Origin of the sequence: Paenibacillus kobensis NBRC 15729 (assembly GCF_004000825.1) — a bacterium.
Taxonomy (GTDB): Bacteria; Bacillota; Bacilli; order Paenibacillales; family Paenibacillaceae; genus Paenibacillus_T; species Paenibacillus_T kobensis.
In genome coordinates, this window is the sequence record NZ_BILZ01000014.1 from 1 (window position 1) to 105,053 (window position 105,053).

Below are 105,053 nucleotides of genomic sequence, written 5' to 3' on the forward strand. Positions count from 1 at the left end.
CTGCTCTATTGCTGAGGATGACCGCGCAACGCAGTCATCCTCTTGATATTCCAACCTATCCTCGCTTGTAATCGGCGGCTGTTTCTTCGATCAGGCGAATCCTACCCGGCGGACAGACGGATCCGCCATCCAATCGCCGCTGCGGCTTTTGGAATAATCGGATTTCATCTCGTCAATGAGCCGCTGAAGATCGACCGCATGCTCATAATGCTGCTGCAGCGCAGCTGATACGTACAGCTCGCTAAGCTGCGCAAGCGAGAATCCTTCCGTCTGCCGCGCCGCCTGAGCAATGTACGTCTCATCGACGAGACGCCCCATTCCCCGGCGGATCATATAGGCGCAGCGAGTTGCCTCATCCGGCAGCTTCACCTCGTACGCCCGGTCGAACCGCCCAGCCCGGTTCATAAGCGCCGGATCGATCCGCTCCGGATAGTTCGTCGTGCCGATCAGGAAGACGCCGTCCTTCGACGTCGCACCGTCTAGCGTGTTCAGGAAGAACGAACGGCACGACGCCGGCATCGAATCGATATCTTCAATGACCAGCACCATCGGTGCCATATTGACCGCAGCCTGGAACACTTCGCTAATGGAGCCGCTCGACGTATGCTCGGTAATTTGCCAATACGCGATCGGGGCGGCGACGGTGGACGCAATCGACTTTACGAGCGTCGTCTTGCCGTTGCCCGGCTTGCCGTACAGCAGCACGCCTCTTTTGTAAGGAATGCCGTACGTTTGGAAAAATCCCCTGTCCTTCGAGAAAAACTCGTCGACCGACCGGTAAATTTGCGCCTTCAGCGACTCGTCCAAGAAGACATCATCGCGCGTGACGGCTTTGGCCGAGGCCTCCCTCTTCCGGTCCAAGCCGTCGCTCGTATCGGTGAATACGACGATCTCCCGGTTCGCGAGTTGACGCTGCCGCATGGCGTTAAGACAGCGCGTCAGGCCATTATCATTTTCGCTGAAAATAATATCTTCGTACCCAAGCCCATAGCGCTGCATAACCGGCATCCTCGCGAAGGCGACCCGGTATTCCGGATAAACGAAGACGTTGTTGCGGGTGGCGAGCCGAATATCGTAGCCCGACTGCTCAGGCTCGGCGTCGACGACGAACCGGAATTCCCTCGTCTCGACGAGGTCGTATACGCTCGTTGCATGCTCTATGCCTGCGTATCCGCTGCGGATATCGTCTTCAAGGCTGCTCCAGACATCGTTGCTGTTATCTTCGGAATAGATTTGAAACTGCCCTCCGTACCGCTCGTTAAGCAATCCGATCACGCCTCGAATCGCCGCGGCGTAATTAAAATAGTCGTTCTTTTCCAGCACACCTGTTGCGAAGCGATCCGATTCGATAATGAAAGAAGGCTTCGCTATTTGTTTCGTTAGGGTCATCTACACGATCACACTCCTTTGATTGTCGCCAGCGGGCTGCACTTCGCCACGACGGCTGCCAGCCGAGCGCCGACTACGCTTTCGATAATTTGGTCTACGTCTTTATAGGCTTGCGGCGACTCGTCGATAATCGATTCGAGCGACCGATGGTTGACGACAATCTCATCTGCTTCCCCGATGCGAAGCGCCTTTTCGAAATCACTAAGTTTCACAAGTTGCTTCGATGCATTGCGCGAACGAGCCCGGCCTGCGCCGTGGCAGATGGAGTGGTGATTGCGTTCCCCTTCCGGTACGCCGACCATCAAGTAGGAGGACGACCCCATCGAGCCCGGAATAAGCGCAGGATGCCCCGTCTCCATGTATGGCGCCGGATTGTCCGGATGGCCGGCAGGCAGCGCGCGAGTCGCTCCCTTGCGATGTACGAACAGCTGCTTCTCGCCGTGCTGCTCCCATGCCGCATAATTATGCATTAGATCATACAGCGTCCTGAATTCCGCTTGCGGTCCGAGCACATCGCGGAACGCTTCACGGACGGCATAGCCCATCAGGTGCCGGTTCACGACCGCGTAATTGAGCGCCGAATACATCAAGTTCGCGTACGTATGGCCCGCTTCGCTGTCCAGCGGTGCGAACGCCAGCTTCGGATCGGCCGTGCCTAGTCCGAGCTTGCGCATCGTTTTGGCCACCTCCGACACGCAGTACTGGTTGACCGCGCCGCCCCACGAGCGGGAGCCGGAGTGAATCATGACGGCAACCTGGCCGTCGCGTAGCCCCCATTGCTCGGCAATCGAGCGGTTCTCCTCGTGAATGCGGATCGACTGCAGCTCAATGAAGTGGTTGCCGCCGCCGAGCGTGCCGAGCTGCCGGTGCGACCGGTGCCAGAGCGGCTCCGGAATCCGGTCAAGCACTTCCTCCTCGAACCGGTAGCGGCTGCTCTCGACATGTGTCAGCGACGTTGCTTTCTTCGGTGTATAAGAATCGGGAACATATTTACCGGGAAGACCATGCAAGCCTTTGATCAGCACATGCTCGAGCCGGATGTCGGAGTAATGCCCTCTGGCATGATTCTCGACCGGAATCAGCTTCTCGATCGCTTTGACCAGACGGCGCTTCAGCTTCACATCTTTCAGATCACTCTCATGCAAATTCGTCAATTGCACCCGCATGCCGCAGCCGATATCACTGCCGACGATCGATGGCGATACGTAGCCATATTCCGCCTCCCATACCGCTGTTGTGCCGATGCACGTGCCGACGCCGACGTGCGCGTCCGGCGTATAGCTCATATACCGAATGTTCGGGATTTGCAAATTGTTGTTCGCCATCTCGAGCACCTTCGCTCCCATGGCATGGAATAAGTCGTCTTTGGCGTACACATGGAGATCTCCCGCAGGAAGATCGATACGCCGGTAATAGGGATTCGCTACTATCATAAATGGACTCTAACCTCACTTGTTTGTTCGTTTTATGGTGCTAAAGCTTGTATGCTTGCTATTGTTGCTGACCGTTGCAAATGGTTGATAATCGTTGTTAATGGCTGCTTATCATCGCTAATTGTTGCTGTCGCTGAACATGAACGCCGTTAAATGAACGCAAAAAGACCGTAAGCCCGAAAGCTTACGGTCTGCTGCGCAACAAATCGAAAGATACGTTGGTATAAGCTCGCCCGATCTGCTATGCAGACCTGACGCGCACACCTGTTATCCTTGTCTTTCCTTCGCTAGGGCCCGTAGAGGCCGATGGACAATGAACGTCATATTCTGTTGCGACATTAGCGGCATTGCGTCGGTGCGGTTCATTCGTTGAATAACGGTCATGTCAATCGGCCTCCTTCCTGTTTAAGATATGGCTATAATAAGGGCGTTTAGCATTTGCTGTCAATATGTTGATTTCGGAATACATACAAGATGCCGCGCTAACGCATTAGAGCGACAATCCGTGTCAGCCAGTGTCCGGCTAACGGCTTGGAGTAACTCTCCGTGCAGGTTGCACGCTAACGACTTGCAGCAGTGGAGTTACTGCAGCGGCGCGGCGCACCAGCCCTTTATTTGTTCACCACAACCGCTATGCTCTGGCTCGCAGTCGAACCACTGTCGTTCACAAGCTCACAGTAATACGTGTACGTGCCGGCTGCTCGTCCGCTAATCGAAGTCACCGCCTGCTGCGCACCCGGCGTTGCCGCTGTCAGCGTCTGCGTGTCAATTGGCTGGCCGTTCTCGTAAAGCACATACTTCGTCGCATTCGTGCCAAAGTACAGATTCATCTTCACGTTATACGTGCCATCCCCGTCCCAGTTGTCGTGCGACAGATCCGCGCTGCCCGGATTGGCGGCGTCTACGACGACGTCCATCGGATCGCAAGCGGTCGTGCCGAACACATTCGTCAGCTCGCAAGTGTACGTATACGTACCATTCGGCTTGCCCGACACGTCTATTACAGAAGATTGCGCTGACGGTGAAGCGTCAGCCAGACGGCGCTCGCCGATCAACACGCCATTCTCATACGACTTGTACGTTGTGCCGTTGCTGCCGTAGTACATATTCATCGTGACTGTATAACTGCCGTCCCGCAATCCCGTATCGAACCCATTGTTATGCGACAGCACCGGCTTGCCCGGCTTGCCGGTCGCGAGAATCGGAGCGACTTCGAAGGCCGCGCTGCCGGATGCCGCATTGCCTGCTTGGTCGGTTACGGTATAGACGATCGTATGAACACCAGCGCTAAGCTGGCTCGTGTTAACCTGCTCGTTCTCCGCTATCGGCTGTCCATCCAGCAACAGCTGCTCGGAAGCAAGGCCAGAGCCCGCATCCGTGCTCTCCAGTTGGAACGAGAGCGAATCTCCAGGCGTCACGCCTGCAGTCTCATGACCGTTCTGCAGCAGCTTAACAACCGGAGCGACACGGTCGATCGCTATGCTGAGCGTATGCGCACTTTCCCTATTGCCTGCAGCATCGGTCGAGTAATAAGAAACCGCCGTAACCCCTTCGCCGCTGACCGTGAACGGCTCTGTATACACGACAGGCTCTCCGCCGTTAATCGTGTATTTCGTTACAACATCTCCTTCGGTCTGTGCGGACGCGTTCAACGTTACCGTCACATCGCCCTTATACCAGCCGTTCACAACGGCCGTGTCCGACAGTAAAGCAGACGTAACCGGCATCCCATACGTGAGCAGATTGTTCGGCAGTTCATCGAGCGTCAGAACATAATCGCTGTTGAACACTTTATCCAAATGCTCAGCCGTGTTCGTAACGCCATCGCGGATAAAATAGTCGTTCCACGTGCTGAACCAGCTCCAGTCCGCTTTATAGATTTGGAGCAGATCCGGATCCGGAATCGGTCCGTTCTCCGGCAGCGTGACTAGTTTCCTATCTCCGACAAGGTTGACCAGTTGTTCATACTTGTTGCTGTTCGGGCTGTAGTCGCCCGCTGCATTATAAATATCCGCGCTGATGATGTCGACCACGTCATCACCCGGATACCATTCCGGCGATGCCGAGTTCCACAGCCAGATCAGGTTGTCCAAGCCATTCACATTCGTCATCCGGTCGTACATGAGACGCCACAATTGCTTGGCCGCCTCAGGACCTTTCGCGCCCCACCAGAACCAGCCCCCTTCCGCCTCATGCAGCGGCCGCCAAATTACCGGTATGCCGAGATCCTCCAATCGCTGAAGCTGCGCAGAGATTGCGTCAATATCCCGCAGCAGCAGCTGATACTCCTGCGACTCCGGATGGCTCAGCGCATATTCCAGATCGAACGTCGTAAATTCGGTGTAGAAGCCCCGCCACCATTCCTTGCCCGGCTCGTCGTAATAGCCGATCGGCGAATTCCAGTGCCAGCAGAGCGAGATGATGCCGCCGCGCTCCGCCCACTCGATCATGTCCTCTACCTCATGGGAAGTCGAACCGTGCTCGACGCGCGAAGGCGAATATTCGATCATATCGAACGACACGAGCGCCGGATACTTGCCCGTCTGTTCGTTGATCCATTCCGCATTGGACAAGCTTTGCTGCCCGGCGATGATGTGCTTGCCGTATTGATCGACCAAATAGTTATGGAGCGCTTTCGCTTCCGGCGACGCGTTCGGGTTGACGAGCGTCTTCGCCACTTTATGCTCTTTCGGCGGAGCCGATGGCGTCAGCGCGATGTAATCGAGGTGATACCAGCCCCAGAACGGCTCGAACCGGATCGTATTCTCCCCCTCGACAAGCAGCAGCTTACCCGCCGATTTCTCGGTAAAATCAGTCGTCTCCGGCAGCTGGACGCTCGAGCTCGGCTGCCCGTTCAGCAGCACATTCGTTTCTTTGTAACCGAACGGGGCTCGGTACCCGATGGCAAAATCGTATAACCCCGCCGACTTCGCGTTGTACGTCAGCGTAATCGAACCGCTGCCCTGCATAAAGGCATAGCCGGTGCCGGAATAGCCCGTACCGTCCGATCCGGCCGTTACGCCGCCTTCGAGCACGCCGGTTTCGGCTTCGACCCGGTCTGGAACCGGCTTGTCCGACACGAGCTTAATATACTCGATCCCGTAATAGCCCCAATTGCGGCCGAAGCCGATCGTATTGGCGCCTGCATTCAGCAGCACTTTGCCCAAAGACTGCTCGCTGACGACCGCGCCATCCGCCGGCACCGGAAGCGCAGCGTTGCCGCTTGTCTGTCCATTCACGATCAGTGTCGTCTCTTTGTAGCCGTATGGCGCATAATAGCCGACGTACAGCGTGTACAGCCCTTGGTCAGGCGTGTTCACACTCCATGTCGCCGTGCCCGGATTGGCGTCGTCCGCCTCATAGAAGAACGAGACATAACCATCGCCTGCATACAGCTCATCACCCCATACAGGACCCGTCTGGAACACAGGACCGCTGCCCGCGAGCACCGCCTCCTTCGCTGGGATAGGGCCAATGATATTCGAGTTGCCCGGCGGCTGCGTCGGCATGTCGGTACGCGGCGTCAGCTTCACGTTGTCCAGATAGATAGGACCGTTATAGACTAGATCGCCATTCTTCTGCAGCTGGATAACAAGTTCGGATTGTGGTGCACTGGAAGGAAGCGAGACCTTTTTGTGAATCGTCACATAGGATCTGCCGTTGATCGTTTCTGCGGAGGAAGCAAGAGAAGGAATGTTATGATTCGAGTAGTTCAATTCGTTCCACGGGCTGTTCAGCGCCGTGCTGACCGACAACGTGCCAGGAAATGATGCCGGTACGTAAAGATCGTATTCATAATTCGCATACTTCGCTAGATCAAGCCCATGCATGGCGTGAATCGCTGCATTTTGCCATTCGGCGTCATTGTTGTAACTCGTGTCGATCCTCAGTGCATACTGATTGCCCGTAACGCTTAAATCATCACTGACTTGCACAGCGCCAAGCGCGTCGCCCCATCCAGGCCACCACCCCATGTCCGTACCGTCCTCGAAGTCATATACCCGGTCCTGCGCGACGGTATCTGCTCGCACGACACCTCCTAACGGAACTAACAAATAAGCTAACATCGACAAACATAATAATCGTCCCACCCATCTGATTCTTCTAGCCAACAACGCCCATCACTCCCGTTAAAATTTAGTTTTAGCGGACTATACAGTCCGCATCCACATCATATAATAAAGCGTTTCCAAAAGAATCGGACTAACGACTCACCACCGTTGTTATTCAAACGTTTGCAACAACAACCAAACAAACGAACAAACTGTTTGGTACTTTCCGCACGCGCCAGCACAAACAAAGAACGGCCAATAGCGAATCGGAAATAAATCAGGCCCGCCTTGTTCGTTCCGTTAGAACGAACAAGGCGGGCCTGATTTATTTATATACTGCGGCCGAGGCGCCGCTTATTCGAGCTTACGCCTCGTCACGTTTCGGATTTTGTTTTCGCAACACTCGTGTTCATGAGCGCGACGAGCATTTTCTCGCTTCTCACCATCTCGGATTGACATAAGGAGCATATGGGTGTCGTCGAGAAAGCAAAATTATCCCTCATCCATCCCTTGCAGTTCTCATTCGAGCAAGACCATATTGGCGTCAGTTGCTCTGGCAACTCTTCTTGCGGTCGTTTGCGGGAATAATACAAGAACATCCCTCTCTCTCTATCCAGATTCGATTCCGCGATAAAAAATGCCCCAAACTTATCGTTCGGGGCACGGCTGCTCTACCTTACAGTTTTACTACGTTCTCAGCTTGTGGACCACGGTTGCCTTGAACGATGTTGAATTCTACGCGTTGACCTTCGTCGAGCGTTTTGAAGCCTTCGCCCGTGATTGCGCTGAAGTGAACGAATACATCGTTGCCGCCTTCAACTTCGATGAAACCGAAACCTTTTTCTGCGTTGAACCATTTAACTGTACCTTGTACCATGTGTATTACCACCCTTATATAGATTCCATGACCATCGAATTTGTAAATTCACAATAAAAAATTCACAGCCCGCATTAGGTTATGCATCAAAAATAATAACCCTCTACGTTATGTGAATTAGGTCACGATTTATGTTCTTCTACAATACCATACCGGGACAAATAAAGCAAATCCCATTTTTAATTTTTATCTTAATCTTTATATGGATCGAGTTCATCCGCCCCCGCCATACATACGCCGATCGGCTTCAACTCGTGAAGCACCTCAATCGTCTCTGCATGCGCATCCAGTACTTCTTGAAGCTTACGGTAGACGAACGGACTCTCATCCGTGCCGGCTCCCCGAAGCTCGACACCGTAGCTGCGCACAGCCTGCATCATTTGCTCGGAAGAAATTTGGCCGCCGGTACGCTGGCGCGTCTTCCAGTTCATTTTACCCGCCGCTTGCGTCCGGCTCATGGTACGTCCTGCGCCATGAACGGTGCTGTATAGCGACTCCCGGTTCTCATCCGTATCCTTCCCCCGCACGATGACCGAAACATCCCCCATGCTGCCTCCGATAAATCCAAGCTGCCCCGGAGCGGAAGGCGTCGCGCCTTTGCGGACAACCGTCACATCCCGGCCCTCGTGACGCTCCTGCCAAGCGTAGTTGTGATGATTATGCACAGCAAAGTCGGCTTCGGCGCCGAGAATGGACAATACCTGCTCGATAACGTAGTCACGTCCCGCATATGCGTATCGGCCGGCGAGCTTCATTGCCCGCAAGTACATGTCGCCAAGTTCGCTGTCCAGATCGAGCAGCACGGGCGGCTGGTCCATCGACTCTCCCGGCGCTTTCGCAAGGAAGCCTCGACCTGCCGCCAGATTCATAAACCCGCTGGCCGTCTTATGCCCGAACCCTCTGCTGCCGAAATGGTTGCCGATCCACACCCTGCCGGTGCTCGGCTCCTCGAACAGATCCACGTAGTGGTTCCCGCTCCCGACCGTACCGAGCTGATCCCTCGCCAGCGCTTTCAGCTTGTCGTGCTCTTGCCGCCCGACGGCTGCATAAACGGCCCAATCCGGATCGTCGAACAGCTCGTGGTCGACTTTCTCGCTGTTGACGCGTCCAATGCCGAACGACACCTGCTTCGCAATGCGGTTCATAAGCTGCGGCAGCATCGGCTTCAGATCGGCGGCCAACAGATTCGTCCGTACCGCCTTATTGCCGCAGCCGATATCGTAGCCGACACCCGACGGCGATATTTGCCCCTCGTATGCGACAACGCCGCCGATCGGCTGGCTGTACCCTTTATGATGGTCGGCCATCAGCAGCGCGCGCATGACGTTGCCATGCTCCGCACATGTCTTGGCCTGCGACAGCGCGCCAGGGTCCGGGTTGCCCCATACCCGCACGCCGTCGATTATTTGATAAGACATCGGTAGACACTCCTTGAAATAATCGTTCTGTTAAGATTTACAGCCTTGGATCGATCCCCTTCTCCTTGGCAACCTCGAACAACAGGTTAGCCGTAATCTGGGCATAGGCTTCGTTATCCGGCGCAATATCATGCAGCTTGACCGCCAGCATTTGCTGCCCGATCCGGTGCTCGCCTCCGGAAGTCCGCAGCTTGGAGCCAATACTCTTCTGTTTCATGAGCTTATTATATTTGTAAGGGAATTTGTAGTCGTAACCATAAATGATCGACAAGTAGCCTTCATTGCGGACTTTCATATAAGGCACAACGCCTGCCGCTTCCCGCTCCGGCTTAATGACGACGCCCTCCATGTGCTCTTCCACCGTCAGCTTCGAGAAAAATTGTTCCGCCTTCGCATACGCATCTGCTTGCGTCAGATCGAGAACCAGACACTCGTCATCGTTCAGCATGCGGTACATGTCCGACGTCCGGCCCTCTGGAATCCGCTCTTCACCGCTTACCATCACTTCCTTCAGAATGGAGAACGGTTTGTACTCCAACTCCGCATCCCCTGCATACAAGTCCATTTGCCGCTTGTAGACGCTATAGGCTTCCGCATGCGTGTCGAGCGGTACGTAGGCATCGCGGATCTCGCGGACATTTTTATAATTCTGGTACGTGCTTGCTCCATGCTTCTCGCTAAGCTCATTCTTCGGCATATGATGCTGATCCTTCTCGAAACCGCTCGCCTCATAATCTTGAACCAGCTTGCCGAACGATTCTTCAAACCCGTTCTGCCGCAAAAATTCGATTTCCGTCTCCAACGCTTTACCGATCGGCCCGAATTGACGGTCAATCAACCCTTCTCCGAGCGCTTTCCAAGGAAGCAGTTCGCCGTCGAGCAGCATAATCTCGATGCCGTGTTCTCTCATATAAGCGCCGAATTTCCGCAGCAGCGCTTCATACACCGGATCCAGATCGACAGCTTTAACCTTGTAGCCGTTGCGGCTGACCGCATAGCATTGCCCAATATCCCGGTGCAAATACACATTGCAGCGCGACCCCATATATTTCGGCTGCAGCACAACTTCCGTCACGCCGTGGCTTTTGAAGTAATCGAGTCCTCGGCCCAGCGATTCCAATTGTCCCTGCGCCGCATCCTTATCTGCCGGAGACATCGTTCCGGAGATGAAGTTGATCCGGTTGCGTGAGCAGTAACGCAGCCGGAGTACCGACTCGTCATCGAGCTCCTGCAGCGAGACGGCTTGTTTCTCTTGGAACAGTACTGGCAGCTCCTCTTGCAGCGCTGCGGTCTGCGACTTAAAACTTTTATACAGCGGCTTGCCCGATATCCGAACCGACGTCAGCACATTGCCCTGAACGCCGCCCGTATCGATATGAATTTTATTACGGATACGGAACGGCTGCTTCGCTGCGACGTGCCCGAAGACATGATACGGGTGATTGTTCACAGCTTCCTCTGCAAGAAAAGCGAGTTGCTTCTCGAACGGCTTATCCCGGTCGAGCCTGAAATTACGCTGATGGCGGAGCGAAATACTATCCAGCTTGCCGATATATTTGCTGCCGCAGGGCGCATGCGTTACATAGAAGGACGGCCCGCGCGTACCGATATATCGGTAGAACGGCTTGGACAGGCCAGCCAGCTCGTCGAATTTGCCCAGCAGCTCCGCGTCTTCACGCAGAGCCTGCGTCGAATCAAAGTACGACTCCAGCAGCTCAGGCTCCACACCTTGTATTTCACCTTTCATATACTTATGGACGAAGTTCTCGTGATTGCCCATGACGAACAGGAAGTGCTCCCGGTTATTGTACAGAAATTCGACGATACCCCGCGTCTGCTTTCCTTTGTCGATCCAGTCGCCGGCGAGAATGACCGATGTATCGCGTAATTTATCCGAAGCCAGCAGCTTTCCGTTATCGATCTTGTAGCCGTAACTCATCAGCAACCCTTGCAGTTCCGGAACGCATTCGTGCACATCGCCGACGATAATGTAGTCCCGCTCCTTCGGCAGCAGCGAAGCGATATAATCATCCCGGTCCTTTACCATTACCCGATATGCCGGATTCACGGTTCCAGCGGACGGGTCGCAGAAATCTTTTGCCCGGATCTTATGCACCCTCTCATAGTCTTCACGGGATAAGACAGGCAGCACTTCTTTGCGCAGCCGGTTCAAATGGTTCGTAATCAGCTTCTTCGAGCGATCCGAGGCGTAGTAGTCTTCCCGATTGCGGTAATCAAACAGAATCACTTCTACGTTGTAGTTGTTCTCCTCTGCCGTCTCGCGCACTTTCCTGCGGAAATCATCCGCAAGACCGGTTGTGTCGACGATGACGAACTCCGCATTGATCGGGAACGATGTCACTAGCTTTAACCGTTCGAATAACAGCTGGAACGTGTGCGAACTCGCTTCCAACATCACTTGATCGTATTTATCGTAATCATAGCCTAGAATGTCCTGACGGATCGCATCGGAGGATAAATATTGAACGTTCGCCCGCCAATTGCGGGAGACATCCTCCAGCCGGAGCTGCGGGAGCAGCACCTCCTTCGCGAAGGTTGTTTTGCCGCACTCCGTTGCGCCGACCAGCATGAATATGGTGTGCATCTTCGTTATGATTTCCATCGTCTACTCTCCTCTCCCGCGAACGACAGCGCCCTGTGTCGTATGAATATCGTCCACACTGTCGCCGATCGATGTGAACTCGTATTGGATGTCCGGCAGCCCTTGAAGCGTATCCGCCAGCCACTCACGGAACATTGCCTGTCCCATTTCCCACTTATGATCTTCGTGGCGGAAACCGTCCAGCTCATAGAAACGGTTAAAGTCGGCATTGGGTGTCGTAATAACCAATCGGTCGAATGTGACCTGCGTGCAGATTTGCCTTAGGAATGCCGCCGCTTCTTCTTGCTCCATATGTTCAATCACTTCAGTCAAAATAATATCGACCCGCTCGCCATTGTACGACTCGAGGAAACGATCCAACGACGGGTATACCGCGATATTATCGATTTCCTTAGCCGCCGCCTTGCGGGCAACGGCATTCAGCAGTTCCTCGTTAATATCGACCGCGTAGTAAGCCCCCTCGATCTTGCCCGCGAACGGGAGGGCGTAGAACCCCTCCCCGCATCCGATATCAAGGATCGGCTTATCGAATGAAAGCACCGATCCGATATAGTTGCGGCGCTGCATGGCGGTTCCGCCATATTCAAGTTTGATTGCGTATCGCCCGGTCTGTTCAATTGCAGCTCTATACTTTTTGAACACGTCTCTCTTCTTCAGAAAGTTGTGCGCGAATAGGCTTCGGATATAGAACGGCGCATCGATAACGTTCAAGCTGCGAATATATTTGTCCAGTACGCCATCTGAGATATCGATAAATTCATCGCCGGCAATCGATAAGAACAAGCAGAGTACGCTGACCACGTGCAGCAGATGGTACAGACTTCTCTCCGTCGTCACCGTCAACGTATAGCTCTTATGAGCCTGATGCTGCAATTCGAATCGGTAATCTTTCATATGCTTAGCGAAGAATTCGATATACCGCACCCGTTCGATATGAATCATATGGATCAAAAAAGAATGCTCGTGCCCTTCCACGTCTCGCTCATCTTGCGCCTTGAACGGCGCGGAGAAAAACTCGCCGATCGCATTAAGCGGGAACAGCGGCGTATTATAGCGGGAAACGTTCAAATATTCGAAGCTGTCACCTTCGTCCTTCTTATACGAAACCTCGTTATCCGCATCTTTAAAATAAACGTTGAAGGCACTGCCGCCGTCCGAATACCAGCCGTACGCCATGCCCTGGCGAACCGAACGGAGCAGCATGCCTGTATGGGGATTCTTCTTAATCAAAAAAGAAAATTGTTGATTCGCCGATCTTAATTGCACGATTGCCATCGTTTTCCCCTCTCCCCTTGCTCCTTCTCACAACTCGTGTATCGTTCAGCCCCACACTTCCCGGAGCGCGGAACGGAACATGCCGTCCAGTCGGTCATCAAGCTTCAAGTCTGCCGCCTGGTTAGCCGCTGCCGCAGCCGCCTGAGCTTCCAGACGAGGCAGACTTCGCTCCACGTAATCGTTGATCGCTTCGATTCGAGGCTCGTAATCGAGCTCCTCGCCCGATTTCTTCCGCACCAGCAGTTGCTGCACCGCCTCATACAATTCGCTGTCCGCAGGAACGATCCGGTCCAGCAGCGTCTCGAACGCCATAGGCGGCATATCGCCGTACCGACCGATCCATTCGCAAGCGAATATCGGCCGAAGCACGTAGAAATACTTTTTGATCTTCACCTGCTCGCCCTGCAGGTACATCCGGTAGTTGCCGCGCGCCATATGCAAGTAATGATAGGTGCACGACTTCGGAGAGAACGCCTGCTGCGACAAGCTGCGAAGCTGTTCGGCCACGCTATAGGGCTCGGCATATAGGATCGGCGACTGCAGCCATTCGAGCAGCGGCGGGTTCGACTTCCGGTACAGTCCGAGCGCCTTCTTCAAATCCCAGCCGTTCACGTCGAGTTGATCGCTGATCGGACGCTCGATCACGTCCCTCCGGTCTTGGATCGACAAGTACCAATCGACCGGCCGCACATAAATAAACCGCACGTCGTAATCGCTGTCCTGCGAAGGAAATCCCCACGCTCTGCTGCCCGACTCGCATGCATATAGGATGCGGACGTTCTCCTCCTGCTCGATCTTGTTTAGCTGATCTTGAATTTCGGTATGGATGTCTCGCATCCTATCGCCCCCTGTCTGAATTACGATGCCTTTAACTGCTCTTATAATCCCTCATATGGAGCCGATCGAACATGGCGAAAGTATGGCGAGCGAACATTTTTCCATTTGCTCCACATGCTGTGCTTGATACAATGAAACAATCATGGCATTCATTCGACATGCTAGGGGGAACGATTGTGGCTCGGGAAAGCTTTGATAAAGAAATCCAATTTCTGCGGCTGGTTGCATTGGCAGGGGGAGCCTATAACCGGCAGCAGTTCGCCTCCCGGCTCGGCATATCCGTCCATACGCTGGACAAAACGGTGCGGAGCCTGAAGCAGACGCTCAGCCTCTCATCTCCGCACTTAACGGCAGAGCAGAGCACTGAGCTAACCGAGGGACTGCGGTACAACTACTACGAGTCGGCAGACCCGCTGCTGCTGTTCCTGTACCGGGCCAAGTCGCTCAAGGAATCGGAGAGCATCCGCCTGACGCTGCTCGTCTCCTCGCTGCAAGAACGGGAACTGACGGCCAAAGATCTTCAGGACATCTGCAGCGAGCAGATGCCGGCGGACGTGCCTGCGCCGGATGAGAAGACGATTCGGGGAGATTTGAAATACCTAGAAGAGATTGGCGTCATTGCGAGGTCCGGCGAATCCCGTCCTTACCGGTACCGCGCCGCGAACGATCTGATTGACCAACTGACGGATGATGAACTGCTCGATCTGTTCGACTTCGTTGACGTGACCGCCAACACGCAGGTGCCCTCCGTTCAAGGCTATCTTCTGCGGGACACGCTGAAGAAGGTGCTGCGCGGGCGCGGGATTCATGCCCTTGCAGCGGATACGCACCGTTATAAGTATCACTATCACTCGCGCATTCTGGACGAAGCGCATCTCTATACGATTTTCAACGCGGTCCGCCAGCGGAAGAAGCTGCATTTTGTATACTTGGCGCCCCGCAAGGGATTGAACTACGCTTCGAAAAATACGAATCCGCTCTACGAGAAAGAGTCGCGGAACGTGACCACGATTCTGCCGCTGCGGGTCGTCTTCGATCACCAGTACGGACGCTGGTATTTGATCGGCTATAACGATCGGACCGGCATCGCCAAGTTCCGGATGGAGGGGCTGACACAGCTCGAGGAAGGCGAATCCGTACCGGAGGCCGAGTTCGAGAATAAGCTTGGGCGCGTGCTGGAGCAGCTCGAGAACAGCTGGGTAACCGATACGCTGCGCACGCTTAAGGTCGTCGCCCGGTTCTACAACCCGGACCACCGCTCCGGCGTCAATTTCGTCCGGGAGCGCGTTCAGGCGCAAGGGCAATGGGGCAAGATTACGGAAGAGTCGGAGGAGTCGTTCGTGTTCGAGATTCAAGTGAACGGCATCTATGAGATTAAGCCGTGGCTGAGAAGCTTCGGTTCCAGCTGCGAGGTGCTGGAGCCAGCTTGGCTGCGCAAGGAGTTTATCTCGGATTGGAAGGAGATCGCGTCCTATTATGAGCCTGTTCGACAAAATTTTTAATTACCAGATCATCTCCCGCCTCGACGAGACGGGCTCGTTCGCGCTCACTTCGCAGGAGAGAACGTGGCTTCGCACGATGCTCGGCCATCCTGAAGCCGAGGCTGCTTTCGCACCTGAAACTTTGGTGAAATTGCGCCATCTGCTCGGAATGGAAGAGGCACCAGACATGGATGACGCCGCTAGCAGCGGGATGGACGGCGATGTCCGGGACATCATCATCGAGAAAGCGCGCAGCCGGCAGCGGCAAGTATACCATCCGCTCCTCCGCCCTCTTCGGCGGATCATGATGGCAAGCGGCGGCGTCCGCCTCACCGTCCGGCTGAAGCATGGCGGCATCAAAGAGAACCAGGGCGGACTCCCATGCAAGCTGGAATACAATATGGCCAAGCGGGAATGGTACTTGCTCTGGTACGATACGCGCAACCGGTCGCTGATGTCGACCAGGCTCCATCATATCGCAGCGGTTGAACCGTCGGAGCTCGCGCCCGAGCGCTTCCAAGAGCTAACCGAACGTGTGGCTAAGCTAATGGAGGCACGGAAGAAGCAAGCGGTTATCGGAATCTTACCTAATTATAATAGCGAGCTGTCCCGCATTCTGTACGCGTTCTCGTGCTTCGAGAAGTCGGTCTCCTACGACGAGACGGCCGATCAGTACCGGATTCACGTCACGTACCTCGCCGACGAGAGCGAGTTCCTGCTGTCCCGCATCCGGTTTCTCGGCCTTCGCGTCCGCGTGCTTGAAGGCGGCCATCTGAAGCACCGAATGCGGCAGACCGCTTCCTGGGCGCTGGCGAGGTACCAGACCGAAGATGCATAACAGCCGCCGCAAAGCCCGCAACCCCCATGGGTTACGGGCTTTGTTTCTTTAAATATAATTAAGTCTCTTCGCCATAAGAGCAGCCTCAATGTAGGACAATGAAGGCCATCAACCTTCGCAACAGCCTCTTGCGGAGCCTCCCGTTTATCGTTGCTGATTCTCGTAGTAGGCGATGTCGGCGGCGTGACGATTCTTCCCGCCAGTCCAGTAGCCTTTAATGATGCTCGGATGCTTGAAGATGGCCCAGTCGCCCATCTTGTCAAACTTCCGCGTCGAAGTGAACAACGTCGCTTGCTTGATGATGCCGAACTGGAGACGCTGCTTCTTGCCCCATTGCTTGAGCCGCTTCGCGAATTCCGCGTCCTCCGTCATCAGCATCTCCTCGTTAAAGCCGCCAATCGCTTCGAAGTCCCGTTTGCGGCACCAGAACATCCCGACCGCAATGTTGCCGTACTTCAACATGAGCGGCAAGAGGATGACCAGCGCCGACATAATAATTCCAAACGATACCCGCTCGAATTGAATTTTCCCGACCCCGCCGCCAATATATTGGCCGGTCTTCAGCAGCCGGCCCACCTCAGCCAGCATGTTATCCGCCATCCAGCTGTCCGCGTCGATCGTGACGATGATCTCCCCGCGCGCCGCTCGAACGCCTTCGTTGCGGATGCGAGACAAGTTTTTGCTATCTTCTGTAAGGGTCACACAGTTATAGGACTCGGCAATTCGTTTCGTCTGATCGGTACAGCGGTTCAGCACGACGATCACTTCGATTCTGCCATCGAACGACTCTGCCGCCTTCCGGATCGAATCCAAGCATCTTCCGATATATAACTCCTCATTATGCGCCGGAATAATAATAGACAAGTCCACCTGTTGCTGCTCATTAGCTCCGATAAACATTCCGCGTTCTCCTCTCCTAGTGGCCGATTTCTAAGTTCTTCGTATTCCGTCCAACAGCAAAGACGTCGCATTGCGGAACAGCGGCTTCAATTCTTCCTTCGGCATGAAAGCATAGCTGTCGCTGAGCCCCGAGTAGAAGCTAAGGATAAGAAAAGCCAACTCTCTGGGGTCCTGCTGCTTCAACTCCCCCGATTCGACTCCTTCTCGAATGAACGATTCGAAGTTTGCCATAAAGCCCATCACAATTGCACCGAATTTGACCCTCGCCTCGTCGCCCGCGGCGTTCTTCAGAAACTCCTCCGCCGCCTTCGACAACGGCCTCTGCATCGTATCGACGAAATGCTCCGAGAACGCATACAGCTTATCGACTATCGTCGTATAACCGGCGGCAATAGCGCTCCAACGTTCCCATGAGGCGGTGAAGGTCTGCTCCGTTATATAAACAAACAGGTCTTCCTTGCTCGTAAAATGGTGATACACCGCGCCTTTGCTGCAAGGCACCTCCCGGCAAATATCTGCGATCGAAGCCGCCGCATAACCTTTTCGCGCGAACAACTGAATGGCCGTATCGACAATTCGTTGCTTTGTCGCTCCCGCAGCAGCACCATCCGCCGCCGTCTCCTTCCGTTCCACTTCGCTCCTCCTTTCGGGAGTGATAATCGTTAGCCCCGTTACATACCGAACGGTCGGTATGGCATTATAGTAAATTTGTTCCACTTATTAATCAATCTAACAAGTTAATATTTAACAGATTTGACACAGTTGTTTTACAGTTTTCGCACAAGTGACGGGCGGGCGTGATTTCTATCCGCTTGCGCACACAACAAAAAAGTCTGCGCATCAACGCAGACTTTGGATCAAATCTATCGATCATAAAGTTCACTCTCGGCCCGCATAAGCTCTCGCGCCTCGACCGACCATCGGCGCTCTCACCTGGCATCCTAAACTAACGCCCTGTCATCCATGTCAGAAGTTTTGGCATTAGCTGCTTCGCGTCTTCATATCCCTGCATGTAAAGTTCGTCGAGCCTCGCAGGGTTGCGCTCCATCCGTCCGACTTTCATCGGCTGCGACGGCCGAATGACGAAGGCTGCACCTTTCTCCTCTTGCTCGGCAACATAATCCAGCGTTCCGTTATAGATATTGTGACGGGTGAGCATAATCTGCACGAACTTCGGAAACTTGCGGTAGGCCCGCTTCACGAACCATCCGAACTTATTACGCGATTTGCGGTAATCTTCGTTCCGGGTCAGCACAACGACGTTGCGCCTGTTGCCGTCCTTCTCCGATTGACGAATCGGAATCGGGTCCGAAATGCCTCCGTCGAGCAGTCGTCTGCCGCCGTATTCGACGATCGAAGCGATGAAAGGCAGCGAACTGGATGCCCGCAGCACGGTCGGCATATCGAAGCCATCCTCGCTCTTACGGTAATAGACCGTCTCGCCCGTATCGCAGTCCGTTGTGCCAATGACGAATTCCTCCGGGCTGTTCTGAAACGTCTCATAATCGAACGGAACGAGCTTATTCGGAATCTCGTCGAATATAAAGTCCATCCCGAACAACTCGCCGCGCGTTAAATAATTTCTCCATGAAATATAACGCGGATCACTGATCCAGTTCACGTTCACCGTCCGGTTACGGCCAAGCTGCCTCGACAAATAGCTGATCCCCATGCAAGCGCCTGCCGACATACCGATCGTATACGGAAAATAAATTTGCTGTTCCGCAAAATATTGAAGCACGCCAGCTGTGTAGATGCCGCGCATGCCTCCCCCTTCCAATACTAATCCGATGCCTTCCATTGTGACATGATCCTCCCTTGCCCGTACGACAAAACAATGTAACTATTGTACTCATCGTCCAGCGAAGGAGTCAAACGAGAATCGTTGGCATTGCCGGATCCTAAGGTTGAAAACAACCGTCCCTATATGTCACAATCATGAAGGATATGCCCATATCCATGCATCCCATCGTCATACATAAAACCTGTATAGGAGGACCTAGCAATGAAAACGATAAAGCTGGGGACAAGCAATCTGGAAGTTCCAGTCGTAGCCGTTGGCTGCATGCGGATTAATTCGCTCAGCAAGCAAGAAGCGGAGAAGTTTGTGCAGACGGCAATGGAGGAAGGAGCTAACTTCTTCGACCATGCCGACATTTATGGCGGCGGTACTTGCGAGGAAATTTTCGCGGAAGCGATTCATATGAGCGATTCGGTTCGCGAGAACATCATTCTTCAGTCGAAATGCGGCATCCGTCCGAATATCGGAACGTTCGATTTTTCGAAGGAGCATATTTTGTACTCGGTGGACAATATCCTGCAACGGCTGAATACCGACTATCTCGACATTCTGCTGCTGCACCGTCCGGATGCGCTCGTCGAGCCTGAGGAAGTGGCTGAAGCGTTCGATCTGCTCGAAAGCTCCGGCAAAGTGCGCCATTTCGGCGTCTCCAACCAGAATCCGATGCAAATCGAGCTGCTCAAAAAATACGTCAAGCAGCCGCTGATTGCCAACCAGCTGCAGCTTAGCATCACGAATGCGAACATGATCTCGAATGGCGTGAACGTGAACATGGAGAACAACTCCGCGATCAACCGCGACGGCAGCATTCTCGACTATTGCCGCCTGCACGACATAACGATCCAGCCTTGGTCGCCGTTCCAATACGGCTTCTTTGAGGGCGTGTTCCTAGGTAACGAGAAGTTCCCTAAGCTTAACGAGAAAATTGATGAAATCGCGAAAAAGTACGATGTCAGCAACACGACGATCGCCATCGCTTGGCTGCTTCGCCACCCGGCGAAAATGCAGCCTGTTATCGGCTCGATGAACATCGGCCGTCTGAAAGACTGCATCCAAGCAAGCGATATCGTGCTCACCCGCGAGGAATGGTACGACATTTACCGCGCTGCGGGCAACATTCTGCCATAAGAGCTGAATATAGAAGCAGCCCTCTTGCCAATGGCAGGAGGGCTGTTTGCGTATAGTTATCTTCTTATAAGGACAATCCGTTACTTACTCTTCACATCCGACTTTCTAGTACGCTAGTGCACCCTCTTTCTGGGGATATTCATTCCTTGTTTGAATGATCTGTTGATACACGCGCACGACTTCTTCCGCGATCGCTTCATGCCCTTTCAGATTCGGGTGAATCGGATTGCCGATCGGCCGCAGATCGAGAAAGCGCCCTTTTTTGTAGCCGTCGATCCACTCCTTCTCGTTGCCCTTGAACAGATGTTCCAAGTCCAGCAGATGGACGTTGTCCCATTCGATCAATCGGCGAATGTGCTGGTTAATAATTTGCGTCGTCTTCTCCATTACCCACCAGTTAGGAAATGGGTTATACAGAGTGCCGATAAGTATGGTCGTCCCCGGGTGGGATACGAGACTGACGATGCTCCTTATGTTGCTCGACAACTGTTCTGCCGCCCGGCTTAAGCCGGACGTATTGCCGGTCAGCAGCGGCAATGTGTACCTGATCACGTCGTTCCCGCCAATAACAAGCGTCACCAACCGAGTTTCTTCGCACAAACGGTCCCTGCTTCTGGAGATCGATTGCATCAATCGATCCGACGTCCACCCCGGCTTCGCATGCACTTGCATCGATACCTCGTCGGTCTCCTCCTCCAGCAGCATCTGAACATGAGACGGAAAAGGAGAAAGCTTCGTCTTCAGGTCGTGCCCGAACGTGATTGAATCGCCCAATGCCAAATACTCCATAGATTCGCCAGCCTCCAACTCTTCTGCCATCTGTGCCGTTAGTACACAATGACAAGCTATAGTTACATAATTTAGGATTGTAATTATATACCATCTTATTATCTTTGTCTAATTATGGAACCGCTTCCGACACAAAATTTTCATAACCTTGTCCATCTGTCGAATATGAAAATAGCGAAAATAATAGAATTAACGTTGTACAGGCTCGATTTATGCCGAAACGAAATGCTAACAACGTTATCAGAATAACTCCTGCCCCGGCCCGGCATTCGACGCCGTTGACGTTTCCCGCCGCGCTTCTTTCATCCGCCAGCATTCCACATTGACTTTTGGTTAGCGTTCATTTACCATAATGGCCATGATGAAAATTACACATTCAGACAGCAAGAAACAAGCGATCGTAGAGGCCGCCATCCGGCTATTCTCCCAGAACGGATTAGACGGTACCAGCATCAAGGACATAGCAAGAGAAGTAGGCGTCTCGGATGCTGCACTCTATAAACATTTCCCTAGCAAGATGGCGCTGGCAGCCGAAATATTCGTTCACTATCTTGTTCAGTACACGAACTTGATTGACTACCACCGCACCAAGGATTGCCCGTTCCCGGAGAAGCTGCATGGCTTAGTCGACGATATCGTCGACCGGCTGCAGAACGAACGGTTCGGACTGCTGCTGCTCGGCCAGCAGCATGAGCTGTTCAACGAGATTACGTGCACACGGCGGGTGCCGCTGCAAGCAGCGGCCGAATTGGTTCAATCCGGTGTTCAAACCGGTGCCATCCCGATGCAGGATGCCCTTCTGTCCGCCTCCATGCTAATCGGAAGCATGCTTCGATTAGCCGTGTTTACCGACAATGGCATCTTTCCCGAAGACATGACCGCTTCTAGAGATGAAATCCATGCCCGAATAAGAGGACTGCTTGGACTCAAGTAGTCCTCCTTTTTTGAGTATATAGTTAATGTTCATTAACCAAACAAGGAGCGATTCCATTTTGATTCACACCCTCAACCGCCAAATTCTTATTACCGAAGCAGGTTCTCCAGACGTTATGAAGCTGATTGAATCCCCAATCCCGGCTCCCGGCCCTAAACAGATCCGAATTCGTATACAGGCCGCTGGCATCTCCTATGCTGATATCATGATGCGCCAGGGCTCCTATCCAGCCCCTCCGTCCAAATTCCCCTTCGTCCCCGGCATCGAACTGGTCGGCATCGTCGACGCAATCGGCTCTCAAGTTCAACATTTGCACACGGGACAAAGGGTCGGCGCCCTTCCTCGCGGCGGCGGTTATGCCGACTATATATGCGTTGATGCCTACAGCGTCATTCCGCTCCCGGACGGTGCGGATGCGCACGATGCGCTCAGCATCATGATGAATTACGTGACCGCTTACCAAATGCTTCACCGCAGCGCGGCAATTAAGCCTCATGCGCGTATCCTCATCCATGGCGCCGCCGGCGGCGTCGGCTCCGCACTGCTGCAGCTCGGACGCTTGATGAACTTGGAGATATACGGGACGGCGTCTCCGGCGAAGCTGGCACTCGTCGAATCGCTAGGCGCTACGGCAGTCGATTATAAGAATACCGACTTCGTCGAAGAGCTAATGCAGCAAGTCCCTTCCGGGTTCGATGCCATATTCGATCCGATTGGCGGCAGCCACCTGAAGCGGTCTTATCGGTTATTGGCTAAGGACGGCCGGCTGGTTGTCTTCGGATTCCAGCATGCGGGGACCAAGAAAGAGGTGTTCCGAAGTGTACTTCCTATGCTCAGGCTCCGAATGAAATGGAACCGTAAACGCGTCAAATTTTACACCTTGCCCATTATGATTCGCCTGCGCAAACAATGGTTCCAAGACGATCTGCGGACATTGTTCGATCTGCTGCAGCAAGGCCAGATCCAACCCGTCATCTCCAAGCGGCTCCCCCTTCAGGAAGCGGCATATGCGCATGCGTTAATGGAGCAAGGCGCCATTCATGGCAAAATGATTCTTATCCCATAGTTAGCACACGATCCGACAGCGGGCATTCGCGGGCTGATGCAGCTACCGGGAGTACATATTTTCATAGAACAAGGATATTGGGCCTTCCTTCTCGAACTCCTCCTGGAATAAAGCAAAAATAGTCAAGATAAGAACGTACATTCTCTTTATAATAAGATCCATCGCTATCAACAAAGGAGTTCATCCGAATGAAGGCCGACTATATTGAACAGATCCAGACGACGATCGATTACGCAGAAGATCATCTCGCCGAGGAGCTCTCCTTGTCCCAGCTTGCGCGGGTGGCGGGATTTTCCGACTTCCATTTTCACCGCGTCTTCCTTGCTTTGACGGGAGACACCATAATGGAATATGTGCGTAAACGCCGGCTCGCGCGGTCCGCTTACGAAGTCGCTTACTCGGATGCCCGCGTTCTCGATATCGCGCTCAATACCGGGTTCAACAATCACGAAACGTTCACCCGGGCTTTCAAGCGCATGTTCGAAATGGCGCCGGCGGAGTACCGTAAGCAAGGAATCAAGCCTCCCGCCTACGGCAAGCTGAACATCCTGCAGTTGAAGTACAATCCCTATCTAGGAGGAATTCGAATGGAGTATCAGATCATCACTAAGCCGGCATTCAAAGTCATCGGCTTCGATCTTCGCACGACAGCGCAAGAGGGGAAGAACCATCAAGAAATACCGGCGTTCTGGCAGGAGTACATCCGTAATGAATGGAGCTCCCAAATCCAGAACCGGCTGCACAAAGAGGGCAACGTCGAGCTCGGCATCTGCCACGGCTTCGACATGGCCACCGGAACCTTTATCTATACGATCGGCGCGGAAGCAGAGCACTTCGACGGCATCGACAACCCGAACCTCGCCTGCCATGAGTTCGGAGCGGCCGAATATGCCGTGTTCACGACGCCGAAAGTGCCGCATGACCAGTTCAGTCACTCTATTCAGAGCACTTGGGGCACAATCTTCTCGGAGTGGTTCCCTCATTCCGGCTACGAGCATGCCGGCTTGGCAGAGTTCGAGCTGTACGACGAGCGCAGCAATCCCGAGCTGGAAGAAATCCAAATGGATATCTACATCCCCGTGAAGCGCAAGGAAGCGTAACGAACTTTTACCGGCTATGCGAGATGGCCTGACATATAGAACAAGCCGCCTGCACAATTGTGCAGGCGGCTTGTTCTTTACATTCGTTTCACGGCAATTCATGATGCCAACACACCAGCCACGCCGCATCAGATACGCCCATAAAGAACTACGTATACGCGTTGTACCGTGGGTTTGATCGAACTTTGGCGCTTGAGTCCTTATCTTTGAAGACTAAAGAGCTTTGAATCTTAAGCTTTCACCTTTGAGTATTGAACGTTGAACTTTTATGGTGGGGCTATCCTCTCCGAATAGACCATAACGGTTCGCTGGACGAATTTCTCATTAGGTTGAGCCGTATAACCGAACGGCTCAGGCGGTCTCTAGTTCATCTGATTTCGGAGTATTGGCACAGCTAAACCGTTGTCGAATTAGACCGAGTCCGGAATATCGATTCTCGTAATCGAATTCGATTCGCTTAAGATAAAATCGACGTTCGTCAGAAACTCATCGATTTCGTCTTGAAGCTTATCGATTGCATTTTTCAAATGAAGCGGATCGATCAGTTTCGGTTCATTTTGCTCCAAGAACGGCTTCGAAGTCGACTCATACTGATCCGCCGCAGGCTTCTTATCCGTCCCGAACGTTGTCTTGATCAGCTCATCGAGACGCCCCTTCACCTTCTCATCTTCCGCCTCGTACTTGCGCAGAGCATTGGCATAATCGCTCGTCATCTTCTGAAGCAGCGTCTGCTCGTAGACAATAGATGCCTTCCGCTCAATAGCCTCGGCAACCGTCATCGACTGACGGCCAATCGTTACCATGGTCTCCGCGTTCGATTGGACGATCGACGTCTTAATGATGTTCCGCCGCCGGATGAGATCCTCAATCGATTGGTTATTCGATTTGACTTTGTTCTCGTACTCGTGATTATCTTTATAGCCGACAATCGGTTTCTTCCCCGTCGACATTCCGATGAAAGAAGTATCCTGTATCGCCTTCTTAATCCGTGCATCCAACGTTTTCAGCTCAGCAAGCCCGCGCGTAATAGAAATGTGCATTCTATCCGTTCGCCCCCTCATATGTTCATCTTCTGTTGCCTATTCTCGCAGACCGGCAGCAAGACGAACAGGGCAAAAGTATGGCGACTCGCTTATTGCTGCATGGAAAGTTGCAATTGTACATATAGCTGCTTCGTGCGTTCAGGGTCTTCGTCATTAAAGAAAATGTACGTGTTCGGCAGCTTAATCCGAATGTACGGCGGATTGTTTTTGTATATATACAACCTTGTTGTGCCCAGACCGTTCAGTGAGAATTTACCTCTGTTCACTCTTGTCGTGCCTTCACCGTTTACCTTGTAGCCCTTCGGTACTTGGTCGACTAAATCAAGCTGCTCAATATTAACGAGAGGGAAATCATAACTATACATCGGATAGTCAATTTCAACTTGGCGGTCTTTCGTTACCGTTAAGGTCGGAGACGTCAGCTCGGAGAGAATGAGCATGAACGATACGAAGAAGATCGCTCCTGCGAGCAGTACGACGATTGCTCCTGCCATTATTTTGCCTGCCAAGGTGCCTGTATTAATCGTGGAACCGATTCCTACCCGCTTCGGCACGAACACCGCACTATCATTCGGATTATGATAGGTGAAGCCGTTCGCCCAATACTCGTCGTCGTCCGAATAAATCAATTGCCCGTCCTGCGACACCACTTCCTGCTCCTGGGCGTGAATCCGGCGGTAAGTCACCAGGGTGAGTGCGATCGGAATAAGAGAAAATAGTACGGTAACCGCAATCCATAGACCGGTCAAGTCCGGATTGTCATTCGAGACCAACAAGTAGATGATCGGAAAATGAATGCTCTCGATAATCGCAAGCAACAGCCACATATAGGTTAACGATCTGCGGCGCGCCTGGTTCAAGCTCAAGTTAATGTCGCTGTTCTCGCTGTACACTTTTGCTTTCATTCTGCGCATGTAATAAGAACAAATGATGAAGAGGATGGTGATTCCAATCCCGGCGTAGCCGATGTCGGAAAATGATGAATTATCGCTTCGCACCCACAGCAGCGTGCCAATCGATATCGCCAGCGGAATGATGAACAGTGCCGTTGAAGCGTTCCTCGCATTCTTCAGCCGGGCAACCCGAGTGTCGCTATGCACAACATTCTTCTTGCCGACGAACCATTCGTGCTCCCGCTTAAGAGCGAGTGTCGCGCGGAACGCTCTGCGCGGCGGCACTATCATATAGACGATGAATAACGCTAGCCATAAGAAAAAATATATATTGGAATAAGCCAGCAGGCGATCCCACATATTCATGATGACAAGCGGAACCAAAGCAACACCCAACCATACGCTGACCTGCGTAAATTGCTTCTTGAACCGGGCTCTTATCTCGCCGATAGCAGGATGCTCCATGGCATGTGCGGGCAGCGTAACGGCGAACAGCATCCCGTTCTTGTAATTTGCAAGAGGTCTGTAGGTGGCCCACAGCACGCTATACAGAATAATAGCCGGAATAAAGTGAATGAGCATAAACGTAACGAACATCTTGAATCAGACTCCTTTCATTAGAGGGATTCTAAAACGAATTAAGACTGCGGCTGATATTTCATTCGGGCGAATATCCGGTCGCATAGAGAGTCGAACTGCGACCGTTCAACCCCTTTGATGGCCGCCTGTGCGATGATGAGCTGAAGCTGTTCCTCCAATTGCGCAGAAGGCTGGCTTCCTTCGCCGTCTGATGCTCGGGGACTTACCTTGGCGCCATGCCGCCGATCGATGACGATGTATCCTTCCTGCTTCAACAGTGAGTACGTTTTGTTGACCGTCATCGAATTAATGCCTAGATCTTCAGCAAGCTGGCGGACGGTCGGCAGCTTCTCGGCTGGTTCAAGCTGTCCCGTCGCAATGCCAATCACGATCTGATTGCGAAGCTGCTCGTAGATGGGGGTCTCGCTGTCTAACTGCAACGAAATAATCATAGGGTTACTCACCTCGGAACACTTACTTTGTATCATATATAGTAATACAAATAATACTTAGTGTCAACATTTGGAAGGATACGCTCGATGTTCCTGCCGATTGTCTATCCTCTATACCGCAAAATAAATAGCCGTCGAAAAGCGTCAATGACGCTTTTCGACGGCTAACCGCGATGCAATACGACTCCTGCTCCAAGTCGATCGGATTGAACCGAGCCTCCACCCTCCGGCAGTCTGGCTGAACAGAAAAAAGCCGCAATTTCATGCGGCTCTTTCCCTATTCTTAGCGTCCTCCCGTATTTGAAGCCCAGACAGGAATCCAACTATTCGGATAGTAGGCATTGGTTAAAGTTGTGTTATAGAGAACGAGGTTCCCATCATTTTGCATGACCAGAGTGTCACCCGTTGTGGTAGCCGGCAATCCGCTTCCGTGATGAGCTTGAATCCATGACGCGGTATCGGTTGACCAAATGGGCAGCCGTGTTGAAGTATCTGTTACCCAAACCTGATCATAACCCCAGCCTAAGTAATATTCGTAATTACCATTGGCAGGGTTCCATCCCCAGCGATAAGCATATTGATATACTGATATATAAGATCCGCCATAGCTATACATCACCATTTTGCCAGTCGGTTCAAACTTGAACGAAACGGCACCTTTTTTATTGGTGCTGTTACTCCATATAGAAGATCCATTCTGATAGATAACAAAATTCCCGTCATTCTGCCAAATGGCCACAAACCTGCCGTCTTGGGAGGCGATATAGTCGTCCTTCGCAAAGCTGCCGCCTATAGTGATCCGGTCTCCAAGATAGCTGGCGGAAGCTGTCGCTGGCAAGGCAAATACCAAAAGCAGCAAGCAAGCCATAACCATTCGAATAGATTTGAAAGATAGCAGATTGTTCATTGAACACACTCCTATGATCCTTATAGTAGTTAAAAGCCAAACACTTGAACTTACTAGATTATTAGTCACCTCCTTGATATTGCTTAATGATGCTCGTATTTAGCGGCCACATCATACCTCCTCTTGGTAACCAATATTTTGATTAGCCATTTTATATCAATCATAGAATCTATTGTATATTTCCGGATCGGTTTTGTATAGTTGGAATTGGATATTAAAAAAAAGATGGCTCCTGTTGAATACAGAAGCCATCTCCTTCCTGCATAAGACTATAGTAGTCACTTTAACAACACTGTCCACAAATGGGGTTTCCGTTTAGTTACACAGGCCGCTCAATCGTGAACCGTTCCCCAAGCTTCGCATAATCGTTGCCCGCCAGCCGGCTTACCGGGCGGAGCCCGACCGGATCGATACGCCCATTGTCATACAACGTATCTGCCACATGATATTGGACGACCCGGCCGATCAACAGATCGGCCGCCGGCGTTCCGTCGGTACCGCCAACCGGAATCGCTTGTTCCAGCACGCACTCCATGCGAATGTGTGCCTCTGCAATCCCTGGAACCGACACTTTGACGCTCGGGACAGGAGTGAGACCGGTCAGTGCGACCTCGCTCTCGTCCGGCGGCAAATTTGCTGCGGTATCGTTAATCTGGCGAATGTACGACTCATCCGAAATATGCACGACCAGCTCGCCGCTTGCGATCGCATTCCGCGACGTATCCTTGCGCTCGCCTGCCTTCCGCTGCACCGATACTGCGATCATAGGCGGATTCGCCGTTACGATCGTGAAGTAGCTGTAAGGCGCCGCATTCAGCACGCCCTGCTCGGACAGCGTCGTGACGAATGCGATCGGACGAGGGATAATGCTTCCGACGAGAAGCTTATAGTTATCCCTCTCGCTCTGGCTTACCGGGTCGATCGAAATCATAGCCGTTCCTCCCCATTAGACGATTTAATATTGGTGTCGTTAATGATTGCCGTAATTAATAGTAAACCATGCCGCAGCCGCTTCCGCTTCCGATTGCGTCAACCGGTGGCCGGCGCGCTCCCAATGAACGGCTACCGCAGCGCCCGCATGATGAAGCAGCGCCTGCAGCTCCTCCGTCTCCTCCGGGGAGCAGATCGGATCATTATGGCCAGCCGTTATGAATACCCCGGTCCCCGTCAGATCAGGCAGCTTGATCCCTCTTCTCGGCACCATCGGATGATGCAGAATCGCACCCTTCAGCGCACCAGGATGATGGAACAACAGACTGCCTGCAATATTCGCTCCGTTCGAGTAGCCGACAGCGACCAGATTGCTACGGTCGAATCCGTATTGTGCAGCCGCCCGGTCCAGAAAATCGTTCGTCTCCTGCGTCCGGAAGATGAGGTCTTCCTCGTCGAACACGCCTTCCGCCAACCGGCGGAAAAACCGCGGCATGCCGTTCTCCAGCACGTTCCCTCTTACGCTGAGCACAGACGAGCCTGGCGAGATGATCTCGGCGAGCGGCACCAAATCATGCTCCGTGCCGCCTGTTCCGTGGAATAAAACGAGTACCGGTGCCTCGGAATCCGTACCTTGTTTAAATATATGCTTCATTATTGGTTCCCCTCCAGCTCGCGCACCGTAATCGGCGTCAGATTGCTTTCGATAATTTCGCGTTTAGGCTCAAACCATTCTGGCAGCATCAGTTTCTCACCAAGCGCATCCGGCTCTTCGTCACGGGCGAAGCCTGGAGGATCCGTCGCGATCTCGAACAGTATGCCGCCGGCTTCCCGGAAGTACAGCGCGTTAAAATATTGACGGTCCACAATCGGCGTCGGATGGAATCCGCTCTGTTCCACATGCGTTCTCCAGCGTGCATGCTCAGCGTCATCTACTGCACGCCATGCGATGTGATGGACCGTTCCGGCTCCGCCTACTCCAGCCGCAACCGGATTAACAGGCAGATCGATGATGTTGCCGATATCGGCCGTCGATTGATAGCGGGCGTACAAGCCCTCTTGGCCAACTTTGCGCAGGCCCATCACATGCTCGAGCAGATCAGCCGTTCTCTCAGGAGCGGTACTGTATAGAATAGCGCCGCCGAACCCTTTGATCGCTTTGTCTGCCGGAACGCCGCCGAAAGCCCACTGGCTTGGCGCGCCTGCTTCGCGCTCGACGATCTCGAGTTTCAGACCGTCCCGGTCTTCGAACTGCAGGAACGTTTCCCCGAAACGTGTTGTCTGTTCATAAGCGATGCCGAACTGCTGCAGCCGGTCAGCCCAGAACGAGAAGCTTCCAGCCGGTACGACGTACGTCGTGACGCCGACTTGCCCGCCGCCAACGCGGCCTTTGCGGGAATTCGGCCAAGGGAAGAAGGTGATGATCGTGCCCGGGCTGCCCTGCTGGTCGCCGAAGTAGAGATGATACACTTCCGGTGCGTCGAAGTTGATTGTTTTTTTCACAAGCCGTAATCCGAGTACACCTGCATAGAAATCGACATTAGCCTGTGCGTCGCGAACGAACGCCGTAATATGGTGGATACCTGCTGTTTGATATTGAACGGTCATGGAATACCCTCTCCTTTATTGGTCATTAGTTTATGATTGGTTTCATTCATCCGATTAATGATTGAACGTTAGGTTTTTACATCATATTTGAGAATCTTTAATTTAAGATATCGGCTGTAAAAAAATCGGTCTTTCCTGCACGATCTGACCATCTTCATGGTCTGCCGCGCCTTGCGATTATCTGTACGGTATGATTCCCGATCAGCGGGAACCTGATTCAAGCTCTTCCACGGCCCGCGTGTAAAGCCTGCCTTCTACTTGAATCCCGCCTGCGCAAATTTGCCAAGCTTCTTCAGCAATTGGCTCGCCGTCTTCATCTCTTCCGCCGTCAGTCCGGCTACTGCGCTTCCGATGACATCTGCATGCTGCGGAAACACTTCTTCGATAAATTGCTTGCCTGCATCCGTAATCTCCGCATAGATAAGCCGCCGGTCCTCTGTCGATGTTCTGCGTGCAACGAACTGTTTCTTCTCCAGCTTGTCGACCACATACGTAATGTTGCCGCTGCTCATCAGTACTTTGCTTCCAATCTGCTGAATAGGCTGAGCGCCTTTGTGGTACAACAATTCTAGAACGCCGAACTCCGTCCGGTTCAATCCATGCCGCCGAATGTCTCGGTCCGCATGCGCATTCACCCACTGGCTGGCCCGCGATAAGGCGATGTAAAGATCGAGCGCTTCATCCTGCGTTCCGCTGCTGTGTTTCGTCATCGTGTTCACCTTCTTGTCTGCTTCGTTTGTTTATCTTGATTTTAAGATACTTTATTTCGAGATTAATGTCAAGCGAGTCCGTGCACTTTTTCTCAAAAATATTTCCAGCATCAAAAACGGCAGAATGCCTGCCCCTCATCCGATGCGGAGCAAGCCGTCCGCCTGTTGCTGAATCCTCGCTGAACGCACGCTTAAAAAGCAGCTAATCCTTGTACCACCGGACAAGCTCCTTCCGATGGGTATAGACGAGCAGCACGAAATTAATGAGCCAAATGGTCAAAATGCCCATGTCGTATGAGCCATATGCGAGATACCCGGACAAGAGCAGCATGCCCAGCACGACCTGGAAGCCGTCCGTGTCCGATGATGGCGGCTTGCCCTTGCCGTATATCCAAGCACTGGCCAACAGCAGCGCAAGAATGACCGCGTAGGCCAGCGACGCCTCGAAGCCGGTCAACGCGCTCCAGACGCCGAACGTCACGGCAATGGCTTTGCCTCCCTTCCATCTCATGAAAGGCGAGAATGCATGCCCGAGCAGCGCTCCGGCTGCAGGCGGCACCATGCCATACCCCGATACGTGTCCGGCGTGAATGAGCCAGAGCACGACCGCATACCCTTTGCCGAAATCGAGCGCTACGCCGGCTATTCCGTACACATAACCAGCCGTCCGCCACAAATTCATAGCGCCGGGATTGCCGTCGTCATGCTCTTGCAAGTTATGATGGGCAAGCAGCCCGAGCCAATAAGAGAACATAAGCGAACCGCACAGGAACGAAAGAAGCGTCCATAGGATGATCATGGCTTTCTTCGGCCCCCTACTTCGACCTGACGCCCTTTCCAAGCCACCCGGCCGAAGAAGACAACCTGATAAACCGAATACAGCATGATATAGAGGAAGAAGACGGTGCTCAACAGATGCACAGCCGGAAGCCACCAGCCGAACCGCCCGGTGTAGTGGAGAAAATAGTAGATTTGAGCTGTGTACAGTACGTATCCGGCTGCCAGCGGGAGCGCCCAATCCGTGCCCAATAAGAAGGGAGCCGTCTCGGCGGCGATTAAGCCGACCAGCCATACGGCGACAAGCAGCGTCGTCCACCCGCTTAGCTTGCCGGTGCTGAGCACCGCCCCTTTGCTAAAGCCTTCGATCTCGCTGCGTATGCCGCCCGGGTACATCCGGAAATCGACGCAGCGGTGTCCGATGTAATTCGTGACCGGCACACCGGCTCGGAGCATTGCTGCGCCGAGATTCAGATCGTCCAGCAGCTCAGATTTGACGCCTTCGTGGCCTTCCGCTTTCTCGTAATCCTCCCGCGAGACGATAATGCACGAGCCGTACAACCCCTTACTGGGGTTGCTCCGTTCCATAGGAGACGTAAAAGCGAACAGGCCGAGCAAATTCGGAATAAGCGCCAGCCGCTCGTACAACTTGTCCGCCAGATGGTAAGGCACGACCGACACCGCCCCTCCCGTCCGGTCTCCCGCCGCCATCAGCGCATGAAGCGCATCCGGGGCCAGCCGCACGTCGGCATCCAGAAAGGCAAACCTGTCGCCCGTCGCGTGCAAATAGCCGTTCCACACCGCCCAGTTCTTGCCCGTCCATCCCGGCGGCAGCGATGTATTCGCGATCACCTTCACCCCATAGCTCTCCGCTATCGCCCGCGTCCGGTCCTCCGAACAGTCATCGACGACGATAATCTCGAGCTGGACCGATGACGGAATCATTTGCGCTTGAAGCGACTGGAGCAGATAGGGCAGATTACGCTCTTCGTTGCGTGCGGGAATGATGACGGATAAACGCTTCCCTTGAATAACTTGCTCCTGAGAATGCTGCGCAATGGCAGGAAGGGTATGGCGGCGAAACAAAACGAACCCCGCGCCGCACGCGCATATAAGCAGAATTGCGACGACAATTTCCATGCGACCGCCCCCGTCCGAACGATTGTCGATTGTTATTACCTATCGTATTGCACGACCGCGTCAACTATGATTGATGATCTTCGTGTACTAGATCTGTTATGCGCAAAAAAAAGGAACCGCCGGATAAGCCGATTCCCATTCGCTTATCCAACAGTCCCCGCATCTCTAACCGGTCTGCATGATTATAGGTTGAACTTCTCTACCGCAGCTTCAAGGCCTGCGCTGCGCTCCTTCAACAGCTCCGTCGTACCCGCAATGCGCTGTGCCGTCTCCAACTGGCGCTCCGACATCTGCCGGATCGCTGCCGTGTTATCCGCTGACTCCTTCGAAATATGCGAGATTTGGCCAACCGATGCCGCCACCTCTTCGGAACCGGCCAGCACCTCTTGCGCCGCGGCCGATATTTCTTGAATCTGGCTGTTCACGACCGCGAACCGGTCCATCGTATCGTTGAACAGCTGCTCAACTTGACCTGACAGCTCGGTTCCTTTCATCATCTCTTGGCTGCCGGCATGCATCTGCTCCCCGATCCGGACCGCTTCCTGCCGTATCTGTCCCAACATCGACGTTATATGCCGAGCCGACACGGTGGACGCCTCCGCAAGCTTCCGCACTTCGCCAGCTACGATCGCGAAGCCTGCGCCATGCTCTCCGGCTCTTGCCGCCTCAATCGAGGCGTTGAGCGCGAGCAGCTTGGTCTGATCGGCAATGGTCGTAATCGACTGAAGCACCGGTTCGATTTCTTCCATGTACGTATTGAGCAGTTGAACCGTATCCGTCGTCTGAACCGCCACATTGGATATCGAGCCGACCTGCTCCCGCAGCCACTGAATCGACTCGCGCCCATGCTCCGCCGTCTCCAGCGCTTCGACTGACGCTCTCGATACGTCAGCCGAAGCTTCCGATACCCGGCCGATCGCATGCGTAATGTCTTCCATCGACTTCGCGCTTTCCTCCGCTCCGAGCCGCTGATGCTGCGCGCCGTCCGCCAGCTTCACGATCGACTGCTCCAGCTCTACGTTGAGCGCGACCATCCGGCCCGCTTCCGAGCCGAATTGCTCCGTCGCTTCTACAAGGCTATGAGCCGTTGCGGCCACGTCCTGCATGACGCTTCCCAGCGTGCTGCCAAGCCGTTCGCTCATCCGCAGCATCGCCGCATAAGCTTGCCCGATCTCATCCGAGGATCGAACGTGCAGGGTGCCGAGATGAACCTTCGCCCCGGCGAGATCGCCTTCGGCAATCGCTTCCGCACTGCGTACAATGACGCCAAGCGGCCGCAGCGCACGGGAGATGAACCACGCAATGAGCGCAAATATAAGAAGCGTCGCCGCCCCCATCATGATGAACAATGGCTTGCTCGTATCCATGACATTGTGGTAGATCGTATCCGATACCGTCACATCCGTATCGATGCCGATTGCACCGATGACCGTTCCGGATGCGTTCCGCAGCGGAGCATAAGACGAAATATAGTTGCCGTATTCCGGGTTATGGATAATATCCGACTTGGCCGGCTGCCCGCTCAAGATCGCCTCTATCGCCTTCTCCGGCACATCGGTCACTTCACCGATTGGCGATGCGGAGTCCGAATCCTTCGGCTGCCCGTCTATAATAAGAAGCGGTTGCTTCTTCTCATCAAATTGGACAGTGTAGACGTACATAGCGCCAATCTGAGCCCGGTAACGGTTCATCTCCTCGCGTATCGCCCAATATTGATCATTCTCCTGAGGATCCTGCACGTAAGTCTCATAGGCCGCCACATCGAATTGGCCCGCATAAGCTTCCGCCATATGCATGTTGAAGCTGCCGATCGCTTCGTCGCTTGCTTGCTTCGTGTTCCGAATTTGCGTGTAGATAAGAGATGAAGATAAGAGTAGAAGTATAGCGAGGATAATAAAGGATAGCTTTAATACAACCTTGCTTCTTAGTCTGCTCATGGGGTCGATTGCTCCTTTAAAAATAGTACATTTTTCCTACTCTTTCGACAAAATGCTTACATTTCCTTCTTCATTTTCTTAACAATATGCAAAAAGAACAATTGAACCTCTCCGTACATGCAGGAACAGTGCCGGTCGAAACTTGATTCGTGTGCGAAGGTCTTCCATAATGAAGGATGGAACAACTTATACATATGAGATCCATAAGGAGTGAACTGTAATGAGTCTAAACAATCGCACAGCCATTATTACCGGAGCCGGCAAAGGAATCGGCAAAGCCGCAGCGGTCGCGCTGGCCAAGGAAGGCGTTCATCTTGGCTTGCTGGCAAGAACGACCACCGATTTGGAAGCTCTTCAAGCGTCATTGACGAGCGAATACGGCATTAAAGCATATATCGCGGCTGCGGACGTAGCCGACAAGGCGCAAGTCGATCAAGCAGTCGCTTCACTGGCGCAAAGCCTCGGTTCGATCGATATTTTGATCAACAATGCCGGCATCGCACAATTCGGCACGCTGCTCGATATGGATCCGGAGCAGTGGGAGCGTATCATTCAAACAAACCTGATGGGCACTTACTATGTGACACGCGCCGCGCTTCCGACTATGCTTAGCCAGAACAGCGGCAGCATCATCAACATCGCTTCGACTGCCGGTGAACGCGGATTTGCAACGGGTTCCGCCTATGTCGCTTCCAAGTTCGCCGTCATGGGCCTGACCGAATCGCTTATGCAGGAAGTTCGCAAATCGAACATCCGTGTCACGGCGCTCACGCCAAGCACGGTCAATACGGAGCTGGCCTCCAATGCCGGCCTGAAGATCGGCGACGAGGACCGCATGATGCAGCCGGAAGACGTAGCCGAGCTCATTCTTGCGGCGCTGAAGCTGCCGCAGCGCGTCTTCATCCGCACGGCGGGGATCTGGACGACGAATCCTCAATAAATAAAAACGGCTGCCTCGGTTATGACCGATGGCAGCCGTTTTTCATGGCTAGTCACCCCACTCCCGCGCGCTGTTGCATCATTTTTTGTGTCACAACAGACTGGTTACAACGGACTGGCATTCCGCCGCCGAATCCCACTTGCTCTCCAGCAAGCCCGACACGAAGCTCTTCACCGCAGGCTGAAGGTCCAGCTCCTCCTCCCAGCTGCGTTCCTCCTGCCCTTCATTCGGTACGTAGCCGGCATACATGAGAAACAGAAACACATGCCCCAGTCCGTACAAATCGCTCGCCGGCTCCGGTCTGCGCATCCGATGCTTCGCAGTGCCCCAGCTGTTCTCGAACCCAGCCGGCCCCTCAGCCCGCTCTCCGTCCAGCCCCTCTCTGCGCCATTCGTCCGGCTGCTCCTCTCCGATTCGGCACGCCAATCCGAAGTCGATAAGCCACAACGACTCGCCGCGCTGAATAATGTTCGGCGTCCGCACATCCCGGTGAACATAACCCGCTTCATGCATATATTTCAACGGACGCAGCACTTGCGATACGATCAGCAGCGCCTCCCGCTCCGTATAGGTGCACCCAAGCTCCATTATGGAATGCTCCAGATTATGTCCTTCCACGAACTCCATCACAAGTGCCGTCTCGCCCCGATGGACGGCTTCGTCCTTCCACTCCGGAATTTGCGGATGGCGAAGGCTTCGCATGAGTCCACTCTCATGCTTCAGCATCTGCCGGCCGATGTTCCGCTTGGTCGGCTTGCCTCGCTTCATTAAGACGGCATCGCCCGTCTTCAGATCGGTACAGCGGTACACCTGACCGTAGCTGCCCATGCCGAGCGGCTGCTCGACCCGGTATTTGCCCGCCCATACCAAGCCTTGCCGAAGCGGATAATCCGCCCAGCTGCGCTTCATTTGCTGCCACCATGCACTGAACATCCGAAATCCCTCCCTGCCTACCTACCCATACGAGTACCTCTGCCGTCCGGTTTCCAACTAAGTGCGGAGTAGGCGCAAGATAACGAAACCGGATTTTTACAATAACGTATTATTGGGTAAGACTCGAGCCATTTCGATTCCAAGACAGTTATATTAGGAGGTCATGTCATGATAAGACACTTGGTGAAACGACTCCTCTACTCCCTGACAGGCAACAAACATCACAGTCATCACGGTCAGCACGGTCATTACGGCCAATATAGCAATAAACATTACAGCAGCAGCGACTACAAGCATGGTGGCTACCATCCGCCGCATAATCCATACAACCACGGCCACGGCCACTATAAGAAGAAACACGGCAGCTACAGCAGCTAAGCCAGAACGGAACAAAGCCCTGAAGAACCAGCTTGATGCTGCGTTCCCTTCAGGGCTTTTCCATGCACAAACTGTCGACTATCTACACATTCACCTTGTAGCCTAACGCGAGCTCGTCTCCCAGCGCTCCTCTTATTCCCCAATTCGATTGCGGCGTCTCGAAGACCGTAATCTCCACATCCTGCGGCGAGATCGACAATTCCTGCTCGATTCGCTCGAACAGCAGCCGGATTAATTGTTTCTTCGATTCCGTCGAACGGCCTTCGAACATGCTCACCTCAATAATCGTATAAGCTTCCGAACGCCCGGGGGCATAATAAAAGTCTTCCTTATCCATCGGGAAGAACCGCTGAAATCTCTTATCCGGAGGAAACTGCAGCGCGTCTACTACGCAAGAATGAATCACATCCGACAACTGCGCTTTCACCGGGTTCAACCGTTCCTTGAGACCGAAAACTTTAACCTGTGCCATTCGCTCATCTCTCCTGACTCATCTCATCTATCTCTCTTCTAGAGTTAACAAATTATAGCATATCTGAATAAAAATAATAACCCGGCCGCTATGGGCCGGGTTATTCGTATTATTGATTAATATAGCGCTCGAAGATGGAACCGAAATCTTTGACCTTGTACTGCTTGTGCGTATCGATCATCCAGTTGAACGCCGCTTTGTTAACGGCATCGAATTGGGCGACGACGTTGAAATCGCCTTTGTGCACCGATTGAATCGTCGAGGAAGCCATATTCAGGCTGTTCCTTGCGAACTCCAGCGCAATGCTGTTCTCGTGCGTGATCTCGGCGATTTTCATCAGCGCTTTGTACAGATCCTTCAGTTCCTCGATATGCTTCTTATGAACGTCAATCGACAGTGTAACGGCGCCGATCGTGAATTTAATCTCGACATCCAGATCGACCGTGCCCGCCGTCTCCAGCGACACATTCGAAATCGGATGCGTTGCGTAAGCATAGCGTCTGAGCGTCCGTTTCTTGCTCATTGCGCTTGTGCCGTCGAGATGAATAAGTGCCAAGTTCGTGAAGCAATATTCGTCAGCCTTCGATTTGATTAAGAAATAAATTTTCTCGTTATCCTCATGAAGGACGTAATCGTCAGAATCTACTTTGTCATAATGATCTGGATGAATAACGGAACCTACGTCGCTAAGACCAAGCATATCCGCAGCCATTTTGCCAAACATTAGCACCAATCCCTTCTTGATCTCGAATCTGGAACTTCCTTGATTATATAACAGAATGCCTTATTCAGCATGAATAAGCGATAAGTCCGGGATATAGCTTTGCATGTGATTCATCGTCGATTTGAAATTCTGTTTCGATTGGCTCAGCTCAGCGGCAGTCGCTAGCTCCATCGGAACGATTCGATAATTTTTCCAATTGTTATAATACATATATGTCGGCATGAAGGCAGGGTTCTCGATTCTGATCGTCGTTCGGCCGCCTTCCATCTTCTTCACGACGTCAACGAGACCGATGCCGCCAATTCGCTTCTTCAGGCCGTCCTGAGATGAAACGAAATTGCCCAGCGAGTAGAACACGAATGTCTTGTGGCCGCCTTGCCCTTCCACCCACGCCGGAGGCTGAAGAACGTGCGGGTGGTTCCCGATCACAATATCGACACCCATATTGGCCAGCTGCTTCGCCAGCGTCTGCTGCTCCTTGTTCGGCAAATTCTCATACTCTTTGCCCCAGTGCATCGATACGACGACGACATCCGCCATCTCCTTCGCACGTTTAACGTCTGCACTTATGGAGCCGATATCGATCAAATTGACCAAATAGTCTTTGCCCTCCGGAACCGGTATGCCGTTCGTCCCGTACGTGTACGCCAGCACCGCGAACGTAATGCCATTACGGTCAATCGTTCGAATGCGCTCCTGGTCCTTCGCATTCTTATAAGCCCCAGTGTACGGCATATGCAGCTTGTCCCAATATTTCAACGCACTCTGTATGGCCTTCTCTCCCCGGTCGAGCGTGTGGTTGTTCGCAAGGGTTACGAAGTCGACTCCCGCTTCCTTCAGCGCATCGCCGACCTCATGCGGGCTGTTAAATCGCGGATACGTCGATAACCCGATCCCCGCGCCCCCGATCATCGTCTCTTCATTCGCGATCAACAGATCAGGCTGCTGCATCATCCCGCTTACCTCTGCGAAGACCGAAGAGAAATCGTAAGTGCCGTCTTTTTGTTCCGCTTCCCTATAGATCGGGCGATGAATCAAAACATCTCCAATCGCACCAAGCGTAGCCGTATAGATAACCGGCTCTGAGTCCGAGTCAGCCTCAACCACTGACTCCGTCTCCTTCTCCGTTCCTTGCTCTTGCCGCGGCTCTTGATCCGACTCTTGCTCGGCTGCTTGTTCTTGCGCAGGATCCGTCCCCTGATCCGCTTGCTCTACAGCCGGCGGTTCCTGCTGCTTGCCTTCCCCCGCACTTTCGAGCTTAGCCGGGATCTGTACCGTTCCTGAGGTGCTGCCGACATATTCGTCCGGACTGCGCTGCTCTGCGCATCCTGCTAGTACGGCAACAATGATGAAGATGAACGCTATGTATAGCATCCTATAATTTCGAATAATAGAAGACCTCCTCCGACACTACCCTATCTGTATACGCTTCGCTATCCTATTTTGTTGCAAAATCTGGGATACTGTCTAGCCGATAGACTCTATCGATGCGACTATCAACCTGCCTGTCCCATCCTGCTTCAACAGCCTCAGCAAGCCAAAAGAGAACCAGATCCAAGGCGGATATGGTTCTCTTCATCGTCCCATTCAACGGTCCCGGTACACCATATAATTCAATAAGTGCTTCAAAAATTCGACCGGACGCGGCAGCTCCTTCAGCGCTTCGACCGCAAGACAATAATGCTGCCACATCTCTTTCTTCGCACCGCTTTGCCCGAGAATCGTTACGAACGTCGACGTATTGTTCTCGGCATCCTTGCCCACCGGTTTGCCCATCAACTGCTCATCGCCCTCGGCGTCCAGCAAGTCGTCCTTAATTTGAAACGCAATACCCGCATGATAAGCGTAGCGTTTCAATACGGCAATCTCCTGCTCGTCGATCTTCGCAAGAATGGCAGGCATGACGAGAGCCGCTTCGAACGCAATGCCCGTTTTGCAATAACAGATCGTGTTCAACTGCTCCAAGGTGAGCGTTCGGCCTTTGGAGCTTAAATCCATCTCTTGTCCCATGCACAACACTTCCGCCTTCTGAGCCGAGTATTGAATGAGAGACAACACATTGACTGCATCAAAGGCCGTTAAAGATGCCTGCTCTTGAATCGCTCTCTGGATCAGGAGCAGCCCCGTCAGCTCCGCTGTAGCGCTGTTATGAAGCTGATGCAGTGTGGTACGTCCCCGGCGGGTGGAAGCATTGTCCTGCGAGGGCAGGTCGTCGAAAATTAGCGAAGCGGTATGCATATACTCTAGCGAGCGCAATAAAGGTACAATCGTCTCGGCCTGAAGTCCATACACTTCGACACCCATGACCCACGCCAAGACGGGGCGCAGACGTTTCCCATCCCCTTCGAGACTGTAGTTCGCCGCGTCGATCAGCTTCTCATCCATCTCTGGAATCCCGGCTGGCATCGCAACTCGAAGCGTGCGGTTGATTTGATCGCGGGCCGTCCCAACCGTCTCCTTGAACTGATCCTGCAGCGTCCGGTCATTGCGGAGAACCTGAACCAATTGATCCCGAAGCAGCTTATCGAGAAAATCGACATCATCCGCCCGGTCCACCATCCTCTGAACAAGCCGGTTAAATTCGGGATTGCCCGCAGCGAATATGTCCATCATGCGGTTGTATTCCGCTGTTCCGATGCGTGCCTTGCACCTTTTGAGCCCGTTGATAGCCCGGTTTAGTATCACCTCGCGAGTATCCGCATCCGAACGGTAAACGTGGTGAATGAGATAGTAAATGACCGCCCAGTACAGTTCGAACGGATTAATCAGATCCGGGCGCTGCTCGCGGCATTGATAATAATAAGTAAACGGCGTGACCGCGCCGTCCGCCATATCGTCGAACAGATCGGCGAAGTCGTCAGCCAGCTGATTATAGATGCCGTAATAAAAGGTCCGGTTCTCGAACCCCTCTTCTAGCGGAGCGCGAATGACGGATCGGGCAATCAGGCGGGATGAGGCCGACTTCAGAATGACGGGTATGAACAGTTCCTCATTCGTGTAAGTGGCGTGAGACAAATCCTTAGCCCGGTCCAGCTCCTGCGAATGAAAAAATACGAAAGCCTGCTCGAAGAAAAGCTGCCGCTCTTCCGGAAGCTGATGGCGCTTAATATATTCGAACGCTTCCGACAGCTCCAGCTGGATATACCGGAACATGACGTTGTCCGACACGTTCCATTCGCCTAACTCAGGCACCGTTCCGTTTAGCAGCGCCGTCCGAATCACGCCGGAATAACGCGCCTTCTCCTCTGCCGTTAACACCTGGGCATCCAGCAAATCATCAATGAACGGGTAGGTCAGACCGTACGAGTAGCCAAGCCGGATCGCCTCATCCAATCTTCGGGAACGCTCAGCCGGGGCTTCATGATCGCCCAGTTCCTCGACGACATGCAGCACGACGCCTAGTATGATCTTGATTAGCTTTCGCTGAGCATGCTCGGCATTCATCCCCTCCGGAATATGAGCCGACACGTCCTTCAGCTTCTCGAGCACCCATATTGCGGCGTTCTCCACGCCTTCCTTCTGCGCCCACTGGTAAAAGTCCGCCACGCTAATAAACGATGGCGCCCCTCCCCTTCCAGCGTCGGCGGAGTCGACTAGCCGTCGCTTAATATCAGCAGCAATGCGCTGCATTCGGCTGCGCGTATGAGGGGAGTCCATCGCCGCGCCAAGATCTCTCATATAAATATATCGAATGCTTCGGTCGATATAATCGTCCAGTTTATTCGTCAGCTGCAGCCAGCGGATATAGCGGTTGTAATCTCCCGTATTCGATGGCTTGCTTCCTCGCCCAAGCCATGACAGCCACGGCCGGCGGTAAATATGCTTTCGCTGCCATTGCCCAATATCTTCCGTAAGCGCCGCAACGTACGTCTTGCTCCTGACTTGCTCAAACAGCGAATCAAAGTAATGGGAAGCCTTCTGCTCAGCCAACCGGTAACAGGCATCAGGCTGAACGATGCGTTCCTCATTCTCAGCGTTCATTACATTCATATCATTCATAGGATGCATAGGTGTATAACCTCAACTTCTATAGTTGTTGGAACTTGAGCATGAAGGGGAGCCGATGCTTATTGATACGGGAAATAGATGATAATGGTTGCGCAACCGGCACGTTGGGAGCTGCTGGCCGTGTGCGTGACCCTATATTTTATTCGTGCGGGAAGAAGACCATGCGGAAAAATCGTGCTGCCAACGTCCATCATATCACGACGGTCAAGCGGGTTGATTCGATCAAAAAGAGGCGGAAGATCTCACTGTCGACATAGTGAACCATCACTACCGCTTCGAAGTACTCGTTGCCGTGATCCGAGATCACGGCGAGACGAAATCATAACCAAACACCCCCGAACCGCATACGGTCGGGGGGTGTTGCAGTTCGGCGCAAGGTCCAGCAATCCATTCATCATTCTTGTGCAGCTGGACAGGGGCCGGTCTGGTTGAACTTCACGATGACTCCTCCGGATACCCCTTCGGATGAAAAGCCGGTGTCCTCACGCATCCTCTTCGCCTCGGCTTCCGACACTTCAATCGGCACGGTCGTATGGGGAACCTCGCATCCATCGACAATCAGTTGACCGTCCGAGGATGGGATGGTTCCAGGGGCAGCCTCTTCTATCGCGCCAGGCGGATAGACATACATCCGATCGCCATGTTCACTCTGGTTATATAGTTGGCCAGCCAGTACGCCTATCCCCGCGATCATGCAGATAAACCCGATTATGCGGTATTTCACGAAGGTTCCTCCTTCCTTATGCGGCTTGTATCTATACAGACGCAATTCGTTGCCGTTTGTTTCAGCAGGCATGCCATCGAGTTCGTATACAAAAACAATACTCTGGTAATATCTGCTCCCGGCTGCAGATCAGCCCATTGGCAGTGCTTAGAGTGCATAAAAAAGCCCGACCTCGTAAGGTCGAGCTTCAACAACGCTATCTATTCTTGAACAAATTCGATCGAGTCGATCTCCATGCCAGGTTTCGCTACTTCCAGCTTCAGCTCGTACAGCCCCGCCGGCAGCTCTACCTTCACAAGCTTCTGCCGAATCCAGCTGCCTTCCGTGCCGTTCGTCTGAACTGTCGTCATCAGCTCGCCGTTCACGTACACATTCGTAGCGCACTGCGCCCAAGCACGCTCCGCCGACATGAGGTGGACGGTCATCCGGTAGATGCCGTCTTGCTCAACCTGCATCACATGCGGACCGTCGCCGGTCAGTTTGACCTGCGCAGACACCGCTAACAATTGTGCTCCCTCAGGCGACAGTGCCGCATTCGGTTGGAAACGCTCCGCATGCTCTTCCTTCACCAGCTCTCTCGAGAACACCGGCGCTTTCATCAGAAACTCGCAAATGTTCATCGCGCTGCGCTGCAATTCGCCACGCGTCAGCGTGCCGTTGTCCAGCGATGCCAGCGTGTTGTCGCCCCATACATTCGATGCCGCCCCGTAGTTCGAGACGACCATGTAGAGGTCGTTCTGCGACCGAACCATCCAGTTCGTATTGCCGCGGTCCGCTGCGCCGCCATGAACAACGTCGTTCATCACTGCCCACCAGTCGGTCATGACGATACCTTTGAAGCCCCATTCGCCGCGCAGGACAGTCGTATTCAAGTCGTAATTCGAAGCCGTCCAATGCCCGTTGACCGGATTGTAGGCCGTCATGACGGAATTCGCGCCGCCTTGTTTGACTGCGATCTCGAATCCTTTCAGGTAGATCTCCCGCAGCGCACGCTCCGATACAACCGCATTCACGGTATGGCGGTGCTTCTCTTGATTGTTGCCGGCAAAATGTTTGAGCGTCGCATTCGAGCCGCCCTTCATAATGCCGCGCGTTACCGCAGCTGCGAACAAGCCCGTCACGAGCGGATCTTCCGAGAAATATTCAAAGTTGCGTCCGTTAAGCGGGCTGCGGCGAATGTTGAGGCCCGGTCCGAGCAGGGCGTCGATCTCGTTGCGCAGCAGCTCCCGGCCTTCCATCACGTACAGTTCTTCGACCAGCTCCGTGTTCCAAGTAGCCGCAAGCAGTGTTCCGATCGCAACCTGCGTCGCCTTATGACCGCTGTCCATTCGAATGCCGGACGGGCCGTCCGCCGTACAAGCAAGCGGAATGCCATAATCGAGCAGACTTTCCGTTACACCTCCGAACGCGGATGCTGTACCTGGCGTCACGAGCGGGCTACTCATACCCTCGCCGCGGACAATCGCTGCCAAATCTTCATCATCCAGCTGCGCGATGAAAACTTCCATGCTGACTTTGCCGTCCGCAACATCCTGCAGCTTATGCCCTTGATCGCCCGTCTGCTCCAGCGTGACAGGCATATTGCGCTCAATTCTCTCGGCCATCGATACTTGGCGAACTGGCACCGGTGCCGCTGTCAGCTCATACGAACCGTCTGCCTTACGGGGACCCGGCTGCATTCGGGTATAGCTTTCCACCGGCGCCATCGCCTCTGCCAGCTGCTCCACAATGCGGAGCGACTCAACCACATATGCTTGCTCGTCTTCAACGCCGACTGCCACGGCATTGCGAACGCTATTGCCTGCATAGATACGATATTCGCCCGCCTCCAGCACATAAGCGGAAGCATGCCCGGTTACGCCGGCATCGTCATAAGAAGCCATGGAAGCAATAGGGAAGCGTACAACAAGATGCTGCGATTGACCAGGCTGAAGCAGCTTCGTCTTCGCGAATGCCGCCAACGCTCTAACCGGCTTGCCGAGCTTGCCTTGCGGCGCTTCATAATAAACCTGCACAACCTCTTGACCGGCATAGACGGTTCCGGTATTCGTTACCGTAACGCCAATTTCGATCGACGGAATACCCGCTTCGTCAGCTAGCTTCGCATCCTCCGGTTGGATCGAGAACGAAGTGTACGACAATCCGAAGCCGAATTCATATTGTACTTTCTCTGGGGCGAACGTCTCGAAATAACGGTAGCCGACATAAATGTCTTCTTCATAAACGTTATGAAATTCATTGCCGTAGTTCTTGGTCGATGGGTAATCATCAATGGAATAGGCAATCGTATCCGTCAATTTGCCGCTAGGCACTACATCTCCGACCAGCACGTCAGCGATCGCGTTGCCGCCCTCCATGCCGCCCTGCCAAGCGTAAATCACGCTGGCAATCGGGTGCACGTAATCCGCGTTCAGCCAGCTCATATCGATAATGTTCGATACGTTCAGCACGACGATCGTTTGTTCAAAATACGCCGTCACTTGCTTCAGCATCGCCAGCTCATCGGCTGTCAGCAAGTAGCTGCCCGGCTCATTCGCGTTATCCTGGTCTTCCCCTGCCGTCCGTCCAATGACAACGATCGCTTTGCCCGACCGGCTTCTCGCAGCCGACACCAGCTCTGCCGTGAGCGGCATTTCCTGCTGATGCCACGGCTCGGCAGCCCAGCCGCCGCCGCCATTATCGAACGGGTTCTGTTCGACCCACTTCTCGTATACCGCAGCCAGCTCTTCGTCCAAGCGAATGCCCGTCTTGCTGCGAAGGCCGCCGAGCAGATTCGTCGTATGGGTAACGTTGACGCTGCCGCCTGAGCCTGTGCCGCTCCGGTAATAGTTAATTTGCGTTCTGCCGAATACGGAAACGGTTTCGACGTCCCGAATGGGAAGCGCTTGATTGTCATTCTTCAGCAGTACGGCGCCTTCCGCCGCCACTTGTCTGCTGAATTCGGCGAACCCTTCCAATGGGAAGCCTATTAGGGATGTTTGTGTGCTCATTATTGTGATCTCTCCATATAGTTATCATTGTTAAATTTAAATCCATTACCTAATCATAACAATTAACGTAATAAACATAAATGATTATTCGCGAGCGACGCCTAAAATAAGAACCGCCGCTGTTCAGAGCGTCAGGGCAGGCCCATACTTCGCAAGAAAAGCCTCTTTGTCTTTATAATCCGGCATAATGCTCCCTACACGCCGCCAGAATGACCGGTCATGATTCATATGCGTCAGATGGCACAGCTCGTGGACAATGACGTAATCAATCACTTCAACCGGCGCCATCGCCAGACGATAATTAAAGGTCAGCTGCTTATTCGAGCTGCAGCTCCCCCATTTAGTGCTGGACTCGACGATTTCGACCGATTTGGGTGTTACTTTCAATTGCTTCTGATAATACGGCATTCGTTCCAACACAATCTTCTTGCAGCTGGCAAAATAAAACTTCTTCAACCGCTGCCTAAGCACCTCGTCGTCACTCGACGCCGACGTATCGATCAGCTCATTCAGAAAGTAATATCGGCCGAGATGAAGAAACTTGTTATCCTCGTTATATTCTCTTGCCTGCAGTACTTCACGGGATTTCTCGATCGCATCAAGCCGTGCCGTAATCTGTTCTCCGTGCTGTCTAACTGCTTGCCTGATCATCTCGTCGCTCGTACCATTGGGAGCTTTGACCGTCACGAAACCCGTAGGATCGACCTGCAGCGATAGCTTGCTCCCGCGCCCGTATGCTACATGTACTTCTATTGTCCGCTGCTCAAGTTCAACTTTCATATTCGCCATCATTTCTTAAGAGATTAATCGTGATCTTATCATTATAATCGATTCATGAATAATAGAACCCGCAGTCTCCACGGAAGCTGCTTACAAATTAAATTTATGTAAGTGATTACAGTTCTGGTAGGAACGGCAACCCTAGTGAAGAAAGATATTTAGTGACTTCAAAACTTAGGAGGTTATTATGGGCAGATTAATTCATTTCGAAATTCATGTGGATGACATGGAACGCGCCAAAACGTTCTACGGAGAAGTATTCGGCTGGACATTCGAGGATTGGAGCGAATATGCCGGTGTTCCTTACTTCGGGGCCGTGACAGGCAGTGCCGACCAAGCGGGAATTAACGGAGCTCTGATGAAGCGTCATGGCGACGCTCCGCAGCCGGGACAAGCGATGAACGGATATTCGTGTACGATGGGGATCGAGGATTATGATTCCACGCACGAGAAAATTATGAGACTTGGCGGCCAAATCGCGCTGCCGAAGCATGCGTTGCCCGGAATGGCTTGGCAAGGGTATTACCTCGACACCGAAGGCAATATTTTCGGCATTCATCAGCCGGATGTGAACGCGAAGTAACTTACTGTTCTTAATACAGACGAAGCCCGGCCTCTTGAGGTCGGGCTTTTATGGCGGACCTACGTGAAGTGGTGGCCTACAAGAAAACAGGCATAGACATTAAATAATTATCTCTCAACATTTTCATAATAGGTCTGTCCTCTGCTTGCCCCGGCTAGTCCCTCAAAAGCGCGTTAGCGATCAGCATGTCGAATTTGCGGACATCTACGCCTTTTTGCAGCTTTACTTTAATATGGCCTGCACGCGTCCACAGTTCTACCTCCGCATTAAAGTCGAGAAAACCGCCGGCATTCTCCGTCGACCACATGTTAATAGAGGAGTAGGGCAAGGAATAGATCTCCACCTTTTTGCCCGAGAGACCTTGCACATCTTTCACAATCAATCTTTTATTCGTAAACACCGCCGTGTCCCGGAAGGTCTTATAAGCCGCAACCGCTACTTCCCCATCCACAAGTAAGGCGTTAACATCTTGAGGTATAGGACATTCCGATACGAGAGTCCACTCTAGAATACTTGAAGTACCTGCCATTTACTCATTCCCCCTATTGTTAGATCCCAGATTACTCAACCATTCGACAACTTTTTTCATTCGACATTTTTTTTGAAATCCCTTCTTATTACATTTGGCCCGCCATTTAACATCCCCAATTAGATTCTTCGATTGAGCTTACAATATAAAAAACGGCGAACATGGCTGATGAAGCCGCCGTTCGCCGCAATTGTTGCATCGTTTTAAAACCGAACTATAAGGTGTATTCCAAATAATCCAACTGCACGTCCCACGTTCCGTTATCCGTTGTAACGATCAGCTTGACGTTCGTGGCCCCCGTTGCGCCGCTCACACCAAAGTGGATGCCAGACCTCGCATGTATCCATACTTTGGCAACCTGGCAATCATAGGAAAAGACAGACCTATACATGCGGATGTGCTCGTTTATAATCCTATTTCCACCACCCCTTTACGATTAGAGCGATGTCATAATGATTGAAAAAATATGGAGATTAGGACAGTCCGGCAGTTGCAGCTTACATGCTTGTTTTCCACGCAGGATCGGGAATCTAACAGCAAAAATGTTTCCCCATTCAGGCACAAAGGCAAGCTTTTCTCTCCGGGAAATCGGAAGACTTATTGCAATAGATTCGCCGAATTTTGGTGGCCACGCCCAGTCCGTAATTTGTGTTGTGATCTGCTCTACATCTCCATCCTCAAACCGAACACTGAGTACTCCTTTTGGATCTCCCCATTCTCCGCACGCTAACAACCAAATACCATTATAGACGCGACTATCAATTTCGATTACCTGAGACTTACAGGCAACATTATCGTCTCCATTTCCCGGTTGTTCATGTATTTTAAAAGCTATATTCTCGTGTGTTATAACGCTTGGTAGATCTTTCTCGAGTAGAAAAAATTCTTTTCCGCCTGTAAGATCTGCAGTAGAATCTATTTCTCCGAGAGCTTGGTTATTGAAATGTGAACTTATCTCAATTTGATGCTGATTGACTTCGGCTCCCAATAGTGGAGTGTCTATAACTTGAATTGAATCCGTAAGCTCGTTATTTAAACATACAATATTGACTAATGACAAATTATCTAAGTATCTCCTGAAGGTTTCTGAATGAATATAGTCGATTATGTGATAGAAGGATTGCCGTAAGACACACAGTCTTTTTTCAATATAGTCAAGATTAAGCTTTCCTGTTAGCTCAAACTTTTTAATTGCAGATGAAACGTTATCGGCGGTTTTTGAAATAATATCCAAATTCTCGATAACGTCTCCCTTCAACCCGATATATTGGAAGAACTGTTTTGTAATCTCGGTCGATCCTGCAAAAAAACTGTAGGCGAGAAAATAGCGTCTTGCCATAGTACCTGCATCCTGCTCCAACTTATCCATTAATTTATCTATGTCAAACAGCACATCCTGACTCGGAGCAAATTGCTTATAAAAATGAAGATATCTCGCTTTTAAGTTTTCATAAGCAGGGTCCGTTCGTCTGAAGTGAATGATCCCCCTAGACCCATGTGAAAAAGCCTCAGCTATTACCTCCTCCTCATATTCGTAAGTTGTATAATAGGTGAATTTCTCGTCCAGCAAGGTATATGTGGATGTCGAATGATTATAGCCGATAATCACAACCCAATGCCTTGCATTTTGAGTCTGAAGGTTAAATTCTTCCCGATGCGGAAGGTACATTGGATCCATTGCAATAAATACGACTTCCTCTTTGTCAAGACTTTTTAGAATATCCGGTTTCAATTCATAATAAACTCCCATCTGATAAGAATGAATAATCCCCGTTTGCTCAAAGTCGGAATCGCTGAAGATATCGAACGGGTACGACCACCTTGTTTTTCCGGTAACTATAAAATGTTGGTAAATCTTGTTCGGCTCCTCTAAACAACAATACGCCATTAAATCAATAGGTACATTTCTGTACTTCATATAGCTGTATATTTGGGAGTGTAAACAATTAAAATAAACTTGATCCTGTCTCTGATATACTTCCGATATGACTATTCGCATGTAATCCCTCCATACTTACTTTATTTTTGTGTACTCTAATCTTGAAATGCTGGATTTAAAAACGCGCCATGTTTCATAAACAATAAAAGCCAAGTCCGATTACCAGACTCACTCTATGATTAAGCAGAGGATGCGCTCGATGAAGCCCGCTGCTGCGCATCAATTATCCAATTTGCCGGAGAGGATCTGATTATTAATGAGTTCTATTCATGTTCAATTTAGCCCGAATGCTGAGCACTCGTCCTCACTACTGCACCGACTCAATACGAAGTGGCATGAGCGGTCACTACAGTTATTTTTGGTCATCGTGCTCATGCACTGGGCGGAGCATCTTACACAAGCCTACCAAATCTGGATACTGGACTGGCCGCGTCCTAAGGCGCTCGGCGTTATCGGCTACTATTATCCATGGCTCGTCCATTCCGAGTGGCTCCATTACGGCTATGCCATCATCATGCTCGTCTTTTTTGTATTGCTTCTTCGCGGTTTTGAAGGGAGGTCCCGATTCTGGTGGATGACCGCCCTTATCATCCAATTCTGGCACCATATCGAACACGCACTATTATTAAGCCAAAAGTTAGCACACCATAATTTCTTTGGCTCTTCCGTTCCTACCAGCATCATTCAGCTCATTGCCCCGCGAGTCGAGCTGCATTTGTTCTACAACACGGTTGTATTTATTCCAATGATCATCAGCATGATTTATCACATGTTCCCATCAAAAGAAGAAAAAGCGGCGATGTCATGCAGCTGCGCCAAGCAATAACGATATGAACAAGAAAATTGGTTATTATAGCCTATTATCCGCACTTCCACTAGCATTACTGCTCATTGCATGCCCCTCTTTTAATGTAATGGCCGCTGCCGTTTCTGAGCCCCCCCCGCATCACCACGACGCGCATGCTACCATGATGCACCATTCGGAGCCCAGTTCATGGCCGTTCATGATTATGTTTGCCGTGATTGTTCTACTCTGTTTCACAGTACTATTCCTATCGTTCATCAAAAAATCGAACCGGCAACCTAGACCCCACAACAACAATTAATCGGCTCCCTTGTTAAGGGCTACTTGAATCACTTGTGATCCAAGCAGCCCTTAGTCTCTGAATCAGCTTCGGTACGCTTAATGCACATAAGTTCCGCTCCCTTGTATGTTTTCCCGGTGGTGCAGCCGCTGCTGCCGCGCCGATGCCATATGATACACCTCTTCTGAGAGAGTACGTTTCGGACTCGAAGCATCCCACTAGCGTTGGTAAAATAGTTCCAAACTCATATGCTCCAGGGCATTTCTCTCTCTGTACCACAGATTGCTGTCTCGAATCAGCACGCTGCCAACCGGTACATGCACAGCTACACTTGGCATTTTTTCAGCAATGTACTGTATTCGATCTCTACCATACTTGTGTTGATAATGCAGGGGATGCGCATGACTTCCCGGCCATATCTCTACCCAATTCCTCTGCGATAGTAATACTGATATTGGAATGAATACATTCAGTTGATTACAAGGCGACCTTATCTCGGCAACTTCAGCCAATATTGGTGTCGATCCCATGCATATATTCCGATCATTCAGATTTCGCGTATCACCGGGGTTTACCGCCACAACTCGGAGTGTGCAGCTATTGCCAAGCAGAGACTCAATAACCCGTAATATGTCTGGGTTCTCGGCAACATGCGAATCAATAAACGAAGCAGATATCGGGAATTGAATATGACCGTTTGTGTCAAGTTCCGATCCTTTTATTCCGTTTACCAATCGCTTAATTTCGGCCAGCTGCTTAACTTTGAATACGTTGTCGAGGATGACGTACCCTTTAATATCCATTAACGCCGTAATAGAATCGATATTCACATCTGACTGAAGTCCTGATTCTCCTCGGACTGATGATGCCATTACGATTCATCCTTTCTTACGGAAATGTATGGACGCTATACGTGTCCGATATACATTCAGCCTATCAAAGAGAAATGCTCATTACTCGGCTTATTGCATCACATTCGTTAATAATGCCGAGTTGCCCCTTGGAGAAAGGGGTTACACTAGTCCTACTGAAAACATGAATGGGGGATATATAGGATGAACACTCAATGGTCAATAGAATCGTTCTTTCAGCTCTTACAACGAAATGATGAGCCCGCTATTCTGTTAGACGACAGTCCTGCTATTACATACCATCAATTATTATCATCTATCGATACTAATGTACGGCTTCTTCAGCCCAGTGGCCCTAGTGGCCAATCGTGCATCGTTACGATAGATGTATCTTTATCCTGGCGCTTTATCCCACTTATGCTTGCAGCCTTTAAGCTTCGCTGGACAGTAATCCCTATTGACTCTGTCCATGATAAAACGCTCGCTCATAAAATGAACGCTGAATTCCCGCATGCGCTGCACTTAGATGAGTCTAACGTGGACGATACAGGACTCATTAAGTTATCCCATCCGCCCACGCTCATTCCAAATATTGATCCCCAGCTCGCTCATGTTGCTCTTATGGTCCAAACCTCGGGCACATCTGGTCACCCAAAACTCGTCATGCTGACTTATGAGAATCTTGCATCCAATGCTGCCGATATTGTGGAGGCACTGAGATTGGAATCACATGAACGCATTCTTATCCAACGACCTCTGTCCTATTCATCCGCCTTGACGGGGGAGTTGTTGGCCGGACTCGCTGCCGGTAGCGCAATTTATATTAAACCGGCAGCCTACTCTCCATTGTTGACGCTCTCGCTTATTCAAAAGCATGCAATTACAACAATCGGTTCATCCCCTACACTACTCACCCTGCTTGCCCCCCACACCAGTAAATACGATATGTCGAGCTTGCAACGTATTATTCTCAGTGGCGAACGCTTAACAGAGACACAGCTCGCTACGATACTCACCGCATACCCCAACAATGTTTCCTTATGGAATGCTTACGGTATGACGGAGACTGCCCCAAGAATCAGCTGCTTACAAATCGATAGCGATAAACATAAGGCTGCGTGTGTTGGCCCTCCTCTTCGTCACGTCAATGTTGCCATTGTGAACTCCAATGGCGGTCCTGTGCCGGAAGGGTCTAGCGGCTTCCTGATTGTCTCCGGTCCCAACGTCATGAGAGGCTACTATAACAATCCGGAGCTCACTCAACAGAAAATCCGCGATGGTTGGCTGTTTACCGGTGATACGGCATCTATTCAAAACGGTATGATCATTATCCATGGAAGAGCAGATCATATGATAATTCGGGCAGGCTGCAATATATATCCCGAGGAGATTGAGTCACTTATCGCCGGGTGCCCTGGTGTTTACGAAGCATATGCTTTCGGAATACCCCATTCTCGTCGTGGAGCGGAAATTCACGTCTGGTTAACCTGTGCGGATGGTGTTACTACACTAGATATCCAGCAATATCTTCTCAACATTGACGCTAATCCGCGTCTCTGGCCGGACGTTATACATGTTCGGGATGAACTCCCCAAGACTTCCACTGGAAAACGGTTTCGAGCAACCCCGCCTATTTAATCCTCCTTCGGAAAAACGATGACTGAATACACATTAGCCGACGACTTCCTAAATTAAAGCTGAGGTTTTATTCAACAACAAGTATTATGCTAATGCCGAGGTGATCGTAATGTTACTAAATAACGGGACAGCCTCCAGCAATTCAATCTGGATCGATGCTCCTGTCCTAGCACTTTGGAAATTCGTGTCAACAGCTTCCGGATGGAAGAGGTTTTTAGCCGACATATCCTCGCTCTCATCATCTTGCGATGATATACAAGTTGGTGACACGGTAATGTTGGTCATTGGAGAACTAACGAATCATGCGACTTGCTCGGGGCGGCAAGAGTATGAGCATATTGTCTTTGATGAGAGATATTCAGTCATATTACCCGACGGGAATATATGGTCATACAAGCTATGTACAACGTTTGAGTTTGTTGAGCATGATGGGAGCACGAAGTTAACAGTAACCGTAAATAGCCCCGATCCGAACGAAGCTTTGCATTGGATAATGGAGTGCGGCGAGATGGGGTGGCGCCAATCATTGTTTCATTTGAAACTAGTGGCGGAACTTGGTCTGGATTTACGCAATGAAATATTCAATTACCCTAGGCTCGGTGTTATGAACTACACGGCGACAAAGAAGCAACTTATCGAACAAGGTCTCGATTCCGAAAAACAAGGCGGTAATTATATCGGAACATCCTACCCCGGAGGCCCTGCCTGGCAGGCCGGAATTCGCGACGGTGCAATAATCACCCGGCTTGCGTATCAGCCGGTATCGACCTATCGGGATTTCGTTCGTGTACTTGGATCGTTATCCGGCAAATCCGCAGCTCCAATCGAAGTTGTCTATTATGAGAACGGTCGTTGCCTGAACACTTTAATCTATTTGACCTATGAAGATCAGTTTACGGGAATGATTGATCCAGAGAGTATTTCACTGGCTGAAGTCAGCGCAAGAAGAAGACAACGCACTAAAGAGATTCATTAGCCTCGGGCCCTATGTCGGCTTCATTCCTCGGTTGATTACAAAAAGAGTTGATACCATTCGTGGTATCAACTCTTTTACTTTTACTTTAACTTCTTCTAGATACGAGTACTGGTTTCTTCAACGACGTCATAAGGGAATTGCCCGATAGCAGATGAACGGCAGCCTAAATTCCGTCAATAATTCTATTACATTTAACTATCCGACGACTCTCTCTTGCGATTTACGATAATAATAGATTCGGTAAGGCAATCCAATAAATAATGTTACTAGAAATGCCGAATAGAAGGTAGAATTGGTCACTTCCTGTAAGCGAAGTACTGTATCAACTCCAGATATGCAGACAGCCAGCATAATACGAGCCACTCTCGTTGGTGGTGTCGTTTGGGGATCAGTAATCATAAAGAAGCTGAATAACTGAAAAGAGGCACCAAGCATTGGTCCAAATGCATAGAAGAGGGGTTCGTCGAAGAAATAGTACCGTATACAAGCAAAGAATGCAAACCCAAGAATAAAGGAAATAACGGTATCTAATCGGCCGGCCGAATACGCTGCGATCGCACCCAACAATAGAATAAATACCATTACCTCGTAACCGTTAGTCCACTGCTTAGGTGTACTTACGGCATATTGCGGCAGAAACCAGAGCATGAAACACATTGCAACATTGTTCGGATTAAATATATGCTTACCCCGCATCCGGACCGCGTGCTTGATTATTATAGATAACAGCGAGGCGCAGGCATATGGCCACAGCAAATGAGAGCTCAGAAGTAGGCTTATACCTAGACCTGTAATGAGAGCGCTTGTTGGCATGATCCATTGTCTTCGAATCAGACGTGTCAACAGGAGCTCGGCCATTACCGCCACACTCACGGATACAGCCATACTATCCCATTTCTGAAAAAATCCAAGAAATAACTGGCCAGCTATTACAAAACTGAGCAGGAACAGGAGTACAAAATAACGGGGATCTACTTTGATACCCATCATGATACCCCGCCCGCCCCCTCAACAATCGTTACAATCCGATCAATTGGTATGTTACTTTTCTCCTCAACACGACCGCTGGGCCACTGAATACGAATACTATCGATACTAGTAGCCTGTTTTAAGCCAAAATGAATGCGAGGATCACTCTGTCCCCCATGGCTGTTGCCGCCGTCTCGCTCAATCACAGTAGACACACCATTAACCGTGAATGTCACTTTTGCCCCAACGCCATCCCGATTACTTGGCGGGGTTCCTACAAGCTTCAATGTAATCCAGTGGTTTCCTATGTTATTAATATTTTTATACACACGTGCAGGGCCCCCTTGGTTGGCGAAGACAAGATCCAGCGTTCCCCTGTTCCACAGATCCACCGCCGCAACGCCTCGTGAATCCTCCGTGAAGTTAAGTCCAATTTCTTGCGCAATGTCCGTAAACGAATAGCCATCGTTCAGAAATAGCTTCTTATGCTCATATCCTGACATCGACTTTTCCTTGAAAGCAGGCCAATTTTTAGCATCCTCCACAATATAACCAGGGGTTGTTGCCAACGTTCCCATATCAAACCAGTAGTTTTTCTTCTTACTGGCGGAAATGAAGCCGTTCGTGACCATCAAGCTCATCTGACCGCTGTTGTCGACATCTAGAAAACGAGCCCCCCATGAGAAGCCTGCTTGCTTGACTCCCATCTCCGCCGCAACATCGCGATAAACTCCTTTCGCATCCTCATGCCATAATTGGTTGCCTTCAAGCAAATATTTCTCTTTGCTAATATTGCTCACATAATTCACTAATTTTCCGTCATGGAACACATCCGCAAAATCAACATTCATTCCCTTAAACGTATCGTCGCCGATACCTCGGCTCTGGACAATCTTTTTAAACCCTTTTCCTGCTTGGTTAAGGTACAAGGAATCCGGGCCGAAGTCATTGGCATTATAAATATCCGGCCAGTTATCTCCATTTAGATCGGCTGATCCTGTCGCTAGTGTCCAACCCGTGTCGTCTACGCCCATCTCCGCTGCCACGTCCGTAAACGTACCATCACCATTATTATGATAGAGTACATTGTGACCGCCGTTACGAGCACGCTCGAAGTCGCTGAGCATAATTTTCGTCGACGTAAGGTTCCACATATTGATCGTCTCGCGGAAATAACAACCCAGATACAAATCGAGCAACCCGTCGCGATCATAATCAAGTGTGATTACCTTGTTCACATATCCCCTGTAGCCGACGCCGGCTGAATCGGTAACCTCCGTAAATGTACCGTTTCCATTGTTTTTATACAACCTGCTCTTACCCCAGCTTCCGATAAACAAACTAGGATAACCGCTGTTATCGTAATCAAGCCATACAGCGGCTTCGGAAATTCCATCAGTGTTAACTTCCGTCACACCCGCTGCTTTGCTAACGTCTTGAAATGTACCGTCCCCATTGTTCTTATAAAGGACATTTGCTGATCCCCGCTTGCTATTGATGAAATAGATATCCATCCATCCGTCGCCGTTATAATCAGCTACAGCTACTCCGGCACCTGTAGAAGCGAGCCATGGAAAGATATTGGAGACCTTCGGATCGAACGTATCCTTGGCGTGCACGAACGATATACCAGCCTTCTTCGTTACCTCTTCGAATGTAAAACCATACGAAACTTTTTCTTTAGCGCCGCAGCCCCCTAGTACAACCATAAGAACGGCGATGACTACAATCCATTTCACACTGTACAAATGATTCACCGTTTATACTCCCCCCTTCTTCCAATATCCTTTGTTATCCAACAATACACGCGCCTCGTCCATCCATTTAATATAGTAAGGAATTTTATCATTTGAAATATTTTCTATCATTTTCTTTGCCTCATGTACACGTTCAACGTACCATCTCGCCCCATCAGAAATATCATGTTGAAAAGAGGCCAGTTGCTCCATCCAATACCTTTCGTTCTGCAGCTTTCTCGCTTCTAGTCCAAATGCCAAACCTTGGTGAAAGGCCGCCAGACCGGAACGGGGAATGTGTTGCAGCGCTTTCTCGGCAACCGGAAGTTGATCAAAGAAGCTATAAGCGATCGCCAGCCCCAACCCGCTATAAACATCTTGTTGGCATGCTGCCGGCATCTGCTCGATTGCCGAAACTGTTTCATTGATTTGAAATTGCTTGGCGAACCATAATCCTCGTCCAAACCCCTGTAAACATACTCTGCGATACGCAAGCGGGAAGTGATCGAATTTTTGATAGGAAAGCGGATTGACGGGATATTCGAACAATGCGGATTTAAAACCAACACCGTCGAACACGATTGAGGCATAACGGGGGTCCAATGTCTTCAACCATTTGACGTAGCCGTCATAACGATAACGATAACGCGTATGAAGCCACCAGCCGAGTCCAACATAATATTGATAGAGATAATTTGCATCGAGGTTTTGTATATAATATTCGAAGCGCTTACCTTTGTTTAACCATAGTGAGGCCCTAGCAGCAAAACCCATGCCGGCTCCCTCATACGCAAAGCCCCTATAATAGGGATCAAACTCTCCCAAGAAGGATCGGATGCGATCGAATTTAATAATAGGTAGAATAACGTAGTTATTGCCGTTTAGAAATGCGCTAAGAATAATAGGAAACCGCATGTTGAACAAGGTACTTTTCGAGACTTGGAATCGTTTAAGTATGCGAGGAACGCTTACGTGAAACATCCTCAAATAAAGGAGAGGTATGCCTAGCATGATGATGACAGCTACTCCTAGCCATAACTGCATTCCATTAATCATGATTGGCGTTTGCCTATTACCTTTGCCGTGACATCCGACAAAGTATTCAATGACGATAACTCTTCTTCCTCAAGCCTAATGCCATATTCACGTTCAAGATGAACGGCTAGTTCCAGAACCATAAGCGAATCAATATTTAGTTCATTTAACGGTCGCTCCAGACATTCCTCGGTTAGTTCATCACCCGTCAACTGGCTTGCCAATTTAATAAGTTTTGCATTAAATTTGTTTACATCCTGAATCATTTACATTCCCCTCTCGTCAATTTAAAGTTAGGCCCCCGTCTACCACAAGCACCTGACCGGTAATATACGATGCCTCATTGGATAGCAGGAAGGCAACGGCACTAGCAATTTCGCATGGTTTTCCAACCCGCCTTAGCGGAGCCGCTTGCTCGGCAGATAATCGTTTGGCATGAGGCAAGGTCTCGAGCATATCTGTCGCGATATAGCCGGGCGCAACTGCATTGACACGAACGCCGAGACCGGCCGTTTCCTTCGCCAATGCTTTTGTCATACCAATAATACCCGCTTTAGCCGCCGAATAATTAACCTGACCGATCGCACCGACCAGCCCGGCCACGGACGTTATATTTACGATGCTGCCCTTTGATACCGATAATGTCCTGATTAAGCCTTGAATCAATATAAATGCGGAGTTCAAATTTGTATTTATCACACTATGCCACTGTGAGGGCGTCATTCGAAACATCGATGCATCCGCCGTAATTCCCACATTGTTAACCAAATAATCCATTCGCGCATCAGTCTCTTCAAGAATTGCTTCCCTACAACGAATGATGTCCAATTCATTGGAATGGTCGCATTGAAAGGACTGAATCTGAACATCATATTGGCTACATAACTTCGTCAACTCATAGGCTGCTTTCGCATCGTTTTTATACGTAAAGAAAACATCAGCCCCTGATCTTGCAAGCATGTGTACGATTTCTCGGCCGATCCCACGTGAGCCGCCTGTTACAATCGCCTTTTTTTTCTTAAAATCCCATTTTGCATGCATGAATAACCTCCTATGCCCCGTCATATTACGATTATCATCGGGATTCCAGAAGCAGGTGTCTACTCTTGGGCGGATGTCATACTGAATAAATGATAGCCATTCGAACGTCCACTGACACCCCACTGCTCCTCACAAGTTTTACGATGAATAAGCCCCTGATGAGCAGATGCGACCGCTAAGAATGCATCACTCGGCCTAATGATAGGTACTTCGTTCATTTCGGAGAGATTCGTTATTTCTTTCCATTTTAGAAGCGTGCTTGTTTCTGCTTCCACTCCCTTCCTGAATAGCAGCGCCACAATAGACTCAACTTCTGACGATTGTTCCTTGTGCGTTACATGCTCAAAAATAGAAGGAGGTTGAACGGTTACCATACAACAGATAACGGTATCCGTCATACCGGCTGCAAGTAAATCACGGGCATATAAAAAAGCAGATGCTGCAGAGGGAATCGTATCAGACAGTGTGACGTTCGTTCCCTGTATTTGAAATAGAATAGACAGATGTCCGGCAAATGCATTCATTACCGTTTCAGGAAACAAACTCGGATTGACATGGTTTACGCCATATTGAAGTGCATCCTGGTAAATAGAGATAATTGGTTCCAAGTTGGAATGGTTGGTGCACACGATTAAACCTGTTCGTCGTCCAATGTCCGGTTGCAGCGGAACCTGGATTCCGGCCGAACGGAATGCCTCCCCTACAACTACACTGCCGTACCTTGCGACTCTTGATAAACGCTTTAGACCGTCCCAGCCATAACTGGCCGGATCAATATCAGGAAGCCTTGCTTGCCCCCAAGTCGCGATGTCCGCTGGCCGAGGTAGAAACTCCGTCCCTACTCCTGCTGGACTAACGACACCTACCCCCGCTAAAGTTAATGAATACATGCCCCTCCCCCTTTTCGCTTTGTGCAGATCATTCAATGGGGTTGTCCCTCTCATATCTCCCGATAACAATTGATGAATTGATTCCCCCGAATGCATAGGCATTTGACATGATGTAGTCCGTACGCTTTGCAAGCGGTTCATTCGCAATAACACGAATTCTACAGTCAGCATCTTGTCTACGCATGTTAATGGTCTGTGGCAACCAACCTGTCTCCAATGCTTTGATACAAATGATTGCCTCTATAGCACTTGCCGCCCCCAGCGTATGACCGATGTGGCCTTTTATCGAGCTCGTGATGACGTTGTCCCCAAATACGTGCCTAAGCGCTACCGACTCCATGCGATCATTAGCAGGTGTGCCTGTACCGTGAGCGCTAACATATCCTATTTGCTCCTTATCAATACCGGCCATCTTGATGGCTGCTTCCATTGCCCGAATAGATCCTGCAGCACTAGGATCAGGCTGAGTGATGTGATGAGCGTCGCTACTCAATCCATACCCTAGTAAACGAGCAAGTGGTTCCGCGCCTCTTCGTCTCGCGTCCGACTCTCGTTCAAGCACAAGTGCGCCTGCTCCTTCTCCCAGCATTAGTCCCTTACGCTCTGCATCGAATGGGCGGCACAAATCTGGCGTCATCGCTCTTAAACTTACAAATCCAGTAAACGCAACCCAAGACATTGCATCTACACCCGCAGCTACCATAACGTCGGCTCGTCCGGCTCGCAGTTCATCTACGGCTCTAGAAATGGCCATGTTTCCAGCAGCGCATGCATTCGTAATCGTCCAACGCGGGCCATTCAGACCAAAATAGTCTGCCGCTTGTATAGCAATAATGCCCGGCCCGCCTACATATTCTGACCTACGTCCAGCCATCAGGTCCTCAAAAGGCGTGATTTCCCCCATCGTAGTGCCAACGCATATACCATATCGGTTCAAATCATCTTTCCCTGGCTCGATACGCAACCCCGCAATATACAATGCATTCTCTACGGCTGGAAGCAGAAGTCTCGTTGCTCGACCTGCCGGTTCCGGGTATATCGACAAATGTTCAACCTCATCTACTTCGCATCCCATCTTACATGCATGCTCCGATGAATTGAATGCTCGTATTTCCTTAGCCCCGCAATCTCCATTAAGCAGTGCCCGCCACGTTGACTCTACCGTGCTGCCTATTGGCGTTACAACACCCATTCCTGTAATGACAATATTCTCTTGGTTACTCAAGTTGGGTCCTCTCCTATTCTGTAAAGGTCCAGACCAAGCTCAGGTCTGATAATGAAGGGGACGGTCGCCGAAAATCATCGATTCCTCGTGCCTCTCGTACGATATCCACTGCTTCAACTTCTCCCACAGATGCACGCCGCTTCAATTCTTCGTCCTCCTTATACTTCTGAAAACCGTCCTTCCACACCTCTATCCCCTTCTTGATCTGACCCTCCTTTACCAAGGCATCTCCATATGCGGTATAAATAAGTGGCCATACCGACAATTTCATTCCTCCCTCCAACTGTTTGGCTACCGCCAAACAGTAACCCAGGTCCTGAATTGCTTTATCAGTCCTTTGCAGTCCAGAAGGCCAATACAGATTATTGAGCCCTCTGGCATAATGGGCAAACCAATCATAGGGTCTATCTTCAATCAAATCGTTGAGAACCGAAATCGAGCGAGCTGATAATTGACCAAGCGATGCCGTACCTAGATCAGGGTCTTGCAGTAGATCGACATAACTGAGCGCTTTTTGAAGCTTTAATGCAGGTGTTGATGGCTTTATTTGTTCCAAGTATTCCAAATATGTTTTTATCTCTCCCTGCTCCCGCATCTGTATGCGAAGCGCATTAGCATAGGCCATCCTATTAGGCTCTTTCTCAACTGCTTGCTTAAGTAGCATTATCTTGTCATGTTCCGAGATTGCATTAATTTTCTGCTGTGCTTGATTCTCAGGCTCCAAAATAAATCCGTATTCCTCAGCAGTGATACCTTCTGCAACTTCAGGCAGATTATAGGGTGCCGTCCACCATTGGTAGAACGCGACAGCTGCAATGCCTGCGATTGCTGTTGCCGTCATAAAATAAAATGATTTCTGTTTTTTTTTCATTATCGACTTCATGCGAGTGCACCTACCTCCATTTTGACATATTCGTATTTGGCTCTGAATGTAGACGGGTTACCGCCAAACGTTTTTTTAAACACCCTAGCAAAGTGTGTAAGATCGTTATAGCCAACTGCAAAGCATACTTCAGTTACTTGATATCCTTTCTTAAGTAGACTCATCGCTTTTTGCATTCGCTTATTAATTACATACTCTTTATACCCTGTACCAATATACCGTTGAAAAATACGAGAATAGTGATACTTGCTAACAAACATTTGAGCAGCAACCTTCTCCAGTGATAGCTCATGATCAAATAAATTCTCCTCGATAAAAGCTAGGGATTCAGTAAAATGGTCAGTTGACTTGGTTATCCGCATACTGTCCTTCAAGCTTTCGAGCATCTTAATCAGTGCCGGGAGGTCGTTGCTTTTCACCCCGCCCATCATAAAAAGCGGACACGTAAGCAGCGGTTTAACGTGTTGCCATGCAGGAGGGAGGGTATTATTCATGGTAACAATTGCAACGAGCCGATATGGTTTCTGTCGAAGCACCCGATTTAACGATTTTTCGTCTTCTAGATGTGCAATGTGTGAAATTGTAGACAATTCATTTAATTGAGTGTCGGACAAAAGCCGGTTCTGATCATTAAAGATACAAATCAGGATGTCGTCCATCTGTGCACCACCATTATTCGTTCTGTTTAACACCTATCCTTTACTAACCATTTCATAGTAGCAATTATAAAAATAAATAAATCTGATAATATTGTTCATAAATCTGTTTTTTTTGACAAGGTTTAATTTGGATATTAAACATTAGTTTTAAAATATGGGAACTACGGCATAATCACCAGTGACAAGGGATCAAATTGCCGAGTTTATTTCCGTACCACCAGGAATTTTTATGATTGTAAATAATTGAAATAAATTGACACCAGTTACTGCATTATGCGTTCTTCTGAAGCTCCTGCAATATTAACCGACGAGTCCGCAACAAAAAAGGAGTGAGCACCACGCCGTATATTGTAAGCTGAATTCAAAAAAGTGTTGGAGGAGACCAATCATGACGGCCTTTGTTCGATTAGAATTTGGATTACACGACTCGCAGCCGGGAGAACCGCAGCCGGTTGGAGAATGTGCTTATGACCGGTGCCGTAGCCTAATTTACCGTGGGGAGCCTAATTGGGACTATTATGGGGAATGGCTATGCAGTACCGTTTGCTTAGCGAAGCATGCAGGAGCGGAGAAACGCTATGTCGAATAGAATGTTGATATTTAACGATGCTCAGTACATTGTCTTATATGAACATACCGTAGGCTTTCTTCACTGGACAAAGGCCTATCGATTGGACGGCATTCACCACATTCAATTGCTTCAATTGACAGAAGAAATGGACAATGGGCAAGTACATTCCGAACTGATGTATTTACACTTTAACGACGTTAAACGAATCATGCTGGCCATTCTGGCGGATGAGACCGAAGAGCTTTCCTTATCTCCTATTCAGATTGATGTATCATAAAGGCGAAGCCGTTACGGCTTCGCCTTTAACCATACCTCAGCTTGTTATTCTGACATATTCATCATCATCGAGCTTCGAGCCGCTATGATTAGCCTCATCCAACATATCATCATCAGCAGCCATCGACTCAAATTGACGCAAACTGATTTTGCCCAGCATAAAATCCAAATATCGCATTACGGCTTCATCAGGATGCTTGTTGGCGAACAAGGAATGACTATTCGTGATAAGCAACTCATATGATTGCTCTTTACGTGAATGAGCAATATGGACATTAATAGCATCAGCCTCATAATGAAACGGTATTCCCTTCCGGTAAGCGCGATAGCCGAATTCCATATGCTCGAATCCCCACGATTTAAACCGGTCATCGAATCCTCCCAACTCACGGATATAATCTGCCGGCATCGATAGATTACCGCTTAACATTGCCGCCCAGGCAATTGGAGAACGCGTATCACCGTGATCGTCGAACAGCTTATAGATGAGCTTACAATACTGTGGTATTCGTAGCATCCGGTCATTCATATACCGCTCCAACACGATTTTACGGTTCGCTTCAGGCTGAGAAACGTACATTTCCATGACATGGCCGACTACAACCCCGTAAGAATGCCTCTGTGATTGATAATGAGCTGCTAAGAAACCTGGGCGTGGTATTCGATCCGCATCGCAAAATACGATAATGTCACTGTCTGAGGCTCGTACTCCGGCATTGCGTGCTGCCGCTCTCCCGCTTCTTGACAACCGAATATACTTTATATTCAATTCATTGGAATACGCGGCGACAATCGCGTTAATAGGCTCCCAGGATCCGTCATCTACGACCGTGATGCGACATTGATTAAAGGGAGGTATCTGCTGCGTGAAGCCGAACAGCGTCTGCGCCAGTGCATAGGATTGATTGAATACTGGAATGACAACGTTTAAGGTCAAAGCCATGATTGTTTAAAGAATGAGCCTCGTACCATATAGATCCGATTGTCTAGATGGTCTCTTTTTTTCTGTATGACCAATCGCTGATTTTGCAGGAACGTTTTCTCACGTAAAATCGTTTCGTCATACTCGGAATTATTTAGACTACCACCGACACAACCGGGCTTGTCTAAATGGCAGGCCCCGCTACAACTACGCTGACACATTCTCACCTCTCCTTTCTTAATTGGTGGTTCAATTCTAGTTTATCGCGGTAAAGTATTTTGACACTCGGCCATCGTTGTCACCAAACAGCTCTATAGTCGGTAGTTAGCTGCTCTATGCTCCAATGCATCTCGTATAGATAACACATATGCTGGTAAACGACAAAAAGGAGGCCCCGAAAAGTAGGAAGCCTCCTTTTTTCACAGCTTGGTTACATCATTCCGCCCATTCCGCCCATTCCGCTCATTCCAGGTACACTTGCCATTTCCTTCTCAGGCTGATCAACTATGAGCGTTTCCGTCGTCAGAATCATTGCGGCGACCGATACGGCATGCTGCAGTGCGGAACGTGTCACCTTGGCAGGATCGACAATTCCTGCCTCCACCATATCGACCCATTCATCGGTGGCCGCATTGTAGCCAATACCCGGCGGCTGGCCCTTTAGATGCTCTGCAATCACAGAACCTTCTTTGCCGGCATTCGATGCGATAATACGAACTGGCTCCTCCAGTGCGCGAAGTACAATATTCACACCAGTGATTTCATCACCCTCCGCCTCCAGTGCCGCAACGGCATCAATTACATTCATTAGTGCCGTACCGCCACCTGGTACGATGCCTTCCTCTACGGCTGCGCGTGTCGAATGAAGAGCATCCTCGATCCGCATTTTCCGCTCTTTCATCTCCGTCTCCGTCGCTGCGCCTACTTTTATGACCGCTACACCGCCCGATAACTTGGCCAGGCGTTCATGCAACTTCTCCTTATCGAACTCAGACGTCGATTCGGCCGCTTGTGTTCGAATCTGCTGCGTTCTGGCTGCAATCTCATGACGGTCACCGCCACCGTCAACAATAACCGTACTCTCCTTAGTCACTCGAACCGAACGTGCTCGCCCTAACTGGTTCAGTCGGGCCGACTTCAAATCAAGTCCGATTTCCTCGCTAATAACCTGTGCTCCTGTCAACACCGCAATATCCTGTAACATCTCTTTGCGGCGATCTCCGAATCCCGGTGCTTTGACCGCAACGCAGGTGAAAGTTCCACGCAGCTTATTTACGACAAGCGTTGCCAACGCCTCACCCTCAACGTCCTCAGCAATGAGAAGCAGTGGCTTCCCCTGCTGCATAACTTGCTCCAGTACGGGAATAAGATCTTGAATGGACATTATTTTTTTGTCTGTAATCAGAATATACGGATCTTCGATCACTGCTTCCATCTTCTCTTGATCGGTAACCAAATACGGCGAGCTATATCCTCTATCGAACTGCATGCCCTCCGTCAGTTCCATCTCGGTCAAAAACCCCTTGGACTCCTCGACCGTAATAACCCCGTCTTTGCCGACCCGCTCCATTGCCTCGGCGATGAGTACTCCAACACTATCATCCGCTGCGGAAATGGCTGCAACCTGCGTGATCGACTGCTTCCCTTGAATCGGCTTTGCAATTTGCGTCAACCGATCAACGGCTGCCTTTACCGCCTTATCCATCCCTTTACGAATGACCATCGGATTCGCGCCGGCCGCCACATTTTTCAACCCCTCGCGTACCATTGCCTGTGCCAAAACAGTTGCCGTTGTCGTGCCGTCGCCTGCCACATCGTTCGTCCTCGTAGCAACCTCCTTCAACAATTGAGCACCTATATTTGCATTCGAGTCCTCTAAAATAATTTCCTTGGCGATTGTCACCCCATCGTTCGTAATAAGCGGACTGCCGAATTTCTTCTCAAGCACAACATTACGACCTTTAGGTCCGAGCGTGACCTTCACCGCATCGGCTAGTTTATCTACTCCGTTTAACAGCGCACGGCGCGCTTCTTCTCCGAACAGCAATGTTTTTCCCATACTTTATATCCTCCCATTGATAAAATGCATTATGTCCTATTAAGAAATAATGACCAGAATGTCACTCTCATGCATCACAAGCACTTCCTTGCCACTTACTTTCACTGGCGTGCCAACATGCTTGCTGTATAACACCTTATCTCCGGCCTTTACCTCCGGCGCAACCCTTTGTCCATCCCGAAAAACACCGGCTCCTGTTGCTAAGACTTTACCCTCTTCCAGCATTTCCTTAGCCGACTCCGGCAGGATAATACCCCCGGACGTTATGTCCTCTTGCAGGATCGGCTCGATAACGATTCGATCTCCAATAGGTTTGATCATGAATAATTTCCTCCCATACGAAAATTCATTATTTATTGTTACTGAACACTTCCTATTTTGCTTGATCACATATTTAATTTCTCAGCTTATATTTCACAAATTCGGCTATTGTTTCTGAATGTGAACTTGTCTCATTACGATACAATGCATACAAACACCAAACATTTCAGGAGAATATAACAAAAAAAAGCAAGCGATCCATTCGATTCGCTTGCTTTCTTCATATTTTTTCATATGCAGTTCTTTATGCATTACGGGCCCCTGTCCCTCTTGGTGCCATGCCTTCCAATATTGTTGTATATACCTGCTGTGCTTGCTCAGCCATACCGTGCACGAAACTTGGAAACGTACAGATCATTTTCAACCGCTCCTCGCTCTCAGACAAAATCGTTTCTGCCGTTCGAGCAAGCGTCAGAAGCGCTGCATTATACTGTGGACATATCCGCTCATCTCGCTGGTAAGTATATTGCTGCATTGCATCTTCCCACAGTTCCTGCCCAGATAGATAGTTGTGCAGTGCCGATGCCAAATATTCCGCACAACATACCGCATTGTCAATTCCAACGCCAGACACAGGATGTAAATGTGCTCCTGCATCTCCAACAAGTGCCCATCCGGGACCATAGCATTCTCTCAAATAACCCTGTATACGAGCAAGTCCACGCGGGGGGCTGATTATTCTCATATGGGAAATACGTGGAGCAAGCATTCGAATTTGCTGTAGCCATTCCAGCATATTGTGAATCGGCTTGGATCCCCATAATTCTATGATTGCTTGGGGAAGCATAACTGCGATGCAATGCATGCCTTTATCTATCGGATTGACGATTACTATCGATTCTTTGTGCCAGTACCATTCGACAGCCGGAGTAACCTGTTCCGTTAGGCCTTCAACATATACATATAGAACACCGTGCGAGTATTCCACACTTTGCAACTTCCTTGAACATACCTGCTCAGCCACAATGGAATGGCGTCCATCTGCACCTATAATAACCCGTGCTTTAACGGTTTCATCGCAGCCATTGCGATCGCTGAGCTTAATATACGTTGCCTCCCCTCTTCTAGCAACCGACTGAACGGTAGTCTTTAGCCGAATATCTACCGTCGGCCAAATTGCAGCCGAGTCGAGCAACATGGGATCAAACAACTCTCTTCTTAGACCGATGACCCGGGAGGTAACGACAATATCCGACTCGAAGGTTGTTCCATTCAGATCTACTCTCATTCTAGTGATGGATGGCGCTCCGGCGTTTTCCATCCTCTTCCTAATACCGAGACGCTCGTAGACGTCTGTTTCTCCGATAAGATGAGTAGAGAGCGTTGCACCGGGACGTGCGTAACGGTCGACCAACAATACTCTGTACCCTAGCCTTCCGAGGAATGCGGCCAACGCAGCACCGCCGCAGCGTGCCCCCACAATCGCGACATCATACATGCTTACACCTCCAACTAGGCTTGAAATAAACCAAAGAGACCAGGGGATGGTCTCTTTGGTTTAAGCGAGGAGCAGTGGGGATTAGTTCGATTGCAGGCAGCCGTAAAGCGTGCCGACTTGATCTTCCTTATCGTCGTAAATCGCGATCGTACCTTCGGAGTGGAACGTAGCGTCTTTCGGAGGAAGACCGGTAATACGACCCTTCATATGAATCGGTTGATTATTGTGGTACGTGCCTTCCGGCGTCTCAATAACCCAGTAAAGGAACGACTCGGCTTGCACACCGTCGGCCATTTTTTTACCAAGCGGAATCGTTGCCGAAGCCTTGATTGACTCGCCTTGGCCGTGAACACCGCCACGTACACGAACTATCTGACCTGGCCACAGCACTTGGGAGGTGGCAACAAGATCCACATTCTCGATTTCAATGTCAACGGTTGCGCCCGTTTTCAGGCTGAACTCCGAATCATTGACCGTAAACTTCGTGGCAGCTGCTTGCGTGAAGTGCAGCTCCTCCGAGCGACCATCGACTAACTCCAGATACGTTTTGCTGTTGGAGTTTGGCAGAGTCATTTGGATTTTTTTCAAGGAAAGCAATTTCATTTTAAAACCTCCTTATAATGGGTTGTCTCCCGGGGACAACTTAATTATCTCATCCTCCCGGACAGAACACTCTGCGTTTACTTGATCGATCATTCGTCTTTTTCACTCATCATCGATCATCCATCCTCCACTTCCTCACCAGATTCCAGTATGATCTGGGCGATTGCATAGTCTCCTGAATGCGAAATACTGACATGTACAATCCAATGATGAAGCCGACAATCCTCCATAGCCTTACCATGCAAAACAATATGCGGCTGCCCCGTATCCATATTGATCGTCTCAATGTCCGTTAGCCTATAACCATCTGTTAAGCCTTTACCCGTCGCCTTGAGGAATGCTTCCTTCACTGCCCAACGCGCTGCGTAATGCTGCTCGGAATTACGAAAACGGGCACAGTAATCCATTTCGTTCTCCGTAAAAATTTTAGCCAGTGCTCGTGGCGGTTGGCGAAAAATCATTTCCTGGATTTGCGGTATAAACTGAAGATCGACTCCAATCCCATGAATCATTTATTCCCTCCTATCCGTTGATTCATTAGCGCGCATCCTAGACGATAGGCTTGCGCCGCCCCCCCATAACGGCGATCGATAACGGTATCCCTTAACTGCGCGATTTGTGAACGGTAATGATCCTCCATGACATGACGGGCAAGCGCATAAAAATGACCAGGTGTACACGTGTCCGGCATGATATACTCGCATCCGCCGAGCTCCCATAAGCAGCGAGCATTGTACTCCCTCTCGGAGTGAGTAGGGATAACTAGGGAGGGAATCGCCTGCATAATGGATGACAGACAACTGCCATGCCCTCCGTGATGTATGTACAGCTTCACCCGGGACAACCAAGACTGCTCGAAGCGCTCGATGCGGACGATCGAGGGAGGCATTGCCTTTGCCTCGGCAGTCGGCAGCTTGCCTGTATATACGATTGCAACCTTTTCCGGTCTATTTCGAAATGCGGCTTGTACGAGTCTGACAAGCTGCAGCCCGCAATCACCCGACGAATCGAACAACCTGCCCGCATATACAATAACGTCAGGATATTCTTCAGCAGGTTCCGGGGCATTATCGTGCATGTATTGTCCGATCGGACCAACATAATGTACATCTTCACCACGTATTACATCTAGTTCCGGAATGCTCGGGACGATCGCGATATCACCGATAACTAATTGCTCCATCCTGTCGATTGCAGGCAGACTCAACTCCTGAAGTACGTTGCTGATGACAGATGATACCCTCGTGATATTTCTTGGCGGATGTACCCAGTAATGAAGTGGTCTCCCATTCGGATGGAAGCAAGCTTGTACGATTCCTGCAACGGGGATACCTAAATAACGAGCGGCGATTACGGTATGCGGGCTCATATCTGCATAAACTAGATCGGGTGCGAACTCCTTGAGCATAGCTATTCGATGATGTATCCAAGACCTAACGAACAAAGGATCGCCAAGTCCATGCCCTGCAAAGTATTGATCAAGATGATAGAAAGTCGGGCCTATAGGCACGGTTAGGGAAGGATCCGGCATGAGCGGATCGTCATCAGCCAAATAGGTATATCCATGACTCATTAAATACTTTGCTGCATGCTCGTCATAAATGCTGAATGCTACTGTATCACCCACTTTGTTATGTTGTTCGGCAATTGGTAAGGTACGCAGTACAGGGCCCATCCCTCCGCTCAGTCCAAAAAAAATGCGTTTACTCATAGAGACACTCCTTTTGTATCGAAAGTTTCATAAAAGCCATGAGCTGTTCCGGAGTTCCAAGTGGATAACAAAACGATGCATGATCAACACCTATTAAACTACCTTGTGAAATCATTCGCTCATACAGAAGGGCTACATACCATTCCCCTTCCTGTGGTACCGGGTCTATCAAAGCCTGAGACATCATATCAAGATACCCCCTTGTCGACCGAAAATAATAAAGTCCGGACGTTGCCCAGGTGGAGATTACTCTCTTTTCCCGGACCGACCGGACCAATTCATCAGAATCAATCTCTACATAGCTGAATGCGGGATCAGAAGATGGAAAAATATTAATTAGTCCATCTATTGTCTCTGCACATTTTGCAATGGTCTCTTTAATCCGCGTTCCCACATAGGTATCGCCATTGAATATGAGGAGCGGCTCAGATGGCGCCAGAAAGGATCGTGCCATCCATACTGTCTCTGCTTGTCCTCTTGTAGGTGCATCCAAAGGGACCAGTATAGCACGTGGACATCGAGATTTAATTACATCCTTTAATTCAGTCTGTTCAAAAACTTCCCTCAAAGCAACGAAAATGAAACTATGATTCTCGAACAATGGCAGCAGGCTGTCCAAGGCCCAATAAAGCATCGGACGACCCGCGACATCAATCAACGGCTTCGGCATGCTATATCCAGCGGACCGAAACCGCATGCCTGCACCAGCTAGCGGTATGACGATATTCATAGGGACTCTCCCTTCCCACGAATCACCGATAGCGCTTCTCCCCATTCGGTTAGCCGATGAGCTAAATCGTCAATGTAGATATCCCCATACGGCTTGCCAAATATGAGTTCATCATACGGCACTGCATAATGATTCAGCCATTGATGCGTTAGCATACCTACGTTTGCGATAACCTTGCCTACATTGCCCGCTGTCGTACGCATATTTCGAGCGGTATGAATAATGATCGTATGGCCTTCCGATTTGAGCTGATAAAGTGCCTCGATGGCTCCATCCAGTGGTACGACGTCGGCATATGACTGCCCCTCCCCCTTCAATTTACAGATCGTACCATCCAAATCCACAACAATTCGCATCAGCCTCGTCTCCTATTCCGATAATGCCTGTTCTAATCGTTCCGTTCCGAGTGCGAACAAAGCTAACTGGCGGTTAGATTCTTCCTTATGGAGTGGCAGCATAGATAAAAACAAAAGCGCTTCAATAATTCGGACTTTTTTCAGCTGGTCCGGCCCTATCCAACTATCCAGCATGTTACGCAATCGATCGGTCTCTCGGTCAAGCCCTAGCTCAAGCTCTATTGCGCCGGTTTCTACCTTTACTTTGTATTTCCCACGAATAATATGCTCGTAACCCGACAGACTATGCCGGAGCTTTGCCCAATCGTATCGATGATCACCGTAGATGGTTCTCACTCCAAAGCAGCCCCTTGGATCAATCATCTTTATGCTATCCGTTTCGATTGAGTAAAATAGATTCGATAAACAAAAGTCCCCATGCATGGCACTTATAACTGGCTCCTCAAGAAGTTTCAGCAGCTCTCCAAGTTCCTTTTGCAGCATCACAGTTGGACTCAATACTGTCCTTCCATTCAATCGAAGGTATCCTTGCGAATGAACCTGCTTTGCCCAATCGCATTGGTGAAGGAAGGCATTCATCCGCTCGTGTGTTTTACTGACATACATATCATAGAGACATGCTTTCGATAAATGACCGGGAAACCGTTTGAAATCGTTAAGCGTTCTGCGCAGACCCCGAAATGCAACATCCCACTCTCTTCTCGTCCAATTACCCGCTACAAGCGCATCTCCTAGCGTGTTGCCCGCTATAAAGTCTATTGTCAGAGAAGGAAACTTCCTATCCAACGAAAACGATTGAACCGTCGGCATGTAACTCTTCAACTCGTCCGGGCAGTCCAAATACCAGATAATTTCATCTATCAACTTCCTCACGTGCTCGCTGGTCTTCGTTACATGCATTCCGCCGGAATGTACAGTCAAATTGTTAAAATATCTCGTCTTCACGATTGTCCTCCTTTATGCAGAATTTGTTCCGAACCTTGCATTCTTCTTACGGTAATCAGATGGTTTCTCACCGACTAGTCGCTTGAAGACTCGTCCAAAGTGCGTAAGGTCACCATATCCGACCGCATAGCATACATCGGTAACCGGTACGCCCTCCTGTAGCATTACCTTTGCCTTCTGAACCCGCTTATTCATAATGTATTCTTTAAATCCAATCCCAAAGTATTCTTTGAACATCCTGCTGTAATGACATCTGCTAACAAATACATTGGCCGAAACTGTCTCCAGGCAAAGCTCGCTCTCGCACAAATTTTCTTCAATATACTCAATTGATTTATACAGCATAGGCGGCGTCTCCGGCTTATCCGCGCCTTCTATCACCGGCTTGGATAGAAGCCCAACCGAATCAAGGAAGGAATAGAATACAAACAAATCCAGTTTATTGACCTTCAGCAATATCATTACTGGACTATCAAGCTTTAGTTCGTCTACCTTCCAAGATGGTGGAAGTGTGTCCTCGAAGCTAAGAAAGACAATGAATTTATATTTAATTGATTGAATGTGTTCCGTAACGGCGGCAAAATTATTTTGAGGTAAAATAACCATATTAGTAAACATCCGCTGAACACGATGGTACTCATCGTCTTTAAGCTTATGGCTAATCACCAGCAGCACATCCATTGGCATTATACCTCCCAGTATTATTGTTCCAGGTTAGTTTAATGGTACCAATCGCTGCCTTATTATGATCTGTATCTGTTGTGCAACAATAGGAGTAATTTGCGCAAGAACATAAGTTCCATCTCAAAGGAATAAAAAAATCACCCGGCCATCGTTTCTTGGCCGGGTGATTTTTGTAACACTTTAATTATCCCAAAAACTTCCTTGGCATAATACTATTCGGATACTCCTTCTTAGGAAGTGAGCGATAATACTCCAATTCCTCAGTAGTCAAATAATATGTCTTAACCTCTCCATTGGGAGAAGTACGATCCTTATCACGTTGCGGTACGACCGTACGTTTTAACACATGCATTCTAGCCAACGAGCTATCCCTCCTACTCCATTTTTAAATCTTCAATAAGATAAGAAGCTTTTAGCGGCATTCCTGTACTATCCTTTAATAAGGTATACCAGCTTTGAGAAGAGCCAGGCTTTATTAAGCGATTACGTAACCATTGCAACGACTGGTCTGTGAACTCGGCATGAAATTGTGAACGTAGCGTATGACGTATCTGTGACGCTGCCATTTCTCCAAATAAATAGTTATAATAATAGACCGGAAGCGTCGTCAGATGCGCCTTTGCCGCCCAACAGGGCATATCCCAGTTATTGGGACGCTGTATACATTGTACCTCCTCCACGATGGACCACCATATATCATTAAGATGACCTGTTGGATTGCTATATAACTCCTTCTCGAATCTAACTAAAGCTATTGTAGAGTACAGTCTGATTAACAAATGCTTTCTCAGCTCTTCCTCCCAAATCGGTTCACCCATAAGGGGGTAACCGGCCAATCCCAGCTCTTTCAGCCATTTGTGATTTATAGATAATCTCTCGAAGAGCAAGGCGACAGCTTCACTTAAGAAAGGATGTGCCGGCTGTCGCAAAATAAAAGGTAGCGACTCATCTAGTCCACTCTCATAAAAGGCATGTCCCAGCTCATGCATCAATATACCGAGCCCTGAAATATTATCTGCCGATAAATTGCACATCAACCGGATATCCTTCGATCGATTAATATTTAAGCAGCAGTTCGCTTGATCCTTTCCACTTCTTTCCGACAAATCCATCTGTGACAAAAGGAAACCGAGATCCGTTTTTTGCAGCCACTGCGCCAATTTGGGTATGCTTGCCTTTATATCAAAGTAATATGAAGAATAACGAACAGGGTATCCTTGCAGTAGTAACATATGGTAATGCCATGGCTGTAAGCATGTTACCGAAATTCCAAATAGTGAGGCTCGATCACAATCTAGCTCTTCCTTCACTTTCCGGTAGCTGGCATCTAAACCATTTCGCAGATGGGCAATGCTCGTCTCGAGCTCCTCCATCGTAATTTCCTGAGAATGGAGTTTCATAAGAAAGTAGTTGTCAAACCCTTGATCTCTCGCTACCTGATTTCTCATTTTCACCAAATTGATCAGACCGTGTGCAATCTCTTCTCCGAGTCGCATCCCCGCTGTCCATACTTGCTGACGTGAGAAAGAATCCTTCTGAGTGCTCAGCAGCATAGAGATTTGGCCATTCGATAAGTCAGTATCGTTCAGACGAGCTCGAAATGTCGCTATTCTATTGTGCAGCTCATTCCACAATCTGAGCATTTGCTGCTGCAAATCTTTATTTTCCCCATACTCAAGCATTTCATATCGTAACACTGTCAATTGACGTTTCTGGTTGAAGGATAAACCAGAGCTATCCAAACCTCGATTTATATCAGCCTTTAAGGATGTAAGAAGATTGATATATTGCAATTCGAAAGCAGCATGTCTATCAGCCCAATAAGAATCTCCTGTAGTCATGGCTTGCCACAGAGCATCCATCATCGGGGGATAAGCTTGGTGAAGTGCTTTATTAAAATGTTCGATCTCCATAACAAATTTACTTTTACCCATATTATCAATTCCTTGACATTTCTGTTCGCAAATCTTGCTCTAACTGAGTAATGTGCTCCTCAATGTTTGTCACTTCATACCGATGAATGATCATGCCTGACGGATTTATTAAGTAGGTGATACGCTGCAGCATGGCCACTGAATCATTATCGCTGTCAGAAACAGATTTGATTCCATACCGACGGGCAACAACACCATCCGGATCTGATAACAAAATATGTGGCAGCCGGTTTTTCCGAGAAAAGATCAAGTGCGAAGAAATTAAATCGGGGCTAATCCCTATTATGACGACCCTGCCCAACGGTTTAACGGCTGACTGAATCGACTCATAGTGATCCCGGAGTTTACAATGCTGAGTTGTGCACATTACAGTGAAGTTACGAGGGTAAAACAATAGAATGACGTACTGTCCAATATATTCATCTAAATTCACAAGTTTACGCTTGCCAAGCTCGACCCCCTCTAAGTGAAAGGGGGATGCTTGATCACCGGACTGAAGCTGTAACATTTTGAATGCCTCCACTCTCCTATTCTAGAGGTATCGAGCTATTGCTCGATTCGATTGCTCGAACCACCCCGTCAATTAAAACTTCGATCTCGTTCCACGTCGAGCTAAGCGGAGGATACAAGATTAATATACTATTGAACCAATTGCCCAACACGCCCTCATGTCTAAGCGCCGCTGAAAGCCGTTTACCATAATCGTAACTGACTGCGCCCTTGTTTATTCTGTCAGATACCATCTCTATGGCAATCATTAACCCTTTACCACGTATATCACCTACATGAGGGTGCGTAGACAGTGCACGCCTAAACGAATTGATAATATGCTCCCCTTTGGGCTTTATCTGATCGATTAATTGATCCTGCTCTAGGCAGTCAAGTACGGCCATGGCCGCGGCGCAGCCTACCGGATGTCCGCTTTGTGTGGAGCCGTGCAGGAAAATCCCCCCCCTATCAAACAACTGAGAGGCAATCGCTCGAGAAACTAACGTAGCTCCCATTGGGAAGTACCCTCCCGTGAGCCCTTTCGATACTGCCAATAGATCCGGGCTAACGTCCAATTCATGCGTCATTAACCATCCGCCTGTTCTGCCGATACCAGTCCCCACTTCATCCATGATAAGAAGAATACCGTAACGTTCAGTCAAACGACGGACTTTTTGAATATACGACCTGGGGATCTCTATGATACCGTTGACGCCCTGAATAGGTTCAAGAAGAACCGCCGCTATTTCATCTGGTCCATTCTCGAATATCGTCTCCTCCAATAAATCCAGACAATATTGAATAACTTGCTCATACGTTCCGTCGATTGGAGGACGATATTTGTTAGGGGTGGGCACTGAATAGCAATTCTCCAAGGCAGGGCCAAACGACTCATTAATTCCCATATGGGTTACCGAGCCGGTTCCGAAAGTTGTGCCATGGTAGTTTCCTTCCAGGCTAATAAATTTCGTTCTTTTATTCTCACCTAACGAGAGGTAGTATTGCCGTGCAAGTCGCATTGCCGTCTCCACCGCACCAGAACCGTCATTGCTATAAAATACTTGTCCGAAAGGCTCCCCACACAACCCGATTAGTCGCTGAGAAAGCTGCTCCACCAGAGGATGAGTTTGACCACAAGTTGATGCAAAATTAAGCGTGGCATACTGCAGGGCAATTTTATCCGTCACATATGGATTGCACAGCCCTACGGATGGAACCGCCGTTGTCGCATACATATACCTTTTGTTGTGCTGGTCATAAACCCATACACCCTCGCCTCTAATCAAATAAGTATTCGACTCATGAAAGCCTTGTGAAGTTAACGAAGAATATCCTGGCATATACGTAAAAGGATGCAAGGTCGAATATGACTGTGTTACGGAATCTTTCAACAGACTCACCTCCATAAAATTTGGCCATGAACTATTGCGAGTACGCGAAGAGGACGAATGTCGGAAGCAACCCGCTTTCTAAGGTGATACGAGTGATACTAACTTTTGCTTTCTAGAGTTGTAATCAATGAAAATAAAAAAGGTGCAGCCCGTTTCCGAATATACATCATGATGGTCATCATCGTTCGCCGTAAGGAAATCACCTTTCCTTAGAATGTCGTTATTCATCTTAACTTCTCCATCCACAATAAAAGCGATCTCCCTTCTTGGATGGTCGTGGAGAGGAATCGATCCTCCAGGCAAGCATTTTGCCAGAAATGCCACTCTCCCTGTGTCAGCCTCTTCCCATAGATAAATCATCTCTGTATTTTCGTAGATTCCCTCAACCCACACCTGCTCTGATTTGCGTACGACTATTTGTTCCGATTGTTTTCTCATTGTTCATTCTCTCCCGATTGTTGTGACTTCCACATACGACCCGATGCCGAACGTTCACTCGCAATACGTTGCCTTCGCTCACGCTCTTCCTCGTGAGCTTGATCATTCCCTTCAATTAATCCGGTAAACATGCGGTCGATCGTGAGATCAATCATTGCATTATGCTCGCAGCCATCTCGAACATATGCAATTTGAACCGGATCTTTTTTGGAATAGTAAGTGGAGATTTTACGGACGAAAGCCCGATAATCTGGAACTCTCTCATTATCCAATGCCAGAATAACATCCCCTCGAAGCAATCCCGCTTCATCGGCAGGACTCCCTGGAAAAACAGTGAGTAAGTAATTGCCTTCGGCAATACCAATCCCTGTCTCCACACTTTGCTCACTGTTTACCGTGCAATTGATTATCCCCATGCGAGGAAAGCTGAATAATTCTATCCGGAGATCTAAGCCGAGTTCCAACACGCTCTTCAGATTGTGCAAGGAACGTCGCCAGCCCATCTCCAAGCATTCCCTGAACCATTGGCCATAGGTATCGTTCTTATATCCGACGACCTCTAAGGTTAGCTTCGTAAATTCCCCTTCTGATTCAAAATAGTATGAGGTCGTCACCTCAAATAGCTCCATAATGCCCTCTGGCGTCATGGATTCATATCGATCCTTTAATCTAAACAAATGATTCTCTTCACAATAGTCGACAGCGGCCCGGTTAACGATGTCACCATAATACAAAGTGTACTGATCTCCAGCCTTTGGCTGCTGCGGATCGCCGGTCGTTATAACTTGATTGGTCAGGTAGCTGTTGCTACCTTCCGGCAGAACTACCGCACGCCACACATCCTCAATCGAAGACTCCAAATAAATGATATTAATTGATCGATCCTTCAAGCATCTAATCACTTTTTCGCCCCCTATATTAAATGTCGCATGCTGATTTCCTCTCGTTTGCTATTGCTTTATCTCCAAGAATAGACAACATTCAAGTTATAATGAGACAAAATCATGCGTCTTGAAATCGTAATCAATATACATAAAAAAGATACAGCCTGTTTCGGTTGTGACTTCATGAGATACATTCCCATAAGCAGTCAGGAAATCTCCCCCGCTAAGAGGCTCTCCATTGAGAAGAGCTTCTCCCTCCAACAAATACGCCAGTTCCCGCCGAGGGTGTTCGTGCATGGGTACGATACTCCCCGGAAGCAGCTTAAGAAGGAATACCATTCGCCCCGTCTCCTTCTCTTCCCACAAAAATGCCAGTTCTGTATTTTCAAAGAAACCAGCTTCCCACTTCGCACTCTGCGCAACTGTAATTAGATGATTAAGAGCCATACTGATCCTCCCTTATTTGTTTTTCAATCCGTCTTTTCAAACATGGCAGTTGCATGGAACCCCCCATATGCGGGTAACGATTTGATAGCACGCCGAATAGGTTTAGTCTGAATTTCTTGTGACAGCGGAAGCTCAGTCTGCCTATCTGGATTATCATATTGCAACGTTGGAAGTATTTGATCCCGGTTCATACACTCTAGCATTAATACCGTTTCTATTAGTCCACTAGCTCCCAAGGTGTGCCCGAGATAGCCCTTCAGTGCCATTACAGTTGGAATTGACAAGTAATTAAGGGAAAAAGCATTACGAATACTTTCTGCCTCATATCGATCCCAAAGCGTACTTCCAGCACCATGAGGCACCAGTAAGTCCAGTCCTTCAAGCGCCCATTGTGCCAATGTATCCGACAATACCTTAGTGTGTACGGCATCGACCGGGTTAGGAAATGTCATTCTCCAGCTTTCCTGTCGAGCTATTCCGCCTTTATATGAAATAGCATTGGTAAGATGCCGACGTCGACTCAAAGTAGCAGCCTTTTCTAATACAATTGCCGCCGCCCCATCACCTAGTACCGATCCGTCACGGTCACGGTCGAATGGACGGACTATCCCTGACCGTGAAATGAATCCTTTCTCCTGAAGCCATAAGTATTTTGTTATATGAGCATAATCGGAACAAGCGATAACCACAGCGTCCGCAGAATCTGAATCAAGCAAATATTGAGCCATCAACAAGCCATACAAACCGGTAGCACAAGCATTGTTTATAACAAAGTTAGGTGCAGTTAAATTGAATATTTTGGATAAGTAAAACAAATAGGGGAATGTCTGAATTTGAAAGAAAGAGTCGCTATACTTATTAAAGGTTACGTTGCCTTCTTGCTGCCCCCTGAGCATAAGGTCGGCAAGTTTAGCCACCCCAAGATTCTCGTGGCCTAGAACGAGTGAAATGCGGGAGGACCGGCACTCCAGGAGTCCAGCGTCCTCGAGTGCTTGTTGAATGGCTACTAAAGCCAAACTAAAGTCTGCATCCTGATCTAACGATTGCATGCTTAGCCATTCATACGTGTCACGGTCTACCCAATCTCTCAAATTAATCTCTGGATGGGGATATACGGGATAGCGGTATGTTGTCCCATCTCCACAGACATATTCTCGAATAATCGGCTTAGGTTCCTTAGCAAGCATTGATTTCCACGAGGTCTCAATTCCAATTCCATAGGCACCTATTAACGCTTTACCCGATACCACCAAGTTTTCACTTCTCATTGATTAACCCCGGAGATCAAGGCGCCCCTCATCGCATTGCCGTCGTTGATTACCACTTGGACATCATTAAAGCCCGCAGCCCTCATAGCCGCATCCCAGTCTTGTGGAGTAAGAAAACCGAAGCCAGTTGGCTGTCCAGCTGTGTTTTGTAGGATATTAAACCCCGGAATTAAGGAGAAAATAAATTCTTGATGCATGTACCTCCCTATTTCTGATCTTACGCACTCCGAAAGAATCAGTACTCCTGAATGAGTCAGCCTTTGTCGGATATCACTTAATGCCTGCCGCACATCCTTTGCACAATGCAATACATTTACAGCATAAATAACGTCATAGCGTTGACCATCATCTTGCCACTGTGCGTCAATATCAAGCTTCCCTGACTCGATATTGATGGTTGGGAATCTTTTGTGAAGTTCTTTAGCAGCTAAACGAGCCAAAGAGGGGCTTCGATCGGTTAAATACACTTGCCCTGAAAATGCACACTTTTTTGTTGTTTTATCCATGGCAGCTATAGCAGCAGAACCGTAACCTGCACCTAACTCTAGCACCTTATCATTCACACCAATGACAGAGGACAAAAACTCGGCTAACCATTGGTTATGCACGCTATACAGGCCATGTTCATTACTAAAATATGCTTCCCACATCGAACGCCCCTCGTTGGGCATGAGTAATCGAAGAATATTAGTTCGCCCTCGCAAAATGTCACCCCAACTTGCTTCGACGACATCAATAACCGCCAAGGATGAACCTATATTTATAGAATTTGGAGTAAAAGACACCTCTTCTATTTGCTTCAACGAGTATTCTCCACCCCAATAAGACAAGGCTCCCTTTTGTACAAGAAACTCTAGCGCCCATTGTATAATCGGCTCGGCCCAGGTTAGGCCTTCGACTTTACGTATAACCGCTTGCGCATCTAGCGGTCGATCAAAGGTAATTCCCTCTCTACTCAAAGAGCGAAGGATCGCATTTGCCGTATAGCGTTCAACGTATTCAAATGCTAGATGATATTCCTTTGTGAACAAGTGTGAAGAACTACCCACTTACTCACTCCCCCTTTTCTACGAATAAGCTTATTTTCCACCTGCTACTTTTTAAAAGCATGCATGACTGTTCGCAAGCTTGTCCGGTTGTAAGGTGCTTGATTTAATCCCCCATAGATCTCTATGGTTTGAAACCCCGCCGTTTCTTGCATTCGGATCAATTCTCTAACGGAATACATCCTGAAATCCAACACAGTCTCCTTTAATTGCCCCTTATCCTGCCATTGAACGATTTCCGTCCATCTGCCTGTCCGGTCATTGAAGCGACGATTAGTCCACACATAAGTATCACCCATATTCTGCCATATTTTTTCCGTTAAATTATTGATTTTAAACTCCCGGTTCTCGACATCCTGAACAAATTGTCCTTTTGGCTTAAGCGATTCGTAGATGCTCTTAATAATTTGCTCGTCTTCTTCTTCCTTGGGTACATAACCGAAGGCAGTCCCCAAGTTAATAACCGCGTCAAACGTGTCAGGCATTTTCAGTTGCCTCATGTCTGCTTGAATAAACTCAATGTCAACCTTTTCATCGACTGCCCGTTGCTTTGCGCGGTTTATCAATGCCGCTGCCCCGTCATAACCGGTCACGCGAAATCCCATTTTTGCAAGCGGTATGGCAATGCGCCCCTGCCCACAGCCCAAATCCAAAATGCGATCCCCTGCCTTTAGGTTAAGAATAGCAATCAAATCCTTCACTTCCTGCTGGGTACGCTCCATCGTCAAGATCGACTCCGAAAAAGCCAAGTAATCCATGTCAAAAAATTGTTTCCATGCTTCCATATGATCTTCTCCTTTACGTGGATGTTTATGACAGAAACATTTGATCGATACTGTGTCTTCTATTCAATTTTCTAGAAACCAGCTTGCCCTCACTGTTTACAAGCGACTGATGCTGCACAAATACGCTTTCCGTTTTCTCCCCCACGAAATGGGTTACAAACGCTTGCCGAAAATGATGGTCCGTCCGATTCGGTCCAGATCCATGTAATGTAAACCCATCAAATAGAACGACATCTCCAGGCAATGTTTGCAATGAGACAGTCTTATAACCTTCCGGGATTCTGACGGACTGTCCATAGGCTCTGCGGTCACCAGGCAACCGTGGTGGCAGCAGCCCCAATTTGTGAGTACGCGGAACCATAAGCAATCCTCCGTTATCCGGGCCAGAGGCATCAACACTGACCCATACTCCAACAACTTTTGGGGGATATGCTCCGATATCATAATTATCCTGATGGAACGGAATTCCCCTCGCCGTAGGCGGCTTAAAAAAATACGTGCAGCCAACGGCCAGCGGTTCATCTTCTAGCAACTGTTGTGCAAGCCTATAATTGATCTCATTAATCAAGCACCGTTTAACATCCTCATTTGTCTCATGCTCTCCGCGAAGTGGGGGAAAAAGCACTTCTAACGGGCGATCACTTTGTACAATGATTTTGCCTTGCTCTAACAGGTTTAACCAGACCTTATGGTACGTTTGCCGAATAGACTCAAGATAAGCCAATCCATGCCTCTCCCTTAGAACAAGGTATCCCTCATCTTTAAAGAAACGCTTCTCCTCATCAGTAATGAGCGCATTCACAGGCTAATCCTTCCTATTAGGCTCAGTGCCTAATGCTTTTTGCACATAGTCGAAAATATCCCAGAGTACATGCAGCTCATCCAAATTCATATCTGCATGCAATAAATCAACATTATGCATGATTTCAAGTTCGATAAGCATTTCGACAACGTGTGTGGAGTCAAGCCCCAATTCTGCTATTGACGACTCCATGACAATATCCGTTCGGCCGGCAATTTCGCCAATCACTTTCAAAAAATCTTCGGTTTGCATCATAAATTTAACTGCTCCCTTCCAGAAATTGTTCAACAGCATCAGCCGCTACCTGGTTTGCCGGAGGACTCTCCCTCAAGCGACTCGCCAATCGGAGGGCATTCTGCTTGTACGCAGGATTGTTCAATACCTGTTGTACTGTAGACCAAAGATTAATTTCGTTTATGATCTGCGGCTCCATTAATACGCCTGAACCAAATTCCAGTACTTTGTCTGCTAGAATGCGATGATCGGATCCTAGGGGGATGACTATCATTGGGATGCCGTGCAGCATTACTCGTTGTAATGTGCTGCAGCCTCCATGTGTAATAACGAGATCAGTATTAGAAAGTGCGGCATCATGCAGAGGATAATCAGTGGAATACTCAATGTTGCCGGTCGTTTCGTTGGAATCCAACGGACGAAATTGCGCAGAGATTGTAACTTTAAGCGATTTGGAGTTCAAGCCCTGCAAGCATGCATTCAAATATCGGCGAGTATGTTCCTCGAATTTCGGGCGGTCGGTAATGGAGGTCGTACAAATGAGGATTCGCGGGATCAGCGATTCGGAGTCTTCCTGCTGTGCAAGTGGCAGCTCGACACCGCAAGGACCTACAAATTTCATCCCAGGTATCGAGTAGTTATCCGGTAAAACATTCATTTGAGGGTATGTCATAACCAGATGAAGGTATGGGGATGCACCCGCTAAATCTCCTCTGGTTCGATACCCTCCATTCAATAAACGAAGACCAAGCTCCCTTCTGAATTCATTGAGTTGATCCCGGTACATAACGCGCAGTCGGTCATTAGCGCGAATACTTCCCGGAACTTGCTCGTCAGAAAGCAGTACCGTTGTTTGAAAACTAATCCAAGGCAAATTCAGGTGCTCGGCAACATAGGCAGGTGCACTCATCGCTGAGTCGCATACGAAACACTCAAAGAAGTAAATGGAATGAATCAAGAGTATTTCCCGACCAACTTGACCGATCTTCTTGTCCGGGAACTCATCCTCCCGCAGTTCGTGAAACGTCATCTTTTCTTTTTCCGCTAGGTGACGGATATCGGGATGGCCAAGTAAATGCACTTCATGTCCACGACGTTTCAATTCCCTCCCCAAACCCAATGCAGGAATAAGGTGACCTAAAAGTCGTTGACTAACAATTGCGAACTTCGTCATGTGGCGTTCAAACTCCTTAAGTCATTAAGCGATATCAATTCCGGACAAACAAAGACCCCGTTGCGATTGATAAGCTTGCCATCAAAGTAAAGCTCGCCTCCACCGTATTTTTCCGATAAGCAAAGCACGAAGTCGAGATGGATATTAGACTCGTTTCCATTGTAAGCCATTGGATACGATTGCCCTAAAGCAAGATGGATACTTCCGAACATTTTCTCATCAAACAATATGTTTCCCATAGGCTTTTGAATATAAGGGTTTAGGCCGATTCCAAACTCGCCTATATATCTTCCCCCGCTATTCCCATCCAATAATTGAATTAATTCATCACGATTAGAACACTGGATATCGACGACCTTTCCGTTCTGGAAAGTCATTTTGACCTTTTGGAACTTTAGGCCGGCTATAGATGTCGGCACATTGAATGATATCGTCCCTTCCGTGCTATCTATTACCGGGGCCGTAAAGACCTCCCCATCGGGTAGATTAAACTGCCCATCGCAAACATATGGGGCCGTCCTTATTAAGCGGAAAGTTAAATCCGTCTCAGGAGCGACAATTCGCACTTCTTTCGTATAGGTCATCAGCTGTACGAGCGGTTCTACTGAGAGTGCCCATTGTTTATAATTCATACAGCAGGCTTCCATAAACAATTGGTACAATCCATCGCTGCTCATCTCTGCATGTTGTGCCATACTGGGAGTTGGAGCGCGTAACACGATCCACTTGGGAATCTTGGAAACACTCTCTTGAAACGGGACGACAAAGTGTTCATAATATAGCTGCATTTTCTCGGGGGCAATATCATTAAGCTCAAATGAGTTCGATTCACTGCGAATACCGATATAGGCATCCACCTCTTGCAATCGTGCAAGTTCTGTGCTCGCCCATCGATCCAGTTGGACCATAGAGCATTGTTCAATTATCGCTTTGTGCTCCCTTTCGGGACAATTCCGATAATAAGGAAAAGCTCCTGCTTCATAAATTTCGTGGATTAATGCCTCAACGAGTTCATGGGCTTCCCCGGCTATATCTATAAATACGTGTTGTCCAGACTCCACCTGAAGCGAGTCAATAATTACAGTACGAGCTAATAGTTGATAATTCATCATTATTCGCTTCCCTCCCACTCGCTTAAATACCGAATCCAACGGACTTCTTGTTCATGTGCATTATACAGATGCCCGATCATAACGGATTGATACTCTCGGTGAGGTTGCCGCCTCCACTTCATGATGACTCCTATGACCAACGACCACATTCTGCATACAGAATGCAGCAGATTTTTCCCTTCGTCGCTAAACAAATTGTTTTGTAACGCATAGGACTTCCATACCTCGCGCAATCTTCGAAAATAATGAACATCAAACTCCATACGCTCTAATTCGGGAATTAATTCTTCAGGCGCTTTTCGGGACAACTCGTTGATAAACGTTCTTAACTGATGTAACCCTCCTTGTTCTGCCATCCCGATAACCGAGAATTCAGATAAACGACGCAGCTGACTCATGCTGGACTCTCTTCGATCAGGATCATAATCCAGCAAAGCAACTCCTTCTCCCACCCCCCATTCAGATACTAGATGGTCCCACTGCACGAATCCAAGCGATCCAGAAAAGTAAGGATGATTCCCCTTATCATCAAACAACCAAATGCCATCCTCCTCACAATGAATTACCAACGACCAATGTATGATGTCATGTCTTTGGTAATAAGAGCAGAACGGCTTATTGAATGCTTTATAGTATAATAAACAGTACCCTTCATCCTGGACAGCTTGGGTGATAAATTGAATCAGTGGTTGCCTATCGCTAATTGCATGAGAATTGACTCGCCAGCCATGTTCCAGCGGATATTCAGTCCTACGCAACAAAAATCCGCGATGCTCACAATCCCAAGGATGTAGAAATACTCTAGTCGGCTCTGGCTCTCCCTTCCATGACAGCACTTCCTTAACTGCCAATTCTTTACAGTCTAGATTGCGATTGCATAGACCATGTTTGTCTGGATACCTCCAGTCGGTAATCTGTCCATTTGCAAATAGCGATTTTGCCAAGCTATCATCTCGTAAAAGAGAGATATCCATGTCTTTCAAATCCCCCCTTCCCTTTTTTTCGAGGCACACTGCCACTCCTTAATGGCCTTAATTGCTTTGAATCAATCCCGATATGGCTTCCACTAGCCAATCCATGGCCTTCGGATGCTGAAAATAATATGTCACACCAGGGATCTGAAACACCTCGGCATTAGTCCATTCTAGACATGTCGACCGTAACGTATCGTCCCGTTCCCCGATAAAAACATACGTTTTTCCACCAGAGAGTGTTTCGGGAGTGACCTCTAACATTGAATCAAGCTCTTTCAGCATCGTCTCGGACAGACATTGTCCATGCAAATAAATCATATGAGCTCCAAGTCGGAGGAAGTAGTCAACATGTCTCTCATCAAAGTCACTCAATGTGTAATAATCCACGCCTGGCGCTAATAAGCTTGTATCAACGAACTTTTCTAGCGCTAGTTGGCGGAGTAAATCGTGATCGAAAAGATCATATATACTCGGCATGCCGACTAATGGAGGGGAGATAAGTATTGTGTCGCATATAATATCGGGCTGATACAGCGTGATCTGTGCTGCAGCCCTTATAGCAATGACGGCTCCAAGCGCATGTCCCACCAACATAATTTTCCGGCACTCGCCGTAAGTCCCGTTAACCTCATTTATGACCTCGACCGTATCCTCTATCATAGTTGTTATTGTCGCATTTTCCAGATTCCCGGCACTGTCGCCATGCCCGCGGTAATCAAATTGTACGACGCGGCAATTCGAGGAAACGAGTTCCTTCCTTAGTGAGGAGAACATATAATTTTTCTCACTCATTGCTTGTCCCAAGCCAGGAAGTAGCACAATTAGCGAATTAACCGGAGCTAATGGGTTATTAGGCTCCTGAATAATTCCTATCATGTTCTTCTCCCGTCCTAGTCGCACTTGTTGCCACATGTCTTTTGTCTCCTTCTGAGCTTAATAGCCACCCGACCGTCTCCATCATTAGCTTGCTCTCCAATTTAACCGAGGTGAACAAATGACCTGCTTCTGGAACGGATACAACCTTATGGGCCTCACTGTTGCTATATACCGGTAGGGAAAATGTGTTTATTATCTCAAATTCCTCCTGGATAAGCGGGTCCTCCTCCCCAAAAATTAATAGTGATTCACCAGTAAAAGCCCGGAGTTCCTTATCTATATCAATATTAAAGAGATCCCTATAGAAATCCATACTGACCCACAAACCGGCCCATGGCATCACGAGATTATTGGGATGTTTGGGCAGTCTCTCGAACCTGGGTTTTCTATTCCCCGGATAATTACCCCCGAATTCATAGAACAACGGACTCCAAAGAACAAGGTTTGATAGTGACATTTCATTGGCAACCATAAGAGCAATGCGGGCTCCATCACTAAATCCGAGCAGTGTGGTCCGCGTTGTATCTACCTCGTCAATGTTCTGAAGATACTCGAATGCCTTCTTTACATTAGATACCTTTGTCGAAGTCGTCATTTGATGATAGCTGCCATCGCTAAGTCCAATGCCATAATAGTCGAACCGCAAAAACGCGATTCCGCATTGCGCCAACACTCTCCCCAGCTTGACTGCAAGACGGTGCACCTCATAACGTTCTCCATTCTTGCCAGGGCAATAGATAACAACAGGACAAGGATGATCCATGTTGGAAGGCAAATGCAGTATACCCGCCAACCTGCCTTGATCCATTATCTCCACGAAGCGTTCCTGTTCCTCTTCCATAACCCACCTCCGTATTTATTCGAACGATACTTTTATATCCAGTACCTGTCTTTCTCCTATAAAAGCGGCACCGATGAAATTATAGGCCGAATCGATTACTTTATTAATTTGTAAATGATAGGTTATGATATCCCCAGGAACTACTGTCTGCAAAAACTTGGAGCTCATTTTTGTAGGCCGGACAACCTGGTTCTGTCCTCGTATACGCATAAAAATTTGGGATGATTGAATAACCCCTTCTGCTAACAATACGCCGGGGTAAATGCTGCTCGTGGGAAAGTGACCTATTAAAAAAAAGTCACTGAAAGTAATTAATTTTTGTGTGTATATTTCATTGTCTGTATATGATAGAACCTTGTCTATTAAGACCCAAGGCTTATATAAACCCATATATTGTTCAATTAGCAAAAACGCCCCCATCTCCTTCCGTAACGGCCACAGCAAGCTCTACGCTGACTATAAGCCTGCCTGATTCATCAAATACTTCCCCTCGCAACATAGCCCGTTTAGCTAATACTCTGATTGGGCTAACATGGCATAGGAAGCTCGTCCAATTGGAAATCGCGAGCATTTGGCATTCGATTTTCCCCAATAGAGGAAGCTCGCCTTCGCTCAACCTTCCCACTTCCATATCAATGAACAACACAGAAGTTTGGGCCAATGCTTCAATAAGAATCGTGAATGGGATTTCGGATAATCCGCCGAATAGCTTTTGTAAAGGCTGGGAATCGAAGCGAGATATCATATACCTATGGGGGACGTACTCAATAATGCGATCGACAAAGCGGAATGGGGGTTGTTGGGGTAAGCGACTCAACAATTCTTCCATTAACTCATCCGGGCTACGATCTCGAAGATATCACTTACCGTTGTAACGGGCGAAAGATCCAAAATCTCATCTGGTAGAGTAATGTTCAACTCTTCTTCTATTAAAATAACGAGTTCCATAAATCGAAGAGAGTCAAACCCAATTTCGTATAACCGTTTGTCTGGCTTTATATCATCCTCTTGGACAACACCACAGCCCTTATCACTCATCAAACGACAAAGTACACCTTCTTTTTCGCTCATGACACCCTCCTAATATTTCATTTATACTAGCATTATAATTCGCTCCTTATGCTTAATCTCGGCTTCAATTGCCGCCGGGAGCAAAAAAACTATGACTGACCAATTAACGTAGACGAACATATGACAAATTTCCCAGAAACGATGAGAGCTTGCGGAATTCACTCCGTTTATTGATGTTTCATAGCAAGTAAAAAAAAAAAAAAAGAATCCCCATTTTCGGGAATTCTTTTCTCATTCTCGTTTTACAATAGATCGCTCCATATTGCCAGACGATTGCCGCTTGGATCCTCGATTATAAAACTGTAACCGCAGGATCCCCGATCATCTAATTCCGTCATTACAGATCCGGACGATTTTAACAATTCATATACCGGAGTAATATGTTCTACCTGAAATGTTAAAGAGAACATATTGAAATTATCTCCATAATCTACATTGTGAACAGCGATGAAATTAGCAGTCGTTTTATCAGGTGTACGGAATAAAAAGAGCCACTGTCCTGAGGGAAGTTCAAGTACGGCGCGATTTTCATTAGGTTCCCCTGCCGGCAGTGTCAACCCAAAGTTCTGGATATACCAATTAGCCGTTCCGACGGGATCATCAGACGGCATATAAACGCAATAAATATTTGATAATAAAGCTTTTTCTTTCATTGTAATCTATTCCTCCTTTTATTAGATCGTGATTAAAAACAGCAGACTCCCATATAATGCCCATTAAGGTCGTAGAAATTAAAGTACTTTAATTGCCCTTCGTCCACAATATCCGTTACGGGCGTGCCTTGTTCCTTTAAACTACTATGCGCCTCTTCAATGGCTTTGGTATAAAAATTAAAATACGGATGTTCCTCCCCTTGTCTCTTAAAGGATAACGGAGAAAACGCTTCAGATCGAACTAATGTAATCATGCAATGTCCCAATTCAATGTTGGCAGATTGACCTTTAGGAAGAACATTGGAAACATTCAATGCCGCATACTCTTCATTCTCGATCCATACCAACTCACATCCAAATACCGTCGAATACCAATCAATCGATTTTTGAATATCCGTTACGGGAATAAAGAGAGTATCTACTCTTTGAAATATACTGACCATAGTTAGTCTCCTTTGTTATATTTTTTATTTGTTGTAAATCGTATTAAATATAGTCCAGTCTAGCAATCATTGTCAATAGAAGATACCGGCTGCTGAACAAGCGTACGAAAAGTTTCGTTTCGAACCATTAAATCCTCTGGCGTTCCAATTGCTTCTACCTTCCCGTCGCTTAATACAACTACCCGATGAGCGTTGCGCAGAAGGTTCGTATTATGAGTGGCTATAATACACCCTTTTTTTCCATCCGCGTAAAGATGTTGTCGTATTTGTTCCTCTGTTGCATTATCTAGGCCACTTGAGAAGTCATCGAGCACTAGAAGATCAGTACAACGTAGTATCGCTCTTGCAATGGCAATACGCTTTTTCTGACCTCCGGAAACCATTATCCCTCCCGATCCTACCTGGCTTTGAAGTCCATGATTCAATAAACTCACATCCGGGTTTAGTGCAGCGTACTGTACAGCTTCTTGCACTTCGGCTTCTGTTATGTCATCCAACCCGAATCTAATGTTCTCTTCTAATGTGCCGCTAAGAATAGCCGGTGATTGAGCAACATATGCCACCGCAGGGGAAACCATCGCCTCACTCTGAATCATTACTTGTGAGTTCCAACGCACCTCACCTTCCTGAATAGGAATAAGCCCTAAAATACACTTAAGTAAAGTGGATTTTCCGGAGCCTATTTTGCCTGCAATAACCACAATCTCGCCCTTAGCTACCGTAAATCCAATATCCCATATGCCTTTATTTCCTACCGGGTACTTATAGGTTAATCCTCGCACCTCAAGCAATTCAAGCGGCTCTGGTCTTTTCATAACGGGACTATTAAGCAACGAGGCCCTTCCTACTACGCCATGCATTTTCGGTCTTCCAATTAACCGCTGCAAACGGTCTATAGACACCTTGGCCTGCTTGAAATCACCTGTGATTTTTCCGAAGAATTGAATGAATTCAGCTGCATAACTCAAATAAATTACAAAGAGTGATAAGTCGCCCACCGTCATTCTGCCATCTGCTCCTCCAATGGAGGCCGCTAGTAGAATAAATCCCGTTCCGATCTGAACAATATTCGAAGAGGCATGTCTCATGGCTTGATTGAATAAATGATGCTTCAGCATTACTTGCCGGTTACTATTCAAACGAAGACCATATTGAGAGACAATATCCTTCTCCGCAGAACTAATTTTGATAGCTTGTACTATCTGCATGATATCCCCAAGAAAACCACTAAGAGCAGAAGTAGAGTCACGTGAATCACTCATTAACGACTGGAGACGTCCAGACAATAGGTGTACAAGCAGCAGAACTAGCATTAACGGAACCATTACCCACAGAGTGATGAAAGGATTTATGCGCATCATAATAAAAAATGAAAGCATTCCAAATATAAAGATACATATTGCATCCAATAATCCTGTCAACGTATCATCAATTTGATTAACATCATCCCTGAAATAATTAACTGTTTCCGAAGGCGAACCCGATACTGCTTCTCCCGGTGAACTAATTAATACACGCATGAGATTTAATCTGAGCCTTGATGTAATCCGAAAACGATAGTCCGCATCTGTCCATGAGCCCATTACAATCGAAGCGCTGCGAAATGCAGCGATTGTAATAAACCCAACAACCACTCCCCATAGATTTACGCCTGCCTCCGATTGATTCGATACCGAATCAAAAAACATTCGGGTCAGTAAGCCTAAAGCGATTGGAGAAGTATAGAACATAAGCCATACCAGAACGTTAAGCGTATATCTCGGTAACTCTCGCGCAATCATTCTCTTAAAAAATAGCAGCGGACTCATGGTTGTCCCCCTTCTATTCCCCGCGCTAATAATTGCCTATATTGCGAGTTCGTTTGATTCGATAATTCCTGCATTGAGCCGGATTCGCTCACATTTCCCTGATCCAATATCATAATGCAATCCGCTAAATCCGTTAATTCTATTCTATGGGTTATAATTATGCCGGTTCGCCCCTGCAATAATCGTTGTATGGCATGTTTTAACTTTAATTCCGTTGAAATATCCAACTGCGATGTTGCCTCATCCAATATGATGATCTTAGGATCCTTTAGGAAAACGCGTACGACCGTCAGCAGTTGCGCTTCACCTGACGATAGCTTTGAGTTAGTTGGTCCTATTAGTGAGTCCAGGCCCTTATCCCGTTCCCTGTACCACTCTGTGAGTCCCAATTCATCGAACGCTTGAATGATCTGAAAGTCTTCAATCGATGGGTTAAATAAGGTCAGGTTATCGCGTATCGTACCATGAAACAGTTGTACCTCCTGCGTTACATAACCAATGCCATCCCTTAGTTCGTGAGTCGTAATCTCTTCAACTTGAACGTCGCCTATGACAATCCGACCGCTCTTTGGTTTATATAATCCCGTTAGTAGTCGCGCCAACGTAGATTTGCCACTCCCTGTTCGTCCTAAAATACATAAGGTCTCTCCATGCTTAACATGTATATTGATATTCTGCAGCAGAAGATTCCCGGATGTGCTATAAGAGAAAGAAACATCCTCATACCTAATCGAATAATGGAGCAGGCTTTTCCATGAAATTGAACTCTTTTGTTCCTCCGGTTCAATGGAAAACAGTTCATTAACTCGCTTAATATTTGCTTCCGCTTGCTGCAGATTGTCCATTTCAATTCGGATATCTTCAAGCGGTTTAATTAACAGGCCTGAATAATAAAAAACAACATATATGCTTCCCAAACTAATGGCGCCGTGTCTGGATAAGTAATAGCAAATGATAAAGGCTGAGGCCATGGCCATCTGATACAGCATTACCGATACAACCCACGGAATACTCCCCCACGTAATTGCTTTCCTTTGTAGAATCAGCCATCTATCAAAAAGCTTGCTCATTAGTCGAATCGTATAGTTGGCCGCTCCGTTTACTCTTATTTCGTCTAATGCGCTTATTCGTTCTTGTAGTAAACCATAATACTCAGTTGTAAGCTCCCTTAGCTTAGACCAATAAGGAATAATCAATTTTCGTGTACGAATAATGATATAAAACGCTACCGCTGAGAAGAGCAGCATTGTAATCCCTATCTGCCAGCCTTCTAAAAATAACAAAATAATTATTCCGGTCCACACAAGAAAATTGGTGGTGATCGACACAACGATTTGTGAAAAAAAGTGAACGAGTGGATTGACATCACCATCAATTCGCTCGATCATAGAACCGGGCAGGTTACGATCATAGAAGCTCATTTTTAGTGACAAACTATGCCTAAGCAGATCTACCTTTAAGGCATTCGTAGCTTTTAATCCAATGAAAAGACCGAGATAGGAAGCCCCTAAGCTGAATAGATGGGTCGCGATCGATAGGAGAATAAACATTAGGGGAATCAATATGGACTGGTAACCGCTCTCATGCATAGAATGATTTATAAATAATTTAAGCAGCTGCGGGTTTGCTAGTTGAATCAATGTCCCTGTCAACAAAAGAATGCTCAAGGCAATCATTTTTTTCCATTCTGCAGCTAAATATACGGCATACAGTTTCATGTATCCTCGAATCGCCAATCTCAATGAGAAGACCTCCAATATACCCGCCTATGACTGCAGGCTGCGTTCAACGATATCACTAACGGAGTCGACCGATTTAAAATTATCGAGTAGCACTTCCTCGTCAGGGACATCTATGTTGAATACTCCCTCTAAATCAACGACTAACCGAATAAAGTTAATCGAATCCATCCCCATTTCAAGCAGTTTGCTGGATTTATCTACGTGCTGGCCATCCTTAAATACCTCTTTCAAACACCCGATGACCAACTCCTCGATTTGCAATCTATCCATGTTCATATGTTCATCCTCCATTATATAAGTGTTATTGGGAATAAGGATCTTTCCAATTTTCGCCTTTCAAAGGAATAAATATATCAAACTCCAATATCTCAATACCGGTTCTTCTTGTGGTTTGATGATACTCCAATTGAAGTGCAAACGGATCTCTCTGGAGACCTTGTTTTTTTATCCACTTAAAAAGCAGATGATACGTACGAATAATACTGCTCTCAGGCCCCTGGTGTCGTACGGTAGCGTAGGAATGTTTTTGAATAATGAATGTTTCCATTTGGGATGGTACATCGTTTCTGTCTTTTATAACTCTGCCAATGTGAAAAGAAAAAATGTTCTCGATAGGAATGTGTGCGCAATAATAGCCCTCTTGCAGCCATTCACGCTCCGGTTCTACGTGAACAAATCTTTCCCAAAGTTCGTTGACTTGTGTCCCCATATCCGTTACTGGGCCCGTACAACCCAGACTCGCCAGTCTAAACTTCTCTATTGTCGTTATTGTTGCTTCATTCATCGATTCTTCTCCTCCATTTCTAGCCGGCAGGTAATATAGTTAAATACTCCATTAATAGCGGAATCCCTCTTTTTTCCTGTTCATAGATCCGTTGAAACCTGTTGCTGATTTCCGACAGCAAAGAACCGTCATTATGCTTTTGATAGCGATAGGAAAGAAGCTTCACATTCAATATTTCGATATTTCGTTTCCTATATAATGCTGCGGCTTTATCCAGCAAGGGATGGTTGAGCCTCTCATGTAATGCCTCACATCTCTTTATCATTACACGATTATGGATCAACAGCTTATGAATATTTATATTCCACAGCACATACTCCTCTGGGTCAACCCTAACAGTTGTTGCAATCTCCTCAAAATAGTACGCTAAAAACGCGGCGACATTGGAGCCGAGCACGAATGTCCGGGGAGAATGAAATGCGTACTCGTTCCTTCCCTTATCGAAAGCAAAGTAAAGATTTCTAAAATCCCAGCAACTAAGCTTTTCTTCCTGCAAAGCGATGCTTGCTATTGGATAACCATAAGGTATCAGCCACCTATTTCTGTCATGTTCATCTGCCGCTTGATTATATGCCTCTAGCAATTCTTCCGATTTTAGGACGAATGTGCCGTATTTTTTCCCGTCTACGTCAAAACCCGCCAAATAAAGCTCATCTTTTGATTTATCGTAGCCATAGACTAATGCCTCGTGAATCAAGTTTTTTAGACCGAAATATTGTGAAACCTCGATATATTTCCAGTTTAAAAATATAAGTATATATTGACCTTTATCAATCTCACTTGCGATGTACTCCAATAATCTTGAAGTTGCCGAATGGTCCGGACCTCGTTCATCGAGTACCTCTGTATAGCAGCTCAAGTGATCCTCGAACCGTATAACTGGGAATTGGCTATCATTGCTCAGAAGGGTTAAATTGGTGAAGCGGCTTAGAAACCACGGTGGAGTTGTCTGTGAGGAGAATAAAATGCTCAGCCTCAAATTATGATAGCATTCTGTCTCAAATCCTGGATTCTCGTAGAGAGGTAATTGCCTCATCGTCTCTCCTCCTCGAGAATATCCCTAAATTCCACAGGCCAATTGTAAACGTCCGGGCCATGAGTGCTTCGGAGCGCTTGGATCCATCGGTCTATGCCTATCGCCACACAACCTGAATGATGTTGCACATCATTAGCATTCAAACCAAATGCATCACAAACCGCACTTCCGCAATAGTTAAATGAAGCAATACTATAACCATCTTCGTCACCTTTACCCGATACTATCAACTCATACTTTAACTCTGCAGCCCTCTGATAAACGGACTTATTATTTTCATTTTGCGTGAAAAATGGATCGTTTGCGCTGACTATGCTGCCCGTTAACCCCAACTTCAAAAATAAGTCCCAAATCAGATCCATCATTTCAGTGCGAATATTAAGGACTTCCGTCTTCGTACCGACAAACACAAATTCCCTCATATGAAACTCTAGTAGCCTAGTTTCCCCTCTTTTACCCACCAATTCATTCCTGAAGCATTTGCCACCGGCAGTTATTTTCTTTATAAGAGATTGAGAATCATAGTTTGAGAACTCTTCGTAAGCATGATAACAAATACATGGACGAAGGTAGAATGGCTGCATCCGAAAATAACTTGCAGTATCCTTATCAGCTACTATATCAGCTCTATAATTACCCATAATTTCATTGTTGTGAGGGATAGCTGCTACTCTCATAGTGTGCTGAGGGAAATTATGATTGTACTGGCATTTATTCATAATATCTTCATGCAAAAAGGTCGGATATTCCCGTATACACGCTCCATTACTTGAGAACATTTTTTGCAAATACCCATCCAACGCTTGCTTATACTTTGTCTCATCGTCCTTTAACATCAATCCGCCGTGAGTTGAGACAGGTATCATCTTTCCTGTTGATTGTTTTCGCTTTGAAGTTGTCCTTATGATTCTGCTAGGTACTAATTTAAAAGTTTCTGCAACTCGAAGTGCCTGCTCGATTTTTTGTAGCATCTCCTGATCAGGCCATTTATCCATATCAATTTCAAGCTTTGAAGCGTTCACTTTAACATGGTTTATTGATTCCGATACAAAGCAAATGAAGTCTAATTGTTCAGCTACTCTAAGCTCGTGCCCTTTTTTGATGTCAAAGCTGATAATCAAATTCGTTGCCTCCTTTCCTTCTGAAAAAATTTTACCTTGAACCGGGAAATACTTCTCGGCTTTTTATTGGTACTATTCTCATCACAATATATACCGAGCATCATAATTATTAAAAAATTACATTTATCATATAAACTGTACATTTGGAGGGAACCTATGAGCGACAGCCCTGATTTTCGAGTTGACAGCATTGCTTTACCCGTTCGCAATATTGTAAAATCCATGGATTGGTACATTAAACATTTTAACCTAAAACTACTCTGGGTTTACAAAAAATATGCCAGCTTGACAGCTAATGATTACTCAGCACCCTATGTAACGCTTGTTCATATTCCGAATATGGAGCCGTTGAATTTAATGGCCGGTCATGAACCCTGTCCGGTTCTCAATTTTTTCACTTCTGATATTGAGCTCGTTCATGAAAAGCTAAGAGCTTCCCATGTTCCCGTCAGCAATATTGAACATCATGAGAATGCATTAAAACGTTGTCTGGTCACAGATCCGGACGGCAATTTTATAGGCATTAGCAGTTATCCGGAATAAGGAGGGATCGTCCGTTGCGAATCAGTGCGGCTCAACGACAGTCCTATTGGGATCGGGGATATACAGTTATTAAAGGAGTATTTTCGAAGGAAGAAACTTCGAGAATGATACAGGAGCATGAAGCAATTAGATTAGCTTTTATAAAAGACAAGAGCATTGTGCAGGATAGCCACTATCCGTTATCCAGCCTCTATCCGGAACTACACGAGACGTTCCGTACTAATGATTATGTTTTTCAATTTTTAACCTCTCCAAAGTATTTCGGTCTAGTCGAGCAGTTGCTAGGAGAGGAAGCTCTCGCCGTCGGAACGACCTTTTTTTTCAAACCTCCAGGCAAAAACTCCTTCCTACTTCACCAAGATAATTACGATGTCGGCGCATCTCCGCAGCCTTCTTGTGCACTATGGGTTAGTCTGGAAGACACCTCAAGAGAGAATGGCGGACTCTGTTTTATTCCTTATAGTCACAAGCAAGGACTTTATTCTTCCCAAACTCCGGCTGGCCATCGTTACGGACTTGTTTCTTCGAGGGTACCCCAGGTCGAAGAAGACCCCGTTCTCCTGCCTCATGGTTATTGGATGGAGGATATGACGACTCAAGCCGGTGATGTCGTTGCCTTTAATGGTTTTGTCGTTCATGGTTCTTTCCCCAACAATTCCAGATATCAATTTCGAAAGGCATTTACCACTCATTTTATACCGCGCAGCAGCGAGAGCGTATTTGTCTTCAACAATCAACTTGTTGACAAAAACGGTCAAATAAACAGGCTTCCACTAAACCGGCATCATCCGCTTATTCGGGATCTATTAGGATAAAGTTACAACTAGAAAAGGCAGCTCTCAAGCGACTACACGCTTTGAGAGCTGCCTTTTTAATCTCCGGCAAGTAATAATATCAACTCGACCATTAGCTCCTTGCCTCCATAAGGCCTTTGACTTATACTTTCTGCAATCCGGCATGCTTTGTCTTTATACCCTCGTTTCAACATGAACGTGATTGTTTTTATTAAATCGGTGCTATTATATGAGGTGGGTAGAATGAACTCACCAACCCCGAGTGAAGCAAGCTTTCGTGCATAAAACTCTCTTTCTGTATGTGTGGGCAATATTAATGAGGGTATTCCTGAAACAATTGCCTTCATGCAGCTTCCGTGGGTACCAGAGTGAATCATTAGCGCTGCTTCAGAGACAATATCGGGAGAGAACTCGGGTACCAGCTCCATATCGGGCTTCATCCGTTCCCTCCAACTTCGTGGCAATCTCTCTGACAATAAAATTTTCACCCGGTATGGTTGATCGTACAAGGCATCTATAATACGCTTTACCCACTCGTAAATGCTAACTCCTATGGAGTCCTCCTCGTGCCCGGGTTCGACGAGAATAAGAGGACAAGAAGACTCACTTTCCTTCTTCTTGAGCATCGGTATCCAAGATAGAATCGGCCCAGCATACTTAATAGAGTCCATTGTAATCGGATCCATTTCTGGAACGCCCAATACAAGATTAATGTCCCCCAAATTCAAGTCTTCCACTTTGGTAATAGGAGGGAGTCCCAACGAATGCAATACACGATTAAAAATAGGCGTTACCCTCATTCCAGGCGGGACGGCCCGTGCTTCGAAGAACAAAGCTTCTCCAAACGGATGGAAGCAGGATTGTCCTATGGCCATTAAAGGAAGGTTGAAATATTTAGCCGCAATAGCAGTATGAGGACTTTGGTCAGAGATAACTACCCTTGGTTTATACTGCTTAACCATCTCTATACGCCCTGCTATCCATTGCTCAACAAAGCGCTCATCAGTAAAACCACGCTGAGCATAGTAATGATCAAGGTTGTAGAAGACCGTGCTTATTTTTACTGCATCCTGTGTCGGTTGCATAGGATCGGCATCTTCTAAGTGAATAAAACCGTTATCTTTAACGACTTCTGCCGCCTTTGCTCCGTAGACGCTGAATGCGACCTCATAGCCTTTCTGTTTTAAAATCCTAGCTGCTGGCAAGCAGCGATTAAGCGGAGCAAGTCCTCCGCTTAATCCGAAAAATATTCGTTCCACCCCATCCCCCCCTTGTTCTACTATTCACCACTGGAGTAATCGTTTAACCGTCTATAGAACTTGACCTCTTTAATTATTTTCTGGGCGTCCTGCTCCTTTGACGCATCGAGAGACTCCTTTGGATTTATTCGTTCAACAACATCCTTATAGAAATCCAGCGTTTCAAACGGAATACCATAAGGGTTAACGGTTTGCAATGCTTCTGCTTCCTCTTCCTCCGAGTTAAAACTATTCATATTCACCTGCCGAACGCGAGGCTTGGACACATGATAGTTTTCATGATTATGCAACTCGTACCGTATACTATTAATGTAAATAATTCGAATCCCCTTTGTTACGGCAAAATGAAGAGCCTCCCTTACCTTATTCACAATAGGTTCGCCTTTATCGTTGAGTGAGGTATTGCAAATAATCGGAATTCCTGTTTTTTCTTTAAAATGACTTAAAATACAATACAGAAGAGGACTCTGTACCTCATTTATTGTCTGAACTCTTGCGGAATCATCCAAATGAAGTGCGGCTGGAATTAACTTCCTTTTTTTCGGCTTTACTTGAAACGTACGAAGCATATAAGGGGAGGAATCCGCTTGCTCAAACCAGTTTCCTATCTCTTCTTCAAGAATAATTGGTGCGACTGGGCGCCACCATTCTCTTCTCTTAATTTTATTAATATGATTCTTTGCTTCTATTGAAGCAGGATTAGCCAGAATAGAGCGATTGCCGAGGGCGCGTGGACCTAGTTCAGCTCGTCCATGAAACCAAACGATTGGCTCATGCATAATATCCTCGACAATTTGATCAAGTTGTAACGGGGAGCTCTGAACGATATATTCATCGTACATTTGAATTGCTTCCTCTCCATCATCGGCAACTCCTGCAAATGCATTCGGCAAATTAAATTGTAATTGTTTGCTTTCCAACTTCATCTTTAAGTAAAAAGCGTAGAGCCCCATTCCTATTGATAACCCTGAATCATTGGCACAAGGAGGTGCGATAAACCCCTTAAAGCCATATTTATTCATGAGATGACTATTGGTCGGACAATTTAATGCGTAACCCCCGGCAACGGCCAAATACGTCTGGGAGGGAGTAATATCGAACTCTTGAATTAGTTTCTCAACGTTATTCTCCATAATACAAATCGAGGATTGCTGAATAATCTTCATTGTCATACTTGCCTTATTCTCGAATTCCGTGAACCGGGAATCCCAATCAGTAATTCTTGCGTCCCCTGAAGACACTTCTTCAATCTGTCGATATATATCTTTGATATATTTACGCGTAGGCATCATAGAACTTAGGTCAGAAATGAATATAGGACTTACCTCGCAAGAAAATTTGCTTGTACATCCCGAAGCAAGCGCCATTAAAGTTCCTTCCTCTAGACCCAGAAGGTTTTTTGCTTCAGCCCAAATATAACCGGGTGAACTGATCGGTGCGTATCGAACCTTCCCCTTACTCACATAGCAAGCAGCGTAATAATTTTTGTCTAAGCGTTCGGAACGATCGATAACGGAATCAGGACCTCCATCTACGGCTAATCCTAATATGGAGCCTCCATAGAATATAGAGGAATCGAGGAAGATTGCCGAATACAGATGAGAGAGGCTGTGATAGGACATGTACGGACATTCTGTCTGAGAGGCCAGGAAACTGCTATCGTTCGTCTGAAGTTGTGGAGTTCCCCAGATCTCGACCATATCTTCTAATGAAAGATTCAACGTCTGCAGCAAACTTTCAATGACATCCTTAGCTTGTTTCACGCTGTAGAAAGACTGTCCATGTTGTTTGATCCCTGTGAATCTTTCCAACTCCCAACAGCAAACCAATTCAATCCGACCATCTATAACACGAAACAGCGCAATGCTTTGATCGTGACGGATTTCACTTCGGGTAAAATAACATATGGGATCAATATGCATATAAACAGACAAGTAGTACCCTTCTGTCATAGATCCTCCCTCCTAGACAGTAACTTACGCTGCTCAACGAAGCGTATACTGTTATCAATTAAACATTCGATAGATTCCTCAAATACGTTTTCGAATTCCATTGTCATGCCCCCTGTAAAACCTATCCTTTGCAGAATATTCAATATTGCTGCACAGGGAATTATGCCATCATCCAACGAAGTTCCACGAGTATGACGCATCGTGTATACAGCTGTTTGTACAGCTTTGATATTGTTAATATGGAATCCAGCAATTACGTGCAAATAATGCTCGATAAATGCAAGGATATTTATCCCTGCCAGATGTAAATGCGTAAGGTCTGGGACAAGGTAGATCTCACTGTTCATGGAATGAGTCAACCATTCGATATCTTCTAGCTTAAAAATACAATGACCAAAATGCGGATGAATAGCGACTTTTATACCCTTGTAAGTATACCGTTTTATTGTTTCTTTTATTTGAGAAGCCATCCTAGCATAATCTTCTTGTTCCATCGTCTTGCTAAGCTGAATTCCAGGACCTAGCGTGACCATAGGAATTCCTAGAAAAGCTAGTTTATTAGCCAGCTTTTCATGATTAATATATATTTGGCGTCTATGGCCCCAATGGGCGAAATGACCGAACTCAAACACGGAAGAGATTTGTAAGTTCAATCTTTTTAACTCATATTTCCAATATTCCTCATCACGTAATAGTAACTGTTTGCTTCCCAGTTCACAAAAATGGAATCCCTTCTCTGCAATCATTTCCATACCCTCCTCGGGTTGATTTCCCCAATGAGCCATATGAAATGACCATTCAGAATATGGATTATTCATTAGACTTTGTTTTACTGCGCGTCCAGCCGTTATTACCATAATAATTTCCTTCCGTAACCGCAAAGATAGATCCATGATTTTCAGTAATTTTAGGCGTTGTATTTAACCGTCTTCTTACTCTATTTCCGTTTCTATCAATTAAATTATTAAAATTTAGAATGAGTCGTTCTAATCCCACGCCTGCAAAATGCACTAATAAAGCACGACGAAATGTATGTGCCGTTTCATTTTTCAACGATCCATGAACTGTATCGCCACTAAAGATAACGACATCCCCGGGCTCTGTACTCAAGTATACTTTTTCATAATTATCAGGAAGCAAGGACATCTGTCCGTAATCGGAGAATGATTCTTGAATATTGTCTAATCTGCGGATGGGAGGAAGTAAGCCGAGTTTATGAGATCCCTTATAAAAATATAATCCTCCATTCGCTGGATAAGAGGAATCTAAGCTAATCCAGGCGGAGCAGGTTGTACCAGGTGCTGCCCCGATGGCGAAATTATCTTGATGGTCTGGAAGTCCCTGTACTCCTGGCCCTTTGAAATAATAACTCGTGGAAACGACTAAAGATTCTTCTTCGATTAATTCTTCAACGGTTCTTACTAGCCGTGGGCTTAATATTTGCTTTTTAATTGTATCCGACTCTTGATGATAATCTCTCAAGCGAGGATAGAGGCTCGCTATAGGATTCTCTTTCTCTAACGAGACCTTGCCTTCCTTAATTAAACGCAACCAAATCAGTTCGTATTCAAGCTTCAGAATATCCACTTGCTCTTTTGAAAACAATCCCTTTGCGATCATATATCCGTTTGTCTCAAGATTTTCCTTTGTATATATGTTCATTCCTCAGATTCACCTCTTCCCAGGAAGACTATTCAATCGTCGTCTCACGCGATTCCCCTCTTTATCCAACAGTTGATTGAAGTTTAGATACGTTTTTTCCGAGCTTGAACGTGCATAATGAGTAATAATTGCTCTCCGATATCGGTCCAATGACTGATTTGGATGAGAAGCATGAACAATCTGTCCATTAAAAATGATTATGTCTCCCGGTTCTGTCACCAATTCAATCGTCTCTTGACCCTCAACGATAAGATGTTCCCCTTCACCCCATGCACCACTTGCAGAATCCGGAGTCTTTATTTCCCATGATCCTGTCCCTTTATAGAAGTACATGGACCCGTTCTGCGGATCTGCCTTGTCCAGACTTACCCACACAGCATGCGTAGTATCGGGACTAACGCCAATATTGTAATTATCCTGATGATTTCCCATCCCTTCCGCTCCCGGTGGCTTCAGGTGATAATTGCTAACGATTGCAAGAGGGGCTTCTCCTAATAAATTCTCAAGTAATTCAATCACCCTTTTATCCAGTATGAATGATTTTACAAGATCATCCTCTCTATGAAAGTCCCTTAGAGGAGAAAACAGACTATCTAGGGGCCTATCGATATCTTGTTTGATTTTCTGATCGCGAACGAGGTCCAACCATATCTGACGAAATCTTTCATTAAGTTCGTCCACATCATTTTGCAAGAACACTTTACGCACAATTAAATAACCGTTCTCTTCGTAAAAACGTTTATCTTCAATGGTAAGCTTGGAAACAGACATGCTATCACCCCATGATTAGAATTGAACATGATAAGAATACTAAACAATCACAATTCCGACTCGGGCATCTATGCGGTAAACAAAGCCGAAACTAAGGCGCAAAGCCATGTATCCGGTGCTCGGGTGCGCTAAACCCAATTTCCCGCACCGAAGATAATGCTTTTTCCTATTCCTTAAACCGTTACGACTGGATTTATACTTGTCAATATTCTTCACCACCTTATCGATACCAACCTTCTTCCCTGTCAGACCTTGTATGTCTTTCACAATCAATCTTTATTCGTAGGTATTGGACATTCCGATACGAGAGTCCATTCTAAAATACTTGAAGTGCCTGCCATTTACCTATTTCCCCATTATTAGGCACCAAATTGTTCAATCATTCGATATTCTTTTCACAACCCCTTATTATTACATTTGACCCTCATTGAACATCCGCAATTGGATTCTTCGATTGAGCTTACAATATAAAAAAACGGCGAACATGGCTGATGAAGCCGCCGTTCGCCGCAATTGTTGCATCGTTTTAAGACCGAACTATAAGGTGTATTCCAAATAATCCAACTGCACGTCCCACATTCCGTTATCCGTTGTAACGATCAGCTTGACGTTCGTGGCCCCCGTTGCGTGCGTCACATTGGACAAGGTCTGAACCGTCGGCGTCGTGCCTGTGAAGGTGAAGGTGCCAACGGTCGTTCCGCCGATTTGCAAATCAACCTGAGCCGTGCCTGAGTTCGTTGATGCCCCCCGGAGGGAGAACGTGTGCGTCCCGTATGCAAAGTACTGATCAAAGCCGGCACTGTCATTATTGCCGTATAAGACTACCCCGGCGAAAGGTGAAGTGATCTTACCTGCATAGGTCCCGCCAAGTGTCATATTCTCGGTTTCCACTCTCGTTGCCGATCCGGAGCCAGAACCTGAGCCAGATCCTGCCGCATCGGTGGAGAACTGCCAATAATCGAAGTTAAACAGATTGCCTGACCCGCCTGTAAACACGAAGAATACGCGATGCACGCCCGTTGCGCCGCTCACCGCGGTCTGCAGTTCTTTCCACGTTTGCGCTCCGCCCGTAGCCGTAACATTCAATGTCCCGACAAGCGTACCGGTCGGACTGTCCAGACGGATCTCAATGTTGCCTCCCACCGTAGAGGCGACATTCGCTTTGAACGACTTCGCTCCGCCGGAACCGAAATCGGCG

104 protein-coding genes are annotated in these 105,053 nt (G+C 48.3%); 15 read left to right on the forward strand and 89 right to left on the reverse strand.

Features of this window, described 5'->3' with window-relative positions:
* Positions 1–90: 90 nt before the first annotated feature.
* From PKO01S_RS10670 to PKO01S_RS10710, 9 genes are all read right to left on the reverse strand, one after another.
* Positions 91–1,389 carry an AAA family ATPase gene (locus PKO01S_RS10670; RefSeq protein ID WP_127531330.1) on the reverse strand — a complete coding sequence of 433 codons (1,299 nt, stop codon included), beginning with the start codon at positions 1,387–1,389 and terminating at the stop codon, positions 91–93.
* Positions 1,390–1,397: 8 nt separating this feature from the next.
* On the reverse strand, positions 1,398–2,822 hold the full coding sequence (locus PKO01S_RS10675; RefSeq protein ID WP_127531331.1) for an RtcB family protein: 1,425 nt from the start codon (positions 2,820–2,822) through the stop codon (positions 1,398–1,400).
* A gap of 611 nt (positions 2,823–3,433) precedes the next feature.
* Positions 3,434–6,853, reverse strand: a complete 3,420-nt coding sequence (locus PKO01S_RS10680) for a glycosyl hydrolase (RefSeq protein WP_164779563.1) — start codon at positions 6,851–6,853, stop codon at positions 3,434–3,436.
* A 395-nt stretch (positions 6,854–7,248) separates the two neighbouring features.
* On the reverse strand, positions 7,249–7,473 hold the full coding sequence (locus PKO01S_RS10685; protein WP_407669644.1) for a cold-shock protein: 225 nt from the start codon (positions 7,471–7,473) through the stop codon (positions 7,249–7,251).
* 77 nt (positions 7,474–7,550) lie between these two features.
* On the reverse strand, positions 7,551–7,751 hold the full coding sequence (locus tag PKO01S_RS10690; protein WP_127531334.1) for a cold-shock protein: 201 nt from the start codon (positions 7,749–7,751) through the stop codon (positions 7,551–7,553).
* A 191-nt stretch (positions 7,752–7,942) separates the two neighbouring features.
* Entirely contained in the window at positions 7,943–9,169 is a 1,227-nt protein-coding gene (locus PKO01S_RS10695; RefSeq protein ID WP_127531335.1) for an RtcB family protein, read from the reverse strand.
* Between the two features lie 37 nt (positions 9,170–9,206).
* On the reverse strand, positions 9,207–11,792 hold the full coding sequence (locus PKO01S_RS10700; protein ID WP_127531336.1) for a metallophosphoesterase: 2,586 nt from the start codon (positions 11,790–11,792) through the stop codon (positions 9,207–9,209).
* A gap of 3 nt (positions 11,793–11,795) precedes the next feature.
* Positions 11,796–13,067: a class I SAM-dependent methyltransferase gene (locus tag PKO01S_RS10705; protein WP_127531337.1), complete on the reverse strand. Its 1,272-nt coding sequence runs from the start codon at positions 13,065–13,067 to the stop codon at positions 11,796–11,798.
* A 45-nt stretch (positions 13,068–13,112) separates the two neighbouring features.
* The gene (locus PKO01S_RS10710; RefSeq protein ID WP_127531338.1) at positions 13,113–13,904 is read right to left on the reverse strand and encodes a nucleotidyltransferase domain-containing protein; all 792 of its coding nucleotides are present in this window, start codon (positions 13,902–13,904) and stop codon (positions 13,113–13,115) included.
* A 176-nt stretch (positions 13,905–14,080) separates the two neighbouring features.
* Between PKO01S_RS10710 and PKO01S_RS10715 the strand changes: the two genes are divergently transcribed.
* Positions 14,081–15,406 carry a helix-turn-helix transcriptional regulator gene (locus PKO01S_RS10715; protein ID WP_127531428.1) on the forward strand — a complete coding sequence of 442 codons (1,326 nt, stop codon included), beginning with the start codon at positions 14,081–14,083 and terminating at the stop codon, positions 15,404–15,406.
* Positions 15,381–16,223: a WYL domain-containing protein gene (locus PKO01S_RS10720; RefSeq protein WP_127531339.1), complete on the forward strand. Its 843-nt coding sequence runs from the start codon at positions 15,381–15,383 to the stop codon at positions 16,221–16,223. The genes PKO01S_RS10715 and PKO01S_RS10720 overlap by 26 nt, the downstream gene beginning before the upstream one ends.
* A gap of 144 nt (positions 16,224–16,367) precedes the next feature.
* On the opposite strand, the gene PKO01S_RS10725 is transcribed toward PKO01S_RS10720, so the two are convergent.
* From PKO01S_RS10725 to PKO01S_RS10735, 3 genes are all read right to left on the reverse strand, one after another.
* A complete protein-coding gene (locus PKO01S_RS10725; RefSeq protein ID WP_127531340.1) occupies positions 16,368–17,123 on the reverse strand; it encodes a glycosyltransferase in 756 nt (251 codons plus the stop codon).
* Positions 17,124–17,153: 30 nt separating this feature from the next.
* Positions 17,154–17,756 (reverse strand): TetR/AcrR family transcriptional regulator, encoded by a 603-nt coding sequence (locus tag PKO01S_RS10730; RefSeq protein WP_127531341.1) that lies wholly within the window; start codon positions 17,754–17,756, stop codon positions 17,154–17,156.
* 313 nt (positions 17,757–18,069) lie between these two features.
* Positions 18,070–18,924 (reverse strand): patatin-like phospholipase family protein, encoded by an 855-nt coding sequence (locus PKO01S_RS10735; RefSeq protein WP_127531342.1) that lies wholly within the window; start codon positions 18,922–18,924, stop codon positions 18,070–18,072.
* Between the two features lie 204 nt (positions 18,925–19,128).
* Between PKO01S_RS10735 and PKO01S_RS10740 the strand changes: the two genes are divergently transcribed.
* Complete coding sequence (locus tag PKO01S_RS10740) at positions 19,129–20,052, forward strand: aldo/keto reductase (RefSeq protein WP_127531343.1); 924 nt, start codon at positions 19,129–19,131, stop codon at positions 20,050–20,052.
* 105 nt (positions 20,053–20,157) lie between these two features.
* Here the strand turns inward: PKO01S_RS10740 and PKO01S_RS10745 are convergent, their stop codons facing one another.
* Positions 20,158–20,841, reverse strand: a complete 684-nt coding sequence (locus PKO01S_RS10745) for an SGNH/GDSL hydrolase family protein (protein WP_164779564.1) — start codon at positions 20,839–20,841, stop codon at positions 20,158–20,160.
* 352 nt (positions 20,842–21,193) lie between these two features.
* On the opposite strand from PKO01S_RS10745, the gene PKO01S_RS10750 reads away from it, so the two are divergent.
* The 3 genes from PKO01S_RS10750 (at position 21,194) to PKO01S_RS10760 (ending at position 23,941) form a co-directional block, all read left to right on the forward strand.
* On the forward strand, positions 21,194–21,775 hold the full coding sequence (locus tag PKO01S_RS10750) for a TetR/AcrR family transcriptional regulator (RefSeq protein ID WP_127531345.1): 582 nt from the start codon (positions 21,194–21,196) through the stop codon (positions 21,773–21,775).
* A gap of 58 nt (positions 21,776–21,833) precedes the next feature.
* Positions 21,834–22,841: a medium chain dehydrogenase/reductase family protein gene (locus tag PKO01S_RS10755; RefSeq protein WP_164779565.1), complete on the forward strand. Its 1,008-nt coding sequence runs from the start codon at positions 21,834–21,836 to the stop codon at positions 22,839–22,841.
* A 188-nt stretch (positions 22,842–23,029) separates the two neighbouring features.
* A complete protein-coding gene (locus PKO01S_RS10760) occupies positions 23,030–23,941 on the forward strand; it encodes an AraC family transcriptional regulator (RefSeq protein WP_127531347.1) in 912 nt (303 codons plus the stop codon).
* 410 nt (positions 23,942–24,351) lie between these two features.
* Here the strand turns inward: PKO01S_RS10760 and PKO01S_RS10765 are convergent, their stop codons facing one another.
* The 11 genes from PKO01S_RS10765 to PKO01S_RS10815 all read right to left on the reverse strand — a co-directional run bounded on the left by PKO01S_RS10765 (position 24,352) and on the right by PKO01S_RS10815 (position 34,917).
* Positions 24,352–24,981 carry a hypothetical protein gene (locus PKO01S_RS10765; RefSeq protein ID WP_127531348.1) on the reverse strand — a complete coding sequence of 210 codons (630 nt, stop codon included), beginning with the start codon at positions 24,979–24,981 and terminating at the stop codon, positions 24,352–24,354.
* 92 nt (positions 24,982–25,073) lie between these two features.
* A complete protein-coding gene (locus PKO01S_RS10770) occupies positions 25,074–26,474 on the reverse strand; it encodes a DUF5808 domain-containing protein (RefSeq protein ID WP_127531349.1) in 1,401 nt (466 codons plus the stop codon).
* 41 nt (positions 26,475–26,515) lie between these two features.
* Complete coding sequence (locus PKO01S_RS10775) at positions 26,516–26,908, reverse strand: GntR family transcriptional regulator (RefSeq protein ID WP_127531350.1); 393 nt, start codon at positions 26,906–26,908, stop codon at positions 26,516–26,518.
* Between the two features lie 283 nt (positions 26,909–27,191).
* Entirely contained in the window at positions 27,192–27,815 is a 624-nt protein-coding gene (locus tag PKO01S_RS10780; RefSeq protein ID WP_127531351.1) for a hypothetical protein, read from the reverse strand.
* Between the two features lie 319 nt (positions 27,816–28,134).
* Positions 28,135–28,746 (reverse strand): flavin reductase family protein, encoded by a 612-nt coding sequence (locus PKO01S_RS10785; RefSeq protein WP_127531352.1) that lies wholly within the window; start codon positions 28,744–28,746, stop codon positions 28,135–28,137.
* Between the two features lie 39 nt (positions 28,747–28,785).
* Positions 28,786–29,400: an alpha/beta hydrolase gene (locus PKO01S_RS10790; protein WP_127531353.1), complete on the reverse strand. Its 615-nt coding sequence runs from the start codon at positions 29,398–29,400 to the stop codon at positions 28,786–28,788.
* Complete coding sequence (locus tag PKO01S_RS10795; RefSeq protein ID WP_127531354.1) at positions 29,400–30,353, reverse strand: ring-cleaving dioxygenase; 954 nt, start codon at positions 30,351–30,353, stop codon at positions 29,400–29,402. The genes PKO01S_RS10790 and PKO01S_RS10795 overlap by 1 nt, the downstream gene beginning before the upstream one ends.
* Positions 30,354–30,607: 254 nt before the next feature.
* Entirely contained in the window at positions 30,608–31,063 is a 456-nt protein-coding gene (locus PKO01S_RS10800; RefSeq protein WP_127531355.1) for a MarR family winged helix-turn-helix transcriptional regulator, read from the reverse strand.
* A gap of 202 nt (positions 31,064–31,265) precedes the next feature.
* Complete coding sequence (locus tag PKO01S_RS10805) at positions 31,266–31,862, reverse strand: glycerol-3-phosphate acyltransferase (RefSeq protein ID WP_127531356.1); 597 nt, start codon at positions 31,860–31,862, stop codon at positions 31,266–31,268.
* Positions 31,859–32,980, reverse strand: a complete 1,122-nt coding sequence (locus tag PKO01S_RS10810; protein WP_127531357.1) for a glycosyltransferase — start codon at positions 32,978–32,980, stop codon at positions 31,859–31,861. Before PKO01S_RS10810 ends, PKO01S_RS10805 begins: the two co-directional genes overlap by 4 nt.
* 182 nt (positions 32,981–33,162) lie before the next feature.
* A complete protein-coding gene (locus PKO01S_RS10815) occupies positions 33,163–34,917 on the reverse strand; it encodes a methyl-accepting chemotaxis protein (RefSeq protein WP_127531358.1) in 1,755 nt (584 codons plus the stop codon).
* 220 nt (positions 34,918–35,137) lie between these two features.
* Between PKO01S_RS10815 and PKO01S_RS10820 the strand changes: the two genes are divergently transcribed.
* Positions 35,138–35,857, forward strand: a complete 720-nt coding sequence (locus tag PKO01S_RS10820) for a 3-ketoacyl-ACP reductase (protein WP_127531359.1) — start codon at positions 35,138–35,140, stop codon at positions 35,855–35,857.
* A 90-nt stretch (positions 35,858–35,947) separates the two neighbouring features.
* Here PKO01S_RS10820 and PKO01S_RS10825 read toward each other — a convergent pair whose 3' ends face one another.
* Positions 35,948–36,790, reverse strand: a complete 843-nt coding sequence (locus PKO01S_RS10825; protein WP_127531360.1) for a serine/threonine protein kinase — start codon at positions 36,788–36,790, stop codon at positions 35,948–35,950.
* A 168-nt stretch (positions 36,791–36,958) separates the two neighbouring features.
* Between PKO01S_RS10825 and PKO01S_RS10830 the strand changes: the two genes are divergently transcribed.
* Complete coding sequence (locus tag PKO01S_RS10830) at positions 36,959–37,168, forward strand: hypothetical protein (protein ID WP_127531361.1); 210 nt, start codon at positions 36,959–36,961, stop codon at positions 37,166–37,168.
* An 82-nt stretch (positions 37,169–37,250) separates the two neighbouring features.
* Here the strand turns inward: PKO01S_RS10830 and PKO01S_RS10835 are convergent, their stop codons facing one another.
* The 7 genes from PKO01S_RS10835 to PKO01S_RS10865 form a co-directional block, all read right to left on the reverse strand.
* Entirely contained in the window at positions 37,251–37,640 is a 390-nt protein-coding gene (locus tag PKO01S_RS10835) for a tautomerase family protein (protein WP_127531362.1), read from the reverse strand.
* Between the two features lie 109 nt (positions 37,641–37,749).
* The gene (locus PKO01S_RS10840; protein ID WP_127531363.1) at positions 37,750–38,364 is read right to left on the reverse strand and encodes a PH domain-containing protein; all 615 of its coding nucleotides are present in this window, start codon (positions 38,362–38,364) and stop codon (positions 37,750–37,752) included.
* A 60-nt stretch (positions 38,365–38,424) separates the two neighbouring features.
* Positions 38,425–39,738 carry a CapA family protein gene (locus tag PKO01S_RS10845; protein WP_127531364.1) on the reverse strand — a complete coding sequence of 438 codons (1,314 nt, stop codon included), beginning with the start codon at positions 39,736–39,738 and terminating at the stop codon, positions 38,425–38,427.
* Positions 39,739–39,951: 213 nt separating this feature from the next.
* A complete protein-coding gene (locus PKO01S_RS10850) occupies positions 39,952–42,345 on the reverse strand; it encodes a polyprenyl synthetase family protein (RefSeq protein WP_127531365.1) in 2,394 nt (797 codons plus the stop codon).
* 421 nt (positions 42,346–42,766) lie between these two features.
* Positions 42,767–43,096 carry a hypothetical protein gene (locus PKO01S_RS10855; RefSeq protein ID WP_127531366.1) on the reverse strand — a complete coding sequence of 110 codons (330 nt, stop codon included), beginning with the start codon at positions 43,094–43,096 and terminating at the stop codon, positions 42,767–42,769.
* 200 nt (positions 43,097–43,296) lie between these two features.
* Positions 43,297–46,086: a glycoside hydrolase family 3 C-terminal domain-containing protein gene (locus PKO01S_RS10860; protein ID WP_127531367.1), complete on the reverse strand. Its 2,790-nt coding sequence runs from the start codon at positions 46,084–46,086 to the stop codon at positions 43,297–43,299.
* 123 nt (positions 46,087–46,209) lie between these two features.
* Entirely contained in the window at positions 46,210–46,866 is a 657-nt protein-coding gene (locus PKO01S_RS10865) for a M48 family metallopeptidase (RefSeq protein WP_127531368.1), read from the reverse strand.
* Positions 46,867–47,053: 187 nt separating this feature from the next.
* Between PKO01S_RS10865 and PKO01S_RS10870 the strand changes: the two genes are divergently transcribed.
* Positions 47,054–47,449, forward strand: coding sequence for a VOC family protein (locus PKO01S_RS10870; protein ID WP_127531369.1), 396 nt, complete (start codon positions 47,054–47,056; stop codon positions 47,447–47,449).
* Positions 47,450–47,603: 154 nt separating this feature from the next.
* On the opposite strand, the gene PKO01S_RS10875 is transcribed toward PKO01S_RS10870, so the two are convergent.
* From PKO01S_RS10875 to PKO01S_RS10880, 3 genes are all read right to left on the reverse strand, one after another.
* Entirely contained in the window at positions 47,604–47,978 is a 375-nt protein-coding gene (locus PKO01S_RS10875; protein WP_127531370.1) for a PH domain-containing protein, read from the reverse strand.
* Between the two features lie 214 nt (positions 47,979–48,192).
* Positions 48,193–48,369: a carbohydrate-binding protein gene (locus PKO01S_RS28760; RefSeq protein ID WP_164779566.1), complete on the reverse strand. Its 177-nt coding sequence runs from the start codon at positions 48,367–48,369 to the stop codon at positions 48,193–48,195.
* Positions 48,370–48,414: 45 nt separating this feature from the next.
* Positions 48,415–49,710 (reverse strand): hypothetical protein, encoded by a 1,296-nt coding sequence (locus PKO01S_RS10880; RefSeq protein ID WP_127531371.1) that lies wholly within the window; start codon positions 49,708–49,710, stop codon positions 48,415–48,417.
* A gap of 463 nt (positions 49,711–50,173) precedes the next feature.
* Between PKO01S_RS10880 and PKO01S_RS10885 the strand changes: the two genes are divergently transcribed.
* A complete protein-coding gene (locus tag PKO01S_RS10885) occupies positions 50,174–50,743 on the forward strand; it encodes a hypothetical protein (protein ID WP_127531372.1) in 570 nt (189 codons plus the stop codon).
* A gap of 477 nt (positions 50,744–51,220) precedes the next feature.
* On the opposite strand, the gene PKO01S_RS10890 is transcribed toward PKO01S_RS10885, so the two are convergent.
* Positions 51,221–51,874 (reverse strand): phytanoyl-CoA dioxygenase family protein, encoded by a 654-nt coding sequence (locus PKO01S_RS10890; protein ID WP_127531373.1) that lies wholly within the window; start codon positions 51,872–51,874, stop codon positions 51,221–51,223.
* 183 nt (positions 51,875–52,057) lie between these two features.
* Between PKO01S_RS10890 and PKO01S_RS10895 the strand changes: the two genes are divergently transcribed.
* Both PKO01S_RS10895 and PKO01S_RS10900 read left to right on the forward strand, forming a co-directional pair.
* Positions 52,058–53,491, forward strand: coding sequence for a class I adenylate-forming enzyme family protein (locus tag PKO01S_RS10895; RefSeq protein ID WP_127531374.1), 1,434 nt, complete (start codon positions 52,058–52,060; stop codon positions 53,489–53,491).
* 274 nt (positions 53,492–53,765) lie between these two features.
* Positions 53,766–54,467, forward strand: coding sequence for a PDZ domain-containing protein (locus PKO01S_RS10900; RefSeq protein ID WP_246070534.1), 702 nt, complete (start codon positions 53,766–53,768; stop codon positions 54,465–54,467).
* A gap of 195 nt (positions 54,468–54,662) precedes the next feature.
* On the opposite strand, the gene PKO01S_RS10905 is transcribed toward PKO01S_RS10900, so the two are convergent.
* From PKO01S_RS10905 to PKO01S_RS10945, 9 genes are read right to left on the reverse strand one after another with little or no spacing between them, the layout of a single operon-like run.
* On the reverse strand, positions 54,663–55,457 hold the full coding sequence (locus PKO01S_RS10905) for an RnfABCDGE type electron transport complex subunit D (protein ID WP_174818565.1): 795 nt from the start codon (positions 55,455–55,457) through the stop codon (positions 54,663–54,665).
* Positions 55,454–57,193: a CRTAC1 family protein gene (locus PKO01S_RS10910; RefSeq protein WP_246070535.1), complete on the reverse strand. Its 1,740-nt coding sequence runs from the start codon at positions 57,191–57,193 to the stop codon at positions 55,454–55,456. The genes PKO01S_RS10905 and PKO01S_RS10910 overlap by 4 nt, the downstream gene beginning before the upstream one ends.
* Positions 57,194–57,196: 3 nt before the next feature.
* A complete protein-coding gene (locus PKO01S_RS10915; protein WP_127531376.1) occupies positions 57,197–58,228 on the reverse strand; it encodes a DUF1702 family protein in 1,032 nt (343 codons plus the stop codon).
* Positions 58,225–58,473 (reverse strand): acyl carrier protein, encoded by a 249-nt coding sequence (locus PKO01S_RS10920; RefSeq protein WP_127531377.1) that lies wholly within the window; start codon positions 58,471–58,473, stop codon positions 58,225–58,227. Before PKO01S_RS10920 ends, PKO01S_RS10915 begins: the two co-directional genes overlap by 4 nt.
* A gap of 16 nt (positions 58,474–58,489) precedes the next feature.
* Positions 58,490–59,248 (reverse strand): 3-oxoacyl-ACP reductase FabG, encoded by a 759-nt coding sequence (fabG, locus tag PKO01S_RS10925; protein ID WP_127531378.1) that lies wholly within the window; start codon positions 59,246–59,248, stop codon positions 58,490–58,492.
* Positions 59,249–59,307: 59 nt separating this feature from the next.
* Complete coding sequence (locus PKO01S_RS10930; protein ID WP_164779567.1) at positions 59,308–60,138, reverse strand: beta-ketoacyl synthase N-terminal-like domain-containing protein; 831 nt, start codon at positions 60,136–60,138, stop codon at positions 59,308–59,310.
* A 28-nt stretch (positions 60,139–60,166) separates the two neighbouring features.
* Positions 60,167–61,363, reverse strand: coding sequence for a beta-ketoacyl-[acyl-carrier-protein] synthase family protein (locus PKO01S_RS10935; RefSeq protein ID WP_246070536.1), 1,197 nt, complete (start codon positions 61,361–61,363; stop codon positions 60,167–60,169).
* Between the two features lie 13 nt (positions 61,364–61,376).
* On the reverse strand, positions 61,377–62,246 hold the full coding sequence (locus PKO01S_RS10940; RefSeq protein ID WP_127531380.1) for a hypothetical protein: 870 nt from the start codon (positions 62,244–62,246) through the stop codon (positions 61,377–61,379).
* The gene (locus tag PKO01S_RS10945) at positions 62,243–62,905 is read right to left on the reverse strand and encodes a helix-turn-helix transcriptional regulator (RefSeq protein ID WP_246070537.1); all 663 of its coding nucleotides are present in this window, start codon (positions 62,903–62,905) and stop codon (positions 62,243–62,245) included. Before PKO01S_RS10945 ends, PKO01S_RS10940 begins: the two co-directional genes overlap by 4 nt.
* Positions 62,906–63,483: 578 nt before the next feature.
* On the opposite strand from PKO01S_RS10945, the gene PKO01S_RS10955 reads away from it, so the two are divergent.
* Complete coding sequence (locus PKO01S_RS10955; protein WP_127531382.1) at positions 63,484–63,753, forward strand: hypothetical protein; 270 nt, start codon at positions 63,484–63,486, stop codon at positions 63,751–63,753.
* 36 nt (positions 63,754–63,789) lie between these two features.
* Here PKO01S_RS10955 and PKO01S_RS10960 read toward each other — a convergent pair whose 3' ends face one another.
* The 38 genes from PKO01S_RS10960 to PKO01S_RS11145 form a co-directional block, all read right to left on the reverse strand.
* The gene (locus PKO01S_RS10960; RefSeq protein ID WP_127531383.1) at positions 63,790–64,695 is read right to left on the reverse strand and encodes a glycosyltransferase family 2 protein; all 906 of its coding nucleotides are present in this window, start codon (positions 64,693–64,695) and stop codon (positions 63,790–63,792) included.
* 409 nt (positions 64,696–65,104) lie between these two features.
* Positions 65,105–66,733 carry a chaperonin GroEL gene (gene groL, locus PKO01S_RS10965; RefSeq protein WP_127531384.1) on the reverse strand — a complete coding sequence of 543 codons (1,629 nt, stop codon included), beginning with the start codon at positions 66,731–66,733 and terminating at the stop codon, positions 65,105–65,107.
* A gap of 39 nt (positions 66,734–66,772) precedes the next feature.
* Positions 66,773–67,054, reverse strand: coding sequence for a co-chaperone GroES (locus PKO01S_RS10970; RefSeq protein WP_127531385.1), 282 nt, complete (start codon positions 67,052–67,054; stop codon positions 66,773–66,775).
* 244 nt (positions 67,055–67,298) lie between these two features.
* Positions 67,299–68,492: an NAD(P)/FAD-dependent oxidoreductase gene (locus tag PKO01S_RS10975; RefSeq protein WP_127531386.1), complete on the reverse strand. Its 1,194-nt coding sequence runs from the start codon at positions 68,490–68,492 to the stop codon at positions 67,299–67,301.
* Positions 68,493–68,573: 81 nt separating this feature from the next.
* Entirely contained in the window at positions 68,574–69,095 is a 522-nt protein-coding gene (locus PKO01S_RS10980; protein WP_127531387.1) for a hypothetical protein, read from the reverse strand.
* Between the two features lie 116 nt (positions 69,096–69,211).
* Complete coding sequence (gene acpS, locus PKO01S_RS10985; RefSeq protein ID WP_127531388.1) at positions 69,212–69,607, reverse strand: holo-ACP synthase; 396 nt, start codon at positions 69,605–69,607, stop codon at positions 69,212–69,214.
* A complete protein-coding gene (locus PKO01S_RS10990) occupies positions 69,604–70,806 on the reverse strand; it encodes a glycosyltransferase (protein WP_127531389.1) in 1,203 nt (400 codons plus the stop codon). The genes acpS and PKO01S_RS10990 overlap by 4 nt, the downstream gene beginning before the upstream one ends.
* The gene (locus PKO01S_RS10995; RefSeq protein WP_164779569.1) at positions 70,799–71,536 is read right to left on the reverse strand and encodes a glycosyltransferase family 2 protein; all 738 of its coding nucleotides are present in this window, start codon (positions 71,534–71,536) and stop codon (positions 70,799–70,801) included. The genes PKO01S_RS10990 and PKO01S_RS10995 overlap by 8 nt, the downstream gene beginning before the upstream one ends.
* Positions 71,533–71,892 (reverse strand): HAD hydrolase family protein, encoded by a 360-nt coding sequence (locus tag PKO01S_RS11000; RefSeq protein ID WP_127531391.1) that lies wholly within the window; start codon positions 71,890–71,892, stop codon positions 71,533–71,535. The genes PKO01S_RS10995 and PKO01S_RS11000 overlap by 4 nt, the downstream gene beginning before the upstream one ends.
* A 12-nt stretch (positions 71,893–71,904) precedes the next feature.
* Complete coding sequence (locus PKO01S_RS11005; RefSeq protein ID WP_127531392.1) at positions 71,905–72,837, reverse strand: hypothetical protein; 933 nt, start codon at positions 72,835–72,837, stop codon at positions 71,905–71,907.
* A gap of 12 nt (positions 72,838–72,849) precedes the next feature.
* Positions 72,850–73,518 carry a helix-turn-helix domain-containing protein gene (locus PKO01S_RS11010; protein WP_127531393.1) on the reverse strand — a complete coding sequence of 223 codons (669 nt, stop codon included), beginning with the start codon at positions 73,516–73,518 and terminating at the stop codon, positions 72,850–72,852.
* A gap of 377 nt (positions 73,519–73,895) precedes the next feature.
* Positions 73,896–75,455: a M3 family metallopeptidase gene (locus tag PKO01S_RS11015; protein ID WP_127531394.1), complete on the reverse strand. Its 1,560-nt coding sequence runs from the start codon at positions 75,453–75,455 to the stop codon at positions 73,896–73,898.
* Between the two features lie 4 nt (positions 75,456–75,459).
* A complete protein-coding gene (locus tag PKO01S_RS11020) occupies positions 75,460–75,963 on the reverse strand; it encodes a peroxiredoxin (protein ID WP_127531395.1) in 504 nt (167 codons plus the stop codon).
* A gap of 19 nt (positions 75,964–75,982) precedes the next feature.
* A complete protein-coding gene (locus PKO01S_RS11025; protein WP_246070538.1) occupies positions 75,983–77,335 on the reverse strand; it encodes an aminotransferase family protein in 1,353 nt (450 codons plus the stop codon).
* 78 nt (positions 77,336–77,413) lie between these two features.
* On the reverse strand, positions 77,414–77,773 hold the full coding sequence (locus PKO01S_RS11030) for a cupin domain-containing protein (RefSeq protein WP_127531397.1): 360 nt from the start codon (positions 77,771–77,773) through the stop codon (positions 77,414–77,416).
* Complete coding sequence (locus PKO01S_RS11035; RefSeq protein ID WP_246070539.1) at positions 77,770–78,663, reverse strand: PDZ domain-containing protein; 894 nt, start codon at positions 78,661–78,663, stop codon at positions 77,770–77,772. Before PKO01S_RS11035 ends, PKO01S_RS11030 begins: the two co-directional genes overlap by 4 nt.
* A 96-nt stretch (positions 78,664–78,759) precedes the next feature.
* On the reverse strand, positions 78,760–79,104 hold the full coding sequence (locus PKO01S_RS11040; RefSeq protein WP_127531399.1) for a cupin domain-containing protein: 345 nt from the start codon (positions 79,102–79,104) through the stop codon (positions 78,760–78,762).
* A 23-nt stretch (positions 79,105–79,127) separates the two neighbouring features.
* Positions 79,128–80,372, reverse strand: a complete 1,245-nt coding sequence (locus PKO01S_RS11045) for a beta-ketoacyl synthase N-terminal-like domain-containing protein (RefSeq protein WP_127531400.1) — start codon at positions 80,370–80,372, stop codon at positions 79,128–79,130.
* On the reverse strand, positions 80,369–81,421 hold the full coding sequence (locus tag PKO01S_RS11050; RefSeq protein ID WP_127531401.1) for a class I SAM-dependent methyltransferase: 1,053 nt from the start codon (positions 81,419–81,421) through the stop codon (positions 80,369–80,371). The genes PKO01S_RS11045 and PKO01S_RS11050 overlap by 4 nt, the downstream gene beginning before the upstream one ends.
* 44 nt (positions 81,422–81,465) lie before the next feature.
* Positions 81,466–82,203: a class I SAM-dependent methyltransferase gene (locus PKO01S_RS11055; protein ID WP_127531402.1), complete on the reverse strand. Its 738-nt coding sequence runs from the start codon at positions 82,201–82,203 to the stop codon at positions 81,466–81,468.
* Between the two features lie 25 nt (positions 82,204–82,228).
* On the reverse strand, positions 82,229–83,005 hold the full coding sequence (locus PKO01S_RS11060; protein ID WP_127531403.1) for a phytanoyl-CoA dioxygenase family protein: 777 nt from the start codon (positions 83,003–83,005) through the stop codon (positions 82,229–82,231).
* A 3-nt stretch (positions 83,006–83,008) separates the two neighbouring features.
* Entirely contained in the window at positions 83,009–83,260 is a 252-nt protein-coding gene (locus PKO01S_RS11065) for a hypothetical protein (protein ID WP_127531404.1), read from the reverse strand.
* Between the two features lie 4 nt (positions 83,261–83,264).
* Positions 83,265–84,413: a glycosyltransferase gene (locus PKO01S_RS11070; protein ID WP_127531405.1), complete on the reverse strand. Its 1,149-nt coding sequence runs from the start codon at positions 84,411–84,413 to the stop codon at positions 83,265–83,267.
* The gene (locus PKO01S_RS11075) at positions 84,410–85,525 is read right to left on the reverse strand and encodes an aminopeptidase (RefSeq protein ID WP_127531406.1); all 1,116 of its coding nucleotides are present in this window, start codon (positions 85,523–85,525) and stop codon (positions 84,410–84,412) included. Before PKO01S_RS11075 ends, PKO01S_RS11070 begins: the two co-directional genes overlap by 4 nt.
* Positions 85,525–86,508: a hypothetical protein gene (locus PKO01S_RS11080; protein WP_127531407.1), complete on the reverse strand. Its 984-nt coding sequence runs from the start codon at positions 86,506–86,508 to the stop codon at positions 85,525–85,527. The genes PKO01S_RS11075 and PKO01S_RS11080 overlap by 1 nt, the downstream gene beginning before the upstream one ends.
* A 48-nt stretch (positions 86,509–86,556) precedes the next feature.
* A complete protein-coding gene (locus PKO01S_RS11085; protein ID WP_127531408.1) occupies positions 86,557–87,411 on the reverse strand; it encodes an alpha/beta hydrolase in 855 nt (284 codons plus the stop codon).
* Positions 87,350–88,216: an alpha/beta hydrolase gene (locus tag PKO01S_RS11090; RefSeq protein ID WP_127531409.1), complete on the reverse strand. Its 867-nt coding sequence runs from the start codon at positions 88,214–88,216 to the stop codon at positions 87,350–87,352. Before PKO01S_RS11090 ends, PKO01S_RS11085 begins: the two co-directional genes overlap by 62 nt.
* A gap of 15 nt (positions 88,217–88,231) precedes the next feature.
* The gene (locus PKO01S_RS29765) at positions 88,232–88,636 is read right to left on the reverse strand and encodes a hotdog family protein (RefSeq protein WP_127531410.1); all 405 of its coding nucleotides are present in this window, start codon (positions 88,634–88,636) and stop codon (positions 88,232–88,234) included.
* On the reverse strand, positions 88,614–89,045 hold the full coding sequence (locus PKO01S_RS11100) for a hotdog family protein (protein WP_127531411.1): 432 nt from the start codon (positions 89,043–89,045) through the stop codon (positions 88,614–88,616). Before PKO01S_RS11100 ends, PKO01S_RS29765 begins: the two co-directional genes overlap by 23 nt.
* Positions 89,045–89,287, reverse strand: a complete 243-nt coding sequence (locus PKO01S_RS11105; protein WP_174818566.1) for an acyl carrier protein — start codon at positions 89,285–89,287, stop codon at positions 89,045–89,047. The genes PKO01S_RS11100 and PKO01S_RS11105 overlap by 1 nt, the downstream gene beginning before the upstream one ends.
* A 242-nt stretch (positions 89,288–89,529) precedes the next feature.
* Entirely contained in the window at positions 89,530–89,940 is a 411-nt protein-coding gene (locus PKO01S_RS11110) for a VOC family protein (RefSeq protein ID WP_127531412.1), read from the reverse strand.
* Between the two features lie 32 nt (positions 89,941–89,972).
* Positions 89,973–90,383, reverse strand: a complete 411-nt coding sequence (locus PKO01S_RS11115) for a VOC family protein (RefSeq protein ID WP_127531413.1) — start codon at positions 90,381–90,383, stop codon at positions 89,973–89,975.
* A 59-nt stretch (positions 90,384–90,442) separates the two neighbouring features.
* Entirely contained in the window at positions 90,443–92,191 is a 1,749-nt protein-coding gene (locus tag PKO01S_RS11120) for an ABC transporter ATP-binding protein (RefSeq protein WP_127531414.1), read from the reverse strand.
* Complete coding sequence (locus PKO01S_RS11125) at positions 92,188–93,933, reverse strand: ABC transporter ATP-binding protein (protein ID WP_127531415.1); 1,746 nt, start codon at positions 93,931–93,933, stop codon at positions 92,188–92,190. The genes PKO01S_RS11120 and PKO01S_RS11125 overlap by 4 nt, the downstream gene beginning before the upstream one ends.
* A 24-nt stretch (positions 93,934–93,957) precedes the next feature.
* Positions 93,958–94,209, reverse strand: a complete 252-nt coding sequence (locus tag PKO01S_RS11130) for an acyl carrier protein (protein WP_164779571.1) — start codon at positions 94,207–94,209, stop codon at positions 93,958–93,960.
* A gap of 25 nt (positions 94,210–94,234) precedes the next feature.
* A complete protein-coding gene (locus PKO01S_RS11135) occupies positions 94,235–94,717 on the reverse strand; it encodes a GyrI-like domain-containing protein (RefSeq protein WP_127531417.1) in 483 nt (160 codons plus the stop codon).
* A 19-nt stretch (positions 94,718–94,736) separates the two neighbouring features.
* Positions 94,737–95,753, reverse strand: a complete 1,017-nt coding sequence (locus tag PKO01S_RS11140; protein WP_127531418.1) for a hypothetical protein — start codon at positions 95,751–95,753, stop codon at positions 94,737–94,739.
* Positions 95,750–96,874 (reverse strand): aminoacyl--tRNA ligase-related protein, encoded by a 1,125-nt coding sequence (locus PKO01S_RS11145; RefSeq protein ID WP_127531419.1) that lies wholly within the window; start codon positions 96,872–96,874, stop codon positions 95,750–95,752. The genes PKO01S_RS11140 and PKO01S_RS11145 overlap by 4 nt, the downstream gene beginning before the upstream one ends.
* Positions 96,875–97,030: 156 nt before the next feature.
* Here PKO01S_RS11145 and PKO01S_RS11150 point away from each other — a divergent pair, with 156 nt between their 5' ends.
* Positions 97,031–97,417: a VOC family protein gene (locus tag PKO01S_RS11150; protein ID WP_127531420.1), complete on the forward strand. Its 387-nt coding sequence runs from the start codon at positions 97,031–97,033 to the stop codon at positions 97,415–97,417.
* 14 nt (positions 97,418–97,431) lie between these two features.
* Positions 97,432–98,232: a phytanoyl-CoA dioxygenase family protein gene (locus PKO01S_RS11155; protein WP_164779572.1), complete on the forward strand. Its 801-nt coding sequence runs from the start codon at positions 97,432–97,434 to the stop codon at positions 98,230–98,232.
* 56 nt (positions 98,233–98,288) lie between these two features.
* Here the strand turns inward: PKO01S_RS11155 and PKO01S_RS11160 are convergent, their stop codons facing one another.
* The 6 genes from PKO01S_RS11160 to PKO01S_RS11190 all read right to left on the reverse strand — a co-directional run.
* The gene (locus tag PKO01S_RS11160; protein ID WP_127531422.1) at positions 98,289–99,470 is read right to left on the reverse strand and encodes a glycosyltransferase; all 1,182 of its coding nucleotides are present in this window, start codon (positions 99,468–99,470) and stop codon (positions 98,289–98,291) included.
* 20 nt (positions 99,471–99,490) lie between these two features.
* Positions 99,491–101,422, reverse strand: coding sequence for a carbamoyltransferase C-terminal domain-containing protein (locus PKO01S_RS11165; protein WP_127531423.1), 1,932 nt, complete (start codon positions 101,420–101,422; stop codon positions 99,491–99,493).
* Positions 101,419–102,168: a sugar phosphate isomerase/epimerase family protein gene (locus PKO01S_RS11170; RefSeq protein WP_164779573.1), complete on the reverse strand. Its 750-nt coding sequence runs from the start codon at positions 102,166–102,168 to the stop codon at positions 101,419–101,421. The genes PKO01S_RS11165 and PKO01S_RS11170 overlap by 4 nt, the downstream gene beginning before the upstream one ends.
* 64 nt (positions 102,169–102,232) lie before the next feature.
* Positions 102,233–103,084 (reverse strand): phytanoyl-CoA dioxygenase family protein, encoded by an 852-nt coding sequence (locus PKO01S_RS11175; RefSeq protein ID WP_127531425.1) that lies wholly within the window; start codon positions 103,082–103,084, stop codon positions 102,233–102,235.
* A gap of 9 nt (positions 103,085–103,093) precedes the next feature.
* Positions 103,094–103,855 (reverse strand): phytanoyl-CoA dioxygenase family protein, encoded by a 762-nt coding sequence (locus PKO01S_RS11180; RefSeq protein WP_127531426.1) that lies wholly within the window; start codon positions 103,853–103,855, stop codon positions 103,094–103,096.
* Positions 103,856–104,392: 537 nt separating this feature from the next.
* The coding region (locus PKO01S_RS11190) for a carbohydrate-binding protein (protein WP_127531427.1) at positions 104,393–105,053 on the reverse strand (661 nt) is incomplete at its 5' end.

Excerpts from the sequence above, each read along its gene's own strand:
- PKO01S_RS11100 (WP_127531411.1), bottom strand. The coding sequence starts at position 89,045 with ATGGAAGAATTGTTGAGTCGCTTACCCCAACAACCCCCATTCCGCTTT.
- groL (WP_127531384.1), bottom strand. The coding sequence starts at position 66,733 with ATGGGAAAAACATTGCTGTTCGGAGAAGAAGCGCGCCGTGCGCTGTTA.
- PKO01S_RS11105 (WP_174818566.1), bottom strand. The coding sequence starts at position 89,287 with ATGAGCGAAAAAGAAGGTGTACTTTGTCGTTTGATGAGTGATAAGGGC.
- PKO01S_RS11135 (WP_127531417.1), bottom strand. The coding sequence starts at position 94,717 with ATGAATGAAGCAACAATAACGACAATAGAGAAGTTTAGACTGGCGAGT.
- PKO01S_RS10895 (WP_127531374.1), top strand. The coding sequence starts at position 52,058 with ATGAACACTCAATGGTCAATAGAATCGTTCTTTCAGCTCTTACAACGA.
- PKO01S_RS10905 (WP_174818565.1), bottom strand. The coding sequence starts at position 55,457 with ATGATGGGTATCAAAGTAGATCCCCGTTATTTTGTACTCCTGTTCCTG.
- PKO01S_RS10685 (WP_407669644.1), bottom strand. The coding sequence starts at position 7,473 with ATGTTCTTGTATTATTCCCGCAAACGACCGCAAGAAGAGTTGCCAGAG.
- PKO01S_RS10875 (WP_127531370.1), bottom strand. The coding sequence starts at position 47,978 with ATGGCAGGTACTTCAAGTATTCTAGAGTGGACTCTCGTATCGGAATGT.
- PKO01S_RS11020 (WP_127531395.1), bottom strand. The coding sequence starts at position 75,963 with ATGTTACAGCTTCAGTCCGGTGATCAAGCATCCCCCTTTCACTTAGAG.
- PKO01S_RS10710 (WP_127531338.1), bottom strand. The coding sequence starts at position 13,904 with ATGCGAGACATCCATACCGAAATTCAAGATCAGCTAAACAAGATCGAG.
- PKO01S_RS10930 (WP_164779567.1), bottom strand. The coding sequence starts at position 60,138 with ATGTATTCATTAACTTTAGCGGGGGTAGGTGTCGTTAGTCCAGCAGGA.
- PKO01S_RS10775 (WP_127531350.1), bottom strand. The coding sequence starts at position 26,908 with ATGATTATTTCGTTGCAGTTAGACAGCGAGACCCCCATCTACGAGCAG.
- PKO01S_RS10805 (WP_127531356.1), bottom strand. The coding sequence starts at position 31,862 with ATGATCATCCTATGGACGCTTCTTTCGTTCCTGTGCGGTTCGCTTATG.
- PKO01S_RS11030 (WP_127531397.1), bottom strand. The coding sequence starts at position 77,773 with ATGAGAAAACAATCGGAACAAATAGTCGTACGCAAATCAGAGCAGGTG.
- PKO01S_RS10900 (WP_246070534.1), top strand. The coding sequence starts at position 53,766 with ATGTTGGTCATTGGAGAACTAACGAATCATGCGACTTGCTCGGGGCGG.
- PKO01S_RS11110 (WP_127531412.1), bottom strand. The coding sequence starts at position 89,940 with ATGAAAGAAAAAGCTTTATTATCAAATATTTATTGCGTTTATATGCCG.
- PKO01S_RS10740 (WP_127531343.1), top strand. The coding sequence starts at position 19,129 with ATGAAAACGATAAAGCTGGGGACAAGCAATCTGGAAGTTCCAGTCGTA.
- PKO01S_RS11040 (WP_127531399.1), bottom strand. The coding sequence starts at position 79,104 with ATGGCTCTTAATCATCTAATTACAGTTGCGCAGAGTGCGAAGTGGGAA.
- PKO01S_RS10840 (WP_127531363.1), bottom strand. The coding sequence starts at position 38,364 with ATGTTTGGCAAAATGGCTGCGGATATGCTTGGTCTTAGCGACGTAGGT.
- PKO01S_RS10995 (WP_164779569.1), bottom strand. The coding sequence starts at position 71,536 with ATGAATATCGTCATACCGCTAGCTGGTGCAGGCATGCGGTTTCGGTCC.
- acpS (WP_127531388.1), bottom strand. The coding sequence starts at position 69,607 with ATGATTCATGGGATTGGAGTCGATCTTCAGTTTATACCGCAAATCCAG.
- PKO01S_RS11115 (WP_127531413.1), bottom strand. The coding sequence starts at position 90,383 with ATGGTCAGTATATTTCAAAGAGTAGATACTCTCTTTATTCCCGTAACG.
- PKO01S_RS11120 (WP_127531414.1), bottom strand. The coding sequence starts at position 92,191 with ATGAGTCCGCTGCTATTTTTTAAGAGAATGATTGCGCGAGAGTTACCG.
- PKO01S_RS11010 (WP_127531393.1), bottom strand. The coding sequence starts at position 73,518 with ATGGATGTGCTGCTGGTGATTAGCCATAAGCTTAAAGACGATGAGTAC.
- fabG (WP_127531378.1), bottom strand. The coding sequence starts at position 59,248 with ATGCATGCAAAATGGGATTTTAAGAAAAAAAAGGCGATTGTAACAGGC.
- PKO01S_RS10770 (WP_127531349.1), bottom strand. The coding sequence starts at position 26,474 with ATGTTCGTTACGTTTATGCTCATTCACTTTATTCCGGCTATTATTCTG.
- PKO01S_RS11015 (WP_127531394.1), bottom strand. The coding sequence starts at position 75,455 with ATGGGTAAAAGTAAATTTGTTATGGAGATCGAACATTTTAATAAAGCA.
- PKO01S_RS10695 (WP_127531335.1), bottom strand. The coding sequence starts at position 9,169 with ATGTCTTATCAAATAATCGACGGCGTGCGGGTATGGGGCAACCCGGAC.
- PKO01S_RS10725 (WP_127531340.1), bottom strand. The coding sequence starts at position 17,123 with ATGTTTATCGGAGCTAATGAGCAGCAACAGGTGGACTTGTCTATTATT.
- PKO01S_RS10945 (WP_246070537.1), bottom strand. The coding sequence starts at position 62,905 with ATGGACGACATCCTGATTTGTATCTTTAATGATCAGAACCGGCTTTTG.
- PKO01S_RS29765 (WP_127531410.1), bottom strand. The coding sequence starts at position 88,636 with ATGGGGGCGTTTTTGCTAATTGAACAATATATGGGTTTATATAAGCCT.
- PKO01S_RS11055 (WP_127531402.1), bottom strand. The coding sequence starts at position 82,203 with ATGGAAGCATGGAAACAATTTTTTGACATGGATTACTTGGCTTTTTCG.
- PKO01S_RS11070 (WP_127531405.1), bottom strand. The coding sequence starts at position 84,413 with ATGACGAAGTTCGCAATTGTTAGTCAACGACTTTTAGGTCACCTTATT.
- PKO01S_RS10970 (WP_127531385.1), bottom strand. The coding sequence starts at position 67,054 with ATGATCAAACCTATTGGAGATCGAATCGTTATCGAGCCGATCCTGCAA.
- PKO01S_RS10845 (WP_127531364.1), bottom strand. The coding sequence starts at position 39,738 with ATGCTATACATAGCGTTCATCTTCATCATTGTTGCCGTACTAGCAGGA.
- PKO01S_RS10750 (WP_127531345.1), top strand. The coding sequence starts at position 21,194 with ATGGCCATGATGAAAATTACACATTCAGACAGCAAGAAACAAGCGATC.
- PKO01S_RS10675 (WP_127531331.1), bottom strand. The coding sequence starts at position 2,822 with ATGATAGTAGCGAATCCCTATTACCGGCGTATCGATCTTCCTGCGGGA.
- PKO01S_RS10700 (WP_127531336.1), bottom strand. The coding sequence starts at position 11,792 with ATGGAAATCATAACGAAGATGCACACCATATTCATGCTGGTCGGCGCA.
- PKO01S_RS10830 (WP_127531361.1), top strand. The coding sequence starts at position 36,959 with ATGATAAGACACTTGGTGAAACGACTCCTCTACTCCCTGACAGGCAAC.
- PKO01S_RS11075 (WP_127531406.1), bottom strand. The coding sequence starts at position 85,525 with ATGATGAATTATCAACTATTAGCTCGTACTGTAATTATTGACTCGCTT.
- PKO01S_RS10810 (WP_127531357.1), bottom strand. The coding sequence starts at position 32,980 with ATGGAAATTGTCGTCGCAATTCTGCTTATATGCGCGTGCGGCGCGGGG.
- PKO01S_RS10885 (WP_127531372.1), top strand. The coding sequence starts at position 50,174 with ATGAGTTCTATTCATGTTCAATTTAGCCCGAATGCTGAGCACTCGTCC.
- PKO01S_RS10780 (WP_127531351.1), bottom strand. The coding sequence starts at position 27,815 with ATGAACAATCTGCTATCTTTCAAATCTATTCGAATGGTTATGGCTTGC.
- PKO01S_RS11180 (WP_127531426.1), bottom strand. The coding sequence starts at position 103,855 with ATGTCTGTTTCCAAGCTTACCATTGAAGATAAACGTTTTTACGAAGAG.
- PKO01S_RS10890 (WP_127531373.1), bottom strand. The coding sequence starts at position 51,874 with ATGGCATCATCAGTCCGAGGAGAATCAGGACTTCAGTCAGATGTGAAT.
- PKO01S_RS10825 (WP_127531360.1), bottom strand. The coding sequence starts at position 36,790 with ATGTTCAGTGCATGGTGGCAGCAAATGAAGCGCAGCTGGGCGGATTAT.
- PKO01S_RS11130 (WP_164779571.1), bottom strand. The coding sequence starts at position 94,209 with ATGAACATGGATAGATTGCAAATCGAGGAGTTGGTCATCGGGTGTTTG.
- PKO01S_RS10975 (WP_127531386.1), bottom strand. The coding sequence starts at position 68,492 with ATGTATGATGTCGCGATTGTGGGGGCACGCTGCGGCGGTGCTGCGTTG.
- PKO01S_RS10720 (WP_127531339.1), top strand. The coding sequence starts at position 15,381 with ATGAGCCTGTTCGACAAAATTTTTAATTACCAGATCATCTCCCGCCTC.
- PKO01S_RS10870 (WP_127531369.1), top strand. The coding sequence starts at position 47,054 with ATGGGCAGATTAATTCATTTCGAAATTCATGTGGATGACATGGAACGC.
- PKO01S_RS10915 (WP_127531376.1), bottom strand. The coding sequence starts at position 58,228 with ATGATTAATGGAATGCAGTTATGGCTAGGAGTAGCTGTCATCATCATG.
- PKO01S_RS10860 (WP_127531367.1), bottom strand. The coding sequence starts at position 46,086 with ATGAGCACACAAACATCCCTAATAGGCTTCCCATTGGAAGGGTTCGCC.
- PKO01S_RS10785 (WP_127531352.1), bottom strand. The coding sequence starts at position 28,746 with ATGATTTCGATCGACCCGGTAAGCCAGAGCGAGAGGGATAACTATAAG.
- PKO01S_RS11090 (WP_127531409.1), bottom strand. The coding sequence starts at position 88,216 with ATGGAAGAGGAACAGGAACGCTTCGTGGAGATAATGGATCAAGGCAGG.
- PKO01S_RS10820 (WP_127531359.1), top strand. The coding sequence starts at position 35,138 with ATGAGTCTAAACAATCGCACAGCCATTATTACCGGAGCCGGCAAAGGA.
- PKO01S_RS10960 (WP_127531383.1), bottom strand. The coding sequence starts at position 64,695 with ATGGCTTTGACCTTAAACGTTGTCATTCCAGTATTCAATCAATCCTAT.
- PKO01S_RS10980 (WP_127531387.1), bottom strand. The coding sequence starts at position 69,095 with ATGAAATTGCTTTCCTTGAAAAAAATCCAAATGACTCTGCCAAACTCC.
- PKO01S_RS11085 (WP_127531408.1), bottom strand. The coding sequence starts at position 87,411 with ATGTGGCAACAAGTGCGACTAGGACGGGAGAAGAACATGATAGGAATT.
- PKO01S_RS10865 (WP_127531368.1), bottom strand. The coding sequence starts at position 46,866 with ATGAAAGTTGAACTTGAGCAGCGGACAATAGAAGTACATGTAGCATAC.
- PKO01S_RS10850 (WP_127531365.1), bottom strand. The coding sequence starts at position 42,345 with ATGAACGCTGAGAATGAGGAACGCATCGTTCAGCCTGATGCCTGTTAC.
- PKO01S_RS10835 (WP_127531362.1), bottom strand. The coding sequence starts at position 37,640 with ATGGCACAGGTTAAAGTTTTCGGTCTCAAGGAACGGTTGAACCCGGTG.
- PKO01S_RS10815 (WP_127531358.1), bottom strand. The coding sequence starts at position 34,917 with ATGAGCAGACTAAGAAGCAAGGTTGTATTAAAGCTATCCTTTATTATC.
- PKO01S_RS10800 (WP_127531355.1), bottom strand. The coding sequence starts at position 31,063 with ATGACGAAACACAGCAGCGGAACGCAGGATGAAGCGCTCGATCTTTAC.
- PKO01S_RS11170 (WP_164779573.1), bottom strand. The coding sequence starts at position 102,168 with ATGATTGCAGAGAAGGGATTCCATTTTTGTGAACTGGGAAGCAAACAG.
- PKO01S_RS11175 (WP_127531425.1), bottom strand. The coding sequence starts at position 103,084 with ATGAACATATATACAAAGGAAAATCTTGAGACAAACGGATATATGATC.
- PKO01S_RS11000 (WP_127531391.1), bottom strand. The coding sequence starts at position 71,892 with ATGCGAATTGTTGTGGATTTGGATGGTACGATCTGTAAATTGAAGGGG.
- PKO01S_RS10990 (WP_127531389.1), bottom strand. The coding sequence starts at position 70,806 with ATGAGTAAACGCATTTTTTTTGGACTGAGCGGAGGGATGGGCCCTGTA.
- PKO01S_RS10955 (WP_127531382.1), top strand. The coding sequence starts at position 63,484 with ATGTCGAATAGAATGTTGATATTTAACGATGCTCAGTACATTGTCTTA.
- PKO01S_RS10765 (WP_127531348.1), bottom strand. The coding sequence starts at position 24,981 with ATGCACATTTCTATTACGCGCGGGCTTGCTGAGCTGAAAACGTTGGAT.
- PKO01S_RS10735 (WP_127531342.1), bottom strand. The coding sequence starts at position 18,924 with ATGGAAGGCATCGGATTAGTATTGGAAGGGGGAGGCATGCGCGGCATC.
- PKO01S_RS10790 (WP_127531353.1), bottom strand. The coding sequence starts at position 29,400 with ATGAAGCATATATTTAAACAAGGTACGGATTCCGAGGCACCGGTACTC.
- PKO01S_RS10690 (WP_127531334.1), bottom strand. The coding sequence starts at position 7,751 with ATGGTACAAGGTACAGTTAAATGGTTCAACGCAGAAAAAGGTTTCGGT.
- PKO01S_RS10705 (WP_127531337.1), bottom strand. The coding sequence starts at position 13,067 with ATGGCAATCGTGCAATTAAGATCGGCGAATCAACAATTTTCTTTTTTG.
- PKO01S_RS11065 (WP_127531404.1), bottom strand. The coding sequence starts at position 83,260 with ATGATGCAAACCGAAGATTTTTTGAAAGTGATTGGCGAAATTGCCGGC.
- PKO01S_RS10940 (WP_127531380.1), bottom strand. The coding sequence starts at position 62,246 with ATGAAGTCGATAATGAAAAAAAAACAGAAATCATTTTATTTTATGACG.
- PKO01S_RS28760 (WP_164779566.1), bottom strand. The coding sequence starts at position 48,369 with ATGTATAGGTCTGTCTTTTCCTATGATTGCCAGGTTGCCAAAGTATGG.
- PKO01S_RS10920 (WP_127531377.1), bottom strand. The coding sequence starts at position 58,473 with ATGATTCAGGATGTAAACAAATTTAATGCAAAACTTATTAAATTGGCA.
- PKO01S_RS11150 (WP_127531420.1), top strand. The coding sequence starts at position 97,031 with ATGAGCGACAGCCCTGATTTTCGAGTTGACAGCATTGCTTTACCCGTT.
- PKO01S_RS10760 (WP_127531347.1), top strand. The coding sequence starts at position 23,030 with ATGAAGGCCGACTATATTGAACAGATCCAGACGACGATCGATTACGCA.
- PKO01S_RS10670 (WP_127531330.1), bottom strand. The coding sequence starts at position 1,389 with ATGACCCTAACGAAACAAATAGCGAAGCCTTCTTTCATTATCGAATCG.
- PKO01S_RS11140 (WP_127531418.1), bottom strand. The coding sequence starts at position 95,753 with ATGAGGCAATTACCTCTCTACGAGAATCCAGGATTTGAGACAGAATGC.
- PKO01S_RS10795 (WP_127531354.1), bottom strand. The coding sequence starts at position 30,353 with ATGACCGTTCAATATCAAACAGCAGGTATCCACCATATTACGGCGTTC.
- PKO01S_RS11165 (WP_127531423.1), bottom strand. The coding sequence starts at position 101,422 with ATGACAGAAGGGTACTACTTGTCTGTTTATATGCATATTGATCCCATA.
- PKO01S_RS10745 (WP_164779564.1), bottom strand. The coding sequence starts at position 20,841 with ATGGAGTATTTGGCATTGGGCGATTCAATCACGTTCGGGCACGACCTG.
- PKO01S_RS11045 (WP_127531400.1), bottom strand. The coding sequence starts at position 80,372 with ATGAGAAGTGAAAACTTGGTGGTATCGGGTAAAGCGTTAATAGGTGCC.